The organism is Paeniglutamicibacter quisquiliarum (assembly GCF_019084045.1).
Taxonomy (GTDB): domain Bacteria; phylum Actinomycetota; class Actinomycetes; order Actinomycetales; family Micrococcaceae; genus Paeniglutamicibacter; species Paeniglutamicibacter quisquiliarum.
In genome coordinates this window covers 111,919-224,066 of sequence record NZ_JAHRED010000009.1, presented here as the reverse complement: position 1 = coordinate 224,066, position 112,148 = coordinate 111,919, and the positions used below count along the sequence as shown (strand labels likewise).

At 67.1% G+C, this 112,148-nt stretch carries 105 protein-coding genes, 1 tRNA gene and 1 riboswitch (2 of these 107 only partly in view); of the genes, 49 read left to right on the top strand and 57 right to left on the bottom strand.

Going from position 1 to position 112,148, the window contains the following annotated elements; genetic code table 11:
• Positions 1–274 carry the 3' end of a hypothetical protein gene (locus tag KRR55_RS16380; RefSeq protein ID WP_217390290.1) on the top strand. Its footprint begins 476 nt before the window's first position, so 274 of the gene's 750 nt are visible here — the last part of the coding sequence; its start codon lies off the left edge, out of view; the stop codon is at positions 272–274.
• A 100-nt stretch (positions 275–374) separates the two neighbouring features.
• Here the strand turns inward: KRR55_RS16380 and KRR55_RS16375 are convergent, their stop codons facing one another.
• Complete coding sequence (locus KRR55_RS16375) at positions 375–1,118, bottom strand: redox-sensing transcriptional repressor Rex (protein ID WP_217390288.1); 744 nt, start codon at positions 1,116–1,118, stop codon at positions 375–377.
• A 65-nt stretch (positions 1,119–1,183) separates the two neighbouring features.
• Complete coding sequence (locus KRR55_RS16370) at positions 1,184–1,438, bottom strand: glutaredoxin family protein (protein WP_217390287.1); 255 nt, start codon at positions 1,436–1,438, stop codon at positions 1,184–1,186.
• Between the two features lie 49 nt (positions 1,439–1,487).
• Here KRR55_RS16370 and KRR55_RS16365 point away from each other — a divergent pair, with 49 nt between their 5' ends.
• Positions 1,488–2,303 (top strand): HAD family hydrolase, encoded by an 816-nt coding sequence (locus KRR55_RS16365; RefSeq protein ID WP_217390285.1) that lies wholly within the window; start codon positions 1,488–1,490, stop codon positions 2,301–2,303.
• Between the two features lie 112 nt (positions 2,304–2,415).
• Here the strand turns inward: KRR55_RS16365 and KRR55_RS16360 are convergent, their stop codons facing one another.
• The 6 genes from KRR55_RS16360 to KRR55_RS16335 form a co-directional block, all read right to left on the bottom strand.
• Positions 2,416–2,514: a 30S ribosomal protein bS22 gene (locus tag KRR55_RS16360; protein ID WP_003792170.1), complete on the bottom strand. Its 99-nt coding sequence runs from the start codon at positions 2,512–2,514 to the stop codon at positions 2,416–2,418.
• Between the two features lie 144 nt (positions 2,515–2,658).
• Positions 2,659–2,871 carry a helix-turn-helix domain-containing protein gene (locus KRR55_RS16355; RefSeq protein WP_217390281.1) on the bottom strand — a complete coding sequence of 71 codons (213 nt, stop codon included), beginning with the start codon at positions 2,869–2,871 and terminating at the stop codon, positions 2,659–2,661.
• Positions 2,872–3,062: 191 nt separating this feature from the next.
• On the bottom strand, positions 3,063–4,169 hold the full coding sequence (locus KRR55_RS16350) for a 3-deoxy-7-phosphoheptulonate synthase (RefSeq protein WP_217390278.1): 1,107 nt from the start codon (positions 4,167–4,169) through the stop codon (positions 3,063–3,065).
• Positions 4,170–4,578: 409 nt separating this feature from the next.
• Positions 4,579–5,922 (bottom strand): NADP-specific glutamate dehydrogenase, encoded by a 1,344-nt coding sequence (gene gdhA, locus KRR55_RS16345; RefSeq protein WP_217390275.1) that lies wholly within the window; start codon positions 5,920–5,922, stop codon positions 4,579–4,581.
• A 203-nt stretch (positions 5,923–6,125) separates the two neighbouring features.
• Entirely contained in the window at positions 6,126–6,578 is a 453-nt protein-coding gene (locus KRR55_RS16340) for an ArsR/SmtB family transcription factor (RefSeq protein WP_217390272.1), read from the bottom strand.
• Positions 6,579–6,624: 46 nt separating this feature from the next.
• The gene (locus KRR55_RS16335; protein ID WP_217390359.1) at positions 6,625–7,773 is read right to left on the bottom strand and encodes an acetoin utilization protein AcuC; all 1,149 of its coding nucleotides are present in this window, start codon (positions 7,771–7,773) and stop codon (positions 6,625–6,627) included.
• 262 nt (positions 7,774–8,035) lie between these two features.
• Here KRR55_RS16335 and KRR55_RS16330 point away from each other — a divergent pair, with 262 nt between their 5' ends.
• Positions 8,036–9,475, top strand: a complete 1,440-nt coding sequence (locus tag KRR55_RS16330; RefSeq protein ID WP_217390269.1) for a TrkH family potassium uptake protein — start codon at positions 8,036–8,038, stop codon at positions 9,473–9,475.
• A 25-nt stretch (positions 9,476–9,500) separates the two neighbouring features.
• Positions 9,501–10,139, top strand: a complete 639-nt coding sequence (locus KRR55_RS16325; protein ID WP_113761830.1) for a potassium channel family protein — start codon at positions 9,501–9,503, stop codon at positions 10,137–10,139.
• 66 nt (positions 10,140–10,205) lie between these two features.
• Here the strand turns inward: KRR55_RS16325 and proC are convergent, their stop codons facing one another.
• The 6 genes from proC to KRR55_RS16295 form a co-directional block, all read right to left on the bottom strand.
• Positions 10,206–11,066, bottom strand: a complete 861-nt coding sequence (proC, locus tag KRR55_RS16320; RefSeq protein ID WP_217390267.1) for a pyrroline-5-carboxylate reductase — start codon at positions 11,064–11,066, stop codon at positions 10,206–10,208.
• A gap of 55 nt (positions 11,067–11,121) precedes the next feature.
• Positions 11,122–11,961: a sugar phosphate isomerase/epimerase family protein gene (locus KRR55_RS16315; protein WP_217390265.1), complete on the bottom strand. Its 840-nt coding sequence runs from the start codon at positions 11,959–11,961 to the stop codon at positions 11,122–11,124.
• A 23-nt stretch (positions 11,962–11,984) separates the two neighbouring features.
• The gene (locus KRR55_RS16310; RefSeq protein WP_217390263.1) at positions 11,985–13,010 is read right to left on the bottom strand and encodes a Ppx/GppA family phosphatase; all 1,026 of its coding nucleotides are present in this window, start codon (positions 13,008–13,010) and stop codon (positions 11,985–11,987) included.
• Positions 13,011–13,057: 47 nt separating this feature from the next.
• A complete protein-coding gene (gene topA / locus KRR55_RS16305; RefSeq protein ID WP_217390260.1) occupies positions 13,058–15,841 on the bottom strand; it encodes a type I DNA topoisomerase in 2,784 nt (927 codons plus the stop codon).
• Positions 15,842–15,976: 135 nt separating this feature from the next.
• Entirely contained in the window at positions 15,977–16,621 is a 645-nt protein-coding gene (locus KRR55_RS16300) for an ArsR/SmtB family transcription factor (RefSeq protein WP_217390258.1), read from the bottom strand.
• 11 nt (positions 16,622–16,632) lie between these two features.
• Positions 16,633–18,303, bottom strand: a complete 1,671-nt coding sequence (locus KRR55_RS16295) for a DUF7059 domain-containing protein (RefSeq protein WP_217390256.1) — start codon at positions 18,301–18,303, stop codon at positions 16,633–16,635.
• Between KRR55_RS16295 and KRR55_RS16290 the strand changes: the two genes are divergently transcribed.
• The 3 genes from KRR55_RS16290 to KRR55_RS20400 all read left to right on the top strand — a co-directional run bounded on the left by KRR55_RS16290 (position 18,302) and on the right by KRR55_RS20400 (position 20,831).
• A complete protein-coding gene (locus KRR55_RS16290; RefSeq protein WP_254456297.1) occupies positions 18,302–18,886 on the top strand; it encodes a GNAT family N-acetyltransferase in 585 nt (194 codons plus the stop codon). The genes KRR55_RS16295 and KRR55_RS16290 overlap by 2 nt on opposite strands.
• Positions 18,887–19,032: 146 nt before the next feature.
• A complete protein-coding gene (locus KRR55_RS20405) occupies positions 19,033–20,151 on the top strand; it encodes a hypothetical protein (RefSeq protein WP_254456296.1) in 1,119 nt (372 codons plus the stop codon).
• Positions 20,139–20,831 (top strand): HNH endonuclease signature motif containing protein, encoded by a 693-nt coding sequence (locus tag KRR55_RS20400; protein WP_254456295.1) that lies wholly within the window; start codon positions 20,139–20,141, stop codon positions 20,829–20,831. The genes KRR55_RS20405 and KRR55_RS20400 overlap by 13 nt, the downstream gene beginning before the upstream one ends.
• A gap of 120 nt (positions 20,832–20,951) precedes the next feature.
• Here KRR55_RS20400 and trhO read toward each other — a convergent pair whose 3' ends face one another.
• Positions 20,952–21,869, bottom strand: coding sequence for an oxygen-dependent tRNA uridine(34) hydroxylase TrhO (gene trhO / locus KRR55_RS16280; RefSeq protein ID WP_217390356.1), 918 nt, complete (start codon positions 21,867–21,869; stop codon positions 20,952–20,954).
• Between the two features lie 137 nt (positions 21,870–22,006).
• Here trhO and KRR55_RS16275 point away from each other — a divergent pair, with 137 nt between their 5' ends.
• Positions 22,007–22,675, top strand: coding sequence for a GNAT family N-acetyltransferase (locus KRR55_RS16275; protein ID WP_217390252.1), 669 nt, complete (start codon positions 22,007–22,009; stop codon positions 22,673–22,675).
• 103 nt (positions 22,676–22,778) lie between these two features.
• Positions 22,779–25,124, top strand: coding sequence for a DEAD/DEAH box helicase (locus KRR55_RS16270; protein WP_217390249.1), 2,346 nt, complete (start codon positions 22,779–22,781; stop codon positions 25,122–25,124).
• A 35-nt stretch (positions 25,125–25,159) separates the two neighbouring features.
• Here KRR55_RS16270 and KRR55_RS16265 read toward each other — a convergent pair whose 3' ends face one another.
• The 7 genes from KRR55_RS16265 to ssd all read right to left on the bottom strand — a co-directional run bounded on the left by KRR55_RS16265 (position 25,160) and on the right by ssd (position 30,187).
• Positions 25,160–25,552: an Rv3654c family TadE-like protein gene (locus KRR55_RS16265; RefSeq protein WP_217390246.1), complete on the bottom strand. Its 393-nt coding sequence runs from the start codon at positions 25,550–25,552 to the stop codon at positions 25,160–25,162.
• On the bottom strand, positions 25,549–25,893 hold the full coding sequence (locus tag KRR55_RS16260) for a TadE family type IV pilus minor pilin (protein WP_217390244.1): 345 nt from the start codon (positions 25,891–25,893) through the stop codon (positions 25,549–25,551). The genes KRR55_RS16265 and KRR55_RS16260 overlap by 4 nt, the downstream gene beginning before the upstream one ends.
• Positions 25,894–25,912: 19 nt before the next feature.
• Positions 25,913–26,134 (bottom strand): DUF4244 domain-containing protein, encoded by a 222-nt coding sequence (locus tag KRR55_RS16255; protein ID WP_217390242.1) that lies wholly within the window; start codon positions 26,132–26,134, stop codon positions 25,913–25,915.
• Positions 26,135–26,353: 219 nt separating this feature from the next.
• Positions 26,354–26,899, bottom strand: coding sequence for a type II secretion system F family protein (locus KRR55_RS16250; RefSeq protein WP_217390240.1), 546 nt, complete (start codon positions 26,897–26,899; stop codon positions 26,354–26,356).
• On the bottom strand, positions 26,896–27,609 hold the full coding sequence (locus KRR55_RS16245) for a type II secretion system F family protein (RefSeq protein WP_217390238.1): 714 nt from the start codon (positions 27,607–27,609) through the stop codon (positions 26,896–26,898). Before KRR55_RS16245 ends, KRR55_RS16250 begins: the two co-directional genes overlap by 4 nt.
• Positions 27,603–28,853: a TadA family conjugal transfer-associated ATPase gene (locus KRR55_RS16240; protein ID WP_217390236.1), complete on the bottom strand. Its 1,251-nt coding sequence runs from the start codon at positions 28,851–28,853 to the stop codon at positions 27,603–27,605. Before KRR55_RS16240 ends, KRR55_RS16245 begins: the two co-directional genes overlap by 7 nt.
• Entirely contained in the window at positions 28,850–30,187 is a 1,338-nt protein-coding gene (gene ssd / locus KRR55_RS16235; protein WP_217390234.1) for a septum site-determining protein Ssd, read from the bottom strand. Before ssd ends, KRR55_RS16240 begins: the two co-directional genes overlap by 4 nt.
• 185 nt (positions 30,188–30,372) lie before the next feature.
• On the opposite strand from ssd, the gene KRR55_RS16230 reads away from it, so the two are divergent.
• Positions 30,373–32,055 (top strand): bifunctional 3'-5' exonuclease/DNA polymerase, encoded by a 1,683-nt coding sequence (locus KRR55_RS16230; RefSeq protein WP_217390352.1) that lies wholly within the window; start codon positions 30,373–30,375, stop codon positions 32,053–32,055.
• 33 nt (positions 32,056–32,088) lie between these two features.
• Here the strand turns inward: KRR55_RS16230 and KRR55_RS16225 are convergent, their stop codons facing one another.
• Genes KRR55_RS16225 through KRR55_RS16215 form a run of 3 tightly spaced genes read right to left on the bottom strand, consistent with a single transcriptional unit; the run spans position 32,089 to position 35,257 of the window.
• Positions 32,089–32,805 carry an NUDIX hydrolase gene (locus KRR55_RS16225; RefSeq protein WP_217390232.1) on the bottom strand — a complete coding sequence of 239 codons (717 nt, stop codon included), beginning with the start codon at positions 32,803–32,805 and terminating at the stop codon, positions 32,089–32,091.
• Positions 32,802–33,593 (bottom strand): endonuclease III, encoded by a 792-nt coding sequence (gene nth, locus KRR55_RS16220; protein ID WP_418888846.1) that lies wholly within the window; start codon positions 33,591–33,593, stop codon positions 32,802–32,804. Before nth ends, KRR55_RS16225 begins: the two co-directional genes overlap by 4 nt.
• On the bottom strand, positions 33,590–35,257 hold the full coding sequence (locus KRR55_RS16215) for a hypothetical protein (protein WP_217390228.1): 1,668 nt from the start codon (positions 35,255–35,257) through the stop codon (positions 33,590–33,592). The genes nth and KRR55_RS16215 overlap by 4 nt, the downstream gene beginning before the upstream one ends.
• A 392-nt stretch (positions 35,258–35,649) precedes the next feature.
• On the opposite strand from KRR55_RS16215, the gene acs reads away from it, so the two are divergent.
• From acs to KRR55_RS16200, 3 genes are all read left to right on the top strand, one after another.
• Positions 35,650–37,635, top strand: coding sequence for an acetate--CoA ligase (gene acs, locus KRR55_RS16210; protein WP_217390226.1), 1,986 nt, complete (start codon positions 35,650–35,652; stop codon positions 37,633–37,635).
• 122 nt (positions 37,636–37,757) lie between these two features.
• Entirely contained in the window at positions 37,758–38,210 is a 453-nt protein-coding gene (aroQ, locus tag KRR55_RS16205; protein WP_217390224.1) for a type II 3-dehydroquinate dehydratase, read from the top strand.
• A 39-nt stretch (positions 38,211–38,249) separates the two neighbouring features.
• On the top strand, positions 38,250–39,251 hold the full coding sequence (locus KRR55_RS16200; RefSeq protein WP_217390222.1) for a DUF2332 domain-containing protein: 1,002 nt from the start codon (positions 38,250–38,252) through the stop codon (positions 39,249–39,251).
• Between the two features lie 31 nt (positions 39,252–39,282).
• On the opposite strand, the gene KRR55_RS16195 is transcribed toward KRR55_RS16200, so the two are convergent.
• A complete protein-coding gene (locus KRR55_RS16195) occupies positions 39,283–40,467 on the bottom strand; it encodes a MarP family serine protease (protein ID WP_217390220.1) in 1,185 nt (394 codons plus the stop codon).
• A 207-nt stretch (positions 40,468–40,674) separates the two neighbouring features.
• Between KRR55_RS16195 and KRR55_RS16190 the strand changes: the two genes are divergently transcribed.
• A complete protein-coding gene (locus KRR55_RS16190) occupies positions 40,675–41,352 on the top strand; it encodes a Crp/Fnr family transcriptional regulator (protein ID WP_217390218.1) in 678 nt (225 codons plus the stop codon).
• Positions 41,353–41,468: 116 nt separating this feature from the next.
• Here KRR55_RS16190 and KRR55_RS16185 read toward each other — a convergent pair whose 3' ends face one another.
• The 3 genes from KRR55_RS16185 to KRR55_RS16175 all read right to left on the bottom strand — a co-directional run bounded on the left by KRR55_RS16185 (position 41,469) and on the right by KRR55_RS16175 (position 43,095).
• Positions 41,469–42,344 (bottom strand): NUDIX hydrolase, encoded by an 876-nt coding sequence (locus KRR55_RS16185; RefSeq protein WP_254456319.1) that lies wholly within the window; start codon positions 42,342–42,344, stop codon positions 41,469–41,471.
• 97 nt (positions 42,345–42,441) lie between these two features.
• Positions 42,442–42,918, bottom strand: a complete 477-nt coding sequence (locus KRR55_RS16180) for a RidA family protein (RefSeq protein WP_217390216.1) — start codon at positions 42,916–42,918, stop codon at positions 42,442–42,444.
• A 21-nt stretch (positions 42,919–42,939) separates the two neighbouring features.
• A complete protein-coding gene (locus tag KRR55_RS16175) occupies positions 42,940–43,095 on the bottom strand; it encodes a hypothetical protein (protein WP_181578252.1) in 156 nt (51 codons plus the stop codon).
• A 37-nt stretch (positions 43,096–43,132) separates the two neighbouring features.
• Here KRR55_RS16175 and KRR55_RS16170 point away from each other — a divergent pair, with 37 nt between their 5' ends.
• From KRR55_RS16170 to KRR55_RS16155, 4 genes are all read left to right on the top strand, one after another.
• Positions 43,133–45,466 (top strand): transglycosylase domain-containing protein, encoded by a 2,334-nt coding sequence (locus KRR55_RS16170; RefSeq protein WP_254456293.1) that lies wholly within the window; start codon positions 43,133–43,135, stop codon positions 45,464–45,466.
• Positions 45,459–46,424: a metallophosphoesterase gene (locus KRR55_RS16165; protein ID WP_217390211.1), complete on the top strand. Its 966-nt coding sequence runs from the start codon at positions 45,459–45,461 to the stop codon at positions 46,422–46,424. The genes KRR55_RS16170 and KRR55_RS16165 overlap by 8 nt, the downstream gene beginning before the upstream one ends.
• 90 nt (positions 46,425–46,514) lie before the next feature.
• Positions 46,515–48,347 carry an ABC transporter ATP-binding protein gene (locus tag KRR55_RS16160; protein ID WP_336245145.1) on the top strand — a complete coding sequence of 611 codons (1,833 nt, stop codon included), beginning with the start codon at positions 46,515–46,517 and terminating at the stop codon, positions 48,345–48,347.
• Positions 48,344–50,152 carry an ABC transporter ATP-binding protein gene (locus KRR55_RS16155; RefSeq protein ID WP_217390207.1) on the top strand — a complete coding sequence of 603 codons (1,809 nt, stop codon included), beginning with the start codon at positions 48,344–48,346 and terminating at the stop codon, positions 50,150–50,152. Before KRR55_RS16160 ends, KRR55_RS16155 begins: the two co-directional genes overlap by 4 nt.
• A 105-nt stretch (positions 50,153–50,257) precedes the next feature.
• On the opposite strand, the gene KRR55_RS16150 is transcribed toward KRR55_RS16155, so the two are convergent.
• The gene (locus KRR55_RS16150) at positions 50,258–51,163 is read right to left on the bottom strand and encodes a phosphoribosylaminoimidazolesuccinocarboxamide synthase (protein ID WP_217390205.1); all 906 of its coding nucleotides are present in this window, start codon (positions 51,161–51,163) and stop codon (positions 50,258–50,260) included.
• A complete protein-coding gene (gene purD / locus KRR55_RS16145) occupies positions 51,164–52,450 on the bottom strand; it encodes a phosphoribosylamine--glycine ligase (protein ID WP_217390203.1) in 1,287 nt (428 codons plus the stop codon).
• A 153-nt stretch (positions 52,451–52,603) separates the two neighbouring features.
• Between purD and KRR55_RS16140 the strand changes: the two genes are divergently transcribed.
• The 6 genes from KRR55_RS16140 to purM all read left to right on the top strand — a co-directional run bounded on the left by KRR55_RS16140 (position 52,604) and on the right by purM (position 57,732).
• On the top strand, positions 52,604–53,224 hold the full coding sequence (locus tag KRR55_RS16140) for a class I SAM-dependent methyltransferase (RefSeq protein ID WP_254456292.1): 621 nt from the start codon (positions 52,604–52,606) through the stop codon (positions 53,222–53,224).
• A gap of 5 nt (positions 53,225–53,229) precedes the next feature.
• Positions 53,230–54,237, top strand: coding sequence for an asparaginase (locus KRR55_RS16135; protein ID WP_217390199.1), 1,008 nt, complete (start codon positions 53,230–53,232; stop codon positions 54,235–54,237).
• Positions 54,238–54,243: 6 nt separating this feature from the next.
• Positions 54,244–54,618, top strand: coding sequence for a sterol carrier family protein (locus tag KRR55_RS16130; RefSeq protein ID WP_217390197.1), 375 nt, complete (start codon positions 54,244–54,246; stop codon positions 54,616–54,618).
• Positions 54,619–54,631: 13 nt separating this feature from the next.
• On the top strand, positions 54,632–54,958 hold the full coding sequence (locus KRR55_RS16125; RefSeq protein ID WP_217390195.1) for a hypothetical protein: 327 nt from the start codon (positions 54,632–54,634) through the stop codon (positions 54,956–54,958).
• Positions 54,959–55,020: 62 nt separating this feature from the next.
• Positions 55,021–56,571 carry an amidophosphoribosyltransferase gene (gene purF / locus KRR55_RS16120; RefSeq protein ID WP_217390193.1) on the top strand — a complete coding sequence of 517 codons (1,551 nt, stop codon included), beginning with the start codon at positions 55,021–55,023 and terminating at the stop codon, positions 56,569–56,571.
• An 18-nt stretch (positions 56,572–56,589) separates the two neighbouring features.
• The gene (gene purM / locus KRR55_RS16115) at positions 56,590–57,732 is read left to right on the top strand and encodes a phosphoribosylformylglycinamidine cyclo-ligase (RefSeq protein ID WP_217390192.1); all 1,143 of its coding nucleotides are present in this window, start codon (positions 56,590–56,592) and stop codon (positions 57,730–57,732) included.
• 105 nt (positions 57,733–57,837) lie between these two features.
• On the opposite strand, the gene KRR55_RS16110 is transcribed toward purM, so the two are convergent.
• Positions 57,838–58,791 carry a Sir2 family NAD-dependent protein deacetylase gene (locus tag KRR55_RS16110; RefSeq protein ID WP_254456291.1) on the bottom strand — a complete coding sequence of 318 codons (954 nt, stop codon included), beginning with the start codon at positions 58,789–58,791 and terminating at the stop codon, positions 57,838–57,840.
• A 143-nt stretch (positions 58,792–58,934) separates the two neighbouring features.
• Positions 58,935–59,162, bottom strand: coding sequence for a DUF3073 domain-containing protein (locus KRR55_RS16105; RefSeq protein ID WP_217390190.1), 228 nt, complete (start codon positions 59,160–59,162; stop codon positions 58,935–58,937).
• Between the two features lie 314 nt (positions 59,163–59,476).
• Here KRR55_RS16105 and KRR55_RS16100 point away from each other — a divergent pair, with 314 nt between their 5' ends.
• Positions 59,477–59,953 carry a septum formation family protein gene (locus tag KRR55_RS16100; RefSeq protein ID WP_217390188.1) on the top strand — a complete coding sequence of 159 codons (477 nt, stop codon included), beginning with the start codon at positions 59,477–59,479 and terminating at the stop codon, positions 59,951–59,953.
• A gap of 78 nt (positions 59,954–60,031) precedes the next feature.
• Here KRR55_RS16100 and clpB read toward each other — a convergent pair whose 3' ends face one another.
• From clpB to KRR55_RS16080, 4 genes are all read right to left on the bottom strand, one after another.
• A complete protein-coding gene (clpB, locus tag KRR55_RS16095) occupies positions 60,032–62,623 on the bottom strand; it encodes an ATP-dependent chaperone ClpB (protein WP_217390186.1) in 2,592 nt (863 codons plus the stop codon).
• 162 nt (positions 62,624–62,785) lie between these two features.
• Positions 62,786–63,337 (bottom strand): YceI family protein, encoded by a 552-nt coding sequence (locus KRR55_RS16090; RefSeq protein WP_217390184.1) that lies wholly within the window; start codon positions 63,335–63,337, stop codon positions 62,786–62,788.
• A gap of 304 nt (positions 63,338–63,641) precedes the next feature.
• Positions 63,642–64,109, bottom strand: a complete 468-nt coding sequence (locus tag KRR55_RS16085) for a VOC family protein (protein ID WP_217390183.1) — start codon at positions 64,107–64,109, stop codon at positions 63,642–63,644.
• Between the two features lie 295 nt (positions 64,110–64,404).
• Positions 64,405–64,812 carry a YccF domain-containing protein gene (locus tag KRR55_RS16080; RefSeq protein ID WP_217390181.1) on the bottom strand — a complete coding sequence of 136 codons (408 nt, stop codon included), beginning with the start codon at positions 64,810–64,812 and terminating at the stop codon, positions 64,405–64,407.
• A 289-nt stretch (positions 64,813–65,101) separates the two neighbouring features.
• On the opposite strand from KRR55_RS16080, the gene KRR55_RS16075 reads away from it, so the two are divergent.
• A complete protein-coding gene (locus tag KRR55_RS16075) occupies positions 65,102–66,502 on the top strand; it encodes a polysaccharide deacetylase family protein (RefSeq protein WP_217390180.1) in 1,401 nt (466 codons plus the stop codon).
• A gap of 20 nt (positions 66,503–66,522) precedes the next feature.
• The gene (gene trmB / locus KRR55_RS16070) at positions 66,523–67,380 is read left to right on the top strand and encodes a tRNA (guanosine(46)-N7)-methyltransferase TrmB (RefSeq protein WP_217390178.1); all 858 of its coding nucleotides are present in this window, start codon (positions 66,523–66,525) and stop codon (positions 67,378–67,380) included.
• Between the two features lie 54 nt (positions 67,381–67,434).
• Here the strand turns inward: trmB and KRR55_RS16065 are convergent, their stop codons facing one another.
• The 8 genes from KRR55_RS16065 to KRR55_RS16030 all read right to left on the bottom strand — a co-directional run bounded on the left by KRR55_RS16065 (position 67,435) and on the right by KRR55_RS16030 (position 77,725).
• Positions 67,435–68,337 (bottom strand): alpha/beta hydrolase, encoded by a 903-nt coding sequence (locus KRR55_RS16065; protein ID WP_217390176.1) that lies wholly within the window; start codon positions 68,335–68,337, stop codon positions 67,435–67,437.
• A 36-nt stretch (positions 68,338–68,373) separates the two neighbouring features.
• On the bottom strand, positions 68,374–68,805 hold the full coding sequence (locus KRR55_RS16060) for a heat shock protein transcriptional repressor HspR (protein ID WP_217390174.1): 432 nt from the start codon (positions 68,803–68,805) through the stop codon (positions 68,374–68,376).
• 98 nt (positions 68,806–68,903) lie between these two features.
• Entirely contained in the window at positions 68,904–69,866 is a 963-nt protein-coding gene (locus KRR55_RS16055; protein WP_217390173.1) for a DnaJ C-terminal domain-containing protein, read from the bottom strand.
• 188 nt (positions 69,867–70,054) lie between these two features.
• On the bottom strand, positions 70,055–70,615 hold the full coding sequence (locus tag KRR55_RS16050) for a nucleotide exchange factor GrpE (protein WP_217390171.1): 561 nt from the start codon (positions 70,613–70,615) through the stop codon (positions 70,055–70,057).
• 14 nt (positions 70,616–70,629) lie between these two features.
• Positions 70,630–72,486: a molecular chaperone DnaK gene (dnaK, locus tag KRR55_RS16045; RefSeq protein ID WP_217390169.1), complete on the bottom strand. Its 1,857-nt coding sequence runs from the start codon at positions 72,484–72,486 to the stop codon at positions 70,630–70,632.
• A gap of 342 nt (positions 72,487–72,828) precedes the next feature.
• On the bottom strand, positions 72,829–73,302 hold the full coding sequence (locus KRR55_RS16040) for a hypothetical protein (protein ID WP_217390167.1): 474 nt from the start codon (positions 73,300–73,302) through the stop codon (positions 72,829–72,831).
• Between the two features lie 302 nt (positions 73,303–73,604).
• Positions 73,605–75,371 carry a DEAD/DEAH box helicase gene (locus KRR55_RS16035; protein ID WP_217390165.1) on the bottom strand — a complete coding sequence of 589 codons (1,767 nt, stop codon included), beginning with the start codon at positions 75,369–75,371 and terminating at the stop codon, positions 73,605–73,607.
• Positions 75,372–75,628: 257 nt separating this feature from the next.
• A complete protein-coding gene (locus KRR55_RS16030) occupies positions 75,629–77,725 on the bottom strand; it encodes an MMPL family transporter (protein WP_217390346.1) in 2,097 nt (698 codons plus the stop codon).
• A gap of 158 nt (positions 77,726–77,883) precedes the next feature.
• Between KRR55_RS16030 and KRR55_RS16025 the strand changes: the two genes are divergently transcribed.
• The 5 genes from KRR55_RS16025 to KRR55_RS16005 all read left to right on the top strand — a co-directional run bounded on the left by KRR55_RS16025 (position 77,884) and on the right by KRR55_RS16005 (position 83,328).
• Entirely contained in the window at positions 77,884–78,348 is a 465-nt protein-coding gene (locus tag KRR55_RS16025; RefSeq protein WP_217390163.1) for a MarR family winged helix-turn-helix transcriptional regulator, read from the top strand.
• A gap of 163 nt (positions 78,349–78,511) precedes the next feature.
• Positions 78,512–80,002 (top strand): glycoside hydrolase family 1 protein, encoded by a 1,491-nt coding sequence (locus KRR55_RS16020; RefSeq protein WP_217390161.1) that lies wholly within the window; start codon positions 78,512–78,514, stop codon positions 80,000–80,002.
• A 52-nt stretch (positions 80,003–80,054) separates the two neighbouring features.
• Positions 80,055–80,675: a LysE family transporter gene (locus tag KRR55_RS16015; protein WP_217390159.1), complete on the top strand. Its 621-nt coding sequence runs from the start codon at positions 80,055–80,057 to the stop codon at positions 80,673–80,675.
• Positions 80,676–80,786: 111 nt separating this feature from the next.
• Entirely contained in the window at positions 80,787–81,296 is a 510-nt protein-coding gene (locus KRR55_RS16010; protein WP_217390152.1) for a low molecular weight protein-tyrosine-phosphatase, read from the top strand.
• A complete protein-coding gene (locus tag KRR55_RS16005) occupies positions 81,286–83,328 on the top strand; it encodes a chorismate-binding protein (protein ID WP_217390150.1) in 2,043 nt (680 codons plus the stop codon). The genes KRR55_RS16010 and KRR55_RS16005 overlap by 11 nt, the downstream gene beginning before the upstream one ends.
• A 38-nt stretch (positions 83,329–83,366) precedes the next feature.
• On the opposite strand, the gene KRR55_RS16000 is transcribed toward KRR55_RS16005, so the two are convergent.
• Positions 83,367–83,777, bottom strand: a complete 411-nt coding sequence (locus tag KRR55_RS16000; protein WP_336245144.1) for a hypothetical protein — start codon at positions 83,775–83,777, stop codon at positions 83,367–83,369.
• Positions 83,778–84,128: 351 nt separating this feature from the next.
• Positions 84,129–85,619 (bottom strand): cardiolipin synthase, encoded by a 1,491-nt coding sequence (gene cls, locus KRR55_RS15995; protein ID WP_217390148.1) that lies wholly within the window; start codon positions 85,617–85,619, stop codon positions 84,129–84,131.
• 100 nt (positions 85,620–85,719) lie between these two features.
• On the opposite strand from cls, the gene KRR55_RS15990 reads away from it, so the two are divergent.
• Positions 85,720–86,595 (top strand): aminodeoxychorismate lyase, encoded by an 876-nt coding sequence (locus KRR55_RS15990; RefSeq protein WP_217390146.1) that lies wholly within the window; start codon positions 85,720–85,722, stop codon positions 86,593–86,595.
• A gap of 57 nt (positions 86,596–86,652) precedes the next feature.
• Positions 86,653–87,111: an NUDIX domain-containing protein gene (locus KRR55_RS15985; RefSeq protein WP_217390144.1), complete on the top strand. Its 459-nt coding sequence runs from the start codon at positions 86,653–86,655 to the stop codon at positions 87,109–87,111.
• 84 nt (positions 87,112–87,195) lie between these two features.
• Here the strand turns inward: KRR55_RS15985 and KRR55_RS20685 are convergent, their stop codons facing one another.
• Positions 87,196–89,550, bottom strand: a complete 2,355-nt coding sequence (locus tag KRR55_RS20685; protein ID WP_217390342.1) for an ATP-binding cassette domain-containing protein — start codon at positions 89,548–89,550, stop codon at positions 87,196–87,198.
• A 30-nt stretch (positions 89,551–89,580) separates the two neighbouring features.
• Positions 89,581–90,204 (bottom strand): ECF transporter S component, encoded by a 624-nt coding sequence (locus tag KRR55_RS15975; RefSeq protein WP_217390142.1) that lies wholly within the window; start codon positions 90,202–90,204, stop codon positions 89,581–89,583.
• A 54-nt stretch (positions 90,205–90,258) separates the two neighbouring features.
• A riboswitch (TPP riboswitch) is annotated at positions 90,259–90,380 on the bottom strand.
• A gap of 71 nt (positions 90,381–90,451) precedes the next feature.
• On the opposite strand from KRR55_RS15975, the gene KRR55_RS15970 reads away from it, so the two are divergent.
• Positions 90,452–90,712, top strand: coding sequence for a DUF4235 domain-containing protein (locus KRR55_RS15970; protein ID WP_217390141.1), 261 nt, complete (start codon positions 90,452–90,454; stop codon positions 90,710–90,712).
• Positions 90,713–90,818: 106 nt separating this feature from the next.
• Here the strand turns inward: KRR55_RS15970 and mnhG are convergent, their stop codons facing one another.
• From mnhG to KRR55_RS15940, 6 genes are read right to left on the bottom strand one after another with little or no spacing between them, the layout of a single operon-like run.
• Entirely contained in the window at positions 90,819–91,226 is a 408-nt protein-coding gene (gene mnhG, locus KRR55_RS15965; protein WP_217390139.1) for a monovalent cation/H(+) antiporter subunit G, read from the bottom strand.
• A complete protein-coding gene (locus KRR55_RS15960; protein ID WP_217390137.1) occupies positions 91,226–91,489 on the bottom strand; it encodes an MrpF/PhaF family protein in 264 nt (87 codons plus the stop codon). The genes mnhG and KRR55_RS15960 overlap by 1 nt, the downstream gene beginning before the upstream one ends.
• Positions 91,486–92,100 (bottom strand): Na+/H+ antiporter subunit E, encoded by a 615-nt coding sequence (locus tag KRR55_RS15955; RefSeq protein WP_217390135.1) that lies wholly within the window; start codon positions 92,098–92,100, stop codon positions 91,486–91,488. Before KRR55_RS15955 ends, KRR55_RS15960 begins: the two co-directional genes overlap by 4 nt.
• Positions 92,097–93,725 (bottom strand): Na+/H+ antiporter subunit D, encoded by a 1,629-nt coding sequence (locus KRR55_RS15950; protein ID WP_254456290.1) that lies wholly within the window; start codon positions 93,723–93,725, stop codon positions 92,097–92,099. The genes KRR55_RS15955 and KRR55_RS15950 overlap by 4 nt, the downstream gene beginning before the upstream one ends.
• Complete coding sequence (locus KRR55_RS15945) at positions 93,722–94,186, bottom strand: Na(+)/H(+) antiporter subunit C (RefSeq protein ID WP_217390133.1); 465 nt, start codon at positions 94,184–94,186, stop codon at positions 93,722–93,724. The genes KRR55_RS15950 and KRR55_RS15945 overlap by 4 nt, the downstream gene beginning before the upstream one ends.
• On the bottom strand, positions 94,183–97,170 hold the full coding sequence (locus tag KRR55_RS15940; protein ID WP_217390131.1) for a Na+/H+ antiporter subunit A: 2,988 nt from the start codon (positions 97,168–97,170) through the stop codon (positions 94,183–94,185). Before KRR55_RS15940 ends, KRR55_RS15945 begins: the two co-directional genes overlap by 4 nt.
• Before the next feature lie 247 nt (positions 97,171–97,417).
• Here KRR55_RS15940 and KRR55_RS15935 point away from each other — a divergent pair, with 247 nt between their 5' ends.
• The 3 genes from KRR55_RS15935 to KRR55_RS15925 all read left to right on the top strand — a co-directional run bounded on the left by KRR55_RS15935 (position 97,418) and on the right by KRR55_RS15925 (position 100,341).
• Positions 97,418–98,761 (top strand): MFS transporter, encoded by a 1,344-nt coding sequence (locus tag KRR55_RS15935; RefSeq protein WP_217390129.1) that lies wholly within the window; start codon positions 97,418–97,420, stop codon positions 98,759–98,761.
• A 26-nt stretch (positions 98,762–98,787) separates the two neighbouring features.
• A complete protein-coding gene (locus KRR55_RS15930) occupies positions 98,788–99,816 on the top strand; it encodes a malate dehydrogenase (protein ID WP_217390127.1) in 1,029 nt (342 codons plus the stop codon).
• Positions 99,817–99,933: 117 nt separating this feature from the next.
• The gene (locus tag KRR55_RS15925) at positions 99,934–100,341 is read left to right on the top strand and encodes a GNAT family N-acetyltransferase (RefSeq protein ID WP_217390337.1); all 408 of its coding nucleotides are present in this window, start codon (positions 99,934–99,936) and stop codon (positions 100,339–100,341) included.
• An 85-nt stretch (positions 100,342–100,426) separates the two neighbouring features.
• Here KRR55_RS15925 and dcd read toward each other — a convergent pair whose 3' ends face one another.
• A complete protein-coding gene (gene dcd / locus KRR55_RS15920; protein ID WP_217390125.1) occupies positions 100,427–101,008 on the bottom strand; it encodes a dCTP deaminase in 582 nt (193 codons plus the stop codon).
• Between the two features lie 176 nt (positions 101,009–101,184).
• Between dcd and KRR55_RS15915 the strand changes: the two genes are divergently transcribed.
• Complete coding sequence (locus KRR55_RS15915; RefSeq protein WP_217390123.1) at positions 101,185–102,018, top strand: M15 family metallopeptidase; 834 nt, start codon at positions 101,185–101,187, stop codon at positions 102,016–102,018.
• Positions 102,019–102,190: 172 nt separating this feature from the next.
• Here the strand turns inward: KRR55_RS15915 and KRR55_RS15910 are convergent, their stop codons facing one another.
• Positions 102,191–103,897 (bottom strand): fumarate hydratase, encoded by a 1,707-nt coding sequence (locus KRR55_RS15910; protein ID WP_217390121.1) that lies wholly within the window; start codon positions 103,895–103,897, stop codon positions 102,191–102,193.
• A gap of 109 nt (positions 103,898–104,006) precedes the next feature.
• On the opposite strand from KRR55_RS15910, the gene KRR55_RS15905 reads away from it, so the two are divergent.
• From KRR55_RS15905 to KRR55_RS15860, 10 genes are all read left to right on the top strand, one after another.
• On the top strand, positions 104,007–104,510 hold the full coding sequence (locus tag KRR55_RS15905) for an SseB family protein (RefSeq protein WP_217390119.1): 504 nt from the start codon (positions 104,007–104,009) through the stop codon (positions 104,508–104,510).
• A gap of 61 nt (positions 104,511–104,571) precedes the next feature.
• Entirely contained in the window at positions 104,572–105,054 is a 483-nt protein-coding gene (locus KRR55_RS15900; RefSeq protein WP_217390117.1) for a cation:proton antiporter regulatory subunit, read from the top strand.
• A gap of 17 nt (positions 105,055–105,071) precedes the next feature.
• Positions 105,072–106,259, top strand: a complete 1,188-nt coding sequence (locus tag KRR55_RS15895) for a cation:proton antiporter (RefSeq protein WP_217390115.1) — start codon at positions 105,072–105,074, stop codon at positions 106,257–106,259.
• 88 nt (positions 106,260–106,347) lie between these two features.
• Positions 106,348–106,418: transfer RNA gene (locus KRR55_RS15890), tRNA-Gly, on the top strand.
• Positions 106,419–106,519: 101 nt separating this feature from the next.
• Positions 106,520–107,446 carry an AEC family transporter gene (locus tag KRR55_RS15885; RefSeq protein ID WP_217390112.1) on the top strand — a complete coding sequence of 309 codons (927 nt, stop codon included), beginning with the start codon at positions 106,520–106,522 and terminating at the stop codon, positions 107,444–107,446.
• Positions 107,447–107,633: 187 nt separating this feature from the next.
• Entirely contained in the window at positions 107,634–108,455 is an 822-nt protein-coding gene (locus tag KRR55_RS15880) for an amino acid ABC transporter substrate-binding protein (protein WP_217390110.1), read from the top strand.
• A gap of 66 nt (positions 108,456–108,521) precedes the next feature.
• On the top strand, positions 108,522–109,187 hold the full coding sequence (locus KRR55_RS15875; RefSeq protein ID WP_217390108.1) for an amino acid ABC transporter permease: 666 nt from the start codon (positions 108,522–108,524) through the stop codon (positions 109,185–109,187).
• On the top strand, positions 109,174–109,956 hold the full coding sequence (locus tag KRR55_RS15870) for an amino acid ABC transporter ATP-binding protein (RefSeq protein ID WP_269468897.1): 783 nt from the start codon (positions 109,174–109,176) through the stop codon (positions 109,954–109,956). The genes KRR55_RS15875 and KRR55_RS15870 overlap by 14 nt, the downstream gene beginning before the upstream one ends.
• 135 nt (positions 109,957–110,091) lie before the next feature.
• On the top strand, positions 110,092–111,795 hold the full coding sequence (locus tag KRR55_RS15865; RefSeq protein WP_217390106.1) for a helicase HerA-like domain-containing protein: 1,704 nt from the start codon (positions 110,092–110,094) through the stop codon (positions 111,793–111,795).
• Between the two features lie 46 nt (positions 111,796–111,841).
• Positions 111,842–112,148: the 5' portion of a hypothetical protein gene (locus KRR55_RS15860; protein WP_217390104.1), read on the top strand. The gene runs 689 nt beyond the window's last position; 307 of the gene's 996 nt are visible here — the first part of the coding sequence; it begins with the start codon at positions 111,842–111,844; its stop codon lies beyond the right edge, outside the window.

Below are 112,148 nucleotides of genomic sequence, written 5' to 3'. Positions count from 1 at the left end.
TGCAATCCCCATGATCCAGACCACGGCGATCGTATTCGCGGTGATCGGCTTGTTGCTATACGTCCTGATTGCGTTCATGGTTCGCAAGGGAAGCGGTGTCGCACGCATCTTCGCCACGATCTTCGCAGTGCTGTCGTTGTTCAGCATTGGCAGCGGAGTGCTGATGGCCCTCTCGGTCGTTCTGGGCGTGGTCGGCGTGGTCTTTGCTTGGTTGCGCCCCTCCAGCCAGTTTATTGCCGCGCGGCGGGCGGCGCGGGCGGCCGGATACCGCTAAACAGCGCCTCCTAAAAATGGTCCGTGGGATCCAGCCGTTGCCGACTCGATCCCACGGACCATTTTGTGTTCAAGGCTGATGGCTGGTCTTCGACCGGCACCTAGGAATCGAGGTTTTGTGCGTGGTAGGCCAGGATTTGCAGCTCGGTGGCCAGATCGACCTTGCGCAGATTGACCCCTGCCGGGACGTGCAGCACAACCGGGGCAAAACTCAGGATGCTTCGTACACCGCTTGCCACCAGTTTGTCGCACAAGTCCTGGGCGGCTGCCCCGGGAACTGACAGCACGGCCATGTTTGCGCCGGTGTCTTCGAGGATCTTGTCGAGGTCGAGAATGGGTTGGACCTGTAAGTCCCCGACTGTGCTTCCGATAACCTCCGGTGAGGAATCCAGTAGCGCAACGATCTCGAATCCGCGGCTTCTGAATCCGCCATACCCTGACAACGCACGGCCCAGGTTTCCGGCACCTATGATTGCCACGCGCCACTGACGCAGGAGCCCCATGGCCTTGGAGATATGTTCAGCCAGCTCCGTCACCACGTAGCCCACTCCACGGGTTCCATAAGATCCAAGAAGAGACAGGTCCTTGCGCAGGATCGCCGGATTAACCCCCGCTTCCGTGGCCAGGACACCTGATGACGTACGTGCCTCGCCGCGCGTCTGCATGGTGTTCAGTGCCCGCAGGTACTGGGTCAACCGTGCAAGGGTCGCTTCGGGAAGAAGCCTGCCCAGCGAACCGGTGGGCGTCTGTTCCACGGTCAAGTCGGGCACCAGGCCACGCTCGATCTGAGGGTCGGCAGCCGGGACGTTTGCTTCGCTGCTTGCGGGGGCGCGCTCGGTGGGCATTCTGTTTTGACTCAATTCCGTGGATACCTTAATGACTTATCAACCAGTTCATGCGACGCCTCGCCTTAACTGGTCAGCAATGTCTCAAGGCGCTGGGCATCAATCACCCAAAAGTCCCGCACCCGTCCGTCAACCAACAGCACGGGCACCTCTTCCGAGTGGCGTGCCAAGAGCTCAGCGTCCTGATCGATGTCAACTTTCTGCCAGGTGTAATCCAGCCGGCTGGTGACCTCATCGAGTGTCTCGATCGCGGCCAGGCACAGATGGCATCCGGACCGAACCAACAACGTAATTTCCCGCGGGGTCTGCTCACTGCTCATCCCCCAACGCTACCGCTCCCGCCAAAAAAGATTGCAATACACTGGGCGGATGCCCTCTAACCTTTCCCCCGTTTCAGTCCCTGGGCAAGAGCCGGTGCACGCGAGCTCGACCGCTGCCTTCTTCGATGTGGACAACACCATGATGCGCGGCGCATCGCTATTCGCCGTAGCCCGAAAAATGTATCAACGACGGGCATTTAGGCTGCGTGAGGTGGCATGGTTTGCCCTCCACCAGTTGCGCTTTGTGGCCCGGGGAGAGAACCTCGGCGACATTCAGGCCATCCGCGACCGTGCGCTCTTGATGGCCGCAGGGTTCTCCGTGGCGGACATGGTTGCGCTCGGGGATGAAATTTATGACGAATTCATTGAGTCGAAAATCTGGCCAGGCACCCGTGCAATTGCCGACCAGCACCTGCACGCCGGGCGGAGGGTGTGGCTTGTCACAGCCACGCCGCTGGAGGTCGCCTCGGTGATGGCCCGCCGGCTCGGGCTCAGTGGCGCACTGGGCACGAGCGTGGAACATGTCGAGGGACTCTACACTGGTCGCCTGGTCGGCGAGATCCTGCATGGGGCGGCGAAGGCCGAGGCGGTCCAGGACCTGGCCCTGGCGGAGGGGCTGGATCTTGACGAATGCTGGGGGTACAGCGACTCGCACAACGATATCCCGATGCTTGAAGCGGTGGGACACCCCGTGGCCATCAATCCCGACTGGCGATTGCGCCGCCATGCCAAGGACCGGAACTGGCCGGTTTACGATTTCCGGACCGGACGCAAGGCCGCGACCTTCGGGCTGAAGGCCGCGGGGATCTCGGGAGCCATTTGGGGGCTGTGGCGCAGTTTCGGCGCTCTTCGCCGCCGCCCCTGACATTCCAGACGCCAGCCCACGGCCCATTCCCCACCAAGCAAAAAGGTGCGTTTCCCCAAGAGGGAAACGCACCTTTTTACATGCTTGATTCCGGGCAAGCCCGGAACTGCATTTACTTCTTATTACGACGCTGGTGGCGGGTCTTACGAAGCAATTTACGGTGCTTCTTCTTGGCCATACGCTTGCGGCGCTTCTTAATAACAGAGCCCATAATGGTTCCTCACAAACTGATTCGATTGCCGACTACTATTTCTTCGGCACCAAAGCACCAGAATAGCCAACTGGACGTTAAACGTTCCTTAACAGATTACCTGCTTCTAGAGCAGATTCTGACCACTCGCGAAATTCGGCGGCGCTAGCCGGTGTTGGAGTCCCAGCCGAACCCGGCCGCCCGCAGGTACTCTTGCACGGCGTTTTCGGGTACACGGTAGGAACGACCGAACCTCACGGCCGGCAACTCTCCAGAATGGACGAGGCGGTAAACCGTCATCTTTGACACACGCATCACCTCGGCAACCTCAGCCACCGTCATGAAACGCGCGCTGGCAAAGTTTTGCGATTCGACCATTCCCTGTTTCTCCTGACAATTTCACATAGCAATCATGCCTTGGCACAGACTGAGGAACGTACCTTGTCTGTGCCAACACCCCAAGATACCCTATGTCCTTGGGACTCACTTTAGTGGCTCGTGGGGCCAATGTGAACGATTCTCGGCTTTGCGGGACCACCATTTAATACTGGGGAACATATTTTGCGCATTTAACGCGCCGAACGCACCGCTTCGGCAAGGGTCGCCAGCAATTCGGCGCTGGTATCCCAGCCCATGCAGGCGTCGGTGACCGACTGCCCGTAGTTCAGCCCGGCCAGGACGTCCGAGCCCGCCTCCACGGCATCCGGATCATGTTTCTGCGCGCCCGGCACCAGGAAGCTTTCGGCCATGATTCCGGCAATGGCCTGATCACCATCGGCAATGCGGGCGGCCAGCTCGATGATGACTTCCCGCTGGCGCAGGTGGGACTTGCCCGAGTTTGCATGGGAGGCATCGACAATCAACCGCGGGTTCATGCCCGCGTTGCCCATCGCGGCCGAAGCGGCGGCCACGGGTTCGGCGGCGAAGTTCGGTCCGTCGGCACCTCCCCGCAGGATCAAGTGGGAGTCTTCGTTTCCCGCGGTCCTAACCACCGCGGTACGCCCGTCGTCGCTGATGCCCAGGAAGGACTGCGGGGAGCCCGCAGCCTGGCAGGCATCGATAGCAACCTGCACCGATCCGTCAGTGCCGTTCTTGAACCCGACGGGCATCGACAAACCCGAGACCAGTTGCCGGTGCGTCTGGCTTTCGGTGGTGCGCGCCCCGATTGCGCCCCAGCTGATGAGATCCGCCAGGTATTGGGCGCTGAGCGGCTCGAGGAATTCGGTGGCCAGCGGCAGGCCCAGGTTGCCCGCCGCAAGCATGAATTCGCGCGCCGTGCGCAGCCCCGCGGCCATGTCGTGGCTACCATCCAGGTGCGGGTCGTTGACCAGGCCCTTCCAACCCACGGTGGTCCGCGGCTTCTCGAAGTAGCTGCGCATCACCACCAGCAGTTCGCCCTCGTGTTCCTTCGCCGCCGTGGCGAGCCTGGTGGCGTATTCCAGCCCGGCCACCGGGTCGTGGATCGAGCAGGGACCGATGATGACCAGCAGGCGCTCATCGAGCCCGGAGAGCACTGCACGGACCTCCTGGCGCGCCCGCATGATCCGGTAACCCTGGGCATCGCCCGCGGGAAGCTCGGCGACCAATTCCGCGGGAGTGGGCAGTTCGGTGATCCCCAGGACGCGCTCATTGGTGTTGGCGCGGTGCTGTGTCTCGGTGGCGATGGCGGTGCTCATGGTCTGGGGCCTCTCGGTTTCAGCCCCGCGCCGTGCGGTGGGGGGCCTAGTGGTTTCAATGCGGCCCCGGAGATCTCGCTGCGTATTCCTTCAGGGCCGCTATCTTGGAAATAGCGAAGGGCCGGCAAGCAATAGCTTGCGGCCCTTGTCGGCTCTGAAGATGGGTATGCGAAATTATCGCGTCTTAGGCCCCTCCAGAGCCGACACAAAATACGCATACCAACGTTGAGTCATGGTTGAGAATTTACAGCGGTGCAACGCAAATGACAAACGCGCCCCTTCGCATGCCCGAAACAGTTCGTCATGAAGCACGACAAAGGGGGCGGGACAGTCCCGACGGATCCATGGGAGGTTCCCGTCTGCACTGCCCCGCCCCCTCGGCGCGCCTTGCGGCTCGAGGGCCGGCTACCTAGATGAGGCCCTGGGCCAGCATCGCGTCGGCTACCTTCACAAAACCGGCGATGTTGGCGCCGGCTACGTAGTTGCCCGGCACGCCGTACTCGTCTGCGGTGGAGGCACAGCGGTCGTGGATTCCGACCATGATCTCGGTAAGGCGCGCCTCGGTGTGGGCGAAGCTCCACGAGTCACGGCTGGCGTTCTGCTGCATTTCCAGTGCGGAGGTGGCCACGCCGCCGGCGTTGGCAGCCTTGCCCGGCGCAAAGAGCACCCCTGCGTCCTGGAACAGCGAGGTTGCTGCGGCGGTGCAGGGCATGTTGGCGCCCTCGGCCACGGCAACGACGCCGGAGTCGATCAGCTTCTTGGCATCCTTGGCGTCCAGTTCGTTCTGCGTGGCACACGGCAACGCCACGGTGGCATCGACGTCCCAGACGTTGCCGCCCTCGACGTAGTGCACCTTCTTGGACTTGGCACGCACGGCGTACTCGCTGATGCGCCCGCGCTCGACTTCTTTGATCTGGCGCAGCAATTCGACGTCGACGCCGCGTTCGTCAACGATGTACCCGGCAGAATCCGAGGCAGTCACGACGCGGGCACCGAGCCCCTGGGCCTTTTCGATGGCGTTGATGGCCACGTTGCCCGAACCCGAGACCGAGACGCGCTGGCCGTCGAAGCTGGCCCCGCGGGTCTTGAGCATCTCGTCGGTGAAGATGACCGCGCCGTAGCCGGTGGCCTCCGGGCGAACCAGGGATCCGCCCCAGCTGATGCCCTTGCCGGTGAGAACACCGGACTCGTAGCGGTTGGTGATGCGCTTGTACTGGCCAAACAGGTAGCCGATTTCGCGCCCGCCCACACCGATGTCACCGGCGGGAACGTCGGTGTACTCGCCGATGTGGCGGTACAGCTCGGTCATGAACGACTGGCAGAAGCGCATGACCTCGGCGTCGGACTTGCCGCGCGGATCGAAGTCCGAGCCGCCCTTGCCGCCGCCGATGGGCATGCCGGTGAGCGAGTTCTTGAAGATCTGCTCAAAGCCCAGGAACTTGACGATGCCCAGGTACACCGAGGGGTGGAAGCGCAGTCCGCCCTTGTACGGGCCCAGGGCGGAATTGAATTCAACGCGGAATCCGCGGTTGATCTGTACCCGGCCCTCGTCATCCATCCACGGCACGCGGAAGATGATTTGGCGTTCGGGCTCACACATACGCTGCAGGATCGCAGCTTCGGCATATTCAGGATGCTTGCGCGAGACCGCTTCGAGGCTTTCAAATACCTCGGTCACCGCCTGGTGGAATTCTGCTTCACCGGGGTTGCGACGGAACACTTCGTCGCGAATGGTCGCTAGATGCTGGTCCAAGTCTTATCTCCTCATCACTTGGGGCAGGCACGAGGGCACGCTGCCGCCATGTCTGGCGACGCTGCCCCAGACGTCGAGAATGCCACGGCCGCGTCCCGTCGGCACAACCGGGCGTCATCAATCGAGCACGCTCGCGTAATGTTTTTGCGCTTCGGTGTATGATTTCGCGCCGGCATTTCCGCGTGCGGAGGAGGTGCGGAAGGCTAGCGCTTTCTGCCGAACTTCGGCTTGGGCAGGCGCTCCAGGAAGTCGTGGGCGCGGCCGGTGACCTGTTCCAGTCCGCGTCCCACGGTCCGTCCGAGTTGCGCGGCGGCCACCGTGGCCTGGCTGGTCGCCTCGTACGACCCCAGTTGCGGATCGGCATAGATCTCGGGGGCCAGGCCCAGGGCGGGCGCAGGGGGAACGAAGCCGTGCAACCAGGCCTGCAGGTCCAGGAACGTCGCCGGTTCCAGTGCGTAATAGCGGCGCTGCCCGTCGGCGCGCATCGAGACCATGCCTGCCTCGCGCAGGACCTTCAGGTGCTTGGAAACGGTCGGCTGGGAAACGCCCAGAGCTTCGACCAGGGACCCGACCGAGCGCGACTCCTCGCGCAGGGAATCGAGCAGCCTGCGCCGGGTGGGGTCGGCCAGGGCGGAAAAGATATCATCATGAGCCACCGCATAACCCTATCCGCATATACGTGCGATGGCATCTTTGGGCGCCCTAATCGAACCAGGGGTCAAGCCCGAACAGCGGGAAGATCTCCTTGCGGGTGGCCATCACGGTGCGGTCCACCGGGTCCGCCGGGTCGTAGCCGACCTCCCAGCTGCGCCACCACAATTCGGCGTTGTCGCCCATGGATTCGGGGGTGCGGATCCCGTAGCGCTGAAGCACGTAGTCGCGCCAGCTGCGCGGCACCGGCGTGGCCAGCGGGACAGGCTTGCCCGAGGCGACCGCCACCAGGTGGCTCCACGCCCGCGGAACCACCGAGGCGGTGTTGTAGCCGCCCCCGCCGGTGGATATCCAGCGGCCGCCGCAGAGCCTGCGGGCCAGTTCGGCAATGTCCAGCGCGTTCTGCCGCTGCGCATCAATGGTCAGCCGGAGGTTGGACAGGTCGTCGTCCCGGTGCCCGTCGCAGCCATGCTGGGAGACGATCACCTCCGGCCCGAAGGCCTCCGCCAGCTGCGGGACGACCGCATGGAAGGCGCGCAGCCAGGCGGCGTCGCCGGTGCGCGGGGGCACGGCGATGTTCACCGCGGTGCCCTGTGCGTTGGGCCCGCCGATCTCGTTGGCGAACCCGGTGCCGGGGAACAGCGACATGCCCGTTTCGTGGATGGAGATGGTCATGACCCGCGGGTCGTCCCAGAAGATCGACTCGGTCCCGTCGCCGTGGTGGGCGTCCACGTCGATGTACAGCACCTTCTGCACGCCGCCGTCGAGCAATCGCCGGATCGCCAGGGCCGCGTCGTTGTAGATGCAGAAGCCGCTGGCCTTGGAGGCCGAGGCGTGGTGCATGCCGCCGCCGAAGTTGACCACGTGCAGGGCGCTCTCGTCCAGGATGGCCTCGGCGGCCAGCAGCGAGCCCCCGGCCAGCCGGGCGCTGGCCTCGTGGATCCCGGCGTAGGCGGGGTTGTCCTCGGTGCCCAGCCCGCGGGCCTCGTTGGGCACGTGTGGATTGGCGCTGACCTCGTGGACGGCGGCGATGTAGGCCGGCTCGTGCACCGCGGCCAGTTCCGCATCCGTTGCCACGGGCGGGGCCGCCACGGTGAGATTGGCGCGCTCGAACAGGCCCAGGTCCGTGCAGAGCCGGGCGGTGAGATCCAGCCGGAGCGGGTGCATGGGATGGGTCTCGCTAAAGCGGTACTCCATCATCTGCTCGCTCCAGATCACCTGGGTCGGGGGCAGTGGCTCATTTGCGGCAAACACCCCTTCAGGCTACGCGATCGGCACCGCCGGTGTGTGCCAAGACACCCTCGTGACCTCCGCCAACGCAGGTCCACGGCGCCCGGCGCGGGTCGCGCCAGCGCGTCGGCGGGCCACCGGAGGATCCCGCTGCGGCATGGTTTATTGTGGGATCCTGCGGGGCAGCGCTTCCGCACCGAAGTTTTCCACGTCTTGGAGCCGAGCAGATCACATGGGAATGCCTCCCTTTTCCGAACCAGCACGACGGCAGGGCACCGAGTCGGGCGCGCCGGCCCGCTGGCGCCTGCGCCTGGACCAGTGGCGCCGGCTGGTGTCCGACTTCACCGTCCGCTCCCCCGCACGCCTGGCCCTGTTCACCTTTACCCTGGTGATCTCACTGTTCACCTCCGTGCTGGCCCTGCCGGTGTCCTCCGCGACCGGCGAGCCCACGCCGTTTTACGATGCCTTGTTCACCGCAGTTTCCGCGGTGTGCGTCACCGGACTGACCGTCGTCTCGACCGCCACGCACTGGTCCTTCTTTGGGCAGCTGGTGATGATCATCGCGGTGTTCGTCGGCGGGTTGGGCATCCTGACCCTGGCCTCGGTGCTCTCCCTGGCGGTGTCCAAGCGGCTGGGGGTGCGCGGCAAGCTGCTGGCGCAAAGCTCCATGAACACCTCCGCGGCCTCCACCCTCGGCGAGGTCGGTTCGCTGCTGCGCATCGTGATCACCACCTCCGTGGCCATCGAGGTGGCCTTGGCCCTGATGCTGATCCCGCGCTTCCTGATCCTGGGCGAACCGATCGACGAGGCCGTGTGGCACGGGATCTTCTACGCGGTCTCCTCCTTCAACAACGCCGGATTCACCCCGCACTCCGACGGGCTGGTCCCCTACGAGACCGACCTGTGGATCCTGGTGCCGCTGATGCTCGGGGTGTTCCTGGGATCCCTGGGCTTCCCGGTGCTGATGGTGCTCCTGGCCCACCGCTTCAACACCCGGAAGTGGTCGCTGCACGCCAAGCTCACCCTGGTGGTCACCGGGATGCTGCTGGTGGCCGGCGCGCTGCTGTGGGCGGTGGCCGAGTGGACCAACCCCGACACCATCGGCTACATGTCCAACAGCGACAAGGTCATCCACTCGGTCTTCGCCTCCGTGATGACGCGCTCGGGCGGATTCAACCTGGTGGAACAGGGCGAGATGCACCAGGTGACGATGCTGCTGACCAACGCGCTGATGTTCGCCGGCGGCGGCTCGGCCTCCACGGCCGGCGGCATCAAGGTCACCACCATCGCGGTGATGTTCCTGGCGATCTTCGCCGAGGCCCGCGGCGACACCGACGTGCGCGCCTTCGGCCGGCGCATCCCGGAGGGCACCATGCGCGTGGCCATCTCGGTCATCGTCTTGGGCGCCACACTGGTGATGCTGGCCACGGCCTCGCTGCTGGCCATCAGCGGGACCTCCCTCTCGCGCGCGCTCTTCGAGTCGATCTCGGCCTTTGCGACCGTGGGGCTGAGCACCAACCTTTCGGGGGAATTGCCGCCGGCGGGCAAGTACGTGCTCTCCGCACTGATGTTTGCCGGCCGAATCGGTACGATTACCCTTGCGGCGGCACTGACCTTGCGCCAGCGCAACCAGCTTTACCACTTCCCCGAAGAGAGGCCGATCATTGGCTGAGAAAAACACGGACCACAACGCCGCGGTGCTGGTCATCGGGCTGGGCCGCTTTGGCGCCTCGGTGGCCGAGCAACTGGTCAAGCAGGGCCGCGAGGTGCTGGCCATCGAGCGCAACCAGGAACTGGTGCAGAAGTGGGCCTCGGTCCTCACCCATGTGGTGGAGGCCGACGCCACCAACATCGATGCGCTGCGCCAGCTCGGCGCACAGGAGTTCACCTCCGCGGTGGTTGGGGTGGGCACCTCGATCGAGTCCTCCGTGCTGATCACCGTGAACCTGGTGGACCTGGGCATCGAGCACCTCTGGGTCAAGGCCATCACGCCCTCGCACGGCAAGATCCTCACCCGCATCGGCGCCAACCACGTGATCTACCCGGAGGCGGACGCCGGGGTGCGCGCCGCCCACCTGGTCGGCGGGCGGATGCTCGACTTCATCGAGTTCGACGACGGTTTTGCCATCGTGAAGATGTACCCGCCCAAGGAGACCCAGGGCTTCACCCTGGCCGAGTCCCAGGTCCGCTCGAAGTACGGGATCACGGTGGTGGGCGTGAAGTCCCCCGGCGAGGACTTCACCTATGCCCAGCCCGACACCAAGGTGACCCGGCGCGACGTGCTGATCGTCTCCGGGCACGTGGATTTGCTCGAGCGCTTCGCCGCACGGCCCTAGGGGTCCTTGGGCATCACGAAGTCCCCCCGCCAGGCAGCTGGCCTGCCGGGGGGACTTCCGTGTTTGCTAGGCCAGTTCGCTGGTGATCGCCGCGGCGCGGGCGGCGGCGGCCGCGGCCCCGCGGGCGATGATGCCCGGCAGGCCCTCGGCGTCGAAGGTGGCGATGGCCTGTTCTGTGGTGCCCTTGGGGCTGGTCACGCCCTTGCGCAGCGCGGAGGGGTCGGCCTGCGCGTCGGCAAGCATCTTCCCCGCCCCGGCGACCGTGGCGCGGGCCAGGTCGGTGGCCAGCGCCGCATCCAGGCCCAGCTCCACGCCGGCGGCGGCCATGGCCTCGACCAGGTAGAACACGTAGGCGGGTCCGGAGCCGCTGACCGCGGAGACGGCGTCCTGCTGGGATTCGGGGACCACGTGCACCACGCCGGAACCGGCGAAGAGGTCCACGACCGCGGCCAGCGCCGCCTCGGAGACGGTTTCCCCCGCGCTGAGGCCCACCGCGCCGGCGCCCACCTTCAGCGGCGTGTTGGGCATGGAGCGCACCACCGGCTGGCCCGGGGCCAGGTGCGCGGCGATCATCTCGATGGTGATGGCGGCTGCCACCGAGACCACCACGGCGGTGGGCTTGAGCACGTCCCTGATCTCGTCGCACAGGGCGGCGATCCCCACGGGCTTGACGCCCAGGAAGACGATGTCGGCGTCCCTGGCGGCCTTGATGTTCGACTCGGGGTCCTGCTCCCCGACCAGCACCGTGACACCGGTTTCGGTGCGCAGGGCCTGGGCCTTGTCGTCGCTGCGCAGGGTTGCGACGATCGCCTCGGGGCTGTAGCCGGTGGCAATGATGCCGCGCAGCACCGCCCCGTTCATGGATCCGGTGCCCAGGAAGGCAAGTCTGTTGGCTGGCAGGGAGGAAGTCGAAAGCACTGAAGTCATCTGCCCATTGTTCCACGGCAGCCGGCACATCGGCCGGGTTGCGCGCGCGGTGCGGCTAGATCGAGTAGCGCCCGGATTCGGCGGCCTCGGTGGCGGGGGCCAGGTGCCGGCGGGCGAACTCGAGGGTCTCGCCCAGCCAGGTCTCCCGCTCCCCCGCGCCGCGGGCCTTGCGTGTGGAGACCTCCACCGCCACCACCCCGTCCCAGGCCGAGTCGCGCAGGTATTCGATGGCCTCAATGACCGGCTGCGTGCCGCGGCCGGGGACCAGGTGCTCGTCCTTGCCGTTGTTCATCCCGTCACACAGGTGCACGTGGCTGAGCCTGGACCCGAGGTCGCGGAAGGCCACCGCGGAATCCATGTCGGCGATCGCCGAGTGCGAGAAGTCCCAGGTGACGAACTCGTACGGCTCGGGGATCGGGTTCCAGTGCGGCAGGTACATCTTCGCCTCGCGTCCCCGCGCGCGCCACGGGTACATGTTCTCCACCGCGATCTTCACCCCGTACTCCTCCATGATGCGGCGGATGCCGGTGGCGAACTCGGTGGCATAGGTGCCCTGCCAGCGGAAGGGCGGGTGGGCGACCACGACGTCGCAGCCGACCTCCACGGCCATCGCGGCGGCGGACTCGATCTTGTTCCACGCGGTGCCCCAGACCTGCTGGGTCAGCAGCAGCGTGGGGGCGTGGATGGCCATGATGGGCTGCTCGTAGCGCTCGGCCAGCCGGTTCAGGGCCCGTGCATCCTGGGAGATCTGGTTCCCGGTGACCAGCACCTCAACCCCGTCGTACCCCAGGTCGTGGGACACGGCGAAGGCGTCGTGCACGTTCAGCGGGTAGACCGAGGCGCTGGACAGCGCGACGGGAATGGGGGCGTTGTTGTTGTTGCCTGACTCGACCATGGAACGTGCCCCTTGTCTTTGAGCTAAAGAACGTTGCCGCCGTGGGACATCGACATTGCCGAGGACTGGCCCAAAGCGACTTCTCCGACACCCACGCTACTACTGAGCGGGGCGGTGGAGTCAAAAAGTACGTGATCAAAGCGGCGCAGCATCAAACCCTCGCGCAGCGCCCACGGGCAGATGCGCAGGGACTTGACCTTCAACGCGCTCATGGCCTCCAGGGCGACGATGGCCCCGGCCAGCAGCTGCGGGGCCCGGATGGCCGACACCCCCGGCAGCTCGGCGCGCTCCTCCCAGTTCATCGCGGTGAGCCGGTTGGTCCAGAGCTTCAGCGACTCGGCGCGCAGCACCCGCTTGACGTAGGGGCCCTCCGCGCTGGGAGCCGCCCCGGTGATCCTCGCCAGCGAGCGGAAGGTCTTGGAGGTTCCGGTGACCACGGTGGGCCTCCCGAACTCGGCCAGCTCCGCCACCGGCTCGGCGAGCACCTCGCGCACATGGTTGCGCAGCGCCTTGACCTGTTTGATGGAGGGCGGATCCTCCGGCAGCCATTCGCGGGTCAGCCGCCCGGCCCCCAGCGGCACCGAGTGGGCGGTGGTGGGGAACTCGTCCACCCCCAGGGCGAGCTCGAAGGAGCCCCCTCCCATGTCCAGGTTCAGGATCCGGTCTGAGCTCCAGCCGAACCAGCGGCGCACCGCGTAGTAGGTCATCCCGGCCTCCTGCTCGCCGGTCAGTTCGGTGAGTTGGACACCGGTCTCGGCCACGACCCTCGCGAGCACTTCCTCGCCGTTGGCCGATTCGCGGATCGCCGAGGTGCAGAAGGCCAAAAGGTCCTCCGCATGGTGGTTGATCGCGAATTGCGCGGCCTCGTGCACGAAGTCCAGCAGCTCGGCCTGCCCGGCCTCGTTGATGGCCCCGTGCTCGTCGAGGTACGCGACGAGCGAGAGCGCCCGCTTGTGCGATGCAAAGGGCACCGGGCGGGCGCCCGGATATGCGTCGACCAGCAATAGGTGAACAGTGTTCGACCCGATATCCAGTACGCCCAGCCTCATGGTGTGTCCTTCACGCGCTTGTCGCTTGTCGCTTGCCGCCGCTGCGGCTACTTGCCGGTCTTCTTGGCCGCCGGCTTTTTGGCCGGCGCCTTCTTCGCGGGTGCCTTCTTGGCAGGCGCCTTGGCGGCGGTCTTGCGCTTGACCGGTCCGCGGGCCCGCTTGTCGGCCAGCAGCTCGATGGCCTTCTCCCGGGTCAGCTCCTCGAGCGTGGTGTCGCGCGGGATCGTGATGTTGGTGACCCCGTCGGTGATGTAGGCACCGAAGCGTCCCTCCTTCACCACGATGTTCTTCTCCGAGACCGGGTCAGGCCCGAACTCGGCCAGCGGCGGCACCGCCGCGCGGGCGCCGCGCTGCTTGGGCTGCGAGTAGATCTCCAGCGCCTCTTCGAGGGTGATCGTGAAGATCTCCTCCTCCGAGCCGATGGAGCGCGAGTCGGTGCCCTTCTTCAGGTAGGGCCCGAAGCGGCCGTTCTGCACGGTGATCTCCACGCCCTCGGCATCCACCCCGAGCACGCGCGGCAGCGAGATCAGCCGCAGCGCCTCCTCGAGCGTGACGGACTCCACGGTCATCGACTTGAACAGCGAACCGGTGCGCGGCTTGGCCTTGACGGGCTTCTTCGGCGGCTTCGGCTTGCCGTTCTTGTAGTACTCGACCGGCATGGCGGCCAGTTCCTCGGCCGTGGGCTCCACGATGACCTCGGTGACGTAGGCGCCGTAGCGCCCGTCCTTGGCCACGATGGTGCGCCCGGTCTCCGGGTCGGTGCCGAGCACGTTTTCGCTTGGGCCCTGGTGTTCCATGAGCTCGATGGCCTTCTCGGCGGTGAGCTCGTCGGGGGCAAGGTCCTCGGGAACGTTGGCGCGCTGCGGGTCTGTGCCCTCCGGGGCGTCTGCCGGCAGCGGCTTTTCCAGGTAGGGGCCGAACTTGCCCACGCGCAGCACGATGCCCGGGGCGATGTCGATGGAGTTGATGGCGCGGGCGTCGATGTCGCCCAGGTTGTTGACCACCGATTCCAGGCCGGCCTCGCCGCTTTCCTTGGACCCGAAGTAGAAGTCCTTGAGCCAGGCGGTGCGGCCCTTCTGCCCGTGGGCGATCTCGTCGAGGTCGTCCTCCAGGCGCGCGGTGAAGTCGTAGTCGACGTACTTGCCGAAGTGTTCTTCCAACAAGCGCACCACGGAGAACGCGATCCAGCTCGGGACCAGGGCGCCGCCGCGCTTAGTGACGTAGCCGCGGTCCATGATGGTGGAGATGGTCGGGGCGAAGGTCGACGGGCGGCCGATCTCCCGGGCCTCCAGCTCGGCGACGATCGAGGCCTCGGTGTAGCGGGCCGGCGGGCTCGTGGTGTGGCCGATCGCGTCGATGCCGGTTCCCGCCAGCGGGTCGGCGACCTTCAGCTGCGGAAGCCTTGCCTCTTCGGCGGCCTCGGCTGCCTCTGCCTCGCGGGCGGCGTCGCGGCCCTCCTCGTAGGCGGCCATGAAGCCGCGGAAGGTGATCACGGTGCCGGAGGCGGAGAACTCCGCGACCTGCCCGGTGGTGGCTTCGCCGGCGAGCTTGATGGTCGCGGTGAAGCCCTTGGCGTCGGCCATCTGCGAGGCGACGGTGCGCTTCCAGATCAGCTCGTAGAGCTTGAATTCGTCGGCGGAGAGCTGGGCGCGGACGGTGGCCGGGCGGCGGAAGGAGTCCCCGGCCGGGCGGATGGCCTCGTGGGCCTCCTGCGCGTTGTCGCTCTTGCCCTTGTAGGCGCGCATCTTTGCGGGCACCGAGTCGGCGCCGTAGAGTTCGGCGGCCTGCTTGCGGGCGGCGTTCACTGCCTCGTTGGAGAGGAACACCGAGTCGGTACGCATGTAGGTGATGTAGCCGTTTTCATACAGGCGCTGGGCGACCTGCATGGTGGACTTCGAGCTCCAGCGCAGCTTGCGGGAAGCTTCCTGCTGCAGCGTCGAGGTGGTGAACGGCGCGGCCGGGCGGCGGGTGTAGGGCTTCTCGTCGACCGAGGTGACGGCGAAGTCGGTGTCCTTCAGGCCCTCTGCCAGGGCCGCTGCCTTGGCCTCGTCCAGGTGGGCCACGGCGCCGGACTTGGGCGTCTTCAGCTCTCCGCGGTCGGTGAAGTCGCGGCCGGTGGCAACGCGTGCCCCGTCGACGGAAGAGAGCTTGGCTCCGAAGCTTTCGCCGGCAGTGGTGGCAAAGGTGCCGGTCAAGTCCCAGTAGGAGGCGCTGCGGAAGGCCATGCGTTCGCGTTCGCGCTCGACGACCAGGCGGGTGGCCACCGACTGCACGCGGCCCGCGGACAGGCCGCGGGCCACCTTGCGCCACAGCACCGGGGAAATCTCGTAGCCGTAGAGGCGGTCGAGTACGCGGCGGGTTTCCTGGGCGTTGACCAGGTCGGTGTCCAGCTCGCGGATGTTCTCCATGGCACGGTTGATGCCCTCTTGGGTGATCTCCGTGAAGGCCATGCGGTAAACCGGGACCTTGGGCTTGAGCACCTCGAGCAGGTGCCACGCGATGGCTTCGCCTTCGCGGTCCGCATCGGTTGCGAGGTAGAGCGCGTCGGCGCCCTTGAGCTTGGCCTTGAGTTCGGCGACCCGCTTTTTCTTGTCCGGGTACACCACGTAGTAGGGGTCGAAGTCGTTCTCGACATCCACGGCAAACTTGCCGTAGGGGCCCTTTTTCATTTCCGCGGGCAGATCGGCGGGTTGCGCCAAATCGCGGATATGCCCCACCGAGGCGTCGACTTCAAAGCCCTCGCCCAAGTACTTGGCGATTGACTTGCTTTTTGCCGGAGACTCCACGATGACGAGTTTCATTCCGGTCTTTTCCTTGGCCTTGGCGGGCACAACACTCCTATTAGCAACCAGTGGTGCACCAAAGTGGGCGCACAGCACATTCCCTGCTCTAGGTTAGCCGTATTTTTACGCGCCACGGCAAGCGGCGACCCCAAGACGCGGTTTTCCGCTCCGGGCTACGGTGCTTCAGTGGGCTTGCTCGCCACGGATTTCGGGCAGGAAGGAAAGCATGTAGTAGAGCCTTTCACCGTCGACACCACGTTGCTCGGGTTCGGCCAGGGCTTCGTATTCGTAGAGCAGTCCATAGACCTTGGCGATGAACTCCTTGCGCTGTACCTCGGAGAGGAACACCACGCCGGTGGTCAGCACCGGCGCCCTGTCGGGCTCTGGCTCCTTGCCCACCTTGCGTTCTTTGTCACGGCGCGCGATTTCCGCCGAGAGCCGATCGCGGAACGCGTTGAGCTGCACGTTCAGGTAGGCGTTTTTCGCGCTGGTCGAATCCGAGAGCGAGCCCAGGACAAGCTGGCCGCCGGCGGCCTTCCACCGGCGTTCGCGTCCGTCGCCCTCGCTTGCCGCGCGGACCACGTAGCCATACTTTTCCAGGGCGCGCAGGTGATAGCTCATCGCGCTGGGCGTCAGGTCGCAGCGCGTGGCAAGCTCGGTTGCGGTACGCGTGGATTGCGAGGCAAAGAGTTCCTCGAGGACCGTCAAACGCGCCTCGTGTGCGAGCGCGCGAATGGCTTGCGGGTCGCTGATCGACACCGAGGTGACAGGCATCGGAGACAGGCCACTGCTGGTGGCGCTTGGTCCCGCGGAAGTGTTCTGGCTCATATGAAAAAACTTTAGCGGTTGTTTCGCATCTCCAAAAGGAAGCCACGCTTAATAAGCCGAACAACCCCTTCATGAAGCCGGGAAGAAAACTCCGGATCGCCGCCGCCGATCAGCGACTCCAGGGCACCGACTAGGGACGATACGCTCAAATCCCCGTCGCATGCGGACACGAAGCCGGCAAGGGCGGTATCCAATATTTCCGTTCGCCGCAAACCCGCCCCCTGGCGTAACAAGATCACCCCGGGGTGCTCGGCGCCGGGACGCTGGTGGCGTTCCTCGGTGACGTCCTCGGCCGCCACCAGGTGCAGCTCGCCCACCTCCGTGGCGGCCAGGTCGTCGGCCACCGCAATGTCCCGGGCCAGATACGGGCCGATCGGTTGTTCGATGGGGTATCCGATGGATTCGAAGAGCCTGCCGATGCCTGGGCCATCCGCGGCGGGCCGCCGCAGCCACACCATGCCGAAGCCGATGGCGGCGACGTTGCGGGAGGCAAAATCATCGAGGTAGGCGCCGTACTGCGCGGCGAAGGCCTCCGCATCGCGCCCCTGCGAGGCATCGCGCAGCCAGGTTTCGGCGTACCCGGTGGGGCTGACGACCTCGCGCTGGATGAACCAGGCCTCGGTGTCCCCGGTCAGCCAGGAGCGCGGCCCGGCGCTCCATTCGGGTTCTTCCTCCGGGTTGTCGGTGCCGGTGATTTCCCAGTTGGCGAGCATTTGCGCGGTGCCGCCGGGCTTCAGGATCCCGGGCAAGGTGCGCACGAGGGTTGCGACCAGGGAATCCCCTGGCATGCCGCCGTCGCGGTAGGTGAAGCGCTCGGAGTCGTCCTGGCCGGCCGTGCGCGGCGTGATGACGAAGGGCGGGTTGGAAACCACCAGGTCAAAGTGCTCCCCGGCCACGGGCTCGAGCAGGGAGCCCAGGCGCAGGTCGACACGGGCCGAAAGGTTCCCCGGGTCGATGTCCAGGGCACGGTGGTTCAGCAGCAGGTTGAAGCGGGTGAAGCCCAGCGCCCGGGCGGAGATGTCGGTGGCCACGACCCGTCGGGCGTGCGAGAGCAGATGGAAGGCCTGGATCCCGCAGCCGGTGCCCAGATCCAGGGCGCTCTCGACCTGCGGGCGGACCGTCGTCTGGGCAAGCGTCAGGGAAGCCTGCCCGATCCCCAACACGTGGTCGTGGCGCAGCACGCCGGGACGTTGGTGGGCGCCCAGGTCGCTGGCCACCCAGATCTCGCCGTCCGCATCCGAGGCGTGCGGGCGCAGGTCGATCCGTGCCCGGAGGCTCGCGCTTTCATCGGCATCCTCGACAAGTCCCAGCCGGCGCAGCCCCTCGATTCCCGTCTCGGGGAAGGCGGCGGCAAGCTCGGTCTCGCCGGACACGGCACCCAGCATGAATACCCCGACGATGGTGCCCAGCGCCGTGGGCTCGGGCTGCGCGGCGATGCGGCGCAGTGCCGGGATAAGCTGGTCGCGCATGAGCGCCTCGTGCGCGCTCTCCCCCAGGAACTCCGTGATCGCTTCGTGGACATATTCCGCCCGCCGCAAATCCCCGGCAAGTTGTTCAAGAATCCGGGCATCGTCGCTGCGCGGGGCATCGGGGACCTGGGAAAAGTTTTCGATGGAAGTCACGCTTCCCAGTCTAGCCACCGGGGGAAAACGGAGTTCCGCCCTGCCTATGATTGATTCCATGATCGAGGTCACCACCACTTACTTGCAGCAGCTCTCACCGGGCGATCTTCTCCCTTCTTCCCGCTCCCTGCCGCCCGGAGCACGGATCGAGCGGGTCGCGGCGATCACCCCGGAGTTCAGCAGGTTCCTGTACCGGGGCGTTGGCAGCGGCTGGAACTGGTCCGACCGGCTGTCCCTGACCCGCGCGGCGTGGGAGTCACTGATGCAAACCCCGGGCACCGAGACCCACGTCCTCTATGTCGACGGCGCGCCCGGCGGGTACGTCGAATTGGCCGGTCGCATCGAGGATTCCGGAACCGGGGTGGAAATCAGGTACTTCGGATTGTTCCCGCACTGCATCGGACGCGGACTTGGCGGTGTCCTGCTGACGGAGGGCATTGCTCGCGCGTGGGACCTTGACTCTCGGTTCGGGGGCTTTCCCCCGGTGAGCCGCGTCTGGGTGCACACCTGTTCGCTGGATGGTCCGGCCGCCATCCCCAACTATGAAGCCCGAGGGCTCCGGGTCTTCCGCACCGAGACCGAGCTGGTCGAGCCGGGCGACGGCGCCGCCGGACTTTGGCCCGAGGAATCCCTGGCCTCCTAGCGTCTCGCCCCGCCTGCCGTTCCTGGCTTGCCGGATAGTCCCGGTCTGGCTTCGCCGAGTCCGGTCTGAACGACGTCCGCGGTGTTATCCACAGTTCCCCGCATCGCCCGTCCGCATCGGTGGAATGCGGGTGCATGCTGGTGGGCATGGACACCACCGAGTTCATCGCACTGGCCGCGGGCACCCGCGGCGCCCCGGGACACCCCGTGTCACCGGACGATGAACTGCGCGCCCTGGTCCAGGCCCAGCAAATCACCCGCGAGCTGGCTCGGGCCGTCGCCACACACACCACCTCCCCGACCCGCGCCGCGCTGTTCGCCCGGGTGGCCGAGGACGAGCACCGCGCCGCCGCCCACACCAGGCTGCTGGCCGCCGACACCGCCCGGCGCACCCTGGCCCACGAACTGCCCGAGGACACCTTCGACGCCCTCGCGGCCATCCACCGCGACCCCTCCGGCTACCTCGCCGGCACCACGGCCCTGCCGCAGGACCCCCGCACGGTTCCGACCGGACGACCCGTCTTCCGCGACACCACCGAATTCCTTGCCGGCTTCCTGCACATCGGCTCTTTCGAGGCCCGCGAACGCGTCCACTCCATCGACCGGCTGCTGCCCGGCACCAACATCCACGGCCAACCCGTCCCGCCACGGTTCCCCGTCCTGGCCGGCGACCTCGCCAGCGGCGCCGCCGACCCCGGGCAGATCGGGGCCGCGGCCCGCAAGCTCGAGGCCCTCGCCCCCATCGTCGACGGGCACCCCGACGCCGCCATCCTCGCCGGGACTCTCGAGAACCGGGTCGCCGAGTCCGTACGCCGCGAGGATCCCCGCACCACCGCCAAGCTCCTGGCCGGGATCCAGACATCCCTCGAGAGGGGACCCGAGGACCTGCCCGAGGAGGTGCTGCGCACCCGGACCGGGCTCTTCCACCGCGGGACCACCGGCGGGCTGGGCGAGTTCCTGCTGCGTACCCTGCCGCGGGACACCGAGGCTCTGCTGGCCCTGTGCGCCAGCACCGACAACCCCCGGACCAAGGCCGGGGACCGCGATGGACTCCTGCAACAAGCCCTCGCCGCCAACTCCGTCACCGGCCCCAACGCCTCCAACGCCCAGTCGGCCACCAGCCCCGACGGCAACGGGCCGGCCGCCGGGTTCCCCGACTTCCTCACCGACCCCGCCACCGGCGCCCCGCTCACCGACCCAGAGCCGTCAGGAACCTCTCCCTGGACCCCGACGGAACCGGCTATCCCGCCACCTTGCCCAACGTAAACGGCACGAAGCATGCAGGGAACCCGAACGGTGCCCACAGGTCCGGGTCGCCCGATTCCGGCACCAACGCCACCGCCTACGGCGCCGACGGACTCACCCCGCCCCAACGCCACCTCCAGGGACTGATGAACCTCATCAGGGCCGCCGGGACACCCGCCACCGGGAAAAAGACCACCGGGCTGCCCTCCCCCAAGATCCTCGTCATCGCCACCCTCGACGAGCTCCGCGGACTGGCGGAAAGCCACGGCATCACCACCCACGGCCAACCACTCACCCCCGCCGAACTCCGACAGGCCCTGTGCACCGGAGGCATCCTCCCCCTGGTCATGGGCGGCAAGAGCCAAATCCTGGACCTCGGCCGCGAGGAACGCCTCTTCCCCGACTACATGCGCACCGCGATCATCGGCCTCTACGGCGGCTGCATCTTCCCCGGCTGCACAGTGCCCCCTGAACATTGCGAAATCGACCACGACGACGCATGGGCCAACGGCGGAACCACCAACATCCAAGACGGCCGACCCCTGTGTTCCGGGCACCACCATGCCCGGCACACCGGACTCATCGACGTGGTCCGCGATTCTGACGAGCTCTTCAGCGTCATCCTGCCCATCTTCATGGACCCCGAACAAAAACCGCGGCGCAACGCCCACTGGCGCACCCCTGCACCTCTCTTGTTCTAGTTCTCCGCCCCCGGGCACGAAAAAGGGCGATCCGTCCCAGCAAGAACCGGAGCGAACCGCCCGTGAGGCTTCGCGAACATTGGGTCATGAATCTGGCTGATTCCGAACCCTGGAAACGAGCTACTGCGCCTCGACAAGATCCTTTGCTTCGGCGACGCATTCGGGGCACTGACGCAGTTCGTCGTTGGCGGCACATTCCGCGCAGAAGAGTCGAAGGTTGCGGCAGGACAGGTTGGAGCAATTCTCGAATTTGTTCGTAGGGGCCGAGCAGCACACGCACTTCCCGATGGTCAGGGCATCTTCACTGAATTCCATGTGCATGCGCTTATCGAACACATACAGTGATCCTTCCCACAGACCCTTGTCTCCGTAGGTTTCCCCGTAGCGCACAATGCCGCCCTGCATCTGGTAGACCTCGGTGAAGCCGCGTTTGACCATGAGCGCCGAAAGCACTTCACAGCGGATTCCGCCGGTGCAGTATGTGACGATCGGCTGGTCCTTCATGTCGTCGTACTTGCCCGACTCGATCTCGGCAATGAAGTCATGGGTGGTTTCGACATCAGGCACGATCGCGTTCTTGAACTTGCCGATCTGGGCCTCGAAGGCGTTACGTCCGTCGAAGAACAGAACCTCTTGGCCAGCGGCCTTCTTGGTTTCGACGAGCTCGTGCAGGGCTTCGGGCTTCAGGTGAATTCCGCCGCCCACCACGCCGTTTTCATCAACTTCCAATTCGCCGGGGGCGCCAAAGGAAACAACTTCCTCGCGGACCTTGACCGATATCCGGGGGAAGTCCTCGGCCGAACCCTCCGACCACTTGATGTCCATTTTCTTGAACGCCGGATATTCCCGGGTGGCCTTCACATACGCCTTGACGTCCTTGATCGAACCCCCGACCGTACCGTTGATGCCGTGGCTGGAGATGATGATGCGACCGCGCAGGCCCCACCTCTCCAGCAGGGCTCGCTGCCAGAGGCGCACGACCTCTGGGTCGGCTAGCGGGGTAAAGGCGTAATACAAGACAATTCGGTTCTGCGACACGCTATTAAGGGTATGGCCTAGAATCCACGTGGAGCGCATGAAGTGGCAACCATCACCGGGTGAACGCTGTGTTTCAAGGTTGCAACAGTTCGCCTAAATGCACGGCATGTAGGCAGTTCACGGGGTAGGGTCGGAATATGGGATCTTCTGCAAGCGATGAATTAATTGGTACATGGGTTACGGGCTGGGCTGGTGCAAGAGGCTACGAGAGCAGGCACGAGGGCCGGGTCCATGCCGCCCTGCGCCATGACACCTCGGGTGACTGGGAGTATGTCATTTACGAGCCCTCCAATGAGGAATTGGTGGCCGTTGCCGAGACCCTGCACAAGCACCCCAAGCGTCGACTGACGGCGTTCGCCGACGAAACCACTTCGCTGATCGATGCTGCCAACGCAGCCGGACTCAAGGTACTCAATGCCGATGAGGTCCTGATGGTCACGGAGATGAGCGGCCACGATGTCGAAGAGCCCCGCCCCTACGACGGATTCTCTTTCCAGATCGAACGCGACCAGACCCACGCCTACGTCTCCATCCACCCGGACGAGGATCCCCAAGTCGTGGCCGCCAGCGGTCACGTGTCCGCGGTGAACGGCTACGCCATCTTTGACCGCATCATCACGGCTCCGGATTTCCGCCGCCGTGGCCTGGGCAGCCTGACCATGCGCGCACTGGTCTCCCTGGCCTTGGAACACGATGTCGAGGAAGGGCTGCTGATCGCCAGCATCGACGGGCAACAGCTCTACAAATCCCTCGGTTGGACCGATCTGGGCAACGTCGTACTCTTTGAAGGACGTCAAGAGGCCTAGTCTGCCCCTGCGCCTCGGGAGTGGTGGGCCTCGCTGATGCGAGGCCCACCACTTTCTTTGTGCCCTGGCAACCAGACGTCCCGGGTGATGCCACAATGAAGCAGTGAACGCTTACTCGGAACAGATCGGCCTGCTCGGCCACGGGCCAACACCCCAGGCGCTGCTCCATTCCAGGACCATCGAAGCCAGGGAAGCACTGGCGGGCCCGTGGCCAGACTGGGTGCACCCAGAAGTGCGGACCGCTTTTGAACGCACCGGGGTGGCAACCCCCTGGCTTCACCAGGTGCAGGCCGCCAACCTCGCCCACGAGGGCCATCACACCATCGTCGCGACCGGCACCGCCTCGGGCAAGTCATTGGCTTACCAGCTTCCGTCCCTCAACGCGATCCACACCTCCTCCTTGGAGCACCAGGCCAGCCTCGTCCCGAACGATGCCACGGTGCTCTATCTGGCACCAACCAAGGCATTGGCCGCCGACCAACTCAAGGCCATCGAGGGCTACCGCCTGCCCAGCGTGCGGGCCGCCGCCTACGACGGGGACACCGAGGTCTCGGCGCGGCGCTGGATCCGGGACCACTCGAATTTCATCCTTTCGAACCCCGACATGCTGCATTTCGGGATCCTGCCCAACCACACCTGGTGGGCCCGGGTGTTGCGCCGGCTCAAGTACGTCGTCATCGACGAGGCACATTCATACCGCGGGGTTTTCGGTTCAAACATCGCCAATCTGCTGCGCCGACTTCGCCGGATCTGCGCACACTACGGGGCCGACCCGGTGTTCATCGGCGCCTCGGCAACCAGCGCGGATCCGGCGGCATCATTTTCCCGACTCATCGGTACCGCGGCCCACGAGGTGACCAACGACTTCTCCCCCAAGGGCTCTGTGACCATTGCCCTGTGGGAACCGCCGCTGACGGAGCTGCACGGGGAAAACGGTGCACCGACACGCCGCACTGTCATCGCCGAAACCTCAAACCTGCTGGCCAACCTCGTGTGTTCCCAGGTGCGGACCCTGGCGTTCATCAAGTCCCGCCGCGGCGCAGAGACCATCGCCACGATCACCCGCTCCATGGTGGACCAAGTCCACCCCTCGCTTCCCGACCGGGTGGCAGCGTACCGATCCGGGTACCTGCCCGCCGAGCGCCGGGAACTCGAAAACGCGCTGCGCAACGGGACCCTGCTCGGGGTGGCCTCGACCTCCGCCCTGGAGCTCGGCATTGACGTGGCGGGACTCGACGCCGTGCTGGTGGCCGGCTGGCCCGGGACGCGCGCCTCCTTCTTCCAGCAAATCGGCAGGGCCGGACGCGCCGGCCAGGACTCGCTCGCCGTGCTGGTGGCCAGCGACGACCCCCTGGACACCTACCTGGTCAACCACCCCGAAGCCATTTTCGAGGCCGGCGTCGAGGCCACGGTCTTTGACCCGGAAAACCCCTACGTCCTCTCGGGCCATCTGTGTGCAGCCGCCGAAGAGCTCCCGCTGCGCGTCGAAGACCTTGCAGCCTTCGGACCCACCGCGCAGGGCCTGCTCGAATCCTTGGTGCAGCGCGGATTCCTGCGCCGCCGTCCGGCCGGCTGGTTCTGGACGCACCCCGAGCATGCCGCTTCCATGGTGAACCTGCGTGCCGATGGCGGCGGGCCGGTAAGCATCATCGAAACCGACACCGGCGCGCTGCTGGGCACCATGGACTCTCCGCAAACGCACTACCAGGCCCACAACGGCGCTATCTATGTGCACCAGGGTGCCACCTACGTGGTCGACGAGCTCAACGAAACGGACCACTGCGTCATGGTCACCCGGGCCAACCCCGACTTCTACACCCAGGCCCGGGACATCACCACCGTAGAGGTCATCGAGACCGACCGCTCCGAGGCTTGGGGGCCGATAGCCGCGAATTTCGGGGACGTGGTGGTGACCACCCAGGTGGTTTCCTTCCAGCGCAAGTCGGTCATGAGCAACGAGATCCTTTCCGAGGAGCCACTCGAATTGGAGGCCCGGGACCTTCACACCAAGTCAGTGTGGTTCACCATCCCGGAAAAAAGGTTGTTGGCCGCCGGGATCACCCCCGAGGAGTTCCCGGGCTCCCTGCATGCGGCAGAACATGCCGCGATCGGGCTGCTTCCCCTGGTGGCTTCCAGCGACCGGTGGGACATCGGAGGGGTGTCCACCGCCCTGCACATGGACACCGGGATGCCGACGATTTTCGTCTACGACGGGCACCCCGGCGGCGCCGGTTTTGCCGAGCGCGGCTTCGACAGAGCCCGCACCTGGCTTGGCGCCACACGGGACGCAATCGCCGCCTGCGAATGTGCCACCGGGTGCCCCTCTTGCGTGCAGTCCCCCAAGTGCGGAAACAAGAACAACCCGCTGGACAAGGCCGGTGCCGTTCGCCTCCTCACGGCCATCCTTCAGGAAGCCCAACGGGTGGCCGGGCCTGTCCGAAAGGGATAGGCCCGCACCGCCCGCGGTGGTTCGCCGACGCAGGTTCAGGGCCCGCGCCAGGGTTGCGGCGGCGGTCCGGCCCGTGCCACCGATTTGGCGCGGGTCACCGGCGGCAGCCAGCCCACCGGCGAGACCGCCACATGAACTGCCACCGTCACGATTTCCCCACCGGGTCCCTGCCGCGAACAGCTGGTCAGGGTGGCAGCATTGGCCGTTGCGGTGCTGGCCGCGACACCGCACGGATCCCCCGGCAGCAGCCGGCGGGCGGCGTCTGCCGCTGCAAGGGCCGCCAGGTCAGCGGCCGTGCCTGCCTTCGCGGCGGCCTGGGCAACGGCCGTGAACATCAGCACCACCACCAATGCCAGCGCGGCCACGCACACCACGGACAGCATGAGTACCGTCCCGCTGCCGCGTTCACCGCGCCGGGCCAGGCTCATGGTTGTTGCTCCGTGCGGGCGCGGGCTTCGGCGCGCAGCTGGACCTCGCCAAGCAGCGGCAGATCCACCCCGGAACGAACCACCACATGGCCGTAGCCGCCGCCTTGGCCACAGCTGACGCTGATCCGGCCCCCGGCAATGCGGTGGGCGGTGCCGACGGCCTCACCGGGATCGGAACCGCGCGCCAGTTCCCTGGCCGCGGCGCTGGCCGCCTGCTGAATACGCACCTGCTCACCTCCCACGGCCCCGGCCCCGGCGACCACGGCCAGCAGGATGGCCACGGCCGGCAGCAGCACGGCCACCTCGGCCGTGCTGCTGCCGGCCTGCGAATTCCTGGCCACGGCGTCTACCCCTTTTCGCCTAGAAGGTGAGGGCCTGGCGGATCAGGCCCATCAGCAGTCCCCGTACATCCCCGCTGGAGAGGATGCTCACCAGCAGTCCGGCGAATGCCACGGCGGCCAGGGTGACGATGGCGAATTCGGCGGTGGTGCTGCCTTCCTCGTCGTTGAGCGCGCCGGGTGTCGGCTCGGCGCGGTCTTGCAGGTCGATGTGGCCCGGGGCGGGGGCGATGTAGTTGTCCATGGTGTTGTCCTTTGCTTGTGCTTGGAGTTCTGGTTGCTCCTGGAGGGGGACGGGACTGGCCGCGAGCCCTGAAGTTGGACCGTGGCGGCTCCCGATTCGAGTGTGGGCTTTTGTTCACGGGCCCCGGGAGGGGTCGTGGCCCCGCTGGGGATAAAAGTGGTCGGCGGGGCAGGTCGCCCGGGAAAAGGGCCTGGCCTCGGTGCGGGAAAGAGCCGGCCACTAGAATTGCGGCATCAGGGAGATCACCACCGGCACCACTCCCAGGGCGATGAACGCCGGAAGCGCACACAATCCCAGCGGGACCACCAGCTTGATCCCGAACTCCGCACCGCGCGCCTCCGCCTCCCGCACGCCGCGTTTGCGCGTGGCGGCAGCGGTGGAGCGCAGCAGTGCCGCCGCCGGGGCGCCGGAGAGCTGGGTGAAGCGCAGGGACTGTTCGAGCTCGCCGACCGGCCCGGTGCCCTGTCCCCAGGCCCTCTCCCACCCGACGTTCAGGTCCAGGGCACGCGAGACACGCAACAGCGAGCCGTACCCCGGGACGTTGGTGCCGATGATCTGCAGCACTGCCCGGATCGGGAGCCCCGATTCCAGCAGCGTGGCACACATTTCAAGCACCAGCGGCACTGGTTCCGCGGGCGCCTCCGGGTGCTTCCGGGCAACTGCCGACCTCCTTCCGCGCGGCGGAGCCGAGACACTGACGGGTGCGGTAAAGCCGACCCACACCGCGGCCCCGGCCAGCAGCACCGCGACCATGGTCCCGATCACGAGGGCACCTTGTCGGAGATGGCGCGCAGCATCCGCGCGCACCAAAAGCGGTTCCCCAGCCAGAGGCACACCCCGCAAACCAGCGCCACCCTGCCCACTGAATGCGTTGTGAGCACCGCCAGCGGGTTGATGCCCAGCAATTGGCCCAGTCCCAGCCCGATCCCGGGCAGGTAGGTCAGCAGCCTGCTCGTTGCACGCGGTCCGGAGAGCGCGGCATCGAGGGCACGGTGCATGTCTGCGGCGGTCTCGGCCTCCTCGGCCAGCGTGTCAAGCAGGTCCGCGAGCGCTGCGCCCGATTCCTCGCTGACGGCAAAGCACCAGGCCAGGCGCTTCCATAGCCGCCCGTGACTCGCGTTGGCATCCGCGTGTGCCGCCAGTCCCTCCTGCAGGGTTCCGCCGGTGCGCCATTGGGCCAGGGCCCTGGTGCACCCGGTGTGGATGTCGGCTGCCGTGCGGGTGGAACCCGTGGCCCAGATGGTTGCCAGCAACCCGAAGGCAGCTGCCGGGCCGGTGCCGGCGCGCAGCATGGCGGCGAGTTGGCGAACCAGCTTGGCATAGTCCTCGGCGTCGGTGGCCGGGTTTGCCCGCTGGCGGCGCACCCGCTCCGGGCGGCCACCCCCGGCCGGGAGCGTGAGGGTGGGATTTCCGGGCGCCAGCCACAGCCAGGTCGCAGCCCCCAGAAGGACAACCGCACCGGCGAGGATCACCATGGGCTTTCCTCCCCCGCTGCCTTCAGCCGTGTCCTGAACCAGTCAAGGGCTTCGGGGTCGCCGTCCCCCGTTCCGGTTTCCCGGATCATGCGCACGGAAAGCATCCCGGCCTCGGTGAGGACCACCCGGCCCAACTGAACCGGCCTGCGGACGCCGGTGGCAGGATCCCGCCAGACGTGGATGAGCACGTCCAGGGCGCTGGCCGCCTGCAGCGCGGTGGCGGCCGCGTCCATGGATGCAAGCGCCCCCATGGCTGCCAGCCGGGCGGGGACAGCAGTGACGCTGTTGGCATGCACCGTGCCCGCCGCCCCCTCGTGCCCGGTGTTCATCGCGCCGAGGAACTCACGCACCTCCGCTCCCCGGCATTCGCCGACCACCAAGCGGTCCGGGCGCATGCGCAGCGCCTGGCGAACCAGGGTGTCCATCCCGATTTCGCCGGCTCCCTCCACGTTCCCGCCGCGGCTTTGCAGTCCCACCAGGTGCGGGTGCGCCGGTGCGAGTTCTTGGGAGTCCTCGACCACGATGATCCGCTCGTCGCCCGGGACCCGGGCAAGCATGGCGGCAAGCAGCGTGGTCTTCCCTGCCCCGGTGCCCCCGGACACCAGGAAGTTCAGCTTCGCGGCCACGATAGCACCCAGCGCGGCCAGCCAGCCGGGGTCGTCGACGAGTCTCTCCAGCCGCTGGTTGCGGTTGCCCTTGATGCGGATGGACAGCAGCGGGCCGCCGGTGGAGATCGGGGGCAGCACCGCGTGGATGCGGTAGTTGCCCAGCGAGACATCGACGAAGGGCTGGGCGTCGTCCAGACGCCGTCCGCCCGCGGCGGCCAGCCGCACCGCCAGGGCGCGGATTTGTTCGGGGTTGGTGAAGGCGAGTTCCGCAGCGTGCAGCCCGGCGCTTCCGTCCACCCAGACCTGTCCTCCGGCGTCGATGAGGATGTCGGTGGTCCCGGGGACCTGGGCGAGGCGTTCGAGGATCCCCAGCCCGTGGATGTCGTCGCTGAGGCTGCGCAGCATCTCGGTGCTGCTCGCCGCGCCCATGACGCGCCCCGAGGCCCGCACCGCCGAGGCCAGGTCCACCTCGCTGAGCCCGCCGCCCTGCCCCATCGCCCGCAGCCTCACCTCCTCCAGGACCCGGGCGGGGGCGGCCGGTTCCTGTGCCCGGGCCGGCGGCCTGGCTTCCCAGCGCCTCCGCCCCCGTCGCACGTTCCCGGGCAACGGCCCCGGCGACTGCTCTGGCCCGCTCATGCCGCCTGACCCGTTTCCGATTCCGATTCCTGATGGCGGCCGTTGCCCTGTCCCAGCGCCGCCACGTTGCGTCGCAATGAGCGGCGGACCAACACGTTCATCAGCGAACCGTCCGCGGCACCGCGGGCGATGGCACGGCGGGGCGCGAAATACCCGCCGAGCTCGATTCCCGCCCGTTGCGCCAACAAGCGGGTGTCGATCCCGGCGGCAAGCCTGCCCGTGAGGATCAGCCTCCAGTCCCCCGCGCGCTCCCCCAGCCGTCGTCCGGTCCCGGCCCCCGCGTTGACGGACCTGGCCGCGAGCAACAGCAGCCGGGTGTCCGCCAGCGCCGCCATGGACGCGGGGACCCCGGTGACGTGCCCCGCGTCGATGACGATGTGCTCGTAGATGCGCCGTGATGCGGCCAGCACCTCGGCCAGCAGTGCCTCGGACGGCACGAAGCACCCGGGGTTCCGCACCCAGGAAAGCACCGCGGTGCCCTGGGACAGCGGCAGGATCTCGGCCAACTGGCCCGGGGAGAGCTGGCCGCGGGAATTTTCCAGGTCCTCCCAGCCCAGACCGTCAGGTTCCCGCGCCTTGAGCACCGGCCACAGCCCGGCAGAATGCGGGTCCGCGTCCAGCAGCAGGGTGCGGGATCCCTCCAGCGTCGAGGTGGCGGCAAGCAGGGCGGCGAAGGTGCTGGTCCCGGCCCCGCCGCCTGCCCCGGCCACGAGCGTGAGGTGGGCGCGTCCGGAGTGCAGCCCCAGCTCCCCCAGGTATTCACCGAGCCACGCCGCCGCCGCGGGCAACACCGCCACGCGGGCCCCGGGGCAGGTGGCGGCCGCGCGCCAGAGCACGTCCTGGTGTTCCTCGGCCCCGACAAGGATGAGCGTGGAGGCAGCCAGGCGGGAGCCGACTTCCGCCACGGCGTCCTGGCCCACCAGGATCACCTCGTCGCGATAGGCCGCGGCCTGTTCCACGTCCCGGCAGGGCAGCAGTTGGACCCCTGCCCCCACCGCTATCGAGGCCAGCACCTGGGCCAGTTCCACGTCGCGGCTGAGCAGGATGCAGCGGGCCAGTTCCGCCGGCCTGGACCCCGCACGAACACCCGGGACATCGGCTGAAACCGCGCGCTTCGCCTCGACGACTCCCGGTTCCCGGACCGGTTCCCGCCCGGGTAGCGGTTCCGTCGTCTCGGCGGATTCCGGCGCCGGGCCCGGCAACCGCTCCGGCACCGGGGCAGGTAACGTCCCCCGGACATCCTGCCTCACGCGGGCGGCCCGCAGTGCCGGAAGCTGCAGGGTACGCTGGCCCGCCGCGGGCAGCCGGGCCACAAATCGCATCTCGTCGTTCATGCCTTCCAGCGTGGTGCCCGGGCGGTTCTTCGGTGAAGTCCCCCGGATGCAGGCGGAGGACAACCACGCCGGAGCCCGGTCGCCCGATGTGCGGGAAAGCGGGACAGACCGCGCCGGCGGCGGGGCCGGGGAAGAAACTGCGAGAATGGAGCGTGCAGCAATTTGCGGTAGTGGCCTCCCACTCCATGTCCCAGCCCGAGTCCGAAGCCGGTTCGGCCACCGCCGTGGTGCAGCTCGTCGATGCCGCGGGCACCGCCCTGTTGCCCCCGGTGCAGGTGTACGGCAATTCCCTGCCGGTCGTGGTGGCGGAGCTGGAGGCCGCCAGGAAGCCGCGCTGGGTCTTCGACTCGGTGCATTCCTGGTACCCGGGGCTGCTGGCCGCCGGGGTGCACATCGAGCGGGTCCACGACCTGGGCCTGGTCCGCGCGATCCTGCGCAATGCGCCCTATGCGGTGCCGGGTGGCTACCTCGAGTCCATCCGCAGCCAGGCTGATCCCTCCGCCGCGGCGCCCGCGCACCTGCTTCCCCCGGCGCGGGTCTCCGAGAACCAGGGAGAGCTGTTTTCCGAGCCGAAGGACCAGTCCGGGGCGCTGGAAAACCTGCTGGCCGAGTTCCTCGCCCAGCGCGCCTGTGTGCCTGACACCGAGCGCGGTGCGAGGCTGGGCCTGTTGCTGGCCGCCGAGTCGGCCGGCGCGCTCATCGGCGCCGAAATGACCCATGCGGGGGTGCCGTGGGACGTGGCGGAGCACCACCGGCTGCTCGCCGAGGCACTGGGCCCGCCGGTTCCGGCCGGGGTGCGCCCGCCGCGGATGGAGGAACTTGCCGCCGAACTGCGCCGGCTGCTCGATGCCCCGACGCTGAACCCCGATTCCCCGGCCGAGCTGCTCAAGGCCATGAACCGCGCGGGCATTGCGGTGTCCAACACCCGCGCCTGGGAACTGACGGAGATCAAGCACCCGGTCATCGAGCCGCTGCTGGCGTACAAGAAGGTCGCCCGGCTGGCCAACGCCAACGGCTACGCGTGGGTGGACCGCTGGGTGCATGACGGGCGCTTCCGCCCCGAGTACATCGTCGGCGGGGTGGTCACCGGGCGCTGGGCCTCGCACGGCGGCGGGGCGCTGCAGATCCCGCACCAGGTGCGCTCGGCGGTGCGCGCGGATCCCGGCAAGGTGCTGGTGGTCGCGGATGCCGCGCAGCTGGAGCCGCGGATCCTCGCCGCCCTGTCCCGCGACGAGGCGCTGGCCGCCGCGGCCCGTGGCCGGGACCTCTACCAGGGCATTGCCGATGCCGGGTTCGGCGGGGACCGGGCCCACGCGAAGATTGCGATGCTCGGGGCGATGTACGGGGCGACGACCGGGGAATCGGGCCGGCTGATGCCCAAGCTCAAGGCCACCTACCCGCGGGCCGTGGGACTGGTGGAGTGGGCGGCGGCGCAGGGGGAGGCAGGCGCCGCCGTCGCCTCGTTCCTGGGCCGCGGCACCCCGCCGGCGCCCGCGCAGTGGCTCAAGGCCAGGTCGCGGGCCTCCTCCGAGGCCGAACAGCGCGCAGTGGAGGCCGAGGGGCGTTCGCGGGGCAGGTTCACCCGCAACTTCATCGTCCAGGGCACCGCGGCGGAGTGGGCGCTGTGCTGGATGGGCGAGCTGCGCCGGCGGCTGAACGCTGGCCGGGAGGCGGGGGTCGATGCCGGGGCGCTGGTGTTCTTCCTGCACGATGAGATCATGCTCCACGTCCCGGCCGCGCAGGCCGACACCGCGGTGGCGCTGGTGCACGAGGCGGCACGGGCCGCCTCCGCCCTGCTCTTCGGGCAGATCCCGGTGGACTTCCCTGTCACCGCGGTCGTCGTGGATTCCTACGACCAGGCCAAGTAGCGCCCGGGTCCGCCGGCGCCGGGCCGGGCTGCGTCAGGTCGCGCGCCGGTCGCCGACGGCCACCTGCACCTCGCGGCCCGCGTCCCAGGGCAGCGTCCAGCCCAGCTCGTTGAAGATCCGATCCAGCAGGATGCCGGTGAAGCCCCAGATGAAACCGCCCGCCACGTCGAAGGCGGGGGCGCAGAAGCGCTGCCCGTCGCGCTCCACGACCGCCGAGACCCGGTTGGCGGGGTCCAGCAGGTCGGCCACCGGGGCGCGGAAGACGGTGGAGGACTCGGCGGTGTCCACCACGAACACCTCCGAGGGCGCGTGCCACCAGCCGATGACGGGGGTGACGATGAAGTTGGTGATGGGCAGCTCCGCGTCGGGCAGCACCCCGAGGATCTCCACGCCGTCCGGGTCCAGCCCGGTTTCCTCGCGGGCCTCGCGCAGCGCCGCGGCGATCGCGTCCTCGTCCTCCGGGTCCACCTTGCCGCCGGGGAAGGCGACCTGGCCGGCATGCTTGCGCAGCGTGTCGGCGCGGGTCACGAAGAGCACGTCAAGGTCCTCATGGACCGAGGCCACGTCGGTGGCCGCCGGGACGTCGTCGAGCCGGCCGAAGAGGATCAGCACCGCCGCGTGCCGGGCGCTGGCCGGGTCCAGCGGGTTGAAGACCCAGCTCTTGGGCATCTTGGTCGCCAGTTCCGGGCCCCGGCCGGCAAGGTGCGCCTTGGCCTCGATCATGGCCAGCAGTTCGCTGCGTACGCTCATGCTTCCAGACCATACCCCTCGGCGCGCAGCTCGCGGCGCGTGGCCCCGGCGCGCATCTTCTCCAGCAGTTCCCCGCGCCCGGGCGCCAGCTCGTACTTGAGCAGCTTGGCGGCCTTCACCTCGTCGGTCTCGCCCTCCCCGTAGGAGGGGCAGAGCGTGGCCAGCGGGCAGGCGCCGCAGGCGGGCTTGCGCGCGTGGCAGACGCGGCGGCCGTGGAAGACCACGCGGTGGCTGAGCATCGTCCAGTCCTTCGGCTCGAAGAGCGCACCGACCTCGTGCTCGATCTTCACCGGGTCGGTTTCCCTGCTCCACCCAAAGCGGCGGGCCAGGCGCATGAAGTGCGTGTCGACGGTGATGCCCGGGACGCCGAAGGCGTTCCCCAGGACCACGTTGGCGGTCTTGCGCCCCACCCCGGCCAGGGTCACCAGGTCCTCGAGCCGCCCGGGTACCACCCCGTCGTACTCGTCGACGATGCGCGCGGACAGCGCCAGCAGCGAGGTCGCCTTGGCCCGGAAGAAGCCGGTGGGCCGGATCAGCTCCTGCAGGGCCGCCGGCTCCGCCTGGCTCATGGCCAGCGGGTCCGGGTACGCGGCAAAGAGCGCCGGGGTGATCGCGTTGACCCGCACGTCGGTGGTTTGGGCCGAGAGCACGGTGGCCACCAGCAGCTCGAAGGCGTTGGTGAAGTCGAGCTCGGCGACGGCATACGGGTAGGCCTGCGCCAGGACCCGGTTGATCTTGCGGGCCCGCCGCTTGCGCCCCAGCGGGCTCTCTTCGCTGTGCACGCCTATTTTTCCGGGAACTGCAGGTCGTCCAGGTTGCGCAGCACGGCCGGCCGCCCGTCGGCGAGGTTGATGAGGTATTCGGTGCCGCGGTCCTCCAGGCACAGGATCCAGGTCCCCGGGTTCAGCGTGGAAAGCATCGTGCCGTTGCCCGGGTGGAAGACCGGGCGCGGGTGGTTCAGCGCAAACCAGAAGCTGGCCGCCTCTTCCGCGTGGCCGTCCTGCCCGTGCGCCTCGGCCTTGGCCCCGAAGGAGGATTCCGACTCGGCCTTGGCGCGTTCGACGGCCGCCTGGTGCGCGGCGATGTCAGCCCGCGACAGTGCTGCGGTGGCCTTGATGTCGGTGCCGGCCCGCGGCGTGGCCATGGTGGCCGGGTGCGCGGAATCCTGCGTGCGGTCATCCGGTGCCGGGGCGTCGACATCCGCGGCCTCGGGCGACCCGAGCTCGGGATCCGGCATGGATTCGGCAGCGGCGTCGACGTTGCCGGCCCGATCCGCCGCGGGCTTCGCGGCGTCCCCGGACCTCGAGGATCGGCCCGGCGTCGAGGAATCCCCTTCGGCGGAAGGGGATTCCTGGGCAGGTGCCGGGGTCGACGGCACCGAGCCGGCGTAGGCAGCTTCGGCAGCGGTGCGCGGCTTGGCAGCGGATTCCGGTTCGGATTCCGCTGCATCGGCCGCATCGGCGACCGACTTCCATTCCGTGAGCGGATGCGCCGCGTCCGTCGCGTCCTGGTTGCCGTGGGAGGTCACGCTTCCGGCCGCCCGGGCGTCCGGCGTCGCGGCTGGGGCCTCGTCCGCGCCCGTTCCGGGCGCCTCGGTGTTCACCCCTGCCGGGGCCGCGTGCTCGGCGCCCCGGGCGTCGGGGGTGCCGGAGGCATTGGCTGCCGGATCCCGGCGCTGCGCAGCTGCGGGGGAAGAATTGTGGGCCGCTCCAGCTCCAGCACCCGCGGCTGCGGCTGCGGCTGCGGCTGCGGCTGCGGCACCGGCGGCGGGAGCCGCTGCGGAGGAAGTTTCCCGGCGACCCTCGGGCTTGCCGGTCACCGGGGTGGCGGGCCGGCCGGCCGATGCGCTGCCGGCGCTACCGGCACTGCTGGCGCCAAAGCCCTCGGATTCCGCATCGGAATCGGCATCGGTTCCAGCGGCCTGCGCCGCCGAAGTCTTGGTGGCCCATGCCACCGGGTGCACGTCGGACCCAAGCACCGAGTCACCGCCGGAGACGAAGTCGCGGCGGAAGATCCCCAGGTAGGTGGCAAGCGTGGTGCCGGCAATCATTGCCAACGCGCCAACCAGCCCGATCAGGTATGCCGGCGACATGGTGGCCACGTAGGAGTTGAAGAAGTAGGCGGCGGCGAACAGTGCCACCACCGACCCGGCCTGGTCCAAGCTCAGCGAGGCAATGCGGACCCGGGTGCGGCCGGTAAGCCGGCGCCACAGGAATCCGGCGGCGATGCCGAGGGGCAACAGCAGCGCGACGAAGAGGTGGAAGGGCAGGCCCGGGAAGATCCACACGTTCACCGAGACGGCCTTGGTCCACGGAATCGGGACCAGCGATCCGACGAGCACCAAGACCCCGCCGACCACGACGAGGGCGTCGCGCATCGTCAGCGGCCCGACGACCGGCTTGAGCGCGTGTCCGGGCTGTGAACCCTGTGCCTTTGAGTGCACCTTATCCATGTGAAGACCCCGCTTCTGCTATGTGTTGCATTCTGTCCCTGCACCGGCAACCGGCATGCGATCCCCGCAGCGCCCGTGTAACGGGCGGCCGGTGTCCGGGTTCCGCGGGAATGGCAATGGCTACTGACAACCCTATCCGCGCGACGGCGCCGCTGGCACGTTTTGCCACCCCGGGTCGCTTTTCGCGTTGCTCTGGCCAGTGGGCGCCACATTCGCGGCCTGCCCTGCCCCGGGCCCCATGCCCCCAACCACTGATCGCGCACGGGGCGCCGCTCGGCGCACAATCACCACCCTCCACTGTCATACTTGTGACGGGCCACACCCCAGCCCTCCGTGCGGCTGTAACCTGAATCACAAGACCCATTTGTTTGTTATTGGAAGGACCGAAACCCGTGTCGGATACCCACACCCCCACGCTTGACAACCTCTCCCATGAAACCCGCGCCTTCGCCCCGAGCGCGGAATTCGTGGCCAACGCCATCGGGAAGCCGGAACAATACGCGGCGGCCCGGGCGGACCGCCTGGGATATTGGGCCGACACCGCCCGGGATGTCCTTTCCTGGGACACCGACTTCACGCAGGTCCTGGACTGGTCGCAGGCCCCGGTGGCCAAGTGGTTCGCCGACGGCAAGGTCAACGCCGCCTACAATGCACTTGACCGCCACGTCGAAAACGGGCTCGGCGACCGCGTCGCCATCCACTTCGAGGGCGAGCCGGGCGACACCCGCACCTACACCTACGCGCAGCTCACCACGGCCGTGAAGCAGGCCGCCAACGCCTTTGAGTCCCTCGGCGTGGCCAAGGGCGACCGCGTCGCCGTCTATCTGCCGATGATCCCGGAGGCAGTAATCACGATGCTGGCCTGCGCCCGCATCGGCGCGATCCACTCGGTGGTCTTCGGCGGCTTCTCCGCCGACGCGCTGCGCAGCCGCATCGACGACGCCGAGGCCAAGCTCGTGGTCACCGCCGACGGCACCTGGCGCCGCGGGAAGCCCTCGGCGCTGAAGCCGGCCGTCGACGAGGCGCTGGCCAAGGAGGGCCACACCGTCCAAAACGTGCTCGTGGTCAAGCGCAACGGCCAGGACGTCGCCTGGAACGATTCACTGGACAAGTGGTGGTCCGAGACCATCGACACCGCCGACGTCGAGCACACCGCGGTGGGCCACGAGGCCGAGCACCCGCTCTTCGTGCTCTACACCTCCGGCACCACCGGCAAGCCCAAGGGCATCATCCACACCACCGGCGGCTACCTGGTCCAGGCCGCCGCCACCCACCGCGACACCTTCGACCTGCACCCCGAGTCCGACGTCTTCTGGTGCACCGCCGACATCGGCTGGGTCACCGGCCACTCCTACGTCACCTACGCCCCGCTGATCAACGGCGCCACCCAGGTCATGTACGAGGGCACCCCGGATTCCCCGCACCAGGGCCGCTGGTGGGAAATCATCGAAAAGTACGGCGTCACCATCCTGTACACCGCCCCCACCGCGATCCGCACCTTCATGAAGTGGGGCCGGCAGATCCCGGACTCCTACGACCTGTCCTCGCTGCGCGTGCTCGGCTCGGTGGGCGAACCCATCAACCCCGAGGCGTGGATGTGGTACCGCGACGTCATCGGCACCAACAACGGCAAGAACGGGGAACGCAAGGAACACCCGACCCCGATCGTGGACACCTGGTGGCAGACCGAGACCGGCGCGCACATGATCGCCCCGCTGCCCGGCGTCACCGCCACCAAGCCCGGCTCCGCGCAGACACCGGTCCCCGGCATCACCGTGGACGTGGTCGACGAGACGGGTGAATCGGTCGGCAACGGCGAGGGCGGCTTCCTGGTCATCCGCGACCCGTGGCCGGGGATGCTGCGCGGCATCTGGGGCGACATGGACCGCTACAAGGAGACCTACTGGTCCCGCTTCGAAGGCATGTACTTCGCCGGCGACGGCGCGAAGAAGGACGAGGACGGGGACATCTGGCTGCTGGGCCGCGTGGACGACGTCATGAACGTCTCCGGGCACCGGCTCTCCACCACCGAGATCGAGTCCTCCCTGGTCGCCCACCCGTACGTGGCCGAGGCCGCCGTGGTCGGGGCGAAGGACGAGACCACCGGCGAGGCAGTTGTCGCGTTCGTGATCCTGCAGATCGAGCCGGAGGCCGGCGAGGACGTGGTGGCCACGCTGCGGGCCCACGTCGGCAAGGACATCGGCCCGATCGCCAAGCCGCGCCACATCCTGGTGGTCCCGGAGCTGCCCAAGACCCGCTCGGGCAAGATCATGCGCCGCCTGCTCAAGGACGTCGCCGAGGGCCGCGAGGTCGGCGACGCCACTACGCTGGCGGACAACACCGTGATGACGCAGATCGCCGATTCGATGCGCAAGTAGCGCTCCGGCGGCAACCACCGGCGGGCGGGGGAAGGCTTCGTGCCCTCCCCCGCCCGAGTCATTTAACGCCAAACCGGCTTGCCGCCTCTTCCCGCACGGCCCCGCCTGCATAAGGTGGAGACATGAGTGAAAAAACACCCGCGCGCATCCTGGTCCTCAACGGCCCGAACCTGAACCTTCTGGGCACCCGCGAACCGGAGGTCTACGGCCACGAAACGCTGGCCGATGTCGAGGAACTCTGCCGCACCGCCGCCGCGGGGGCGGGCTACGAGGTGGAGTTCCTGCAGTCCAACCACGAAGGCGTGCTCCTGGACGCGATCCACGCCGCCCGCGGCCAGGTCGCGGGCATCGTGTTCAACCCCGGCGCGTTCACCCACACCTCCGTCGCCCTGGCCGACGCCATTTCCGGGGTCCAGCTGCCGGTGGTCGAGGTGCACATCTCCAATGTGCACCGCCGCGAGGCCTTCCGCCACCATTCCTACATTTCCCCGGTTGCCGCCTCCATCATTGTGGGCGCGGGCGTCAATGGGTATGTTTTGGGCATCCAGCAACTCATCCACCTCGCCGGGAAGTAGCCCCGCCGGCGGGCATAAACCCTTAAGGGGGCAGTGACGATGGGGACCGAAGCCACACCCGACGTCGGCGTCGCCGAGCTGTACCTGGAATATGCGCACCGCTGGTTCACCGGGAACAGCGAGCTGTACCGGCAATGGGCCGAAGGCGTCGCCGAGAGCGCAACACTGCCGGAACTCATTGCCGGGCTGCCCGCCCCCAAGCGGCAGCCAAACCTGGTCTTTGCCGCGGCACGCTTCCACGGCTGCCCGGACGAGCCGTTTGGGTTCCTGGAGCGCTACCTCCGCACGCACTGGCCGGCGATCCGCTCAATCATCATGGGCCACGCCACGCAGACCAACGAGGCAGGTCGCTGCGCCACGTTGCTGCCAGCCCTGGCCATGGTGGCCGCCCAGGAACAGCGCCCCCTGGCGTTGATCGAGGTCGGCCCCTCGGCGGGCCTGTGCCTGCTGCCCGACCTCTACTCCTACTCCTACGACGGGGCCCCTGCGCTCGGCACCGGCTCCCCGTTGCTGCGCTGCTCCACCACCGGAAATCCCCCGCTCCCGCGGGCGCTGCCCGACATCGCCTGGCGGGCCGGGGTCGACCTGAACCCGCTTGACGGCACTGACCCGGACACCGTGGCGTGGCTGCGGGCGCTGGTCTGGCCGGGACAGGAGGAGCGGCTCGCGCAGCTGGACGCCGCCCTGGCGACCCTGGCCGCGCTGAAGTCCGGCATCCTGGAAGGGGTTGCCGGGCCGCCGCTGCTGCTGGCCGGGGACCTGAACGAACGCGTTGCCGATTTGGTGGATGCGGCCCCGAGACACGCGGTTCCCGTGGTCATGCATTCGGCGGTGCTCGCCTACCTGGACGAGGCGCGGCGCTCCGCCTTTGCGCAGACGATCGCCTCGCTGGGCTGCCGCTGGATTTCCAACGAGTCGTTCTTCATGGATGCCTCGAACCAAACCCGCGGGGGCACCGACGCGAACCGCTTCATCCTGTCGCTGGACGGCGTTCCGCTGGCCCGCACCGGCCAGCACGGCGCGCAGCTCGACTGGCTTTGAGCCGACGCCACCGCCGCCGGCCCGACGGCTTCTAGTGCGGCGAGCAGGCTCCGGTCGGAACCGAATCCCGGGAGCGTTCGGACTTCTCCAGCGCGGCATCGATCTCCTCGAGGGCCAGGGCGTAGCCGACGTCGGCGCCTCCCTTGGCCTTGGCAAAGACCATGCCAACCACGCGGCCCCGGGAATCGAGCATGGGCCCTCCGGAGTTGCCCTGCTCGACCTTGGCGGCCAGCTGGTAGATCCGCAACGGGGTGGGTTCGGCGCCGTAGATGTTCTGGATCGATACGGTGCTCAAGGATTCGACCACCGCTCCCAGGGCGCGGAACGACCCGCCGCCGGGGTAGCCCAGGAATGCGGCGGTGTCGCCGCGGCCAAGGTCGGTGCCGCGCTCCAGCGGCTCCAGGCCAAGTCCGCCAACCTCGAGGACGGCAATGTCCGCGACCGAGTCGAAGTACACGACGCTTCCGGAGAGCACGCGGCCATCCTGCGTTGTCACGGACGGCTCGGTGATGCCGGCAACCACGTGCGCGTTGGTCATCACGCGGTCCGGTGCGAAGACAAAGCCGGAACCGGACTGGTTGACACCGCAGGCGTAGGCGGTGCCAATGATCTTGACGACGGACCCCGCGGCCGCCTCGATCCCGCTCCCAAGGTCCTCCGCCTCGGGAACCTCGACGGCGACCTTGGGGGCGAATGGTTCGAAGAGCTCGGGAAGGGTTTGGCCCATGACCTGGGCGCGTGCCTGGGTGACGAAATTGGTGATCGGTTTCGGGGTCCAGGCCTGGATCGTGGTCAGGACCCGTGAATCGGCGACTTGCTGGGAAACCCAGGGCACGCCCATGGTCGCGGCGGAGAGGGCGATCGCGGAGATCACCAGGGCGGCCATGACGGTGTTGGCAACGCCGCCCAGCAGCCTATCAAAGGACTTCAGGACAGGGAAGTTCAGCCATAAGCGGATTCTGGATCCGATGGCCATGCCGATGCCCTGGCCAATCAGAATAAAGATCAGCCCGGCGGCCACAATCCAGAAGATTCGCCATCCCGGGTTGGTCACCCACGTCGATACCAGCGGGATTCCGTAGAAGGCCGCGGTTCCGCCGGCCAGGAAACCGACGATCGCGCCGAGCGTTACAAAGAAGCCTTTACGCAGGCCAGAAGCCAAAAAGCTGATCAATGAGATGATGAGCAGCAGGTCCAACCATGTCAATCCCAACATTCAGTTTGGACTCCCGCCCTTCATACCGTGTTGACCGGCCCAAATGCGGCCCAAAACACTATTCGATGCCCCGAGTCTAGTCGGGGCAACGGTTCGATGCCCGCGATTCTAACCACATTTAGCCCGATTTGGCGTGTGGAAGCTGTCACATGGGCAAACCGTACGGCACAATTAGATGAGCGCTAACGACAGTTGACAGGAGATTTTATGGACATCGAGGTACTGCGCCGAGCACCACTCTTCGCTTCATTGAGCGACGAGGTGTTCTCTGCACTGACTGAAGAACTATCCGAAGTGGATCTGTCCCGTGGCGCCTCGGTGTTCCGCGAGGGCGACCAGGGCGACCAGCTCTACTTCATCGTTTCGGGCAAGATCAAGCTGGGGCGCACCTCCACGGACGGTCGTGAAAACCTCATTGCCGTTCTCGGCCCGGGCGAATTGTTCGGCGAAATGGCCTTGTTCGACCCAAGCCCGCGCAACGCCACCGCCACCGCCGTCTCCGAGACGCGTCTGGCCGGCCTGCGCCACGAAAACCTGCGCAAGGTCATCCTGACCAGCCCGGAGGTTTCGGTCCAGTTGCTGCAGGCCCTGGCCTCGCGCCTGCGCCGCACCAACGAGTCGCTGGCCGACCTGGTCTTCTCTGATGTTCCGGGCCGTGTCGCCAAGGCGCTGCTGGACCTGGCCGACCGTTTCGGTCGCCCGGCCACCGACGGCATCCTGGTTGCCCACGAACTGACGCAGGAAGAATTGGCCCAGCTGGTGGGCGCCTCGCGCGAAACCGTGAACAAGGCCCTGGCCGAGTTCGTGCAGCGCGGTTGGCTGCGTCTTGAGGCACGCGCCGTCGTGATCCTGGACATCCAGCGTCTGCGCCAGCGTTCCCGCTAAAGCGCAACCGTGCACGAACGGGTGTGGCGGGGTTCCCCTCCGGGGGAACCCCGCCACAGCTGTATTAGGCCCGGGGTGCCGTTCGGGGGCGTGGCCCGAGGCGACGGGAAGGCTGATTAGCGGCCGCGGCCCAGGCCGCCGCCCTCGGCGGCGGTCGTGGTGGTCACGTCGAGATAGAACTTCCCGCCCACCTGGACGAGTTCGGGGTGGTAGCTTTTCAGTTCCCGACGCACCGAGAGGTAGGCGACGGCGCCGCGGGCGGAGGCCATCTTTTCCAGGAAGACCTCCACCGCCGGCGTTGTGATCATGCTCAAAGGCAGGCCCTGGGTGTCCGGTGCCCCCGCCTCGTCTCCCAATGCCGTGGTGGTGCGTTGTTCGATGACCTCGCCGGCCACCTTCCAGGCAGCCCAGACGCCCTTGCCGCGCAGGAGCGAGGGCTCCTGGCGCACCGGCAGTGCGGCGGCAAAGTAGCGGGTGTCGAAGCGGCGCAACGCGAAGTTTGGGGAGATCCAGTGCGACAGCGGGCGCAGCAGATCCGTGCGCAGGCCCAGCCCGCGCTTCATCAGCACGTCCTTCAGGGACTTGTCCTGCCCTGCGACGGCCTCGCGCACGGCCATCCAGTCTTCACTGTCGCAGTTTTCGACCACCGACAACTCGTCGGTGCCGGCCAGCAGCACGCCTGTTTCCTCGAATAGTTCCCGGATGGCGCACACGATGTGCGCCCTGACCAGTCGTTGGTCAAGGATACCCAGGCGCTTTGACCATTCGGCCAGGCTGGGTCCGTACCAAGGTATTTCATTTTCATCGTCGTCTTCGAGGCTGCCCCCGGGGAATGCGACACTCCCGAGCGGCGAACCGCCGGGACGATATCCAAGGTAAGTTTCGACACCTTTTGGGGAGTCGCGAATCAGCACCACCGAGGAGGCCGGGCGCGTCGCCCGCGGGGTGCGGCTTCCGTAGGAAACCCAATTTTCCGCCGCGTCATATTGCATCGGCGGAAGGTCAAAAAGTCGGCGCAGCAGCCCCGTGGACGGATTGCGTGGCTTCGCCACGGGATTCTCGTTCACGGGGCCACCGGTTTCGGAGTTGTTACGCAAACTCGACAATCAGTTCAACCTCGACCGGCGCGTCCAGCGGCAGTGCGGCAACTCCGACGGCCGAACGGGCGTGCAGGCCCTTGTCGCCAAGCACGGCCCCGAGGAATTCGGAGGCACCGTTGATGACGGCAGGCTGGCCGGTGAAGGACGGGTCGGAGGCCACGAAGCCCACGACCTTCACGACGCGGACAATGCGGTCCAGGTCGCCAATGACGCCCTTGATGGCGGCCAGTGCGTTCAGCGCGCAGGCCTGGGCCTGGCCCGCCGCGGCCTCGGCGGAAACAGCCGCCCCGACCTTGCCGGTGACTGTGAGTTCCCCGTTAATAAAAGGCAGCTGACCCGAGGTGTAGACGAGGTTGCCGGTGATGGTGGCCGGCACGTAGGCGGCCACCGGGGCTGCGACGGCGGGCAGTGCGTGGCCGAGCTCGGCCAGGCGTGCCTCAATCGCTGAAGAAGTCTGTTGTTGCATGGGTTTTTCTCGTTTCTCTACTTAGGCCTTGGGACGCTTGAGGTAAGCGACCGGTGCATTTCCATTGGGGCCGGGAACGACGGCTACAAGCTCCCAGCCGTCGTCTCCCCACTGGTCCAGGATCTGCTTCGTGGCGTGAATAATGAGCGGCAAAGTGGCGTACTCCCATTTGGTCATAACCGATACGTTAGCGCGTCCTTGTAAACTAGTGGGTATGGCAGCTAAAAAGTCCCCGTTTTTTGATACGGCTACCACCCTCGGCAAGATCGTTGCCTTCTTTGGGGTGAGCGCCTTGAGTGGCGTCCTTGCGGCAGGGCTCATGGTCCCGATTGCGTCCCTTGCCGGCAGCAGTGCAAACGCCGGCAGCGAGATTTTCGACGCCTTGCCGGCAAGCTTCAAGGGCGAGCCGATTGCGCAGCCCTCGAAGATCCTGGCCAAGGACGGTTCGACGATTGCGACGTTCTACTCGGAAAACCGGCAACCGGTCAAGCTGAAGAACATTTCCAAGGTCATGCAGAAGGCGATCATTTCCATCGAGGATGAGCGCTTTTACGAGCACAACGGGGTCGACGTGCGCGGCATCGCCCGCGCGGCGGTGAACAACTTCACTTCCTCGTCCCAGCAAGGCGCCTCCACGCTGACCCAGCAGTACGTGAACAACCTGCTGGTCAATGCCGACGTCGTCAACGGCGTGGATCGCTCGGAGATGACGATTTCCGGCTCCAAGGACATTGCCGACAAGGCCCGCGAGGCGAAGCTCGCCATCTCCATCGAAAAGGAGATGAGCAAGGACGAGATCCTCGAGGGGTACCTGAACCTCGTGCTCTTCTCCGGGCGCAACTACGGCATCCAGGCCGCGGCCCAGCGCTTCTACTCGGTGGACGCCAAGGACCTGAACCTGCAGCAGGCAGCGATGCTCGCCGGCATGGTCCAGCTGCCCAACGCCTACAACCCGGAGAAGTACCCGGAACGTAGCCTCAAGCGTCGCAACACCGTGCTGGCTGCCATGCTTCGCACCGGTGCCATCGACAAGAAGGCCTACGACAAGGCCGTGAAGTCCCCGCTGGGTGTCAAGCCGAACGAGGTCAAGTCCGGCTGCATCGCCGCCGATTCGGCCGCCTACTTCTGCGACTACGTCACCAAGCTGATCACCACGGATGAGGCATACGGCAAGACCAAGAAGGACCGCGAGAACCTGTTGTACCGCGGCGGCCTGACGATCAAGACCACGCTGGACCCGCGCCTGCAAAAGGAAGCGGAAAAGCAGTCGAAGGCGATGATCCCCGCCGACGACAAGTCGAACATCGGCGCCGCCATCGTGACGGTTGAACCGGGTACCGGCAACATCCTGGCCATGGGCCAGAACAAGACCTATTCCCCGGCCAAGGGCAAGGAATTCACGGAGTACAACTTCGCCGTGGAATCCGCGCTCGGCGGGGCCGGCGGCTTCCAGGGCGGCTCGACCATGAAGCCGTACACCACCATGGCGTGGCTTGAGGCCGGTCGCAACATGTGGGACCGGGTCAGCGCACCCAACAAGAAGAACTACCCTGCCTCATTCCGGTGGAAGGCCTCCTGCCTCCCCCGCGGTTACACCACTGCCGACGACGGCAAGGGCGGCGGCTGGTCGCCGGCCAACGCCGTGACGGGCTACCCGTCCTCGATGACCGTTGACTACGGCCTGTTCAACTCCGTGAACACCGCCACCGTGACCGAGGCCTCTAAGCTGGACCTGTGCGCCATTGCCGAGGGCACCGAACGCCTGGGCCTGATCGACTACGACAACTACTTCGACCTGTCCACCGGCAAGAAGACCACCAGGGCGCAGCCGATTTCCCCGGTCAACCCGTCGTTCGTGATCGGTTCCGCACGGATCACCCCGCTGGCGCAGGCCACCGCGTTCGCAACGTGGGCCAACAACGGCGAGTTCTGCGAGAACCGGGCGCTGACCTCGGTCACCGATGCCACCGGCACCGCGTACAAGGTCAAGCCGGTCGCCTGCGAGCAGGCGGTCAGCCCGCAGGTCGTCGCCGACATGAACGGCACCATGACGAAGATCGCCAAGCAGAAGGTGACCAAGGGCGCCATCGGCTACCCGATCGCCGGCAAGACCGGTACCAACAACGATGCCAACTCGACCTGGTTCGTGGGCTACACCACCGGCATGGCCTCCGCGGCATGGGTCGGTCGCTGGGACGAGAACCGCAGCAAGTCCACCCGGGACGTCGAAATCGACGGGATCAGCCGCCGCTGGGTCGACTCCGGCACGTGGGCCTCACCCCTGTGGACCAACTACATGAAGAAGGTCGGGGACCTCTACCCGGCCGAGTCCTTCGGCAAGGCCAAGTCCGCTCCCAAGCCGCCGGCCCCAAAGAAGGTCGAAAAGGAAGAAGAGGACGAATCGGATTCGGCGAGCTCCGAGTCAACGGAGCCCAAGGAAACCGAAAAGCCCAAGGAAACGGAAGCCCCGAAGGCAACCGCGACCCCCAAGCCGAAGGGGAACAGCGGAGACACGCCAAACCCTCCGAAGAAGACCGAAGATGACTAGTTCCTTCGGGATTTCTTCCGCGCTGCCCGAAGCGGTCTCACGCACTGTGCGTGGGGCCGCTTTGGCGGCTGGTGCGGCGGCCGCCGGTGCCGGAATCGCCTTTGGCTACGGATTGGGCCAGACCACGCGCTTCGGCGTGCGCGAGGAATCGCTGGCATTGCTGCCCCCGGGTTCCTCCCCGATCCGGATGCTCCACCTTTCGGACATCCACATGGTTCCGGGCCAGGAACTCAAGCGCCGCTGGCTGGCCTCGCTGGCGGACCTGGAACCGGACCTGGTCATCAACACCGGTGACAACCTGGGCCACATGGACGGGTTGGATGCACTGCTTGAGGCGCTGGGTCCCCTCATGGCGTTCCCCGGGGCCTTCGTGCCCGGGTCGAATTGCTACTTCGGGCCCAAGCCCAAGAACCCCTTCCGCTACCTCGGCAAGCGCGCTGACACGCCGCGCAACTCCCCCCGCTACCAGTTGCCCTGGCAGGCAATGCACCGCGCCTTCGGGTCTGCGGGCTGGGTCAACCTGACCAACAGGAACCATTCCATGGCGGTGAAGGGCACGCGCCTGGACTTCACGGGCGTGGACGACCCGCACCTGGACCTGGATCGCTTTGCCGGCTGGCCGGCCGGCTCCGCCAGCTCCGGCGCCGCCCCCCACCTTCGCATCGCGCTCACCCACGCCCCGTACCAGCGCGTCCTGGACAGGTTCACGGAGGCGGGCACCGACCTGATCCTGGCCGGGCACACCCATGGCGGCCAGGTCTGCATCCCGGGCTACGGCGCCCTGGTGACCAATTGCGACCTGCCGACATGGCGGGCGAGCGGGCTCACGCAGTGGGACTCCGCGGGCAAGAGCACGCCGCTGAACGTGTCCGCGGGCATCGGGACATCGCGCTTCGCGCCGGTGCGGATCGCCTGCCCGCCGGAGGCCATCCTGCTCACGCTTACCGCGCAGGGCTAGGGGCGCCGCATCCGATTGAAGAATCCCAACCCCACACTGTAGGGTATTCGCAGAAGCGAAACCATGCGCGGGGATAGGGGTCGGACACCGGTGGCAGTACAACAAGGACACGCCCCCGCGGCGGGAACTCCCTCCCTGGGCAGGACCCTGGCCCGGCTGATTCCCTTCGTCAAGCCCATCCTGCCCCGATTGTTCTTCGGGTTCCTGTGCGCACTGGCCGCCGGCGTCGTCGCCCTGACCATCCCGCAGGTGCTGGCCTGGCTGGTCAACAACGTGCTGCACCCCGAGGGCAGGAGCTCCGAGGTTTGGCTGGCCGTCGGGCTGGTCGCCGCGCTCGGCGCCCTCGAGGCGCTGCTGGTGTTCCTGCGCCGGCAGTTCGTGATCACCCCCGCCGCCCGGCTGGAAACCCAGCTGCGGGTGCGCCTGTACGGCCACCTGCAACAACTCCCCGTGGCATTCCACGAACGCTGGGGCTCCGGCCAGCTGCTCTCGCGGTCCATGGCGGACCTAAGCCTGCTGCGCCGCTGGCTCGCCTTCGGCGCGATGATGCTGGTGGTTTCCACGGTCACCGTGATCGTCGGCCTGACCCTGATGTTCAACTCCAGCTGGGTGCTGGGCACCATCTACCTGGCCGGCGCCATCCCCATCACCATCAAGGCGTTCAAGTTCCGCACCAACTACCGTGCGGCGAGCCGTTTGAGCCAGGACCAGGCCGGGGACCTGGCCACGGCCGTGGAGGAATCGGTCCACGGCATCCGCGTGATCAAGGCCTTTGGCCGCGGCCGCCACATGTACGACGGCTTCAACTCGCGCGCCGAGCAATTGCGCGACACCGAGGTTTCCAAGGCCCGGACCCTGGCCGGCTTCATCCTCTTCGTGGTGGCCATCCCCGAGACCACCCTGGGCCTGGGCCTGGTGGCGGGCCTGTGGCTCACCTCCCAGGGCGAGCTGAGCGTCGGCGCGCTCGTTGCCTTCTTCGCCACCGCCACGGTGCTGGCGGGCCCGGTCGAGAACATGGGCATGCTCATGGGCATGACGCTGACGACCAAGACCGCCCTGGACCGGCACTTCGAGGTCATGGACACGCAGAACACCATCACCTCCCCCGCCTCGCCGGTGTCCCCGCGGGACCCGCGCGGCGACCTGGAATTGCGCGACGTCGCCTTCCGCTTCCCCGACACCCCCGACTCCGCCGCGCCCACCCTGCGCGGCATCAACCTGCACGTTCGCCCCGGGGAAACCATGGCGCTGGTCGGGATGACCGGCACCGGCAAGTCGACCCTGCTTCAGCTGGTCCCCCGGCTCTACGACGCCACCGGCGGGCAGGTGCTCATCGACGGGGTGGACGTGCGCGAGCGCGACCTGGTCGAACTGCGCCGCGATGTCGCCGTCGCGTTCGAGGACACCATCCTGTTCTCCTCCTCGATCCGCGACAACGTGCTGCTCGGCGCCCCCGAGCTGGAGGGCCCGGAACTTGACGCCCTGCTGGATGACGCCATCGACACCGCGCAGGCCGGATTCGCCCGCACGCTGCCGCAGGGCCTGGACACCGTCATCGGCGAGGAGGGGCTGTCCCTCTCCGGCGGCCAGCGCCAGCGCATCGCCCTGGCCCGGGCGATCGCCGCGCGGCCACGCGTGCTGGTGCTCGACGACCCGCTCTCCGCCCTGGACGTGCGCACCGAGGAAGCCGTGACGCAGCGGCTGCGCAGCACGCTGGCCGGGACCACCACGCTGATCGTGGCCCACCGGCCCTCCACCGTTGCCCTGGCCGACCGCGTCGCGCTGCTGAAGGACGGGGCCATCGACGACGTCGGCACGCACTCGGACTTGCTGGCACGCAACGAGCACTACCGCTACGTCATCGCCAGCCTCGAGGACGAGGAATCCGACCTGATCCCAAGGCAAGGCGGTCCACTAGCATGAGCCCGAACATCGGCGTTGCCAACGAGGACGCCATCACGCTGTCCAGGGAGGAACGCAAGCGCTTGCGCGCCCGCTCCTGGAAGCTGCTGGCCACCCTGGCACGGAGCCAGAAGCGGATGCTGGTGCTGACCGTGGTCCTGGTTGTCGTCTCCAATGCAGCCCGCGTCGCCTTCCCGCTGATCATCGCCTGGGCCATCGACTGGGGCCTGCCGCAGGTCACCGCGGGCAACTGGGCTGCCCTGGGCATCACCGGTGGCGCCTACGTGCTCTCGGCGATCGCCGCCGGCACCCTGCTGGGCTGGTACATCCTGAGCACCGCCAAGATCTCCCAGGCGATGCTGCTGGATTTGCGGCTGCGCGTCTTCCGGCACACCCAGCGCCTGAGCCTGGAATTCCACGAGAACTACACCTCCGGGCGCATCATCTCCCGCCAGACCTCCGATCTGGAGACGCTGCGGGAACTGCTCGACCAGGGCATCTCCGAACTGGCCTCGGCGGCGGTCTTCGTGCTCTTCACCCTGGTCTCCATCTTCGTGCTCGACTGGCGCTCGGGCCTGGTGGTCGTCATCGCGGCGGTGCCCATCTGGCTGCTCTTCGGCTGGTACCAGAAGCGCTCCGAACTCGTCTACCGCGAGTCGCGCGTGGTCTCGGCCCGGGTCATCGGCTCCTTCGTGGAAACCATGACCGGCATCCGCGCCGTGAAGGCCTTCCGCAAGGAGCGCGCCAACGACGCGGGCTACGCGCAGGTCGCCGGCGAATACCGCGACAACTCGATCCGCTCCATCAACCTCTTCGGGGTCCTGCAGCCGTCCCTGGTGCTCATCGGCAACCTGTCGGTGGCGGCGGTGCTGGCCTGGGGCGGGTTCCGCATCCTGGACGGCGAGCTGGGCGTGGGCGTGCTGGTGGCGCTGCTGCTGGCCACCAAGCGCGTGTTCCAGCCGGTGGAGAACATCGCGATGTTCTACCAGTCCCTGCAGTCCGCCACCGCGGCGCTGGAAAAGGTCTCCGGGCTGCTCGAGGAGGAACCCACCGTCGTGGAGCCGGCCAAGCCGCGGCCGCTGGAGCAGGTCGCCGGCGCCCTGGAATTCACCGACGCGGTCTTTGGCTACGGCGACGGCCCGGTCGTCATGGACAGGTTCGACCTGTCCATTCCCGCGGGGCAGACGGTTGCCGTGGTCGGGCAGACCGGTGCCGGCAAGTCCACCCTGGCCAAGCTGATTGCCAGGTTCTACGACCTGCGCTCCGGTTCGCTGACGCTCGATTCGGTGCCCATCGCGGAAATCGCCAACAACGACCTGCGCCGGCACGTGGTCATGGTGACCCAGGAGGCGTTCCTGTTCTCCGGAACCGTCGCCGAGAACATCTCCCTGGGCAAGCCCGGGGCCAGCATCGAGGAGATCATCCTGGCCGCCCGGGCCGTGGGCGCCCACGAATTCATCACCGCGCTGCCCGAGGGCTACGACACCGACGTGAACAAGCGCGGCGGGCGCGTCTCCTCGGGCCAGCGCCAGCTGATCTCCTTCGCCCGGGCGTTCCTGGCCGACCCCGCGGTGCTGATCCTTGACGAGGCGACCAGCTCGCTGGACATCCCCTCCGAACGCGCCGTGCAGCGCGGGCTGCAGACGCTGCTGGGAAACCGCACCGCGCTGATCATCGCGCACCGGCTCTCCACGGTGCAGATCGCGGACCGGGTGCTGGTGGTCCATGACGGAAGGATCGTCGAGGACGGTTCCCCGGCCGAGCTCATCGGCTCCGCGGGCCGCTTCGCCGCCCTGCATAAGGCCTGGCGCGACTCCCTGGTCTGATCCCCGCCGCACCCCGGGCGGTACGGCGGCAACGGGACAACGACAACGGCCCCGGAATTCCCATCCCGGAGGAGAAGGAATTCCGGGGCCGTTCCCGCGTGCGGATCAGGCGCTGAAGGCCAGCCCCGTCAGGCGCTCGTAGGCATCGATGTAGCGGGCGCGGGTGCGCTCCACGATCTCCGCCGGCAGCGCCGGCGGTTCCTGGCCGGAGTCCTTGTCCCAGCCCGAGTCCTCGGAGGTGAGCCAGTCGCGGACGAACTGCTTGTCGAAGGACGGCTGCGCCTTCCCGGGCTCGTAGGTCGTCGCATCCCAGAAGCGCGAGGAATCCGGGGTGAGCACCTCGTCGCCCAGGGTGATCTCGCCGTTGGCCGGGTCGATCCCGAACTCGACCTTGGTGTCGGCCAGGATGATGCCGCGGGTGCGGGCGATCTCCTCGGCGCGCGTGTACAGGGCCAGGGTCGCGTCGCGCAGGTCGGCGGCCTGCTGCCCGCCGATGCGGGCGGCGGTCTCCTCGAAGGTGATGTTCTCGTCGTGCTCCCCGACCTCGGCCTTGGCCGAGGGGGTGAAGATCGCCGGTTCCAGCTTGGAGCCGTCCACCATGCCCGCCGGAAGCGGCAGCGCGCACACGGTCTGGCGGTCCTTGTACTCGGCCAGGCCGGAGCCGGTGAGGTAGCCGCGGGCGATGCATTCGATCGGGAACATGTCCAGCTTCTTGCAGACCATGGCCCGGCCCGCGACGGCCTCGGGCACGTCGGTGGAGATGACGTGGTTGGGGAATTGTGAGAGCTTCTCGAACCACCAAAGGCTCAGCTGCGTCAGCACCTTGCCCTTGTCCGGGATCTCGGATTCCAGCACGAAGTCAAAGGCGCTGATCCTGTCGCTGGCAACGACCAGCACGCGGTCGGTCTCCTCGAAGCTGGAGCCCGCCGGGACATAGAGGTCGCGGACCTTGCCCGAGTAGTGGTGCGTCCAACCCGGCAGAACCAGGGTTTCGGTTTGCAGGCCTGACATTTAGTGTGTTCCTTCCGAGACGCTGATCTGGCCGTTGGCGGCCTTCAGCGCAATATCCGTGCGGTGCTGGGCGCCGTCCCAGGAGATGGCTGCCACGCCGGCATAGGCCTTCTCGCGGGCGGCATGGAGGTCGGCGCCCAGGCCAACGACCGCCAGCACGCGGCCGCCGTCGACGACGACCTCGCCCGCGTCGTTGCTGGTGGTTCCGGCGTGCAGCACCGAGACGTCCTCGATGGCCTCGGCGGCGTCAATGCCCTGGATTGCAGCACCCTTGACGGGCGACTCCGGGTAGTTCTCCGCGGCCATGACCACGCCGACGGCGGTCTCGGGGCGCCAATGCAGTTGCTCGGCATCGTCGAGTTCACCCTTGGCGGCCGCCATCAGCAGCCCGCCCAGCGGGGTCTTCAGCCGCGCGAGCACCGCCTGGGTCTCGGGGTCGCCGAAGCGTGCGTTGAACTCGATGACGCGGATCCCGCGGGTGGTGATGGCCAGGCCGCAGTAGAGCACCCCGGTGAAGGGGGTGCCGCGGTGTTCCATGTCGCGCAGCGTCGGGTAGGCGACGCGTTCCATGACCTCGTCCACGAAGCCGGCGGGCAGCCACTGCAGCGGCGAGTAGGCGCCCATGCCTCCGGTGTTCGGGCCCTCGTCGCCGTCGAAGATGCGCTTGAAGTCCTGGGCGGGGGCCAGCGGGACGGCGTGGGTGCCGTCGCAGATGACGAAGAGGGAGACCTCCGGCCCGTCGAGGAACTCCTCGATGACCACGGTGCCGCCTGCCTCGAAGCAGGTCTCGGCGTGGGCCAGGGCCTCGGAGCGGTCGGAGGTGACCACGACTCCCTTGCCGGCTGCCAGGCCGTCGTCCTTGACCACATACGGGGCGCCGAAGGCGTCAAGCGCCTCGGCCGCCTCGGCGGCGTTGGTTGCCACCCTGGCCATCGCGGTGGGCACTTCCGCCTCGGCCATGACGGTCTTGGCGAAGGCCTTGGAGGCCTCCAGCTGGGCCGCTGCCTTGGTGGGACCAAAGACGGGGATCTCGGCGGCGATCAGGGCGTCCGCCACACCTGCCGCCAGGGGTGCCTCGGGGCCGACCACAACCAGGTCCGAACCCAGTTCCCGGGCCAGTGCCACCACAGCTGCGGGGTCCTGGGCATCGATGGGGTGGGTGGTGACATCACGCGAAATCCCGGCATTGCCGGGTGCGCAATGCAGGTCGGTGACGTAGGGATCCGAAGCCAAAGCGCGGATCAGTGCATGTTCGCGGCCGCCGGGGCCAATAACCAGTACCTTCACGAGGCTTAAGCCTACCGGTTCCGGCCCCGACGGCGTCCACCGGAGTCACGGGACCGACGTATTCGCGGCAACGTCGCACGCCGGCCTCCCTCCCGTGCCGGCAGTCGGCGTCCGGTCCCCCGGCCGCGGCGCGCTGCGCCTATGCTCATGTACATGGAGAAGGAAACCTTGTGGCAGCGGCAGGCCCGCCAGGACCCGAAGCAGGCCAGGAACTACATCGACCGCTTTGCGCAATTGCGCGAATCCGGGGCGGACCTTGACGGCGAGGCGCGGTTCGTCGACGCGATGCTCCCGCGCGCCGCGCGCGTGCTCGATGCCGGCTGCGGAACCGGGAGGGTGGGCGGGGCACTGGCGGCGCGCGGCCACCAGGTCACCGGGGTCGACCTGGATGCCGAGCTTCTGGCAGCCGCCCGGGCAGACTTCCCCGGTTCCCGCTGGCTGCAGGGAAACCTGGCATCGTTGGATTTGCGCACGTCTTCCGGTGCCCGCGAGACATTCGACGTCGTCGTCTCCCCGGGAAACGTCCTGGCCTTCGTGGCCCCGGGCACCGCCGGTGAGGTGCTCAAGGCCCTGGCCGACCACCTGGCACCCGGGGGCCGCCTGGTGGTGGGCTTCTCGCTGCTCAGGGACTACGCCCTGACTGACCTCGAGGCCGATGCGGCAGCGGCCGGGCTGGACATCGGCTCCCGCTTCTCCACCTGGGACATGCGGCCGCTGGGCCGGGACTCGGACTTCGTCGTTGCGCTGCTGCAACGCGCCCAGAGCGTAAACTAGCTCACATGCCCGAAACCTTGATTGCCTCCGAAACCGTTGACCTTGTGGTGCTCGAGCGCAACGGCTTCGTGGAATCCCGACACCGCGGCTGCGCCGTGGTCGTCGACGCCGCGGGCGAGGTGCTCACCGCGCTGGGAAACCCCAACACCCTGCTGTACCCGCGCTCCGCGCTCAAGCCCTTCCAGGCACTTGCCTCCATGCAGTGCGGGGTTCCGTTGCGTGGCGCCCAGGTGGCCCTGGCCGCGGCCAGCCACGTGGGTAGCACCGAACACACGGACGTTGTTGAATCCATGCTCGCCAAGGCCGGGCTGAGCGAAGCGGACCTGATGTGCCCCGCCTCCTGGCCCGCACATGCCCCAACGCGCACGGAACGGGTGCGGGCCGGGCTCCAGGAGTCCGCCCTGTCGTTCAATTGCTCGGGAAAGCACGCCGCATTCCTGTGGGCCTGCACCGAAAACGGCTGGGACACCAAGACCTACCTCTCCCCCGACCACCCGCTGCAGCAACGGGTCATCGAGGTCATCGAGGAATACGCCGGGGAAAAGATCGCACACCTGGGCGTGGACGGATGCGGGGCGCCGGTCCCGGTGATCTCCCTGGCCGGCCTTGCCCGCGCGGCATCCAAGCTGGCGCAGGCCCCGGGCAACAAGCACGCAGATGCGCGGGCTGCAACCATCGCCACCGCGATGCTGGACTACCCGTGGGCGGTCCAGGGCCATGGCCTGCCCAACTCCGTGGTGATGGAGGACCTGGGCGTCATTGCCAAGCTCGGCGCCGAGGGCGTGCTGATGCTCGCGGCCCCCAACGGCACGGCGGTGGCCGTGAAGGTACAGGACGGTTCGGGCCGCGGCAGCGATTTGCTGGGCCTGACCCTGCTGGCCAACGCCGGCGCCATTTCCACCGGCCAGCTCTCCGATGTGCTGGCCAAGCTCACCAGGCCGGTGCTCGGCGGCGGCGCCCCGGTGGGTTCAGTGCGCCTGCCGGCGCAAGTGCTGGACCTGCTGGATTCCTGAGTCCCCATGGCCATCAAGCGACGCATCGACCCGGCCGAAGGTTCCCGCGCCCTCGCCCGGTGGAGCGAGGCCGACGCGGAGGAAGCCGCCAAGCTGCCGCGCCCCCTCATTGCCCTGGCGGTGCGCTACGCGCTCGAGGAACTTGCCAGCCGCGCCGAGGGCAACTCGGTGGAGGTACGCGTTCCGCCGTTCGGGGTGACCCAATGCATTCCCGGCCCGCGGCACACCCGGGGTACTCCCCCGAACGTCATTGAGCTGCCGGCCCAGCTCTGGCTGGCGCTGGCCACCGGCAAGATGGACTGGGAGACGGCCCTGGCCACCGGAAAGGTCACGGCCTCCGGGCTGCGTGCCGACCTGTCGGCCGAACTCCCCCTGGTTTAGTACCCTAGAGGGTATGGAATCCAGCCAGAACCCCGCCAATCCAACCCCCGCCGACAAGCCCAGCGCAGAGGTCGAGGTGGAGGTGTATGCGGCACCCAGGTTCTGGCCGTTTGTGGGCGTCGGGGCCCTCGTCGGCGTCGTCGTCGCCTTCATTTCCGCGTTCACGGGCGAGGAATCGGCCGACTTCTCCCGCGGCTCGATTGCCGGATTCCTGGCGGTCGGTTTTGCGTTCTTCGGCGTTCTGCTCGCCGGCATCGTATATCTGGTTGTGGATCGCATCACACGCAAAAAGGCACGTCGCGCGCTTGCCGTGCCCATGGGTGACCCAGAACACCGGTAGAACCATGCTTGTGGGGCACTTCACGCCGCATCGGCACCCCGGCTCGTGAGAGAATATTTCTTATGGCGCGTGGTGACGGAAACCTAAATCATGATCTTTTGCCCGACGAGAAGGGCCCGCAGGATGAATGCGGTGTCTTCGGTGTTTGGGCTCCCGGCGAAGAAGTGGCGAAACTGACCTATTACGGTCTGTATGCGCTTCAGCATCGCGGGCAGGAATCGGCCGGATTGGCCACGAGTGACGGACAGCGGATCAATGTCTACAAGGACATGGGTCTGGTCTCCCAGGTGTTCGACGAGAACACCCTCAATTCCATGCCCGGGCACCTGGCCATCGGCCACTGCCGCTACTCGACCACCGGAGCAAGCCACTGGGCCAACGCCCAGCCGACCCTGGGCCCCACCGCGGCGGGCACCGTCGCGCTGGCCCACAACGGCAACCTGACCAACTCGGCCGAGCTGATGGAGATGGTCAACGACCTCCACGCCGAGTCGGAGGAAAAGGTCCGCGGCGAAATCGCCCAGGGCAACACCACCGACACCGCGCTGGTCACCGCGCTGCTCAATGGCACCGAGGGCGAATCGCTGGAGGAGTCGGCCCTGCGCCTGCTGCCCAAGCTCAGCGGCGCCTTCTGTTTCGTCTTCATGGACGAGCACACCCTTTACGCGGCCCGCGACACCTACGGCGTGCGCCCGCTGGTCCTCGGCCGCCTTGAGCGCGGATGGGTCGTGGCCTCCGAGCAGGCCGCACTGGCCACCGTGGGCGCCAGCTTCATCCGCGAGATCGAACCGGGCGAATTCATCGCCATCGACGAGGACGGCGTGCGTTCCCAGCGCTTTGGCGAGGCCACCCCGAAGGGCTGCGTCTTCGAGTACGTCTACCTGGCCCGCCCGGATGCAGCCATCAACGGCCGCTCCGTGTACGAGTCCCGCGTGGAAATGGGCCGCCAGCTGGCCCGCGAAAATGCCGCCGAGGCCGACATCGTCATCCCGGTCCCAGAATCCGGGACCCCCGCCGCCATTGGCTACGCCGAGGAATCGGGCATTCCCTTTGCCCACGGCTTCGTGAAGAACGCCTACGTGGGACGCACCTTCATCCAGCCCTCGCAGACGCTGCGCCAGCTGGGCATCAAGCTCAAGCTCAACGCCCTGGTGCCGGTCATCAAGGGAAAGCGCGTCGTGGTCGTGGACGACTCCATCGTGCGCGGCAACACCCAGCGCGCCGTGGTGCGCATGCTGCGCGAGGCCGGCGCCGCCGAGGTCCACGTGAAGATCTCCTCCCCGCCGGTGAAGTGGCCCTGCTTCTACGGCATCGACTTCGCCACCCGTGCCGAGCTCGTGGCCAACGGGGCGGCAGTGGACGAGATCGGCAAGTCCATCGGCGCCGACTCGCTGGCCTACATTTCCGAGGACGGCATGATCGATGCCACCGAGCAGCCGCGCGAACGCCTGTGCACCGCATGCTTCACCGGGGACTACCCGATTGCCCTGCCGGGTTCGGACCGCATCGGCAAGAACCTGCTTGAACGAAGCAACCAGGCGGGATGTGAGCCGGGCCCGGATGCCGAATTCGAGTCGGCACTCACCGCCGCAGACAAAACACCGCGCAACTAAGTAAAGGACACATCAGAGATGACAAGTGCCACCCCTGAGAATTCCGGAATCACCTATGCTTCGGCCGGTGTCGATGTCGAGGCCGGTGACCGCGCCGTTGAGTTGATGAAGGGCGCCATCAAGGCCACCCACAACGCCAACGTCCTGGGCGGGGTGGGCGGCTTCGCAGGCCTCTACGACGCCTCGAAGTTCCTTTCCTACAAGAAGCCCCTGCTGGCCACCTCCACCGACGGCGTGGGCACCAAGGTCGCCATCGCGCAGGCCATGGACATCCACCACACCATCGGCCACGACCTGGTCGGCATGGTCGTCGATGACATCGTCGTGGTGGGCGCCGAGCCGCTGTTCATGACCGACTACATCGCCTGCGGCAAGGTCGTCCCGGAGCGCATCGCGGACATCGTCCGCGGCATCGCCGAGGGCTGCACGATCGCCGGCACCGCGCTGGTCGGCGGGGAAACCGCCGAACACCCGGGCCTGCTGGGCGAGCACGAATACGATGTCGCGGGTGCCGCCACCGGCATCGTCGAGGCCGACGGCCTGCTGGGCCCCGAGCGGGTCAAGGACGGGGACGTCATCATCGGCATGGCCGCCTCCGGCATCCACTCCAACGGCTACTCGCTGGTGCGCAGCGTCGTGGCGCACGCCGGCTGGGCGCTCGACCGCCACGTGCCGGAATTCGGCCGCACCCTGGGCGAGGAACTGCTGGAACCGACCCGCATCTACACCATGGACTGCCTGGACCTGATCCGCGCGTTCAACATCGACGGTGCCATCGACATCCACGGCTTCAGCCACGTCACCGGCGGCGGACTGGCAGCCAACCTGGCGCGCGTGCTGCCGCAGGGCCTGATGGCCACCGTGGAGCGCTCCACCTGGGCCCTTCCGCCGGTCTTCAAGGTCGTCGCCGAGCTCGGCGCGGTGCCGCAGCCGGACCTGGAGCGCACGCTGAACCTGGGCGTGGGCATGGTCGCCATCGTCGACGCCTCGGTCGCCGACGCGGCCCTCGCCCGCCTGAACGCCCGCGGCATGACCTCGTGGGTCATGGGCAAGGTCGGATCCGTCACCGACGAGGCCAAGGCCTCCGGACTGGACTACGTCCAGGGCGCCAAGGGCGTCGACGGCGGCGCCGTGCTGATGCGCGGCAACTTCGCCGGCTAACTTCCGCCGGGCTTAACAGCGTGAAGGACCGTACCCATGGGGTACGGTCCTTCACTGGTTTAACGCCGCCGGCAGGATGCTATCCAGGCAAACGGGGGCCCGCTGCTACATGGTCCGGCGCACGGCCCCGTCGACCGGAGCCTCCAGGATGGCCAAGGCCTCGGCGATGTTGCTTCGCCACCGGTAGTCGGCCTTGGCATCCCCCCGGGTGGGGCCGCCGTTGATCAGCCCGACCGGCTTGCCCGCGCTGCGGGCATCCAGGAGCAGCTTGTAGCCACTCATGACGGCCAGCGAGGAGCCGATCACCAACAGCGAGGTGGAGCGGGATTCGAGCTCCTTGAGCCGCACCTTGCGCTCGGGAGGGACGTTCTCGCCGAAGTAGACCACGTTGGGCTTCAGTTTCTGCGATCCGCAGACCAGGCAGCCGACCATGTGGAAATCGGCCACGTGGGCCTCATCCAGGGATACGTCGCCGTCGGGGTTCACCAGTGACGGATCCAGGTCGATGCGTTCAAGGTATCCGGGATTTGCCTCGTGCAGCCTCGCGTCGAGGCTCTGCCGGTTTTCCAGGGCGCCGCAGTCCAGGCAGCTGATCTGCTCCAGGTCACCGTGCAGGGCGATGACATTGAGCGAGCCGGCAGAGACGTGCAGCCCGTCGACATTCTGCGTGACGATCCCGCTGATCTTTCCCGTGGCCTCCCAGCGGGCCAGGCTGCGGTGGATCGGGTTCGGCGAGGCCATGGCCATGTGCCTCCAACCCACGAAGCTGCGGGCCCAATAGCGGTGCCGGGCGCTGGGCTCGTGCAGGAATTCCTGGTAGGTCATCGGCCGGTGGCGCAACAGCGAACCCTTGGGTCCGCGGTAGTCGGGGATTCCCGAATCGGTGGAGACCCCGGCGCCGGTGAGCACCAGGACGGAACCGGCTTCCAGCATCCGCCGGATTCCGGCTTCGGCAATGGCGGCGTCCTGCAGCGGGGCGTTCTCCCCGACCACGCGTTCGATTGAACGAATGGCCGCGCGGTGCGCCATCTGGATTCCGAGCCGTCCCTCGTGGAGCATCGGCGTCTACCTCGTTTTCCCGGGCATGGCAAAGGCCGCGGTCACCAACGCATCTTCTGCGTGGTGGCCACGGCTGCCGTTTTCACGTACTGGAAAAACCATAACCGCCGGTTTCCCGGCGGTCACTTCAGGGAGTCGGCGCATCAGCTGATGCGCCGTTGGTCGTCCTCGTCGTCATCGTCTGCGTACTTGTCTTCGTAATCCGAATAATCGGATTCGTAAGGTACGTCGACAGGGCTTGGTATCGAGGTGCTATGACCACGACTCTTCCCAAGCTCGCGTTCCAAGGCGGACAAATCAGTGGCCGGGGAGAAATACTTCATGTCCCTGGCCTGTCGTGTCGCTTTTGCCTTCTGACGGCCGCGCCCCATGGCGTGACCCCCTTTTTTCAGTAGATCTGGAGGTGGTCCACCTGTGTCAGGTGGAGGCCCCAGAATATGTGACTAATTCTTTCGTATTTCAAGGTTAACATGATTCGGCGGCGAGTGCCTGCCCGGAACCACCGTTCCGCCGGTAGAGTATTATTTTGTCCACCAAGTCGACTGCCAACCGCCCGGGAGCTTGCTTGCCTGATCCGCCACTGCCAGAGCCGAGGCCCGCGCTTCCGGCTCTTAGTGCCAAGTCACAGACGCGTTCGTGGTGGCGTGCCCCGGCATTTTGGGCCCTGATCGGCGCACTGGGAATCATGCTGATTGTCATCTATGGCGCCAACAGGTTTTTCGCCCCGGACACGGCACCGGCACCCACCACCGAGGTGAGCCGAAACGCATCGCCCGGGCTGGACGGAATCATTGCAACCGACGTCCCGGCCGACCAGTTGAAGGTCGGCGATTGCCTCCAGGGATTCACCGGCCCGCTGCAGACCTCGACCGTGGTGACCTGCCAAACAGCCCACAACGCCCAGCTCATCGGGACCTTCGCGATCGACGGGGAGACCTACCCCGGACCGGACGGAATCCTCGACCGCTCCGAGGAACTGTGCAAGTCGGTCCCGCTGGACCCGGCAGCTCCGCTGGACACCGGCTGGTCGTATCACTTCTCCCGCCCTTCCGAGTCGACCTGGGCGACCGGGGACCGGCTGGTGGCCTGCTTCCTGGCGCTGAACGAGGGAAGCGTGCGCCAGTCCATGCTTCCTGCCGAAACCGCCGTGCTGAACACCTGACGCCGGCTTCGGACACGGCGCTGCCGGCACCCGCAGCCGTGGTGGCGGCCCCGGGTGCCGGCAGGTTCCGCACCGGTGCTATCCCCGGCGCGAGGTGATGTTGAGCCCGTCGGCGGACTCGTTGACGCCAACCACCACGGTGTCCCCGTCCTGGATGGTTCCGGCCAGGAGCTCGCGCGCCAACCGATCCCCGATCTCGCGCTGCACCAGGCGGCGCAGCGGACGGGCGCCGAACGCCGGATCGAATCCGGTGAAGGCCAGCCAGTCGCGGGCGTCCTCGTCCACCTCGAGGGCCAGCCGGCGAGAGGCCAGCCGCCTGGCCAGGGCCTCGACCTGCAGGGCCACGATGGATCCCAGTTCCTCCAGGGAGAGCGCGTCGAACATGATCACGTCGTCCAGCCGGTTCAGGAACTCGGGCTTGAACGAGGCATTGACGAGGTTCATCACGGCCTCGCGCTTCGTGTCCTCCGCCAGCGTCTGGTCGACCATGAACTGGGACCCGAGGTTCGAGGTCATGATCAGGATGACGTTGCGGAAGTCAACGGTGCGGCCCTGCCCGTCGGTGAGGCGCCCGTCGTCCAGGACCTGCAGCAGGATGTCGAAGACCTCCGGATGGGCCTTTTCGACCTCGTCGAGCAGCACCACCGAGTAGGGACGGCGTCGCACCGCCTCGGTGAGCTGACCGCCCTCCTCGTAGCCGACGTATCCCGGCGGGGCGCCAACCAGGCGGGCCACGGTGTGCTTCTCCGAGTACTCGCTCATGTCGATGCGCACCATGGCACGCTCGTCGTCGAAGAGGAAATCGGCCAGGGCCTTGGCCAGCTCGGTCTTGCCCACGCCCGTGGGGCCCAGGAACAGGAAGGAACCTGTCGGGCGGTCCGGATCCGAGATCCCGGCCCGCGCACGGCGCACCGCGTCGGACACCGAGACGACGGCCTTGCGTTGGCCGATGAGCCGGCTGCCCAGGAACTCTTCCATGTGCAGCAGCTTCTGGCTTTCACCCTGCAGCATGCGGCCGGCGGGGATGCCGGTCCAGGCGGAGATGACCTCGGCAATGTCGTCGGCGGTGACTTCCTCGGCCACCATCAGCTCCTTGGCATCGCCCGCCTCCTCGGCCTGGTCGGCGTCGGCCATCTCCTTTTCCAGGGCCGGGATCTCCCCGTAGAGCAGGCGCGAGGCACCCTCGAGATCGCCCTCGCGCTGCATCTTCTCGGCGCGCGAGCGCAACTCGTCCAGGCGCACCTTGAGGTCGCCCACGCGGTTCAGTCCGGCCTTCTCCGATTCCCAGCGCGCATTGAGCGCATCGAGCTCCTCCTTCTTGTCGGCCATGTCGGCGCGCAGCGCCTCCAGGCGCTCGCGGGACCCCGGGTCGGTTTCACCCGCCAGGGCGAGTTCCTCCATGGTCAGGCGGTCCACCGAGCGGCGCAGGGCATCGATTTCCTCGGGGGCCGAGTCGATTTCCATGCGCAGCCGGCTCGCGGCCTCGTCGACGAGGTCGATGGCCTTGTCCGGCAGCTGTCGCCCGGCGATGTAACGGTCGGACAGGCCCGCGGCGGCCACCAGCGCCGAGTCGGCAATCGTCACCTTGTGGTGGGCCTCGTAGCGCTGCTTGAGCCCGCGCAGGATCGCGATGGTGTCATCGACGCTCGGCTCCCCCACATACACCTGGGCGAAGCGGCGCTCCAGCGCCGGGTCCTTCTCGATGTTCTGGCGGTATTCGTCCAGCGTGGTGGCGCCGATCAGGCGCAGCTCGCCGCGGGCCAGCATGGGCTTGAGCATGTTGCCGGCGTCCATTGCGCCGTCGGACGCGCCGGCACCCACGACGGTATGGATCTCGTCGATGAAGGTGACGATCTGCCCGTCGGATGCCTTGATCTCCTCCAGGACGGCCTTGAGCCGCTCCTCGAACTCGCCGCGGTACTTGGCGCCGGCAACCATGGAAGCCAGGTCCAAGGCGATCAACGTCTTGCCGCGCAGGGACTCGGGCACGTCGCCTGCGACCATGCGCTGGGCCAGGCCCTCGACCACCGCGGTCTTGCCCACACCGGGTTCGCCGATGAGCACCGGGTTGTTCTTGGTGCGGCGGGAAAGCACCTGGACGACGCGGCGGATCTCGGCGTCTCGCCCGATGACGGGATCGAGCTTGCCGGAACGCGCGATGGCGGTCATGTCGGTGCCGAACTTCTCCAGGGCCTGGAAGGTGTTTTCGGGATCCGGGTTGTTGACCTTGCGGTCACCGCGGATCGTGGGCAGCGCGGCATCCAGGGCCTGGCGGGTGGCACCGGCCTCGCGCAGGGCCTTCCCGGCCGCGCCGGTGTCCTCGCTCAACCCCAGCAGCAAGTGCTCGGTGGAGACGTAGTCGTCCCCGAGCGCCGCCGCCGCCTGCTGGGCACCCGTGATGGCCTGCAGGATGCCGCGGGAATACTGGGCCTGCGCGACGCTGCTCCCCGACGAGGTTGGCAGGGCCTTGATGGCGGCGCTGGCCAGGACCGAAACCTGGTCCGGGTCGATGCCGGCGGCCTTGAGCAATGCCACGGCCACCGATTCGCGTTGGTCAACGAGCGCCTTGAGCAAATGCGCCGGTTCCACCTGCGGGTTTCCCGCGGTGGAGGCGTTCATTCCCGACGCGGAGAGGGCTTCCTGGCTTTTGGTCGTCAATTTGGTGTCCACGCTCGTCCTTTCGTTGTTGGCTAATCACTCAAACTTGAGTCTACCTCACTCAACTATGGGTGCACGAGAATTATTCCTCCGGACACAACGCAGCGCCGGCAACTCCCGGAGGGTCGCCGGCGCTGCGCCTTGCGGATCGGTCACGGGCACCTTCCGCCCGGCCTAGGCTTCCTTGATGGCCGAGATCTCGAATTCGAGCAACACCCGCTCGGACACCAGGACCCCGCCGGAATCGAGCGCCTTGTTCCAGCTCACGCCGTACTCGCGGCGATCAATGCGGCGGCTGCCCTCAAAGCCCGCGCGCAGGTTCCCGAAAGGATCGGTCTCGACTCCGGTAAATTCCATGGGCACGGCAATCTCCCGGGTGGTGTCCTTGATGGTCAGCTCGCCATTGACGATGAAGCTGTTCTCGTCCACCTGGTCGATGCGCGTCGAGCGGAAGACGATGTCGGGGTATTTTGGCGCATCGAAGAAGTCGTTGGTGCGCAAGTGCTGGTCGCGGTCCGCATTGCGCGTGTCCACGCTGGCCACTTTCACCGTCATCTCAACGCTGCTCTTGCCGACATCCTCCGGGTCGACGTGGATGCTTCCCTCCACCTCGTTGAAGGCGCCGCGCACCTTCGTCACCATCGCATGGCGGGCGTTAAAGCCGATGCGGGTGTGCCCGGGATCAAATCTCCACGTCCCCGCGTAGGCTGGATCGAGCTGGGTCATCATTCCCCCTCGGGTGCAGTACGAGTCGCCTAGTCCCCCCCGGCTGATGCTTACACTACCAATGCATTGGCCAGCAGTCTCCGGTAGTACCTGATGATTTTTGGTGGATTTGCAGCTCATTCCCGGCATCCCGGCAACCGGCGGCGTTGCCGCGGCCCCATGTGGCAGGCCATAGCCCCATCCAGGCATTACACGGCCGTGCGAGGTCGCCGCGACACGCTTCGGAAAGGGCACCGACTGAGATACCCGGGGCGAGCTATTGAACGGGATGATCCTCGACTCCACCGACTCGACGCATACGCGGCTATCCCCTGGCGGCGGCCTCAAGGACTGCGATATCCAGCTTCTTCATGGGCATGAATGCCTCGGTCACGCGACGGGAAACCTCCGGATCTGGATCGCCGAGCAATTCGACCATGCGCACCGGAACCACCTGCCAGGACACGCCAAAGCGGTCTTTCAGCCATCCGCACTGGCTTTCCTCTCCCCCGGCGGTGAGCTTGTCCCAGAAGTAGTCGAGCTCAACCTGGTCCTCGCACATGATCTGGAACGAGATGGCCTCGTTGAACTTGAACAGGGGCCCGCCGTTCAGGGCAACGAAAGGGCGCCCGTCGAGACTGAATTCCACGGTGAGCGGCTCGTTCGTCGGGTTCCCCTCCGTGTCCAGGTCGAGTTGGGAGACAATTCGGGAATTCGGAAAAATTCCTGTGTAGAACCGGGCTGCTTCCAGCCCCTGTCCGTCAAACCACAGGCAGTTAATCAGGTCTTTCATAAGGTGGCCTCATCCGGTAGGCGTTGGGCATTGATTCCGACACCCAAAGACTAGAAATCGCTCGGCCAAGATGCAAGGTTTCGATGAGACCCAACAAAAGGGCCTTGCCGGCAGGCAGGGAATGGCGGGTATCTTCCATATGGGGCACCACCCCTGTTTCACGGGCGCTTTGGATGAGGCACTGCCCCGGATGACGCGGGCACCTTGACGGCAATGCGGGCGGCACGGATATTCGGGGTGAAAACCCGCCGTCCCATGGCAGTGGACCTCGGCAATGGCAGGCCGCGCGATCGGCCTAGCGTGACATTGGCATGTATTGGCTGCTCGGAACGATTTCCTTGCCCAGCGGCATGAGGGAAATCGGGATCATCTTCAGGTTGGCGAGGCCCAGCGGGATGCCCACGATGCTCACGAACATGGGGATTGCGGTCAGCACATGGCCGATGGCGATCCAGATGCCGGCCACCAAGACCCAGATGACATTTCCTATGGTTGAAAACGCACCTACTCTGCCGCGGTCCACCACGGTGCGCCCGAACGGCCAGAGCGCGTAAAGGGCAATGCGGAATGATGCAATTCCGAAGGGGATCGTGACAATGAGCAGGCAGCAAATGATGCCGGCCAGTACATAACCGGCGGCCAGCCAGATGCCGCCAAAAACAAGCCAGATGACGTTCAGGACCACGGAGAGAGTGTTTCGCATACCTCAAGTCTCTCCCACGGACCGGGGGCGCACCATGGGGTATCACCCTGAGCGAGCCCCCAGATGTTTGATAACGCTTTCTAACGATTCGTGCAGAAGCCCCCGGGGATTCGATTGGCGCACGCCAAACGGGCAAGATTATTGGATGCCGTCTGCGTTAGGTCAAAAATCTTCACTGCTCATCTCCGGAATCCTCTGCACCGTTTTCCTGGCAGGCTGCGCACCGATACCCGGATCGCCCCAATTCCCGTCGGCCCCGTCTCACGATTCCGGCGCCGCTTCTTCCGCGATGGACCGCCAGAACACCGACTCGCTGCCAATTTCGCTGGTGCCTGATTTGGAGGTTGTGGCGCAATCCGACGAACACCGGCGCATCTACACAAGGCATTTCGAGGTGCCCTCGGTCCCGGAGGCAACCCGGGTTCAGCGAGAACTGGTGAAGGACGAAGTCGAAGCCTTCAAGGGCGCAAACGTTCCAGACGTATCCACCGGCACTTTCCCCGTGGCGGAACTGAATTTGCGCAGCCACCTCACTGCCCTTTCCGGCCAGGTAATGGCCATCAGGGTCAATACCTACGAGTCATCGGGCACCGGCGGCGGGACGAGATACCTGACGCAGTGGTTCGCTCTGGGCGGCCCACGCGTCCTGGGAACCAGGGACCTGTTCGACAGCGACGATGACTGGGCGGAATTCAAGGAATTCGTTCTCCAGGCCGCGACCAGCGACACACTGGTCCTCACCGGGAGCCTCCGCGAGCTGGACGATTCCCTGCTGGACTCGGTGAACTTTGATGCGCAGGGCAACGCGTTGGTTGAGTTCGACGACAACAGTCTGGGCGCGGGCACCATCGGTCCCGTCACCGTGACGGTTGCGGCCGAACAGGTCTCGGCCCTGCTCTCGGACTTCGGCGCGTTGGCCCGCACCGCGTCGATGTCCCCGAGCCCACGGATCCAGCCGGGCCAATCGCAGGACGCCGTTGCACCCGAGGCCGGACGCTCCCGGTCCCAAGAGCCCGGCCCTCCATCGTCACGACGCGGCATCGACTGCCGGACGGAAAAATGTGTTGCCCTGACATTTGACGACGGACCGGGCCCGAAGACCGGGGCATTGCTCGATTCCCTGCGGCGGGGGGACGCGCCCTCCACGTTCTTTGTCACCGGCCCCAATGCCATGCTCCGCCCTGACATGCTGCAGCGCATGGCGTCCGAGGGACACGAGATCGGCAACCACACCTGGAACCACCGTTCGCTTACCTCACTGTCCTCGGCCCAGATCAGGAGTGAGATTGACCGCACCAACGACATGATCTCCCGGGCCGTCAACCAGCCGGCGACGTTGATGCGCCCTCCCTTCGGTGCGCACAATTCCATTAGCGACAGGCTGGCCAGCACCCCGGTCATCCTGTGGGACGTCGACACCTTGGACTGGAAGCACCGCAACACCGAAAAAGTGGTGGACGCCGCGATTAAGCAGACCAGGCCGGGGTCGATCGTGCTGATGCACGACATCCACCCCAGCACCGTCGCCGCCGTGCCGAGGATCCTTTCGGGCCTGAAGGACAAGGGATACACCTTTGTCACCGTCACCGAGCTCATGGGGCCCGCAGGTCTCGAGGCCGGGGAATCCTATGCCCACGCGCCGCGGCCGGCGAAGCTGGACAACTGGGAGACAGGGAAAGCCGGACGCTGAAGTTCGCTAACCTTAACTGCATGAGCCTTCCCCCAGAGCGCAAGATGCCGATTAGCGGCCGCGCCGTCGATGACCTCAGCTTTTACCAATCCGAACCCGTGTCTTTTGTTCGCCGCGGGAGCCGCTTGCACGGTCGTCGCGCCGACGCCTGGGAGCGGACGGCCAGCAAGTACATTATCGATCCCCCGCGGGACCGGACCGACACCTCGGTGGGCGAAGGCTTCACCTTCGATCCCCAGGAGATCTACGGCCGCCGGGCACCGCTGATCGTTGAGATCGGCTCGGGGCTGGGCGAGGCCATGGCCTTTGCCGCCAGCCGGAACCGTGAGACGGATTTCCTCGCGGTGGAGGTGTACCGACCCGGGCTGGCAGCGCTGATGGTGCGCGTGGAAAACAACGAACTGACCAACGTGCGCGCGGTGCAGGCAAACGCACCGGAGGCCCTGGACTCCATGCTCCCGGCAGGCTCCGCCTCCGAGATCTGGATCTTCTTCTCCGATCCGTGGCACAAGATCCGCCATCACAAGCGCCGGCTCATCAAGGACACGTTCCTGCCCAAGCTTGAACGAGTCCTGGAGCCCGGTGGGGTTGTTCGACTGGCCACCGACTGGTCCAACTACGCGGAGCAGATGCGCGATGTCTTTGACGCGTCACCCGCATTCACCAACCTGCACCCGGGCGAGCTGTCCGGCGAGGACAGCAATCTCACCAAGGTTCGCCGCCTGGGCCTGGAAAAAGACGACAAGGACCCGGGATTCATCGACGAACTCGGTGGCTGGGCACCGCGCTTCGAGGGCCGCACCCTGACCAGCTTCGAGGGCAAGGCGCTGAAAGCCGGACGCCTGATCTTTGACCTGGCGTACCGCAAGGCCCTGTAGGCACAACGATCGGCGGGGCGGTGTCGGGCCAGGGCACGGCGCCGCCCCGGGCCATTAAGGCAGGGGCGGCTGTCCGGTGGTGATCAGCGCAAGGTTGCGCAGCGAAAGCGTGCCGGGGTCCCGGTAGCCCCACGCCGGGGACAAGACATCGTCCCGGAACCGGGAGGTGTTGTGGCCCGTGGCCGCATGCAGTCCCAGCGCCGGTTCCGCGCCGACATTGAACCCGTGGCCGGAAAGCAGTTTGCGTCCGGAGAGCGTGCGACCGATCCACGCCAGGCAATCCCCCGCGGCGATGGCCTCGTAGATGTTCGGCTCCGGCACGTTGAGCCGGCCCGGCTCCCGGGAGACGTGCCGGGGAATCCCGGCCGAGCCGATCATGGCCAGCGCCTGCGCCCGGAGGCCGTACCCGGATTCCGCATCAAGCACCTGCGCTGCCAGCGTCGCCGCATAGGAGTGGGCCTCCACGGCCAGGTGGGGATTGTCGGGTCGCAGTCGGGCGAACGTGGCCAGGTCGTGCGCCAGCCGGTGCATGCCGCGCCGCGCGGCATGGTTCAGCAGGGCGCCTGCAAGGTTCGGGGTCCGATACCCCAGCCAGGCGACCACGGCGGGGTCGGGGACGCCGACCTTCCGCTGCTCCAGGTACAGCTGCCCGGCCTCGCGCACGCTGCCCCACAGGGCATTGCGGGCCCGGATCCCGGTCCCGGAGAGCTGGAACGTGACGTGGGTGGCGGTGTCCAGGTCGCCGACGGCTATGGCTGCCAGCGGCTCACGGGCGGAAAGGTCGAGGTAGAGCAATCGGCGGGCTGGGATGGCCGGATCCATGGAGCCGGGGCGCAGCGCATGTGCGGTGCCGTCCAGGCCCTGGCGGTGGGTCCTGCCCAGCCTGCCGCGGATTGCACACAATGCCTCGAAGCGGTCGTGTGCCTCGGCGGCGAGCCGGGCGTAGCCCTCACCCATGGGTCTTGATGCTTCCACGTGGGGGGTTCACGGCGGCTATTTGCCCCGCGGCTTCCACACCACCACGGCCTGGCTGCGGCCGCGCGGTCGTTGGCCCCGGGCCAGGGACACCACATCGCCGGTGCTGCCGGCGGCAAAGACTCGTCCGAGCCCGGCGGCCTGGTGGGCGCTGCGCAGGGCGAAGACCTCGTTGCTCAGTTCCCCGACCCGGGAACGCAGCGCGGCGACCTGGTTTTCCAGAGCCAGGATGCGCTTGATGCCCTCCAGGGAGACCCCGTCCTTGGACAGCCGCTGGATTTCACGTAGCAGCTCCACGTCGTGTTCGGAGTACCTGCGCTGCTTGCCGCCTTGGCGCGAGGGCGAGACCAGACCCAGGCGGTCATATTGGCGCAGCGTCTGGGGGTGCATGTCGGCCAGATCGGCTGCCACTGAAATGACGAAGATCGGCCTTAGTCGGTCATTGCCCATGATCCCTGCCTTTCAATCGTTTTCATCCACCGTAGCCAACTTCTTGGTAAGCCGAAGCGCCCCGTGCCGCTGGTGGGCGGCACGGGGCGTCACGGTGATTAGAGCGTTGCGCGCGCGAGCAGTCCCTCGCGCGGGTTCTCTGCCTTGGTTGCCTCCGCGAACGCCTCGACGGCCGCCTTGGCTTCCTTGGAGAGGTTCTGCGGAACCACCACGTCCAGGGTTACCAGCAGGTCACCCGTGGCCTTGGAGGTTTTCACGCCGCGTCCCTTCAGGCGCAGGGTGCGGCCATGTGAGGAGCCGGCCGGGACCTTCAGCTTGACGCTCTCGCCGGTCAGCGTGGGAACCTCGATCTGCCCGCCGAGGGCTGCCTCGTCAAAAGTCACCGGCACATGGATCCGGATGTTGTTGTCCTCGCGGATGAAGAACGGGTGCGGCTTGACGCTGACCTTGACGATCAGGTCCCCGGCGCCGGCGGCACCGGGCGCACCCTTCCCGCGGACGCGGACCGATTGCCCGTCCTTGATCCCTGCCGGAATCCGCACGTCGATGACCTCGCCGTTGGCCTCGCGCAGGCCGATGGTGGTTCCCTTCATGGAACCGGCGAAGGAGATCGTGGTGCTGGCTGTCCGGTCGGCGCCCTTGCGCGGTGTCTGCTGGCCAAAGCCGCCGAAACCGCCGCCCCCGAAGAGGTCTGCAAAATCCGGTGGCATCTGGCTGCCGCCGCCGCGGCGAGAGCCCCCGGTGTTGAAAAGGTTGGAGAAGACATCCTCGAAGCCGCCGTTGTCCGGTGCTCCGCCGTGACCGCCGGCACTGAACCGGGCCCCCGAGCCCATGGCGCGGATGGCGTCATACTGCTGGCGGTCCTCCGGGTCCGAAAGCACCGAATGTGCCTCGGTGATGTCCTTGAACCTTCGCTCGGACTCGGAATCGCCGGAGTTGGTGTCCGGGTGGTACTTGCGCGCCATCTTCCGGTACGCCTTCTTGATGTCCGCGTCGCTGGCGTCCTTGGAGACGCCAAGAATGGCGTAGAAATCTTTGTCGACCCAGTCCTGGCTTGCCACCGGGCGCCTCCTTTGCTGTAAAAATCCTTGTGGCTCACCCGCCGATCTGTCGTGGCGGGGAGAAATCCGTGATGTGGTGTCCACCAAGTATGCGGCGGATCGCCGGTTCCATCACTGGAAACGCTGCGAGCCGCCGCACCTTGGTGGGGGTGCGGCACCTGCATTTCTGCAGGTGCCGCCGTTGGTGACTATTCCCCGAGGGAGACGATCACCTGGGCCGCGCGGAGGATGCGCTCACCCTTCTTGAACCCCGGGCGCAGGACCTGCGCCACGTGGTCCGCCGGGATCTCGGCGTGCGGCTGCTGGATCAGTGCCTCATGCACGTTCGGGTCGAACTCCACGCCGGCCTCGTTGATGCGCTGAAGGCCGAGGCCCTCGAGCACCGCGTCGAGCTTGTTCGCGATCGAGGCGAACGGCCCGTCGACCAGGTCGCCGTGCAGGCGGGCCGCGTCGATGTCATCGAGGACCGGCAGCAGGTTGGTGATGACCGACTGGACGGCGACCTCGCGCGCCACGTCCCGGTCGCGCTCGACGCGCTTGCGGTAGTTGACGTATTCGGCCTGCAGGCGCAACAGGTCGTCGCGCAATTCGGCTTCCTTGTCGCTGACCGGGGTTTCTTCCCCGGCCTCGCTGCCTGCCTCGTTGAGGATGGCTTCGGCCTGGCTCAACGCGTCACCCGAGTCGTGGGCTTCGTCAACGGGAGTGACCTCTTCCTTGGAGGCACCCTCGTCGTGAGTTTCCTCTGACATGGTCGATGCGCCCCTTACTTCTTGACGTTTTCGTCGTCTTCGTCGATGACCTCGGCGTCGACGATGTCTTCGTCGGCGTTCGGTGCCTCGGCGTCGTCGGCCGCTGCTGCGCCCTCGGACTGCGCCTGCGAGTAGATTGCCTCGCCCAGCTTGGTCTGCGATGCCTGCAGCTTCTCGAACGCGGCCTTGACCTCGTCGTCGTTGTCCTGCTTCTCCAGGGCTGCCTTTAGCGCGTCGACGTCGGCCTGGACCTCGGTCTTGACCTCCTCGGGCAGCTTGTCGGCGTTGTCCTTGATGAGCTTGTCGACCGAGTAGGCGGACTGCTCGGCGGCGTTGCGGGTTTCGGCTGCCTCGCGGCGGGCCTTGTCCTCGGAGGCGTGCTCCTCGGCTTCACGGACCATGCGCTCGATGTCGTCCTTGGACAGAGCGGTGCCGCCGGTGATGGTCATCGACTGCTCAACCCCGGTGCCCTTGTCCTTGGCCGAAACGTGGACGATGCCGTTGGCGTCGATGTCGAAGGTGACCTCGACCTGCGGGATGCCGCGCGGCGCCGGGGCGATGCCAGTCAGCTCGAAGGTGCCCAGCGGCTTGTTGTCGCGGGTGAACTCGCGCTCGCCCTGGAAGACCTGGATGGAAACCGAGGGCTGGTTGTCCTCGGCGGTGGTGAAGGTCTCCGAGCGCTTGGTCGGGATGGCCGTGTTGCGCTCGATCAGCTTGGTCATCACACCGCCCTTGGTCTCGATGCCCAGGGACAGCGGGGTGACGTCGATGAGCAGCACGTCCTTGCGCTCGCCCTTCAGCACGCCGGCCTGCAGTGCAGCGCCCACGGCGACGACCTCGTCCGGGTTCACGCCCTTGTTGGCGTCCTTGCCGGCCAGTTCTTTGACCAGGTCGACTACTGCGGGCATGCGGGTGGAGCCGCCGACGAGGATCACGTGTGCGATGTCCGCGACCTTCACGCCGGCTTCGGCGATGACGTCCTTGAACGGCTTGCGGGTGCGCTCGAGCAGGTCGTTGGTCAGTTCCTGGAACTTGGCGCGGGAAAGGTGCTCGTCCAGGTGGACCGGGCCGTCGGCGGTGACCGAGAGGTACTGCAGGGAGATGTTGGTGGAGGTGGCCGAGGAGAGTTCCTTCTTGGCCTGCTCCGCTGCTTCCTTCAGGCGCTGCAGGGCGATCTTGTCCTTGGACAGGTCGGCGCCCTTCTGCTTGGCCTGGGCCAGCAGCCAGTCAACGACGCGCTGGTCCCAGTCGTCGCCGCCGAGGCGGTTGTCGCCCGAGGTGGCGCGCACCTGGATGGTGGAGAAGTCGTCCTCGTCCTTGCCGACTTCCAGCAGGGAGACGTCGAAGGTTCCGCCGCCGAGGTCGAAGACCAGGATGAGCTCGTCTTCCTTGCCCTTGTCCAGGCCGTAGGCCAGGGCCGCTGCGGTCGGCTCGTTGACGATGCGCAGGACGTTCAGGCCAGCGATCTCGCCGGCCTCCTTCGTGGCCTGGCGCTCGGCGTCGTTGAAGTAGGCCGGAACGGTGATGACCGCGTCGGTGACCTTTTCGCCCAGGTAGGACTCGGCGTCGGTCTTGAGCTTCATCAGGGTACGTGCGGAGATTTCCTGCGCGGTGTACTTCTTGTCGTCGATGGCGACCGACCAGTCGGTGCCCATGTGGCGCTTGACCGAGGCGATGGTGCGATCGATGTTGTTCACGGCCTGGCGCTTGGCGATGTCGCCAACCAGGACCTCGCCGCTCTTGGCGAAGGCGACGACGGACGGGGTGGTGCGGTTGCCTTCGGCGTTTGCGATGACGGTGGGCTCGCCACCTTCGAGGACGGATACAACGGAGTTGGTGGTTCCGAGGTCAATACCTACGGCACGTGACATGGGGTGCTCCTTCATTACCTTGGGAAAATGAACCAACGTCCAAACCGGATTCAACCGGTTGAGCGTTCTGGACTCAAGTTTACTCGGCGGCAAATCGATGTCAATTCAAAGTTGAGTGGATATGGCTCAACTTTGCAAGAGAAGCGCTGATTGATGTCCGAAAAGCAGGAAAGTTCCCCGGAATTACGGGGAACTTGGAGTTTTCTGTGAAAGCCGTTCGCTGATAGAGATCGGCCGGTTCGGGCCTCATACTCCGCCGTGCCCCCCCTCGAGGCGCCGGTCCCGTGCGGGTATCGGCACCCGTGGTCGCCGGGGGCCCTCGACACCCCCGCGGCGGGCGGGTCAGCCGCCCAGGACCAGGTCCACTCCCAGGAAGGCGAGCAAGCCGAAGGTGGCGCCCCACAGGATGATGGAAATGATTTGCCAGAAGACGACTTTCTCCTTGGCGGCGCCGAAGGACACCAGCGCGGCGGAGGTGATCTGGCTGGGCAGGATGGTCTGCCCCAGGAGGCTGACGCCGGCGATGCCGTACTTCTCAAAGGCCGCGCGCAGCTTTACGTACTTCAGCGACGGGACCTCCCGTTCCCTGGCGATCTTCCGGCGCACGAGGTGGGCTCCGTTGACCAGCAGGAGCATGGAAGCAACGTTGCCCACGATCGCTGCGAGGATGGCGATCACCGGGTTAATGCCGATGACAACGCCGAGCGCCGCGCCGAAGTAGGACTCGATGAACGGAACGGCAGCCGCCAGCATCACGGCCAGCCACTGCAGGGCGGGAGGAAAATTGGACGTGAACTCCTGCAGTGATTCAATCAAGGCTGTCTCCAAGGTCGTGGGTGTAGTTGCCGCGCGTGCGGGCGTCCTCGGCGACAGGTAATTCGAGTCTTTCGGATCCTGCCGCGCTGATTCCCCAAGGTTATTGGACAGTCCCGCCGCCCCCGCGGATCCTAGGGATGATCTCCCGGGAACCGCAACCCGCCGGATTCAGACGAAGGGATGAAGCCGAAGGGATCCCCCTCATCCCTTAAAGCAGGCTGGGCCCGGGCCCACAACATTCGTTGTGAACCCGGACCCAGCCAATGGCTCAAGCCCTGCCGCGCGCGGCGGCGGGAATGGCCTTAGAAGTTGCGGCCGTTCGAGGCCGGCGACGAGGCGCGGCGCTGACCGCGTCCACGGCCTGCCCCGGTTGCTGCCTCGACCTTGGAAGCTCCCAGCGCTTCGGCGATGGTGTTGCCGCCGCGGGGGCGGGAACCGGCGCCGGAACCCTGGCGCTGGCCCGAGTTGTTGCGGGCCGCTGCCGAACCGCGGTTGGGTACTGCGCTGCGGCGGGCCACGTCGCGGTCGTCCTGGCGCACGTCGGTGCGGCGGTCGGCACGGTTGTCGGTGCGGCGTTCGCCACCGCGCGGAGCCGAGGCGCCGGCACCGCGGTTGTCGTTGCGGCGTTCCCCGCCACGGCCACCGGCAGCGGCGTAGCCACGGCCCTCGCCGCGGTTCTCGGTGCGGCGCTCTCCGCCGCGTCCGGCCGGGGCGTTGCCGCCACGGTTCTCGGTGCGACGCTCGCCGCGGTTTTCCTCGCGGCGCTGTCCCTCGCCTCCGGCGCTCTTGGCGGTGCCGCGGCCGCCGCGGCGGCGGCCGCGGCCGCCTGCTGCGTCCGAGTCGTTCAAGGTGTCCTTGCGGACGGTGGCGGTGCTGCGCAGCTGCGGTGCAACGTACGCAACCGGCTCGGCCCGCTCGCCGACGACGTCGGAAACGACCTGTGCGTTCGGGGTGACCTTGACCATCGGCACCTTCAGGCCCGCGGCCTTGAGCAGCGACTTCACGTCGCCCTGCTGGTCCGGGGTGGCGATGGTGACAACGGTGCCATCCGAACCGGCACGGGCGGTGCGGCCCGAGCGGTGCAGGTAGGCCTTGTGCTCTGCCGGCGGGTCGATGTGGACGACGAGCTCGACGCCGTCGACGTGCACGCCGCGGGCGGCGACGTCGGTGGCCACCAGCACGCGGGCGTCCCCGGCCGAGAACGCGGCCAGGTTGCGGTCGCGGGCGTTCTGGCTCAGGTTGCCGTGCAGGTCGACGGTCGGGATGCCGCACTTGGACAGCCACACGGCCATCTTCTTGGCGTGGTGCTTGGTGCGCATGAACATGATGCGGCGCCCGGCGCCCGAGGCCAGGGTGCGGACCAGTTCCTTCTTGTCGTCGTTGGACACCAGGAACACGTGGTGCTCCATGGTGTTCACGGCGGCGGTCGGGGCGTCGACCGAGTGAACGGTCGGGTTCTCGAGGTAGCGCTGGACAAGCTTGTCCACGCCGTTGTCGAGGGTGGCGGAGAAGAGCATGTGCTGGATGCCGCGGGGGGCCTGGTCCAGGATGCGCTTGACGACCGGCAGGAAGCCGAGGTCGGCCATGTGGTCGGCCTCGTCCAGCACGGAGATTTCCACGCGGGACAGGTCGGCGACGCGCTGCTTGAGCAGGTCCTCGAGGCGACCCGGGCAGGCGATGAGGATGTCAACGCCGGCGTTCAGGTCTTTTTCCTGGCGCAGCTGCGAGACGCCGCCGAAGACGACGGCCACGCGCAGGTCCACGGCCTTGGCCAGCGGCTCAACGACCTTGGCGATCTGGGTGGCCAGTTCGCGGGTGGGTGCCATGATCAGGGCACGCGGGAAGCGGGCCTTGCGCGGCTTGGGGTTGGCGGCCAGGCGGGCGACCACCGGAAGGGAGAAGGCAAGGGTCTTGCCCGAGCCGGTCTGGCCGCGGCCGAGCACGTCTCCGCCGTTCAGGGTGGTGGGAAGGGTGGCTTCCTGGATGGGGAATGCGCTCTCGATTCCCTGCGACGCGAGGACGTCGGCGAAGGTTGCGGGCACGCCAAGGGAAGTGAATGAAGGACTCACGTGGTACTTTCTCTCAAAGCTTCGCACGACGGTTTCGGCGCGCGTGGTCGCCGAAGAAAGAGAGAGCCAAGATGGCGCTAGGCGCACATCGACCGGCCGCAAGTGTCTCCCGCGAGGGGAAACGGATCAGGCGGCGGATCGGGAAATCCAGTCTGTCGACGCATAGACCCTCGGATTGCAAGCAGAGTGCTCGCACCTTACCGATCTACAAGTATCCAGCTTAGCAGTACCCGGCCCGCCGCCGAACGAGAGATCCGTTACCTTGTGCGTCCCAGCTTGCTTGGCCACCAAACCTTCGGGCCGATGTCGCGGACCAGCGCCGGAACCAGCAGGGACCGCACGACCAGGGTGTCGAGCAGCACGCCGAACGCCACGATGAAGCCCAGCTGCACCAGGAACATGATGGGGATGATGCCCAGGGCCGCGAAGGTGGCTGCCAGCACCACGCCCGCGGAGGTGATCACCCCTCCGGTGACGGCCAGACCGCGCAGGACCCCCGAACGCGTCCCGTGGTCCAGGGATTCCTCCCTGACCCGGGTCATCAGGAAGATGTTGTAGTCCACACCCAGCGCCACCAGGAACACGAAGCCAAAGAGCGGAACCGAGGGGTCTGCTCCGACGAAGTTGAAGATGCCGTTGAAGACCCAGGCCGAGACGCCCATGGCCGTCCCGTAGGACAGCAGGGTCGTGGCCACCAAGAGCACCGGGGCCAGGATCGAACGCAGCAACAACATCAGGATGAGTAGGATGGCGCCGAGGATCAGCGGGATGATCTTGACCAGGTCCGCCTGCGCGGTGGTCGCGGTGTCGCTCAGGGTGGCGGTGGTTCCGCCGACCAATGACGCGGCGTCCTGCTGGTGCAGCAGCTCCCGCAGGTCAACCAGCGTGGCCTTGGCCGCATCGGAGTCGGCGGCGTCGTCCAGGGTGATTGACATCAGGATGCGGCCCTCGACGACCTGGGGATCCCGGCCGGCTTGTGACAGCGCGGGCCCGCCGTCCGCGGCCTGGAGGTAGGCCGAGGCCACCCCGTCGGCATCCCCGACGGTGTCCAGGAGTCCGCTCGCCTTGGCTTCATCGACGATGGCAAACAAGGGGCTTCCGGTTCCTCCCGGGAAGTGTTCTCCCAGGACGACCTGCCCGTCGCGGGAATCGGTTTGGCCCAGGACCAATTCGCTCTGCGGCACACCCGAGGCCTTGAGCTGGGTCATGCCCAGCGCCCCGGCGGCCAGCACCAGCGCGGTGAGCACCCAGATGGGTCGGGGATGGCGGCCGACAAATCCGGCGACGCGTCCCCACAGGCCAGCGGGCAACGCCTCGGGGGCCAGCTGGAGCTCCGGCTTGGGCATGAATGGCCAGTAGGCCTTCCTGCCCAGCAGCGCCAACGCGGCTGGCAGGAAACTCAGGGCGGCAATGATGGAGAAAACGATGCCGCTGGCTCCGATGGGCCCCAGCGCCTTGTTGGAATTGAGGTCCGAGAAGAGCAGGCACAGCAGGCCGACCGTCACGGTGCCGCCGGATGCCAGGATCGGTTCCACGGAGCGCTTCCACGCCGTTGCGGCAGCCGCCCAGCGGTCCTGCCCGCCGGAGAGGGCTTCCCGGTGCCTGGCCACCAGCAGCAGCGAATAGTCGGTCGCCGCACCGATGACCAGGATGGACAGGATGCCCTGACTTTGCCCGTCGAGGCGGATCCATCCCTCCTTGGCCATGAAGTAGACGGCCAGGATCGCCGCACAGAGCGCGGCAACGGCAGTGAACAATACCGTGAGCGGCAGCAGGACCGACCGATAGACCAGCAGCAGGATCAGGAAGACCGCACCGAGGGCCACGCCCAGCAGCACGCCGTCGATTCCGCCAAAGGCCTCGACCAGGTCGGCACTGAAGCCGGCCGGGCCGGTGACATGGGCGCGGGTGCCGTCGGGGACGAGGGAGTCGAGCTCTGCCCGCAGGGCCTTGACGGCGTCCTCGACCTCGCCGCTGCCATCCAGCGGAACGAGCAACTGGGCGGCCAGTCCGTCTTCGGAGGCGAAGGGGCCGACAATGTCGCCGTCCAGTCCGTCCAGGTTCTTCAGCGATGCCGCCAGTGCCTTGATTTCCCCTTGGTCGATCGCCGATTCGCCGGCTATCACCACCACGGCGGGGATGGCGTCGGAGGTGCGGAATTTCGACTGCCATTCAAGGGCCCGGGTCGCCTCGGCAGTGGCCGGCAGGAACGCCGCCTGGTCGTTGGTCTGCACCTCGCCGAGTTTGCCGAAGGTCGGCCCGCCAACTCCGGCGACGCCCAGCCAGAGGGCGACCAGCACCACGGCAAGCACCGCGCGGAAGACTGCCTTGCCCGTTCCGGGCCGGGGATTCATTCCCCGCCGGGCCGGGCCCGTCCCGGCCTCCATGACTTGATTTCCCACGATCCAACCCCTCGTTGTGCGGGCGGCCTTGCGCCCACCTGCCATTACGTCTCCATCAAAGAGTATTTCCATAATGGAACTATTTCAAGTGGCGGCATAGAATGGTCACCATGGATCCCGCCGCCGCCTTCGAACTCGTCCTGCTACTTCAGCAGTTCGGCCAGGCATCGGACCGCTACGTCGAATCCACCGGGACCCGGCACAAGACCCACCGCACGGATATGAACGCCCTGGCCGTCATCATGCGCTTCGAACGTGCAGGAAACCCTCCGACCCCGGGCGACCTCTCGCGGACCCTGCAACTTAGTTCGCCGGCCACCAGCGCCATGCTGGACCGGCTCGAGCGCGTGGGCCACATCGAGCGCCTGCGCATCGACAGGGACCGCCGCGTGGTCCGGATCAAGATGACCCCGAAGGCGCAGGCCGACGGGCGTGCCATGTTCGCGCCCCTGGCGGCGAGCATGATGGAGGTCATTTCCACCTACACCGACGAGGAAGTGAAGCTGGTTTCCCGCTTCATGGCCGACGCGGCGGCCGGCGTGGACAGGGCACGGCACGCCGCGGAACACCCCTAGCCGCGCTCCCCGGCGAGCGCGGCACGGGCGCAGGTCCCGGAAAGGGCTCCTCCCCCCGGCCCTGCCCGCCGCCTCTGGCCCACAGCGGCGATTCGCACTAGGCTCGTGGCAACCGTCGGCCGAACGCTGGTGCGTTCATGATCGTTGAGGACCAGTCCCCGCCATGACCGAACTCCCCACCACGGGCACGCCCCGTTCCCTTGCCGCCGGATTCGATTCAACGCGCACCCTGGAGTTTCCGCCCGGATTCCGCTTCGGCTCCGCCACCGCGGCGTTCCAGATCGAGGGCGCCGCCCACGAGGAGGGCCGCGAGGATTCCATCTGGGATGCGTTTTGCCGGGTGCCCGGCGCCGTCTTCGGGGGGCACGACGGATCGATTGCCGCGGACCACTATCACCGGATGCCGCAGGATGTGGCGCTCATGGCCGAGCTCGGACTGGACACCTACAGGTTCTCCACTTCCTGGGCGCGCATCAAGCCCGGGGACCGGGCACTGAACCCGCGGGGACTGGACTTCTACTCCCGGCTGGTCGACGAGCTGCTGGGGGCCGGGATCGCCCCGTGGCTCACCCTCTACCACTGGGACCTGCCCCAGGCCCTGCAGGAACGCGGCGGATGGGCGAACCGCGACACCGCCTACCGCTTCGCCGACTACGCCCTGGAGGTGTTCGAGCACCTGAAGGACCGCGTCGGCCAGTGGACCACGCTGAACGAACCGTGGTGCTCGTCCTTCCTCTCCTATGCCGGCGGCGAGCATGCCCCCGGGCACACGGACCCGGCCGAGGCGGTGGCGGCCGCGCACCACCTGCTGCTGGGGCACGGGCTGGCCACCACCGCCATGCGGGAGGTTGCGGGCAAGGAACACCGGCTGGGGATCACGCTGAACTTCACCGTGGCCGACCCGGCGGACCCCGCGAGCGGGTCCGATGTCGATGCCGCCCGGCGGGTGGACGGCGCCTTCAACCGCATCTTCCTCGATCCGATTTTCCACGGCCAATACCCGGCGGACGTGCTCGAGGACATGGCCGGGGCAGGCCTGGAGCGGCACATCCGGGGCAACGACCTGGAGGTCATCGCGGCCCCCCTCGACGTGCTGGGCGTGAACTACTACAACGGGGAACTGGTCGCCTCGGGCGCGCTGCCGCCGGCGACCGCCGCGCCGCTGGTGTTCGCCTCAGAGCGGGGCCTGCCCCGCCGCTCCCCGATCGTGGGCGGCGAGCACGTCAGCAGGGTCTCGCGCGGGCTGCCGCGCACGGCCATGGACTGGGAGGTGCAGCCCGAGGGGCTGGAACGGTTGCTGCTGCGCCTGCAGGAGCTGTACACCGGCCCGGCCGGCATCCCCATGGTGATCACGGAGAACGGGGCCGCCTACGACGACGTTGCGGACGCGGCGGGCTTCGTGGATGACTCGGCGGACCGGCTGGCATTCATCGATGCCCACCTGCGCGCCACCCACCGGGCCATGGAGAAGGGCGCGGATGTGCGCGGGTACCTGGTGTGGTCGCTCATGGACAATTTCGAGTGGGCCTTCGGCTACGACAAGCGCTTCGGGATCGTGCGGGTCGACTACGACACCCAGGCCCGCATCCCCAAGGCCTCCGCCCGCTGGTATGCGCAGGTTGCGGCCTCGCACCGCCTGCCGGCCCGTCCCTAGCGTCGGTTTCCGCATGCTCCCGGCTGCCGCCGGGCTGCCCTAAACTTGAGCGGTGACTCTTTCCCTCTGGCTCTCGCTCCTTGGCGCCTCGACGCTGATCAGTTTCACCCCGGGCGCCGGGGCAATCAACACCATGACCAACTCGCTGAACTCCGGCTTCCGCCGCTCCATGTGGGGAATCCTGGGCCAGCAGGCGGCGCTTCTGGTGCACGTGGTCGTCGTCGCGGCAGGCGTCGGGCTGCTGGTCTCCCGTTCGCCGATGGCCTTTACCGCGATCCGCTACGCCGGCGCCGCGTACCTGGTGTACCTGGGCGTGCGGCTGATCCTGGCCAGGCCGCAGGGGGCGGAGGAGATCGATGTGAAGGGCCGCGAATCGGCGCTCGCGATGTTCCGGCGCGGACTGTGGGTCAACCTGCTCAACCCCAAGGCCATCGTGTTCTTCCTGGCCTTCACCCCGCAGTTCATCCGGCTCGATGCGCCCGCGCTGCCGCAATACCTCATCTTCATCGGAACCATTGTGGCGGTGGACATCGTGGTGATGTGGCTGTTCTTTGCCGCCTCGGCCAAGAGCTTCAGCCGCTTCACGGCCACCGCCCGCGGCCAGCGGATCCTGAACCTCGTCTTCGGCACGCTGTTCATCTTCGTCGCGGCCTTGCTGGTCTTCATCCACTAGGCCCCGCCCCCACACCGGTGGCACGCGCGCCCAAGGGCACAATCCGGTAACCATCGCCGCGAACCGTGTTTGGGCCTGTCACTAGGTGCGTAAGGGCCCTAGACTAAAACCATGTTCCGGATATTGACAGTGTGCACGGGAAACATCTGCCGCTCCCCCATGGCCGAGTACATGATTCGCACCGCCCTGGGCGATGCAGGAATCCTCGACGTCCTGGTCGAGTCCGCCGGCACCAGCGACGGCGAGGCCGGCCACGGGATCGACCCGCGGGCCGCCGCCATCCTGCAGTCCCACGGCATCAACGCCGAGGAGCACGTGGCGCGGGTCCTGGACGCCGACATGGTGACCGGCGCCGACCTGTTGCTGGCCATGGACCAGGAGCACCTCGCGGCGCTGGCCAAGATGCTGCCGGCCGATCCCTCGGCACCCCGCCCCGACCTGCGCATGATGCGATCCTTCGACACGACCCTGGCCTCGGCCCCGGTCGAGGGCCAGGGAATCTACGATCCGTGGTTTGGCGATTCGGCCGACTTCCGCCTGTGCTGGCAAATGGTCAACGCCGCCATCCCGGGAGTCCTCGACTACGTGCGCGCACACACCATGCCCCAACGTGGCAACTAGCCCCGTACTGGTCCTTGGCATCGACGGACGGTCCGGAGCGGGGAAGAGCACGCTGGCGGCGGAACTTGCCACCGCGCTGCGCCGCCACCGCGAAGTGGCCCTCTTCCACCTCGAGGACATCTACCCCGGCTGGGACGGCCTGCAGGCCGGCACGCACTCCTACGTCACCGACGTCCTGGCTCCCCTGTCCCGCGGCGAGGCAGCCGACTGGACCGGCTGGGACTGGGCGGCAGGCGCCCCCGGTCCGCGCGCCACGCTCGCCCCTGCCCCCGTGGTCATCATCGAGGGCGTAGGCGCAGGCTGCGCCGCCGCCCGCGGGTTGCTCGACGCCCTGGTGTGGGTCCAGGTGCCGGACGAAACGCGCAAGTCCCGGGCACTTGAACGCGACGGCGAGGTCTTTGCCGCGCACTGGGACCGCTGGGCGGCCCAGGAAGGGACCTACCTCGATGCCGATGACGTACCCGGGCACGCCAATGTGACCGTGGAAAACCGGGCCGACGGCAGCGCCCCGCACCACGTGCTGCGCGCGCTGATGTCGCTGTCCCGGTGCGCCTCGGCACTGGCCCCCGAACGCACCGAGTCGGCGGCCCAGGCGCCGGTGCACACGGCGCTGCCCGCGGCACCCGACGCCGCCGCGCTCTTCGAGGCGCTGTATGCCGGGAACGACCACGCGGTCCTGCTCGAATCCAGCAACCTGGGGTTCGCCGACCCGCGCCAACGCAACCGCTACTCCATCATGGCCGCTGCCACCACCGATCACTGCGCGGTCTATGAACACCGCGGCGGGGCGGGGATCCTGCGCGAGGGCACCGCGACCGCCAGGCTCACCGGCGGCTTCTTCGACTGGCTCGCCCGCAGCTGGGACGCCGCGGGCTTCCTGCCGGCGCAGGGCGACCTTCCCTTTGTTCCCGGCTGGCTGGGCTACCTGGGCTATGAGCTCAAGCGGGAAACCGGCGGCAGCGACGTCCCTCCCGCGCCGGGGGCTCCGGCAGCACCGGCGGATGCCGCGCTGATCAGGCCCTCCCAGGTGGTCGTCGTTGACCACCAGGCCTCCACGGTGCACCTGCTGGCCACCGCGGCCGCTGACGCCGAGGGCTTCTTCGACCGGGTCCGTCAGCTGCTGCCGCAGCTTCCCGCCGCCGTCCCCGTGCCCGCGCACCTGGAACCCGCCGCTGCCTTCACCCCGCACGATGACCGCCCCGCCTACCTGGGCAAGGTCCGTGCCGCGCAGGAACAGATCCGCCTGGGCAACAGCTACGAGGTCTGCCTGACCACGTCCCTGCGTGCGGACGCGGTGCCCTGCGACCCGTGGGAAAACTACCTGAGGCTGCGCGCGGCGAATCCCGCACCCTTCGCGCACTACCTGCGCTTTGGCGACATGGCCGCGGCCAGCACCTCCCCCGAGAGGTTCATGTCGATCGGTTCCGACGGCTGGATGCGTGCCGAGCCCATCAAGGGGACCAGGCCGCGCGGGGCAACGCCCGAAGCTGACCAGGCATTGATCGAGGAGCTGGCGTCCTCGCCCAAGGACCGCGCCGAAAACATCATGATCGTTGACCTGCTGCGCAACGACCTGTCGCATTTCGCCGATCCCCGCACCCTCTCGGTGCCGCGGCTGTGCGCGATCGAAAGCTATGCGACCGTTCACCAGATGGTCTCCACCATCGACGCCAGGTTGCGTCCCGGTGCACCGCGCGCCGAGGCCATTGCCGCGGCGTTCCCCGCCGGGTCCATGACCGGGGCGCCGAAGGTCTCCACCATGGAGATCCTCGATACCCTGGAGGACGGGGCAGCCCGCGGGCTGTATTCCGGTGCCGTCGGGTACTTTTCCGCCACCGGCGCCGCCGACCTTTCGGTCGTCATCCGCACCCTGGTCATGGTTCGCGGAGAGATCTCCGGGCGCTGGGACCTGTCCCTGGGCGTGGGCGGTGCGATCACCGCCGATTCCTCGCCCCAGGAGGAATGGGACGAGGTCCGCACCAAGGCCTTCGGTGTCCTCTCGGCCCTCGGCAGCGTCTTCCCCGGCAGCTAGCCGGCGCCCGACGGCGGGGGGCTCCCCGGGTGGCCGGACTAGCTGACGGCCTTCTTCAGCAGCTCCACCAGGCGCTTTTGGTCGGCGGCCGCCAGCTTGGTCACGGCAAAGGAGCTCGGCCAGAAATTGCCCTCGTCGAGGTTCGCGTCCGGCTGGAACCCGATGGTGGCGTACCGCACCTTGAACTTGGCGGCACTCTGGAAGAACACCACGACCTTGCCGTCGGCATTGGTGTAGGCCGGCATGCCGTACCAGGTCTTGGCACCCAGGGACGTGTGCTTCTTGACCAGCGCGTGCAGGGTCTCGGCCAGTTCCTTGTCCGTGCCCGTCATTTCCCCGATGGCCGCAAGGCACGCCGCCTCAAGGTCGGCGCCGATCTTCGCGGCCTTTGCCTCGGCGACGGCCGCCCGCATGGCTGCCTTTTCCTCTTTGCTGAAGGTCGTGTTCACGGCTTGTTCCTTTCGGTCCTCTGGTTTACGTCTCCCACTCTAGGCGGAGCCTCCGGGGAGTACTTCTTGAATCCTGTTTGACTTGGCCGGCCTGCGATCCGGGCGGCTGGGAGTCCGCCGACAGCTCCCCTGCCCCCAAGGCGCGGGACGCCGGCATCGTGGCCGCCAGGGGGCATCGCTTGCCCCGATGGATGAAATCGGCTGAGGGATCATGCGGGTGTTGTTCATCGGCGCGCTGCGCTCCGGCGGCGATGACATCCCCGGTGCCGCGGCCGACCGCGAGGAGACCTGGCGCCCGGCGGGAGTCAAGTCCGAAGCCGACGGGCGGTGGTGGGCATCGGGCCCGCGGGCCTATTGCAGCGTCGCCGAAAGCCGTGCCACGTTGTCGATCCACCGGTTCACCGGGGTGCGCCGGCTCCACTGCTCCAGGGTCAGCTCGGTCGAATTCGCCCGGTAGCTGTCCTGCACCTTCATCAGCTCGTTGACCAGGTCCGGGCCCAGGAGCATGAGCGTGATCTCGAGGTTCAGCGAGAAGGAGCGCATGTCCATGTTGGAGGATCCCATCACCACCACGTCGTCGTCCACCGCCATGCACTTTGAATGCAGCACCGCCGGGGCCTTGTAGAGGTAGATCCGCACCCCGGCCCGCAGCAGGGCCTCGTAGTAGGACTGCTGGGCATGCTGCACCAGGGCCTGGTCGCCCTTCTCGCAGACGAAGAGTTCCACCGCCACCCCGCGCTGGGCGGCGGTGGTGATGGCGTAGAGCAGCGAGTCGTCGGGAACGAAGTAGGGGCTGGTGATGGAGAGGCGCTCGGTGGCCGAATAGATCAGCGTGTTGAACAGCCTCAGGTTGTTTTCCGCCTCGAAACCCGGCCCGCTGGGCACCACCTGCCCGAGGTCCTCCCCCGCATCCGGCGCCTCGACCATCGCCTCTTCCACCGCGGCCAGGTCGTGGAGCAGGTCCCCGTCGGACTCCTGCGACCAGTCGGTTGCGAAGACCACGTCCAGGCTGGTCACCAGCGGGCCGTGGACCTTGACCATGAGCTCGACCCATTCCCGGCCGATCTTGTGTGCGGAGGCCCGCTTGTATCCGGGCTCGATGAGGTTCTGGCTGCCGGTGAAGGCCACCTGCCCGTCCACCACCACGATCTTGCGGTGGTTGCGCAGATCCGGGCGCCGCCACCGTCGTTGGAAGGGCGCCAGCGGAAGCATCCGCCGCCAGTTGATGCCCGCGTCGCTCATCCTGCGAATCAGCGAGAAATAGCCCTTGACGCGCAGCGACCCCAGGTGGTCGAAGAGCACCCTGACCTTGACCCCGCGGGCGACCGCGCGTTCCAGGGCGTCCAGGAGCGGGGCGACGTACTGTTCGTCGTCGCCGATGATGTAGAACTGCACGTGCACGTAGCGCCGGGCCCTGTCGATTTCCAGGCGCATCGCCTCGAGGGATTCCTTGTAGCCGGTGATGAACTCCACCGCGTTGCCGGCCTGCAGCGGCAGCGCGCCCAGCCTCCGGTTCAACTCGACCGCCGAGAGCACCCAGTCGGGGGCGTCGGGGGCCCAGGTGCCCCCGGTCAGGTGCTGGGTGGCCTCGAGGATCGATTCGTTGACCCTCCGCTGGCGTTCGATGCGCCGCCTCGACAGCTTGATGTTGGCGAAGAGCAGGTAGAGCAGCAGGCCCGCCACCGGCAGGAAGAAGATGGCCAGCAGCCAGGCCATCGCGGTGGTGGGGCGGCGGTTGCCCGGAACGATTCCGACCATGGTGATGCGGATGGTGAGCTCGATGCCCACGGCGATCGACCACAGGGCGGCGCCAAGGGTCAGCGCGTCGCTGCCTGCCTCCATGGATCCCTCCTTGCCAGAGCCCGTTTCCCGGCCATACCCCAGACTACCGCCCGCACGGCGCTAGCCGGAGAACCACTTTCGCGGCGGTAATCTGGTACCCATGACTGCACTTGTGTTCCTTGACCGCGATTATCCCGCCGGCCGCGTCGCCGATGCCGCCACCGCACAGCTCTCGGTCCTTGACCAGGGGGTGACGCGCGGGGACGGGATCTTCGAATCCGCGCTGTACACCAACGGGATCGTGCGCAAGCTCGATGCCCACCTGGCGCGGCTGCGGGTCTCGGCCTCGACCTGCGACCTGCTGGTCCCGCACGAGGAGGCCTGGCGCGCGGCGATCGCGACCGCCGTGGCTGCATTCGATGCCGCCAACCCCTCCGAGGAAGCCGTCGTGAAGCTCGTGGCCACCCGCGGCACCGAGGGGCAGGACCACGGCACCTCCTGGGTCATGGTCTCCGCCGCCCCCGAGCTGGGACGCCGCCAGCGCCAGAGCGGGGTCTCGGTGATCTTCCTGGACCGCGGCTACGACTCGAGGGTCGCCGAGCGCGCGCCCTGGCTGCTGATGGGTGCCAAGACGCTGTCCTACGCGGTGAACATGGCGGCCCTGCGCCACGCCAAGAAGATGGGCGCCGACGACGTCATCTTCCTTTCCAGCGACGGAATCGTGCTGGAGGGCCCGACCTCCACGGTGCTGATCGCGCACCGCGACGGGGACACCAAGCGGCTGATCACCCCGACCCTGGAAACCGGCATCCTGCCGGGCACCACCCAGGGCGCCATCTTTGCCGCCGCGAGGGAGGCAGGGTGGGAGCTTGGCTACGGGCCGCTGACGCCGGAGAACCTGATGGATGCCGAGGGCGTCTGGCTGGTGTCCAGCGTCCGGCTGCTCACCCCGGTGAACTCGATCGACGGCACCGCCATTGCCCGCGACGGGCAGCTACATGCCGAACTCACCGCCATGGTCGACGCCATCCAATAAGCGCGCTTTTCGCATCCGCTCCCCCGGCGGATGCCGGAGAAGATTCGAGGTTTCCCCATGCAGGAACTGTTCCAGTTGGTGCCCGCCGCCTACGTGGTGCTGCGCCGCGGCGGCCAGGTGCTGTTGCAGCTGCGCCAGAACACCGGTTTCATGGACGGGCACTGGGCCTGCGCCGCGGCCGGGCACGTGGAGCCGGGGGAATCGGTGGATGCCGCCGCGGTGCGCGAGGCGGCCGAGGAGCTGGGGCTGCGACTGGATCCGCGGGACCTGCTCCCGCTGTCCACCTTGCACCGCACCAACGGCGGGGATGCCCCGCGCGCCCAGCGCGTGGATTTCTTCTTCGCGGCCAACCGCTGGGACGGGGAGCCGAGAATCATGGAGCCGGAGAAGTGCGCAGCCATCGAATGGTTCGACCTGGACAGGCTGCCTGCTCCCATGCCGGAACACGAACGCTACGTGCTGGAAAACCTTGCCGCCGGGACCTTGCCGGCCATCGCCTCGCTGGGCTTCCCCTAGCCGGCGGCACCGCGTAAAACTGGCGGGTTCCGGTCCCGATGCATCTTGCGATGCACCGGGACCGGGACCCGCCCGTGCGTTGGCCTAGGTCCAGACCAGGTTCCACGTTCCCAGCGCGAGCGCGGCCCAGGTGGCGGCGGCGCCCAGCAAGAGCCCCGCTGCCACGATGGCCGCATCCCGCCGCCCGTACGCCGAGGTCCTGAGCCAGGTGCGCGCATTGGTCCCGAAGCCCTTGGCCTCCATGGTGACCGCCAGCCGCGAGGCCCGCCGAATGGCCTGCACCAGCAGGCCGAAGACCTGCCCGAGGTTGGCGCGCATCCGCTGCCCCACCGAACCCCGGCTGCCCACGCCGCGGGCGCGCCGGGCCATGCCCAGGGTGGTCCATTCCTCGATCAGCAACCCGAGCAGGCGCATGCCCGCCAGCGCGCCGAGCACAAAGCGGTGCGGAAGCCGCGCCTTTTGCGCCAGCGCGTTGGCCAGGTCGGTGGGGTCGGTCGTGAAGAGCACCAGCACCGCGGGGATCGCCACGGCGAAGGCACGCATGCCGGTGGCGGCACCGGCCGCCAGCGAGCCCTCGGTGATGTCGAAGATGCCCAGGTCCAGCAGCACCGCACCGGAGTCGTTGCCCACCAGCGCGGTTCCCCAGGCCCCGAAGAGCGCGGCGAGAAGCAGTGGCCAGCCCCGGGCCAGGAAACGCGGGATCGACAGCCCTGCCAGCGGCAGCGCCAGGATCGTCGCCAGGACCACCAGGGAGCTGCTGACCCAGTCCATCGAGGCCACCAGCGGGATCGTTGCCAGCGCCACCGCGGCCAGCTTGGCCAGCGGGTTCGCCCGGCCCAGGAAACTGGCCCCGCCGCGGGCATCGGCCTGCAGCAACCCGGGGCGGGCCCCGGTCTCCGGGTTCCCGTCCCGGCCGCCGGGGGCATCGAGGACGAACTCGTTGGCGCCCAGGGCGCGGGCGAAATCCGCGTCGTGGGTCACGGCAATGATCGCCGTGCCATGCGCCAGTTCCTCGCGCAGCAACAGTGCCAGCTCCCGCCAGGTATTGGCGTCCTGGCCAAAGGTCGGCTCGTCGAGGATCAGGACCTGCGGGGACGAGGCCAGGACCGTGGCCACCGAGAGCCGGCGCTTTTCCCCGCCCGAAAGGGTGAAGGGGTTTGCCTCGGCCAGGTGCCCCAGCCGCAGCCGGGCCAGCAACGACTCGACCCGCGACTCGATCTCCGGCTGCGTGAACAGCGGTTCCCGGGTGCCGGGCTTGACCGCGTGCGCCGGGCCAAAGGCCAGCTCCTCGGCCACCGTGTTGGTGACGAATTGGTGTTCGGGTTCCTGGAACACCGAACCGATCCGGCCCACCAGCTCGGTGGCCCGCCAGTGGTAGGGGCGCGCCTCGGATCCGGCGGCCAGTTCCGCGGTGGCCAGCACCGTGCCGGAGGCCTGGGGCAACAGGCCCCCCAGGGTCAGGGCGAAGGTCGACTTGCCCGAGCCGTTGGCCCCGCGCACGCTCCAGGCCTCGCCCGCCGCGACCCGCATCTCAAGCCCGCCGGCGGCGACCGGGCCGCCGCGCTTCCGGGCGACGGCCAGGGAACCGGCCTCGAGCAGCAGTGCTCCGCTGCTCCCTGTGTTCGGCCTGGCCTCGATGGCCGGGGTGTATCCGGGCACCCAGACCCCGGCGGAAATCAGTTCCCCGCGGACGGCGCCGGGCCCGAACAGCTCGTCCGGGGTTCCCTCGTGGGCGATGCCCCCGCCCGGTTCCAGCACGATGACCCGGTCCATGTGCGGCGCCCAGGCCTCCAGCCGGTGTTCGACGATCAGCAGGGTCGCCCCGGTGGCGTCGAGTGCACGGATCACCGCGTCGCGGACCTCCAGCACGCCGGCCGGGTCGAGGTTCGCCGTCGGCTCGTCCAGCAGGACGAGTCCCGGGCCCATGGCCAGGATCCCGGCCAGGGCCAGGCGTTGTTTTTGCCCGCCCGAGAGCGCCGCGGTGGGGTGCTCCAGGGGGACGTCGAGTCCCACGGCGTCCAGGGCGTCGACGATGCGCCGGGCGATCTCCTCCGGCGGCACGGAGAGGTTTTCGGCGCCGAAGGCCACATCGTCACCGACCCGGGCCTGGACGACCTGGGTTTCGGGATCCTGCTGCATGAGCCCGACCAGGCCGCGGCCCTGGGCCACGGGCGTTCCGTCCAGCAGGAGCTCGCCGGAGGAATAGGCCTCGTCGTCCTCGTGCAGGACCCCTGCCAGCGCGTAGAGCAGTGTGGACTTGCCCGCGCCCGAGGGCCCGGCCAGCAGGACCCGCTCCCCGGCGCGGATGTCCAGGTCAAGGCCCCACAGGGCCGGTTGGGCGCGGTCCGCATGCCGCCAACCCCAGTTGCGGGCGCTGACGGACACGGGCGCGGAGAGCCGGCGGGCCTGCCCCGGGGCGTCGGCCTCACGGTGCAGCATCGAAGGTGAAGACATGATGGCGGCCGCGTCCTAGAGGATGGGTTCGGTGGCCGCCTTGCGGCTGGCCAGGGCGCCCAGGGCGCCGGTCTTGGCCAGGGCGCGGGTGGCCAGGAAGGACAGCAGCCCGGCGATGACGATGCCCGAGATGGTCATGAACGCGATGTAGGCGAAAAGCATGCCGGTGGTGTATTCGGGGTACCAGCGGAAGATGAAGGTGTCGTTGACGCTGCCGAAGAGCCCGGCGCCTGCACCGGCCAGCAAGGCCACGGGCAGGTTGAACTTGCGGTAGCGGAACGCGGCGAAGACCGCCTCGGCGCCCAGGCCCTGGATCAGGCCGGAGGTCAGCACCGTCAGCCCGAATTCGGACCCCATCAGCGCGGACACCATGGCCGCCACCAGTTCGCAGAACAGGGCCGCGCCGGGCTTGCGGATGACCAAGGCGCCGAGCACCGCGGGAAAGAGCCACATGCCCGAGACCAGTGCGGTCGAGGGCGGGAAGGCCAGGAACAGGAAGTCAAGCAGGTGGTGGGTGCTGTTCCAGGCCCAGAAGATGACGCCCGAGGACACGGCGATGACCGCTGCAATGACGATGTCGACGACGCGCCAGGACGTGGTTGCCGTTTTGGGCCCGGCGGGCTGGTTGGTGGTGCTCATGATCGTGATCCTCCTTGGATACAAGGAGGGGAGGGAAAACGTTTGTTTCAACGCACCCCTGAGAACTCGACTTCCTTCGCCGGTACTAGCCGGGGCAGGTTCGAGGGTCTGCGGTTCTCCGCACTCTCAGCGCCTTGGTGCGAATTGCTTCGCACGACGCTCCCCTGTCGTGATTGTTTCAGTCCTATGATGCTACCTCAGGCTATGCTGGGGCAGGTACCGTTGCCCGCAACATTTGGGAGTCCCCATGAACAGTTTGATGAAACTTATCGGCCCAGTTATTTCCATTGCCGCAGGATTCTTGGGCGGGAAGATCGTCGACAAGGCATGGCTTGGCTTCACCGGCCAGCAACCGCCCAAGCGAGGCAACAAGGAAGCACAGGCCGAGGCCAGCATGCGCCAGGCGATTGCCTTCGCCGTCCTTTCTGCCACGACCGCCGCCCTGATCCAGGTGCTCACCGACCGCGGCACCCAAAGGGCCCTGGCCCGGTTCGCCAAAAAGGCCTAAGCCACCAATGACTCGGGGGCCCACGGATTTCCCGTGGGCCCCCGAGTCGTTTCCGGCGCTGCCGCCGGCTCCGGGACACGGGTTACGGACCCGGGCCCCGCGGAGTCTAGTCGATGAAGTCGGTGCGGTCCCGCGGCCTGTCGCGGCCGATTTCGTGTTCCTCCCGCTGCTCGGCGGCCTCGACGACCGCCGCCAGCTCATCGGCAACGAGGGTCTCGCGCTTGAGGTGCCGCGTCCGGTATCCGGCGCGTCCGACCATGTGTGCCGAGACCGGCGCGGTGAGCAGCTGCAGCAACCAGGCCAGCACGAGCACCGGCAGCACCGCCCAGGAGCGCAGTTCCAGCCCGAGCGCCGCCAGCAGCAGGAACAGGCCCAGCACCTGCGGCTTGGTCGCGGCGTGCAGGCGCGAGAGCAGGTCGGGGAAGCGAAGCATGCCGATTCCCGCGGCCAGGGACATCAGGCAGCCGACGATCATGAACGTCCCGGCAACGATGTCGATGAGCGTGTCAAGCATCAGGCGTTCCTCCGATCCGTGACGAAGCGGGAAACCGTGACCGACCCGACGAACCCGACCAGGCAGGCCAGCAGCACAAAGACCAGGTTGTTGGCGTGCTGGTTGACGGTCATCTCGATGCAGAGCGCCGCGGAGATGATCAGGAGCAGCACGTCGGTGGCGATGACGCGCTCCAGGATGGACGGGCCCTTGGCCAGCCTGACGATGGCCAGGCAGGCCGCAATCGAGAGCGTGATTCCGCAAATCCACAGGACGATGTTCATGAAGGTGCTCCGTGTTCCTTGCTTGGTTCCGTCTTCTCGGCGTTCAGCGCCGCAAGTTCCTCGGCGGTGCCCATCATCCGGATCAGCCGTTCCTCGATCAGCAGGACCGATGCCCGGGCCTTTTCCACGCCCGCCTGGTCGTTGACGTTGAGCACGTGCAGGTACAGCGTGGAGGACCGTCGGTCCACCTCGACGACGTAGGATCCGGGCACCAGCGTCAGCACGTGGCCGACGAAGGTGACCAGCAGGTCAGACTCGGTGCGCAGCGTGACGGTGATGACCGCGCTGGTGGTCCGCGGCCCGCGGAACACCGCCAGGTACATGACCTCGAAGCTGGCCCGCGTCACGTCCCGCAGGAACGCCCCGATGAAGACCACGGCACGCCAGATGTTGAAACGCCCCGAAAGGATGATCGGCGGCAGGCGGAAGACCCGCACCAGCAGCAGCGAGATCAGCAGCCCGAACACCAGGTTTCCGATGGCAAAGTCCTGCCAGAGCGCGCCCCACACCAGCATCATCCCTACCAGCAGCGGAATCTCCTGGCGCAGCGTGGATCGCTGGCGCTGCCCGCTCTCGTCCTTGGCGTCGGCCAGACGTTGTTCCCTGCTCATCGTGCTTGCCCCTCTCCGGCTCCGAGGACGGCCTCGATGTAGTTGCCCTCATCGAGCATCTGTCCGGCCACCCTGTCGCTGAAGTCGAAGAGCGGCCCGGCAAACACCGTCAACGCCACGCCCACCAGCACCAGGGCGGCGGTCATGGCCAACATGCCGTTGGGCAGCAGGGCCGCGTTTCCGCGGTCGCTGTAGCGGCTGGCCGGTTCGTCGGCGACGATGTCGTAGGTGGCCCCGCGCGCCGCGGAAACGCCAACGAGCAGCAGCGGGTCCGGGTCCGAGGCGTCCTCGGCATCGCGCCAGAACGCCCTGTTCCAGATGCGGGCCACGGCCAGCAGGGTCAGCAGCGAGGTCAGCAGCGACACCGCCACCAGCACCCAGGCCATCGGGGTGCCCAGCTCGGCGCCGCCCTGGACCAGGCCGAGCTTGCCCAGGAACCCGGAGAACGGCGGGATGCCGCCCAGGTTCATGGCCGGGACGAAGAAGAGCAGCGCCAGCAACGGCGAAAGCTTGGCCAGCGAACCGAGCCGGTCGATGTTCGAGGTGCCGGCGCGGCGCTCGATGAGGCCCGCGACCAGGAACAGCGAGGTCTGCACCACGATGTGGTGGGCCACGTAGTAGATGGTCGCCCCGAGGCCCAGCTGGTTGCCCACGGCGACGCCGAAGATCAGGAAGCCGATGTGGCTGGTCAGCGTGAAGGAAAGCATGCGCTTGATGTCCGTCTGTGCCACGGCGCCGAGGATTCCCACCAGCATGGTCAGCCCGGCCACGACCATCAGCGCATCCGAGAGCCGGTTCCCGGGGAACAGCAGGGTCTCGGTGCGGATGATGGCATAGACGCCGACCTTGGTCAGCAGCCCGGCGAACACCGCGGTGACGGGGGCAGGGGCCGTCGGGTAGGAGTCGGGGAGCCAGAAGGACAGCGGGAAGACCGCGGCCTTGATCCCGAATGCCACCAGCAGCATCACGTGCAGCACCGTCTGGGTGCCTTCGGAGATCTGCGGCAGCTTCACCGCCAGGTCGGCCATGTTCACGGTGCCCACGGCCGCGTAGATCATGCCGATGGAGATGAGGAACAGCAGCGAGGAGGCCACCGAGACCACCACGTAGGTGGTTCCGGCGCGGATGCGCGCGGTGGTCCCGCCGAGCGTCAACAGCACGTAGGAGGCCGTCAGCAGGATCTCGAAGCCCACGTAGAGGTTGAACAGGTCCCCGGCGAGGAAGGCGTTGGACACGCCCGCCACCAGGATCAGGTAGGCCGGGTGGAAGATCGACACCGGCCCGTCCTCGTCCCCGTCGGCCAGGCCCTGGCTGGTGGCGTAGAGCAGCACGGCCAGGGAGACGATGGTGGAGACCACCAGCATGAAGGCGGAGAAGCCGTCAACGACCATGGAGATGCCGAAGGGCGGTGCCCAGCCGCCGAGGGTGACCGAGTAGGTCCGGCCGTCCCAGACCGTGGCCAGCATCCAGGCCTCGAGGCACAGGGTGACCACCAGCACGCCAATGGTGACCGCGCGCTGGGTGCGCCGCTTGCGGCGCAGGATGAAGGCAAGTGCCGCGCCGAAGATCGGCAGGGCCACCGCCAGCGGGGCGAATGAAACGGCGCTCAGTGGTGCATCGATCATGCGCTGGGCCCCGCTTCCTTGGTGTTCCCTGCAGGCACTGACTCGTCCCCCTCGAATTCGGTGGTGTCCTCCGGGACCGGGGAGTCTTCCTCGAAGTCGAAGGTCGACTGCTGCGAGACGCGAAGGTCCTCGTCGTCGTCGGCGACCACGTCGGCCCGGGAGATCACCCAGGAGCGGTAGATGATGCCCAGCATGAAGGCGGTCACCGCGAAGGTGATCACGATGGCCGTGAGGATCAGTGCCTGGGGCAGCGGGTCGCTGTATTCCTGCGCGTCAAGCGCCGACTTATACAGCGGGGCCTCGCCGCGGCGTCCGCCGGCCGAGAGGATCAGCAGGTTCACCCCGTTGCCCAGCACCACGATGCCCAGCAGCACCCGGGTCAGGGAACGCTCGAGCAGGAGGTAGATCCCCACGGCAAAAAGGATGCCCATCACTATGAGCAAGGTGATATTGGTGCTCAACGTCCCACTCCCGTCTCCGCGTCGGAAACCATGTCATGCGTGTCGGTGGGGCTGCGGCCCTCGGACCGGTCGTCGATCTCCGAGCCCAGGGAGCGCAGCACGTCGATGACCAGTCCGACCACCACCAGGTAGACCCCGATGTCGAAGATCGTCGAGGTCACGAACTTGTGCTCCCCGAAGAGCGGCCAGGTGAATTCGATGGCGGCGGAGGTGAACATCTGCGCGCCGAAGAACAGCGGCACCGCCGCCGTGAGCGCCGCGAGCCCCAGCCCGGTGCCCATCAGCGTCCCCGGGCTCACCGGGGTGGCCTCGGCCAGTTCCACCCGGCCACCGGCCAGGTAGCGGATGGTCAGAGCCAGCCCGGCCAGCAGGCCGCCGGCAAAGCCGCCGCCGGGGGTGTTGTGCCCCGCCAGCAGCAGGTACACGGACGCCAGCAGGATGGTGTGGAAGAGCAGCCGGGTGACCACCTCGAAGGTGATGGACCGGCGCTCGGGCGCCAGCGTGTGGCCGGCCACCAGCCAGGAGTCGCGGGCGGAGGCAGCGAATGTCCTTGCCACTTTCAGCCCGGCGCGGCTCGGGTTCTTGCCGCCGATGGCCTCGGAGCCGTGGTCCACCGATCCGGAGGGCACCGCGGCGACGCGCAGCCGCTTGTCGCCGCGCCCGCGCACGAAGATCAGCGAGGCGACGCCGGTGGCGGCGGCCGCCAGCACCGTGATCTCGCCGAAGGTGTCCCAGGCGCGCATGTCCACCAGGGTCACGTTCACGATGTTCTTGCCCGCCCCGCCGGTGTAGGCAAGCTCCGGGTAGGCCAGCGAAATGGGGTCGGCCACGCGCGAGGCCATGGAGGTGGCGGCAATGTAGATCATCGACGCACCGAAGCCGATGCCGATCAGCGCACGGCCCAGCCGGTGTCCCGTGGGGTTCTTGGCCCACAGTTCCACGGGCAGCGCGCGCAGGGCCAGCACGAAGGCCACCAACACAATGGTTTCCACCAGGAGCTGGGTGACGGCCAGGTCGGGGGCGCCCTGCAGGGCGAAGATCGCCGCCATCCCGTAGCCGCTGACCGAAACCATCAACACGGCCAGGAAGCGCCGGTTGGCCTGCACCGCCCCGATGGCACCCACGACCATGATGAGCCCGATGACCAGCTGGGCGGGGTGGTCGAAGGCAATGAAGTTTCCCGGGGCGGGGGTGTTGAGCAAGATCGCGGTGGTCGCCGGAAGCACCAGCGCCACCGTCAGGATCACCACGAGGTAGAAGGACAGGGAACCGCGCTGGGTCCGGCCGGTGAGCCAGATCGCCAGGTTGTCCAGGATGGTGATCAGGAACTTGTAATCGCGTTCGGCATCGAAGACCGGCGGGACCCTGGACTGGAAGGCAAAGATCCTTTTGCGGCCCAGGAAGAGCAGCGCGCCGATGACCATGGTCAGAATGCTCAGGCCCAGCGCCGGGGTGAACCCGTGCCAGAGCCCCAGGTGGATGGGGTCCTCTGCGGGGCCGAACAGCCCGATGTACGGTGCGATGGCCCCCTCGAGCACCTGCGGGATCCAGGCGAAGACCACGGTGGCGGCGGTGAGCACGAGCAGCGGCGTGAGGAACAGCAGCGGCACTTTCGGGAAGGTGGTGGTCTTCATGCCTGCCTTGGCGGCAAAGCCGCCCCAGAGGAAACGCGCGGAGTAGGCGAAGGTCATCATGGCCCCGATGACCACGCCAATGAGCAGCACCACGCCGGTGGCGCCATTGCCCCGGGCATGTTCCAGCAGGGACTCGAAAACCGCTTCCTTGGCCACGAAGCCGAAGACCGGCGGGAATCCGGCCATGGAGGCCGCGGCAATGGCGGCAACGACAAACAGCAGCGGCGAGGACTTGTAGAGCCCGGAGAGCTGGTGGATGTCACGGGTGCCGGATTTGTGGTCGATGATCCCCACGATCAGGAAGAGCGTCGCCTTGAAGAAACCGTGGGCCAGCATCATCGCCAGGCCCGCCAGGTAGGCGTTGGGGGTGCCCATGCCAAGGATCAAGATCAGGAAGCCCAGCTGGGAGACCGTGCCGTAGGCCAGCAGCAGCTTGAGGTCGTGTTGCCGCAGCGCCCGCCAGCCGCCGATCAGCATGGTGGCCAGGCCGACCCACAGCAGCATGGGTTGCCAGAAGGCGGTCTGGTCGAAGCCGGGGGCAAGGCGGGCGACCAGGTAGATGCCTGCCTTGACCATGGCGGCCGCGTGCAGGTAGGCCGAGACCGGCGTCGGGGCGGCCATGGCACCGGGAAGCCAGAAGTGGAACGGGACCAACGCGGACTTGGAAATCGCACCGATCAGCACCAGGGCGATGGCCACGTCGATGTAGGTGCCCAGGGCGGTCAGTTCCGGGGCCATCGCCATGATCTCGGAGATGCGGTAGGTGCCGGCGGCGTGGCCGAGCATGATCAGGCCCGCCAGCATCGTCAGGCCGCCAAAGGTCGTGACCATCAGCGCGGTCAGGGCCGAACGCCGGGCACTCATGCGGGTGCGGTTGAACCCGATCAACAGGAACGACAGGATCGTGGTCAGTTCCCAGAAGATGAACAGCAGGAGCATGTCGTCGGCGGTCACCAGGCCGAACATTGACGCGGCGAAGGCCAGCAACTGGGCGCCGAAGGCGCCGGTGTGGGGATCCTCGTTCTTGAAATACCGTGCGCAGTAGAACAGCACCAGGGCACCGACCCCGAGCACCAGGAGGCACAACACCGCGGAAAGTGCATCCATCCGGAAATCCAGATGGGCATTCAGCGGGCCGATCCAGCTATAGAGCTCGGACGGGGGCGCGTTCGGCCCTCCGCTGGCAATGGACTGGTCGGTCCCGGTAAAGCTCGAAAAATTCGCCACAAGCCAGACAAAGGCCAACGCCGGGACGGCCGCCAAAACGTAGAACGTCGAACGGCCCAGAACTCGAAAAATGAATGGCGCAATTCCGGCAACGGCAAAAAGCGCAATCAGGACAAGGAGCACACGTATCTCCTATGGTCGGCGGGCCAGTGCCCTGGCGGCAAAACGGTCAAAAAGGCAGCTTTCAGCTTATCAGCCGACATCTCCCGCCAAGTGATTTGACCCGGGATTCAGCTGATGAAATGTTGGGGAATAATTCTTCTTTTCGGATTGTTTAAGACCCGTCCGGAAAAGGACATTCCGGCGGCACGCCGGGATGCATTATTTCGCTGCTTCCCCGTTGTTGGTTCGATGCAGCTACGATGCACCCATGAGCGAGTTTCCTGCGGCACCGTCGGCCTCGACCGACCGGCAGAGAATTATCACCAAACCCGTGATGGCGTGGGCTTCCTGGGACTGGGGGTCGGCTGCCATCAACGCCGTGATGACGACCTTTGTCTTCACGGTCTACCTGACCAGCGACCTCTTCGGGGACAAGGACGCCAACTCGGTGGTGCTGGGCAACGGGCTGGCGATCGCCGGGGTGGCAATCGCGCTGCTGGCCCCGGTGACCGGGCTGCGTTCGGATGCCGGGGGTCGCCGCCGATTCTGGCTGGGCGTGAACACGGTGATCGTTGCGGTGCTCACCGCCGCCTGCTTCTTCGTCTTCCCCGAGCCGCGGTTCCTGATCCTCGGCGTGACACTCATCGCGCTGGCCTCGGTCTTTTCCGAGTTTGCGACGGTGAACTACAACGCCATGCTGCCGCAGATCTCCACCCCCTCCACCATCGGCAAGGTCTCGGGCTTCGGCTGGGGCATGGGCTACCTCGGCGGCATCCTGGCCCTGGCCATCGTCCTGTTCACCCTGGTGACCCCGCTCTTCGACTGGGCGGGCGCCTCGGAGGCCGGTGCCCTGAACCTGCGACTTGTCGCGGTGTTCTCCGCTGTCTGGTTCCTGGGATTCGGCCTGCCGGTGCTCTTCGCGGTCCCTGAGATCCCCGGCGAATCGGGCGGGCCGCGCTTCACCATCCTGCAGTCCTACGCCGAGCTGTGGCGCCGGGTCGTCGCCCTGGCGCGCAAGGACCGCCACACCGTCTTCTTCCTTCTCGCCAGCGCTGTCTTCCGAGACGGGCTGGCCGCGGTGTTCACCTTCGGCGGGATCATCGCCGCCGGAACCTTCGGATTCCCGCTGCAGCAGGTGATCATCTTCGCCATTGTCGGTAACGTCGTCGCGGCCCTCGGCGCCATGGTCGGAGGGCTGCTCGACGACAGGATCGGCCCCAAGCGCGTGATCATCGGCTCGCTGGTCGGGTTGCTGGTCGCCGGCCTGGGCGTCTTCCTCTCCCCCGGTGCCGCGGGCTTCTGGGTCTTCGGTTTGCTGTTGTGCCTGTTCGTCGGCCCGGCCCAGTCATCCAGCCGGGCGTTCCTGGCCCGGCTGGCGCCGGTCGGTCAGGAGGGCGAGCTCTTCGGGCTCTACGCCACCACCGGCCGCGCCGTCAGCTTCCTGGCCCCCGCCCTGTTTGCCGCGTCCATCGCGCTGGCGTCCCCGCACGTGGCCGAGGCCCAGCGCTACGGCATCCTGGGCATCCTGGCGGTCCTGCTGCTCGGACTGCTCCTGCTGATCCCGGTGCGGGCACCGCGCCACGGCCCGACGCCGCTGGAACGTGGCCTTTGACCGGCGTTGGTGGTTCCATGGGAGCCATGGGCATCAAGGAACCCGTGACAGTGACCGTGACCGGCGCCGGAGGACAGATTGGGTATGCGTTGCTCTTCCGCATCGCCTCGGGAGCCATGTTCGGGCCTGCGACCCCGGTCAGGCTGCGCTTGCTGGAGATCCCGGCCGGGCTGAAATCCGCCGAGGGCACCGCCCTCGAGCTGCAGGATTGTGCCTTCTCCAACCTGGATTCGGTCGAGGTCACCGGCAATGCCGAGCGGGCCTTCGACGGCACCAATGTTGCGCTGCTGGTTGGTGCCCGGCCGCGTGGTCCGGGCATGGAGCGCGGGGACCTCCTCGCGGCCAATGGCGCCATCTTCGGCCCGCAGGGCGCCGCCATCAATGTCGGCGCCGCCGATGACGTGAGGGTCCTGGTGGTGGGCAATCCGGCGAACACCAACGCGTTGATCGCCGCCGCCCATGCACCGGATGTCCCGGCCGAGCGCTTCACCGCCATGACCCGATTGGACCACAACCGGGCGCTCGGCCTGCTGGCCGGCACCCTGGATGTCGGGGTGGCCTCGATCGGCAACGTCATCATCTGGGGCAACCACTCGGCAACCCAGGTCCCCGACATCTCCCACGCCATCCTCACCGGCGCCGACGGCTCCCAACGCCCGCTGCCGGACGCCCTGGCCGAAGCCCTCGGCGGCACGGACAAGGTGGCGGCGTGGCTCGAGGGGACGTTCATTCCGCGGGTGGCCGGACGCGGGGCCGAGATCATCGAGGTCCGTGGGTCCTCCTCGGCGGCTTCGGCGGCCGCTGCGGCAATCGACCATGTCCACGACTGGGTCCTGGGAACCTCCGGTTCCTGGACGTCGGCGGCGGTACTTTCCGACGGGTCCTATGGCGTGCCGCGGGGACTGGTCAGTTCCTTCCCGGTGCATTCCCGCAACGGCGCCTGGGAGATCCAGCAGGGACTTTCGGTGGCCGCGGACGTGCGGGCCCGGATCGACAGCTCCCTCAAGGAGCTTGAAGCGGAACGCGACATGGTCAAGTCCCTGGGGCTCATCTAACGGGTTTTCCCGTGAAAAGGAAGTTTTTTCGTGGAGCGGAGCACTGTTTTGCAGCTGGACGGGCAGGAGGTTGCGGTGCGTGATGCGGTCCGGGGCGACCTTCCCGCGCTCCTGGCGATGCTCGCCGACGACCCCCTCGGGGCGTCGCGCGACCCGGTTGCCGACGCCGACGTGGACGTGGAGCCCTACCTCGCTGCCTTTGCCGCCATCGACAAGGATCCGGCATACCGGCTGCTGGTGTGCGAGAGCGCCGGACGCGTTGTCGCCATGCTGCAGCTGTCCTTCATTCCAGGTCTTTCCCGCCGCGGGGCCTGGCGCGCCCAGATCGAGGCGGTGCGCACCCACGCGGATTTCCGGGGGCTCGGCCTGGGCAGGGGCTTCATCCAGTGGGCCATCGAGCTGGCGCGCGACGGCGGCTGCTCACTGGTGCAATTGACCACCGACAAGAGCCGCTCCGATGCCCACCGCTTCTATGAACGGCTGGGGTTCGAGGCAAGCCACGAGGGCATGAAGCTGGTGCTCTAGGCTGGACCGGGCCAGGGCGACGCCTGGAACACGGGTGCGGGCCGGCGGAATCCTCCGCCGGCCCGCACCCGCATTTAGCTTTTGCCTAGTTTTCCAGCGTGGTCTTGTGGAAGTTCAGGTGGCTGCGCGACGCCGTGGGGCCGCGCTGTCCCTGGTAGCGGTTCCCGTAGGCTCCGGAACCGTAGGGGTGCTCGGCCGGGGAGGAGAGCTTGAAGAAGCACAGCTGCCCGATCTTCGATCCCGGCCACAGCTTGATGGGCAGGGTCGCCATGTTCGACAGTTCCAGGGTCACGTGTCCGGAGAACCCGGGGTCGATGAAGCCGGCCGTGGAGTGGGTCAACAGGCCAAGGCGGCCCAGCGAGCTCTTGCCCTCGAGGCGTGCGGCGATATCCGTGGGCAGCGTAACCGTTTCATAGGTCGAACCCAGGACGAATTCGCCGGGGTGCAGGATGAACGGCTCGTCCGGGTCGACTTCCACCAGCCTGGTCAGTTCCGGCTGGTCCAGCGCCGGATCGATGTGGGCGTATTTGTGGTTGTCGAAGAGCCGGAAGAACCGGTCAATCCTCACGTCCACGCTTGCCGGCTGGATCATCGCCGGGTCGAAGGGGTCCAACTTAATACGTTCGGAGGCCAGCTCGCGTCGAATATCACCATCAGAAATCAGCACAGTACCCAAAATATCCCATTTGGCGCGTGGTTCCGGCATCGGAGTCCTGGGTGGATGGGTGGCGACCGGCCGAGCGCGGGCTGCCTACGGGAATATGCACCCGCTTGGCATGGGCGGAATCACGCGGTCTGCGGTTATCCTGAAAGGGCTCCATCCAGTTTTCCCGAAGGGACATCGTGTCTTTGTTTCGTGCCGGCCTTCCCGCCATCCTGTTGGGCTCCGCCCTCGTGCTGGCGGCCCCGCTCGCCGCGCAGGCCGCCCCCGTGGACGCCGCGGCCATGCAGGTGCGCGCCGAAACGCGGTTGAAGGCACCGACCACCGATGAACTGACGAAGGACCAGGATTCCTACCTCGCCCTGGTGAGCAGGGACCATCCCTTGGATCCCGCGAACTACAAGCCGAAGGACCTGCGGACGGTGTCCGGCACCGGGATGGAATTGCGCAAGGATGCGGCAACGGCACTCGAGAAACTGCTCAAGGCCTCTCGCAAGGACGCCCAGTCGCTGAGCGTGCTCAGCGCGTACCGTTCCTACGACCGGCAGATCGCCCTGTTCAACGGATACAAGGCGCGCTACGGCACCGACTACGCCACCCGGATTTCCGCCCCGGCCGGAACCAGTGAACACCAGCTCGGACTGGCTGCGGACCTGGGGCTCAGCAGTGGCGTGTGCGACCTCAAGGCCTGCTTCGGCGAAACCGATGGCGGAAAATGGCTGGCTGCGAACGCGGCTGACTTTGGCTTCATCATTCGATACCCGTCCGACGGCGAAAAGGTGACAGGCTACAAGTACGAGCCGTGGCATCTGCGCTTTATCGGGGTCGACCAGGCAAAGGCCATGGAGAAGTCCAAGGCCGAGACCTTCGAGGCCTTCCACGCTGCCCTCGTCAAGGCGTCCAAGGTCAAGCCGCCCACCGCGGCCGAGATCAAGAAACAGCGCGAATCGCTGCTGATCCTGCGGTTCCTGCCGCCCTATCGCGACTGGTCGATCGGCTTCGACTTCGCGCGCTAGCGAGTAGCCCCGGCACCCCACCCGAATTCCGGCCACGGTGTGCGCCGCAATTCACGTAGTATGGCGCCCCGACGACGGGCCCAAGGCACGGCACGACGCAGCAAAAAGGCATCGGATGATGCGGGTTTGCGCCCGCATCATCCGATGCCTTGGGGATTTTTCCTGCCGCGGCCTACTTGGCGCGGACCGGGATGCCGGTGAAGGTCGGCTTCAGGGTCTCGGCGAAGAAGTCCTCGCCCTTGTTGTCAACCACGATGAACGCCGGGAAGTCCTCGACCTCGATCTTCCAGATTGCTTCCATGCCGAGTTCCTCGTATTCGACGACCTCGACCTTTTTGATGCAGTCCAGGGCCAGGCGTGCCGCAGGTCCGCCGATGGAACCCAGGTAGAAGCCGCCGTGGGCGTTGCATGCGTCGGTAACCTGCTTGGAACGGTTGCCCTTGGCCAGCATGACCATGGAACCGCCGGCCGCCTGGAACTGGTCCACGTAGGAGTCCATGCGTCCGGCAGTGGTGGGCCCGAAGGAACCCGAGGCCATGCCTTCGGGGGTCTTGGCCGGACCTGCATAGTAGACCGGGTGGTCCTTGAGGTACTGGGGCATCTCCTCGCCGGCATCCAGGCGTTCCTTGATCTTGGCGTGTGCGATGTCGCGGGCCACGACCAGCGGGCCGGACAGCGACAGGCGGGTCTTGACCGGGTGCTTGTCCAGCTCGGCAAGGATCTGCGCCATCGGCTGGTTCAGGTCGATCTTGACCACCGAGGATCCACCGGTGCCGGTGACGCCGTCGGTCTCCTCGTCGTGGGCTGCCAGCGCCGGGTGCGATGCCTCGGGCATGAAGCGCGCCGGATCGGTCTCCAGCTGCTCCACGAACACGCCGTCGGCGGTGATCTTGGCCAGCATCTGCCTATCGGCGGAGCAGGAGACCGCAATGGCCACCGGCAGCGAGGCACCGTGGCGCGGCAAACGAACAACGCGCACGTCGTGGCAGAAGTACTTGCCGCCGAACTGGGCACCGATGCCGAAGTGGCGGGTCAGCTCAAGGACCTTTTCCTCCAGGTCGATGTCGCGGAAGCCGCGTCCGGTCATGGCGCCGGTCGTGGGCAGGTTGTCCAGGTACTTGGCCGAACCGTACTTGGCGGTCTTCAGCGCGAACTCGGCGGAGGTGCCGCCGATGACGATGGAGAGATGGTACGGCGGGCAGGCGGCCGTGCCCAGCGAGCGCAGCTTCTCGTCGAGGAACTTCAGCATGGCGTTCTCATTGAGGATCGCCTTGGTTTCCTGGTAGAGGAAGGACTTGTTGGCCGAGCCGCCGCCCTTGGCCATGAACAGGAACTTGTACTGGTTCTCGTGTCCCGGCTCGGTGTCGGCGTAAAGCTCGATCTGCGCGGGCAGGTTGTTGCCCGTCGACTTTTCTTCCCACGTGGTCAGCGGGGCCAGCTGCGAGTAGCGCAGGTTCAGCGTGGTGTAGGCGTCGTAGATGCCCTTGGACAGGGCCTTTTCGTCCGTGCCGGCGGTCAGCACGTGCTGGCCGCGCTTGCCCATGACGATTGCCGTTCCGGTGTCCTGGCACATCGGCAGGATGCCGCCGGCTGCGATGTTGGCGTTCTTCAGCAGGTCCAGCGCGACGAACTTGTCGTTCGGGCTGGCGTCCTCGTCGTCGAGGATGTTGCGCAGCTGCTGCAGGTGCGCCGGGCGCAGGTAGTGGGAGATGTCGTGAAGTGCGGTGGTGGCCAGGTTTTCCAGCGCCTCCGGATCCACTTCGAGGAAGGTCCGGCCGCCGGGGCCCTCGACGGTGCGCACGCCATCGGTGGAAATCTGGCGGTAGGTGGTCTCGTCCGCCCCGATGGGCAGGATGTCTTCATACTGGAATTCGGGCATGGGCTTCCTTGCAAAAGATTCAATTCGTTTCCCCCTAGTTTAGGACGGTTGGGCGAACAACCAGACATCGGGTTGCGCCGACGGGCGCAATGTAGACATGCTTGGGTGCATGAGTGAAGAGAACCAGCAAGCCAAGTCCACCGCAGGCACCGACGACATCCAGGCTGCCTTGGGCATCGAGCCGACGGTTACCGGCAATGAACCGGCCACCCATTTTGAAATGATGATCCGTGCTGCACAGAACGACCCCGCCCTCAACGGCCAAGTCATCGCCTCGTTGATGAACTCGGAAGTATATTTCCTCAGTCGCGAGGAGGTCGCCGGCGAGGCCACGAATGCCCAGCCGATGATCTTGCAGAACGCCTCGGGCGAACCGGTGATCGCCCTGTTCACGCATCTGGCCCGGATCCCCGGCGCCTACATCGACGTCGCCCCGTATGGCGTCCAGGTGCTCGGCGGGACAGTCGTCCGCTCGCTGCAGGACACCGGGCTGGTCATCAACCCCGGGCATGAGCTGTGCTTTGAAATCGATGCCGCCGGGGTGAGGACCATCCGGGAGGAATTCAACCTCGACGGAACGCTGAAGAAGCCCTCCGGCGAGGGAAACAAGTAACCCTGCCCCGTCGCCGTATCCGTGCCTCCGTTTTGCGTGTCCTGCGGACTAGAGTGGGAGCATGGATTTTGAAGATACGTCGTTGCCCGGGCTCGGCGTCCGTCGCGAAATAATCCTCGCGTCAGGGCGCCGGGTGGGCGTGGTGATCCTGCGTGATGGAACCATGCAGTTGATCATTTCCCAGCGCGATGACCCCGACGCCTGCGCCGCGTCCATTCCGTTGAGCGTTGAGGAAGCCGGCGCCATCGGTGCCATGCTCGGCGCCCCGCAGCTGGTGACCCAGCTGACGGACCAACATCGCGACCTGCCCGGGGTCAACACCCAGCAATTCGTCCTGAGCCACGAGAGCCCCTACGTCAACCAGACCCTGGGCGACACCCGCCTGCGGACCCGTACGGGAACCTCTGTTGTCGCCATTTCCCGCAGCGGAAAGGTGTTCCCCTCCCCCACACCCGATTTTGAGCTCAATGGGGGGGACGTCCTGATCATTGTCGGCACCTCCGCAGGGCTGGAAAACGCAGCGCACCTGATCAACGACGGCTAAGGGGAGGTGCACGGTTCATGCACGGCACTGCGCTAATACTCGTTGAGCTCGGCGCCGTTTTCTTGGGGCTTGGCCTGCTGGGACGCCTGGCAGCACGAATCGGGATGTCACCGGTTCCGTTGTATCTGCTCGGCGGCCTGCTCTTTGGCAGCGGTGGCGTGGTCAACCTGGCCGGGGTTTCGGAGTTCGGGGAGATCGCCAGCGAAATCGGGGTGATCCTGCTCCTGCTCATGCTGGGGCTGGAATACACCGCCCGCGAGCTTGTCACTGGGCTGAAAAGTTCGTGGCTCGCGGGAGTCGTTGACCTGGTCCTGAATTTCACCCCGGGAGCCGGGCTGGCACTGATCATGGGCTGGGGCGTCACCGGGGCCTTGGTCCTTGGCGGCGTCACCTACGTGTCGTCCTCCGGCATCATCGCCAAGGTGCTCTCCGACCTGGGCAGGCTGGGCAACCGCGAGACCCCGGTGGTGCTTTCCATCCTGGTGCTCGAGGACCTCGCCATGGCCATCTACCTGCCGGTGCTCACCGCCACCCTGGCCGGGCTCGGATTTCTGGGCGGTTTGCGTGCGGTGGGCATTGCGATGGGCACCATCACGCTGGTGCTGTTGGCCGCGTTGCGCTTCGGGCCGCAGATTTCGCGGCTGATCCATTCCTCGGACCGGGAAAACTTCCTGCTCAAGCTCATCGGGGCGGCGTTGCTGGTCGCGGGGCTGGCATCGGCGCTGCAGGTCTCCGCGGCGGTGGGCGCCTTCATGCTCGGCATTGCCATTTCCGGGTCGACCGCGCACTCGGCAACCAAGGTGCTTGAACCGCTGAGGGACCTTTTTGCCGCCATGTTCTTTGTGGTCTTCGGGCTGAACACCGATCCGACCAGCATTCCCGCGGTCCTGCCGATGGCCATCTTGTTGGCCATCGTCACCTCGTTGACGAAGGTCGCCACCGGGGTCTGGGCGGCAAAGCGGGCCGGCATCGGGATACCGGGACGGGTCCGCGCCGGTGTCGCGCTGATCGCCCGCGGCGAGTTTTCCATTGTCATTGCCGGACTGGCCGTGGCCTCCGGTGCCATCACCGGCGAACTTGCCGCGCTGGCAACGGCCTACGTGCTGCTGTTGGCGGTCCTGGGGCCGGTGGCGGCCCGCCTGGCCGAGCCGCTGGCCAGGCCGTTCATGCCCAAGGCGTCGCCGGCACCCGACGTCGCTTTTTGACGCGCCGGGATTCCCGATTAGGTTTTGGCACCCCACTTTGGGATATGCTGTTTTTTGCCCGGGACGCCAATAGGCTTCCCGGAGCACTGCGGGCGTAGCTCAATGGTAGAGCGCCAGCTTCCCAAGCTGGACACGCGGGTTCGATTCCCGTCGCCCGCTCGCTATGAAATTGGGACCCGGCCTGCGGCCGGGTCCCAATGCGTTAAGGGGCACCCCTCGGTGCGGTGCGCCGAATAGGGGAAAGTGGGAATCCGAGTCCAATGAATGGCGTACTCTCTGGTTTTGCCGTGGTGTGGACGGTCATCGTCGTGGGTTACTTCGTCGGTCGAAGCGGCGTGCTGGGGGAAAACGCCCGGTATGTGCTGAACCGCCTGACCTTCTTCGTGGCCAGCCCCGCACTGTTGTTCACCACCCTGGCGGAGTCGGATCCCGCTTCGGTGCTTGGCCCCTTCCTGGGAGTTGCGGCGATGTCGTCCCTGGCCACGGCCGTCGTCTTCGTGCTGGTTACCCGATGGTGGCTGCGCCGCGACCTGACCGAGTCGACCATTGGCGCGATGAGTGCCTCCACGGTGAACTCGGCAAACCTCGGGCTGCCCATCGCCCTCTACGTCCTAGGGGACATGGCACATGCGGCGCCGGTGATCCTGTGGCAGCTGGCGTTGTTCTCCCCGGTGTGCCTGGCGATCCTGGACGCCAGCACCTCCAGGCACCGCACCACCGTGTTTTCCATGTTGGTCCAGACGCTGAAGAACCCGATGATCGTCGGTTCGCTGGCCGGGTTGGTGTGCGCGCTGTTCGATTTGACGCTCCCCCAGCCGCTGGCCGACCCGATCGAGTTGATCGCCGGCGCCTCCATTCCGGCCATGCTCATTGCCTTCGGCATTTCCCTCGTTGGATCCAAGCCCTTAGAGGCCTCGGGCGGGCGGCGAGCCGACACGCTGCTGGCCACGGGCATGAAGCTGTTCTTCCAGCCCGTCATTGCCTGGGCCCTGTCGGTTTGGCTCTTCCGACTGGATAGCGACGCCGTGTTTGTCGCGGTGATCATGGCGGCACTTCCCACCGCCCAAAACATCTTCGTGACCGCCTCGCGCTACGAGCGCGGCGTGGTGCTCGCCAAGGACACCGTCCTGCTCACCACCATCGTCGCCGTCCCGGCCATGATGTTCATTCCCCTGCTGCTGGCCTGAGCGATACGGATCGGCCGGTTTGGACGGCCCTTCGACGCACGGGGGAATAAAAGGCTTATGCCAGCCCCACCTCCGTGTTAGCGTCTGATCAGGATTCATTTGGCCACGCGGAACGCGGCCCCTTGCCCCAAGGGACCCGCTCCCCCCGCCGGCGCTTGAACAATCGCCACCGAAAGGACCGTTTCCCATGAAACGTCAAATCATCGCCTTAATGACAACGGCAGTGCTCGCCCTGGCTGCCACCGGATGCGGCGGCTCGACCGAGCCCTCGGGATCGCCGGCGGCCACCGGAACCGCCACCGGCCTGACCCTGAAGCAGGTCCAGGACGCGGGTGTCCTGAAGGTCGGCACCGAAGGCACCTACAAGCCGTTCTCCTTCCACGAGGGCGGGACCGGCGCATTGACCGGCTTCGACGTGGAAATCGTGACTGCCGTGGCCCAAAAGCTCGGCGTTGAGCCCAAGTTCGAGGAATCCCAGTGGGACGCGATCTTTGCCGGGCTGGAGGCGGGACGCTTCGACGTCATCGCCAACCAGGTCTCCATAACCCCGGAGCGTGAGGCCAAGTACGAATTCTCCAAGCCCTACACCGTGAGCACCGGCGTCATCGTGACCGAGGCCGGGAACAGCGATATTTCCTCCTTCGCGGACCTGAAGGGCAAGACCACCGCCCAGTCGCTGACGAGCAACTGGAACACGCTGGCCAAGGACTCGGGGGCCAATGTCGAAGCCGTGGAAGGGTGGGCCCAGGCCATCACGCTGCTGAAGCAAGGTCGCGTGGATGCCACCATCAACGACAAGCTGACTTACCTGGATTCGCAGAAGACCAAGCAGGACGACGGCATCAAGATCGCCGCAGAAACCACCGACAAGTCACTCAGTGCCGTGACATTCCGCCAGGGCAGCGACGACCTGGTCAAGGCCGTGGACAAGGCCCTGGACGAGCTCGCCGCGGACGGCACCCTGGCCAAGATCTCCGAGAAGTACTTCGGGGCCGACGTCACCAAGTAGTACCCGGCATCGCCGCGGGCCGCATCCCTGCGGCCCGCGACCCCACCTTGCAAAGGAGTACTGCCCATGGATGTCGATTGGGAGCTTGTCGGCAGTTCGCTTTGGCCCATCGTCCAGGGAGGGCTGGTCGGGACCATTCCCCTGTCGCTGCTGAGCTTCGCCATCGGCCTGGCGATCGCGCTGGTCGTGGCGCTGATGCGGCTGAGCCGCAACCCGGTGGTCTCGTTCATCGCCCGCGCCTACATCTCTGTGATCCGCGGGACCCCGCTGCTGGTGCAGCTTTTCGTGATCTTCTTCGGTTTGCCGTCCATCGGGGTAACCCTGGACCCCTGGCCCAGCGCCGTCATCGCCTTCTCGCTGAACGTGGGCGGCTACGCGGCCGAAGTGATCCGCGCGGCCATCCTCTCGGTGGCCAAGGGCCAGTGGGAGGCCGGCTACACCATCGGCATGTCGCGCACCACCACGCTGCGCCGGGTGATCCTGCCGCAGGCCGCAAGGGTGTCGGTGCCCCCGCTGTCGAACACCTTCATCTCCCTGGTCAAGGACACCTCCCTGGCCTCGCTGATCCTGTTCACCGAGCTGTTCCGCAGGGCCCAGGAAATCGCCGCCTTCAGCCAGGAATTCCTGCTGGTGTACATCGAGGCGGCCATGGTCTATTGGGTGGTCTGCCTGGTGCTCTCCGCCGGCCAGACACGACTGGAAAGAAGGCTTGACCGCTATGTCGCACACTAGCCCCGGCACGAATGCCCCCGCGCTGCTGAAGGTGACCGACCTGCAGAAAAGCTTCGGGGACCACCAGGTCCTCAAGTCCATCGACCTGCAAATCGGCAAGGGACAGGTGCTTGCGCTGATCGGTCCCTCGGGTTCCGGCAAGACGACGGTGCTGCGCTGCCTCAATGGCCTGGAGATCCCGGACGGCGGCGAAGTCGCCTTCAGCGACGGGCCCGCCGTGGTCTTTGATTCCGGGACGACGCAAAAGCAGGCGCAGGTCCTGCGCACCCGCAGCGCCATGGTCTTCCAGAACTACAATCTCTTTCCCCACATGACGGTGCTGGAGAACGTGATAGAGGGCCCGGTCCAGGTGCAGCGGCGCAAGCGCAAGGAGGCGGTTGCCGAAGCGGAAGTGCTGCTGGCGCGGGTCGGGCTGGAAGCCAAGCGCGACCAGTACCCGCACCAGCTCTCCGGCGGGCAGCAGCAGCGGGTCGGCATTGTCCGGGCGCTGGCCTTGCGGCCCTCGCTGCTGCTCTTTGACGAGCCGACCTCCGCGCTGGACCCGGAACTGGTGGGAGACGTGCTGAAGGTGATCAAGGAGTTGGCCGACGAGGGCTGGACCATGGTCCTGGTGACCCACGAACTGGCCTTTGCCCGCGAGGTCGCCGACGAGGTCGTCTTCATGGACCAGGGCGTGGTGGTAGAGCGCGGCCACCCCGAGGTCGTGCTGCGGGCTCCGCAGAACGAGCGCACCCAGCAATTCGTGCACCGCCTGCTCAACCCGTTCTAGCGGCACGGAGCAGCGCACCGCAACCACGACGGCCGGCCCCGGGAGCATTCCTCCCGGGGCCCTGCGCATCCTGGCTGCCAAAAAGAATTGGCGCGCCCACCACCACTGTCACGATCCAGACCGTAGGCTATGGTCATGGCCAAGATGACAACAGCCCAGCACGTGGAATCCATCAGCGCAGGTTATGCCTTTGACGGGTTGGCGGTGTATCTGGGGGCAACACTGGTCGATGGCCAGCTCTTCCCCGAGGCACAGGTCCGCCTGCCGTTGCGGATGATGAACCGGCACGGCCTGGTGGCAGGCGCCACCGGCACCGGCAAGACCATTACCCTGCAGTTGATGGCCGAACAGCTGTCGGCCCACGGGGTTCCGGTCTTCCTGGCAGACATCAAGGGCGATCTCACCGGTCTTTCCACGCCCGGGACCCCGACGGAAAAACTCACCGCCCGCACCGCCTCGGTCGGCATGAAATGGGAAGCCAAGTCCTTCCCCGTGGAGTATTACGCCCTGGGCGGCAACGGGCAGGGAACCCCGATCCGCGCTACCCTCTCCTCCTTCGGTCCCCTGCTGCTCTCGCGGATCATGGAGTTGAACGAAACGCAGGAATCCTGCCTGCAGCTCATCTTCCACTACGCCGACACCAAGGACCTGGACCTCCACGACCTCAAGGACCTGCGCGCGGTCATCCAGCACCTGACCAGCGATGAAGGCAAGGACGAACTCGAGGGGCTGGGAGGCGTGTCCAAGGCGACCGCCGGCGTCATCCTGCGCGAGCTTGTCACCCTCCAGGCCCAGGGCATGGAGTCGTTTTTCGGCGAGCCGGAATTCGACACCGCCGAGCTCCTGCGCCAGGCGCCTGACGGCCGCGGGGTCATCAGCATCCTGGAACTGCCGACCCTCATGGAAAAGCCGCTGCTCTTTTCCACCTTCATGATCTGGCTGCTGGCGGACCTCTTTGCCGAACTGCCCGAAGCCGGGGACCCGGAGAAGCCCAAGCTGGTGTTCTTCCTCGACGAGGCGCACCTGCTCTTCAACGGGGCCTCCAAGGCCTTCCTGACCTCGATCACGGCCACCGTCCGATTGATCCGCTCCAAGGGCGTCGGCGTGTTCTTCGTGACCCAGACGCCCAAGGACGTTCCCGGCGACGTGCTGGGACAGCTGGCCAACCGCATCCAGCATGCCCTGCGGGCCTTCACCCCCGATGACGCCAAGGCCCTGAAGTCGACGATCTCCACGTTCCCCACCAGCGACTACGACCTGGACGAGGCGCTAACGCAGGCGGGCACCGGCGAAGCGGTGGTCACTGTCATGAACGAGAAGGGCGCCCCCACCCCGGTGGCCTGGACGCGCATGTGGAGCCCTGAATCCACCATGGGCCCCTCCGCCCCCGACGTGGTATCCGGGATCATCGGTTCTTCCGCCCTGATGCAGGTCTACGGCACGAGCGTGGACCGCGAATCGGCCTACGAAAAGCTCAACGGGGCCACCACCTCGGGCTCCGAGGCGCCGGTGCCCACCGGAGGGTCGGTTGCCGCCCGGGTCCCGGGTCCCGGCCAGACCCAGGCCGACATCGACGCCGCCGCACGGCACATCGAGGAATCCATTCTTGGCCGGCCGTCGTCAATCCCGAATTCCGCTCCGGAACCGGGGGCGGCCGACTACACCAAGGCCGAACCGCCGGTGGCCACAACGGGTTCCCCCGGTGGCCGGACCAAGGCGCCGGCACCGGCGCAGAAACCCGACAATCCCCTGCTTGACATGGCCTTACAGGCTGCAAACGTGTTCGGAAGGGAAATGCTCCGCGGCATGTTCGGCACCAGGCGGCGCCGCCGCCGCTAGGACAGTTAGCGCAAACGTCCCGATTTTCCCGGTAGCCTTGGACTCAATGAGCGAACGTTTATCACCCACAAGGGTCGCTGCCATCTGGGCGGCGGCCCTTGTGGTGCTGGCCGTAGTTGCAGTTTCCGTCATCGTCCTGGTGAACCAGAAGGCCTTCGGGCCGGCCCAGATGGTCAAGGAACTCCAGTCCCACCTCGTCAACGGCGAGGGCGCCCAGGCACTGGGCATGCTCAATGCCAAGGTGCCCGCGGGCAACGCCCTGCTGCTTGACGGCGAGGGGCTGAAGGCCGCCAGTGCCGACATCAAGGACTTCACCGTCGGCAAGCCCGAGGAGATCCTCGGAGCCGAGGACA

What these genes read in the sequence shown, in the direction of transcription:
- KRR55_RS16105 (WP_217390190.1), bottom strand. Translation starts at nt 59,162, where the DNA reads ATGGGGCGCGGCCGTCAGAAGGCAAAAGCGACACGACAGGCCAGGGAC.
- KRR55_RS16110 (WP_254456291.1), bottom strand. Translation starts at nt 58,791, where the DNA reads ATGCTCCACGAGGGACGGCTCGGAATCCAGATGGCGCACCGCGCGGCC.
- KRR55_RS16275 (WP_217390252.1), top strand. Translation starts at nt 22,007, where the DNA reads ATGGGATCTTCTGCAAGCGATGAATTAATTGGTACATGGGTTACGGGC.
- KRR55_RS16065 (WP_217390176.1), bottom strand. Translation starts at nt 68,337, where the DNA reads ATGGGTGAGGGCTACGCCCGGCTCGCCGCCGAGGCACACGACCGCTTC.
- KRR55_RS16125 (WP_217390195.1), top strand. Translation starts at nt 54,632, where the DNA reads ATGGAATCCAGCCAGAACCCCGCCAATCCAACCCCCGCCGACAAGCCC.
- KRR55_RS16230 (WP_217390352.1), top strand. Translation starts at nt 30,373, where the DNA reads ATGTCCCAGCCCGAGTCCGAAGCCGGTTCGGCCACCGCCGTGGTGCAG.
- KRR55_RS16350 (WP_217390278.1), bottom strand. Translation starts at nt 4,169, where the DNA reads ATGAGCACCGCCATCGCCACCGAGACACAGCACCGCGCCAACACCAAT.
- KRR55_RS16330 (WP_217390269.1), top strand. Translation starts at nt 8,036, where the DNA reads ATGGGAATGCCTCCCTTTTCCGAACCAGCACGACGGCAGGGCACCGAG.
- KRR55_RS16165 (WP_217390211.1), top strand. Translation starts at nt 45,459, where the DNA reads ATGACTAGTTCCTTCGGGATTTCTTCCGCGCTGCCCGAAGCGGTCTCA.
- KRR55_RS16085 (WP_217390183.1), bottom strand. Translation starts at nt 64,109, where the DNA reads ATGAAAGACCTGATTAACTGCCTGTGGTTTGACGGACAGGGGCTGGAA.
- KRR55_RS15960 (WP_217390137.1), bottom strand. Translation starts at nt 91,489, where the DNA reads ATGAACATCGTCCTGTGGATTTGCGGAATCACGCTCTCGATTGCGGCC.
- KRR55_RS16030 (WP_217390346.1), bottom strand. Translation starts at nt 77,725, where the DNA reads ATGAATCCCCGGCCCGGAACGGGCAAGGCAGTCTTCCGCGCGGTGCTT.
- KRR55_RS15865 (WP_217390106.1), top strand. Translation starts at nt 110,092, where the DNA reads ATGGCCAAGATGACAACAGCCCAGCACGTGGAATCCATCAGCGCAGGT.
- KRR55_RS16060 (WP_217390174.1), bottom strand. Translation starts at nt 68,805, where the DNA reads ATGGGCAATGACCGACTAAGGCCGATCTTCGTCATTTCAGTGGCAGCC.
- KRR55_RS15900 (WP_217390117.1), top strand. Translation starts at nt 104,572, where the DNA reads ATGGATTTTGAAGATACGTCGTTGCCCGGGCTCGGCGTCCGTCGCGAA.
- KRR55_RS16135 (WP_217390199.1), top strand. Translation starts at nt 53,230, where the DNA reads ATGCCCGAAACCTTGATTGCCTCCGAAACCGTTGACCTTGTGGTGCTC.
- KRR55_RS15950 (WP_254456290.1), bottom strand. Translation starts at nt 93,725, where the DNA reads ATGATCGATGCACCACTGAGCGCCGTTTCATTCGCCCCGCTGGCGGTG.
- KRR55_RS15875 (WP_217390108.1), top strand. Translation starts at nt 108,522, where the DNA reads ATGGATGTCGATTGGGAGCTTGTCGGCAGTTCGCTTTGGCCCATCGTC.
- purM (WP_217390192.1), top strand. Translation starts at nt 56,590, where the DNA reads ATGACAAGTGCCACCCCTGAGAATTCCGGAATCACCTATGCTTCGGCC.
- KRR55_RS16155 (WP_217390207.1), top strand. Translation starts at nt 48,344, where the DNA reads ATGAGCCCGAACATCGGCGTTGCCAACGAGGACGCCATCACGCTGTCC.
- KRR55_RS16080 (WP_217390181.1), bottom strand. Translation starts at nt 64,812, where the DNA reads ATGCGAAACACTCTCTCCGTGGTCCTGAACGTCATCTGGCTTGTTTTT.
- KRR55_RS16150 (WP_217390205.1), bottom strand. Translation starts at nt 51,163, where the DNA reads ATGTCAGGCCTGCAAACCGAAACCCTGGTTCTGCCGGGTTGGACGCAC.
- KRR55_RS16050 (WP_217390171.1), bottom strand. Translation starts at nt 70,615, where the DNA reads ATGTCAGAGGAAACTCACGACGAGGGTGCCTCCAAGGAAGAGGTCACT.
- KRR55_RS15905 (WP_217390119.1), top strand. Translation starts at nt 104,007, where the DNA reads ATGAGTGAAGAGAACCAGCAAGCCAAGTCCACCGCAGGCACCGACGAC.
- aroQ (WP_217390224.1), top strand. Translation starts at nt 37,758, where the DNA reads ATGAGTGAAAAAACACCCGCGCGCATCCTGGTCCTCAACGGCCCGAAC.
- trmB (WP_217390178.1), top strand. Translation starts at nt 66,523, where the DNA reads ATGAGCCTTCCCCCAGAGCGCAAGATGCCGATTAGCGGCCGCGCCGTC.
- KRR55_RS15955 (WP_217390135.1), bottom strand. Translation starts at nt 92,100, where the DNA reads ATGAGCAGGGAACAACGTCTGGCCGACGCCAAGGACGAGAGCGGGCAG.
- KRR55_RS16375 (WP_217390288.1), bottom strand. Translation starts at nt 1,118, where the DNA reads ATGCCCACCGAGCGCGCCCCCGCAAGCAGCGAAGCAAACGTCCCGGCT.
- KRR55_RS16020 (WP_217390161.1), top strand. Translation starts at nt 78,512, where the DNA reads ATGACCGAACTCCCCACCACGGGCACGCCCCGTTCCCTTGCCGCCGGA.
- KRR55_RS16100 (WP_217390188.1), top strand. Translation starts at nt 59,477, where the DNA reads ATGCTGATTGTCATCTATGGCGCCAACAGGTTTTTCGCCCCGGACACG.
- KRR55_RS16240 (WP_217390236.1), bottom strand. Translation starts at nt 28,853, where the DNA reads ATGAGCGGGCCAGAGCAGTCGCCGGGGCCGTTGCCCGGGAACGTGCGA.
- ssd (WP_217390234.1), bottom strand. Translation starts at nt 30,187, where the DNA reads ATGAACGACGAGATGCGATTTGTGGCCCGGCTGCCCGCGGCGGGCCAG.
- KRR55_RS16265 (WP_217390246.1), bottom strand. Translation starts at nt 25,552, where the DNA reads ATGAGCCTGGCCCGGCGCGGTGAACGCGGCAGCGGGACGGTACTCATG.
- KRR55_RS16075 (WP_217390180.1), top strand. Translation starts at nt 65,102, where the DNA reads ATGGACCGCCAGAACACCGACTCGCTGCCAATTTCGCTGGTGCCTGAT.
- KRR55_RS15870 (WP_269468897.1), top strand. Translation starts at nt 109,174, where the DNA reads ATGTCGCACACTAGCCCCGGCACGAATGCCCCCGCGCTGCTGAAGGTG.
- KRR55_RS15895 (WP_217390115.1), top strand. Translation starts at nt 105,072, where the DNA reads ATGCACGGCACTGCGCTAATACTCGTTGAGCTCGGCGCCGTTTTCTTG.
- KRR55_RS16335 (WP_217390359.1), bottom strand. Translation starts at nt 7,773, where the DNA reads ATGATGGAGTACCGCTTTAGCGAGACCCATCCCATGCACCCGCTCCGG.
- KRR55_RS16290 (WP_254456297.1), top strand. Translation starts at nt 18,302, where the DNA reads ATGATCGAGGTCACCACCACTTACTTGCAGCAGCTCTCACCGGGCGAT.
- KRR55_RS20685 (WP_217390342.1), bottom strand. Translation starts at nt 89,550, where the DNA reads ATGCTGCACCGTGAGGCCGACGCCCCGGGGCAGGCCCGCCGGCTCTCC.
- purF (WP_217390193.1), top strand. Translation starts at nt 55,021, where the DNA reads ATGGCGCGTGGTGACGGAAACCTAAATCATGATCTTTTGCCCGACGAG.
- KRR55_RS15975 (WP_217390142.1), bottom strand. Translation starts at nt 90,204, where the DNA reads ATGAGCACCACCAACCAGCCCGCCGGGCCCAAAACGGCAACCACGTCC.
- proC (WP_217390267.1), bottom strand. Translation starts at nt 11,066, where the DNA reads ATGACTTCAGTGCTTTCGACTTCCTCCCTGCCAGCCAACAGACTTGCC.
- KRR55_RS16140 (WP_254456292.1), top strand. Translation starts at nt 52,604, where the DNA reads ATGGAGAAGGAAACCTTGTGGCAGCGGCAGGCCCGCCAGGACCCGAAG.
- KRR55_RS16130 (WP_217390197.1), top strand. Translation starts at nt 54,244, where the DNA reads ATGGCCATCAAGCGACGCATCGACCCGGCCGAAGGTTCCCGCGCCCTC.
- KRR55_RS16010 (WP_217390152.1), top strand. Translation starts at nt 80,787, where the DNA reads ATGTTCCGGATATTGACAGTGTGCACGGGAAACATCTGCCGCTCCCCC.
- KRR55_RS16255 (WP_217390242.1), bottom strand. Translation starts at nt 26,134, where the DNA reads ATGGACAACTACATCGCCCCCGCCCCGGGCCACATCGACCTGCAAGAC.
- KRR55_RS16310 (WP_217390263.1), bottom strand. Translation starts at nt 13,010, where the DNA reads ATGAGGCTGGGCGTACTGGATATCGGGTCGAACACTGTTCACCTATTG.
- KRR55_RS16300 (WP_217390258.1), bottom strand. Translation starts at nt 16,621, where the DNA reads ATGAGCCAGAACACTTCCGCGGGACCAAGCGCCACCAGCAGTGGCCTG.
- KRR55_RS16360 (WP_003792170.1), bottom strand. Translation starts at nt 2,514, where the DNA reads ATGGGCTCTGTTATTAAGAAGCGCCGCAAGCGTATGGCCAAGAAGAAG.
- KRR55_RS15925 (WP_217390337.1), top strand. Translation starts at nt 99,934, where the DNA reads ATGCTCGCCGACGACCCCCTCGGGGCGTCGCGCGACCCGGTTGCCGAC.
- cls (WP_217390148.1), bottom strand. Translation starts at nt 85,619, where the DNA reads ATGGAGGCAGGCAGCGACGCGCTGACCCTTGGCGCCGCCCTGTGGTCG.
- KRR55_RS15990 (WP_217390146.1), top strand. Translation starts at nt 85,720, where the DNA reads ATGACTGCACTTGTGTTCCTTGACCGCGATTATCCCGCCGGCCGCGTC.
- KRR55_RS16170 (WP_254456293.1), top strand. Translation starts at nt 43,133, where the DNA reads ATGGCAGCTAAAAAGTCCCCGTTTTTTGATACGGCTACCACCCTCGGC.
- KRR55_RS16185 (WP_254456319.1), bottom strand. Translation starts at nt 42,344, where the DNA reads ATGCAATATGACGCGGCGGAAAATTGGGTTTCCTACGGAAGCCGCACC.
- KRR55_RS20405 (WP_254456296.1), top strand. Translation starts at nt 19,033, where the DNA reads ATGGACACCACCGAGTTCATCGCACTGGCCGCGGGCACCCGCGGCGCC.
- KRR55_RS16225 (WP_217390232.1), bottom strand. Translation starts at nt 32,805, where the DNA reads ATGAGCGTACGCAGCGAACTGCTGGCCATGATCGAGGCCAAGGCGCAC.
- KRR55_RS16175 (WP_181578252.1), bottom strand. Translation starts at nt 43,095, where the DNA reads ATGACCAAATGGGAGTACGCCACTTTGCCGCTCATTATTCACGCCACG.
- KRR55_RS15885 (WP_217390112.1), top strand. Translation starts at nt 106,520, where the DNA reads ATGAATGGCGTACTCTCTGGTTTTGCCGTGGTGTGGACGGTCATCGTC.
- KRR55_RS16195 (WP_217390220.1), bottom strand. Translation starts at nt 40,467, where the DNA reads ATGTTGGGATTGACATGGTTGGACCTGCTGCTCATCATCTCATTGATC.
- KRR55_RS16200 (WP_217390222.1), top strand. Translation starts at nt 38,250, where the DNA reads ATGGGGACCGAAGCCACACCCGACGTCGGCGTCGCCGAGCTGTACCTG.
- KRR55_RS16365 (WP_217390285.1), top strand. Translation starts at nt 1,488, where the DNA reads ATGCCCTCTAACCTTTCCCCCGTTTCAGTCCCTGGGCAAGAGCCGGTG.
- KRR55_RS15880 (WP_217390110.1), top strand. Translation starts at nt 107,634, where the DNA reads ATGAAACGTCAAATCATCGCCTTAATGACAACGGCAGTGCTCGCCCTG.
- KRR55_RS16245 (WP_217390238.1), bottom strand. Translation starts at nt 27,609, where the DNA reads ATGGTGATCCTCGCCGGTGCGGTTGTCCTTCTGGGGGCTGCGACCTGG.
- KRR55_RS15985 (WP_217390144.1), top strand. Translation starts at nt 86,653, where the DNA reads ATGCAGGAACTGTTCCAGTTGGTGCCCGCCGCCTACGTGGTGCTGCGC.
- KRR55_RS15970 (WP_217390141.1), top strand. Translation starts at nt 90,452, where the DNA reads ATGAACAGTTTGATGAAACTTATCGGCCCAGTTATTTCCATTGCCGCA.
- KRR55_RS16370 (WP_217390287.1), bottom strand. Translation starts at nt 1,438, where the DNA reads ATGAGCAGTGAGCAGACCCCGCGGGAAATTACGTTGTTGGTTCGGTCC.
- KRR55_RS16295 (WP_217390256.1), bottom strand. Translation starts at nt 18,303, where the DNA reads ATGGAATCAATCATAGGCAGGGCGGAACTCCGTTTTCCCCCGGTGGCT.
- KRR55_RS16215 (WP_217390228.1), bottom strand. Translation starts at nt 35,257, where the DNA reads ATGGATAAGGTGCACTCAAAGGCACAGGGTTCACAGCCCGGACACGCG.
- mnhG (WP_217390139.1), bottom strand. Translation starts at nt 91,226, where the DNA reads ATGCTTGACACGCTCATCGACATCGTTGCCGGGACGTTCATGATCGTC.
- KRR55_RS16025 (WP_217390163.1), top strand. Translation starts at nt 77,884, where the DNA reads ATGGATCCCGCCGCCGCCTTCGAACTCGTCCTGCTACTTCAGCAGTTC.
- KRR55_RS16355 (WP_217390281.1), bottom strand. Translation starts at nt 2,871, where the DNA reads ATGGTCGAATCGCAAAACTTTGCCAGCGCGCGTTTCATGACGGTGGCT.
- KRR55_RS16090 (WP_217390184.1), bottom strand. Translation starts at nt 63,337, where the DNA reads ATGACCCAGCTCGATCCAGCCTACGCGGGGACGTGGAGATTTGATCCC.
- KRR55_RS16180 (WP_217390216.1), bottom strand. Translation starts at nt 42,918, where the DNA reads ATGCAACAACAGACTTCTTCAGCGATTGAGGCACGCCTGGCCGAGCTC.
- KRR55_RS15930 (WP_217390127.1), top strand. Translation starts at nt 98,788, where the DNA reads ATGGGCATCAAGGAACCCGTGACAGTGACCGTGACCGGCGCCGGAGGA.
- KRR55_RS15935 (WP_217390129.1), top strand. Translation starts at nt 97,418, where the DNA reads ATGAGCGAGTTTCCTGCGGCACCGTCGGCCTCGACCGACCGGCAGAGA.
- KRR55_RS16315 (WP_217390265.1), bottom strand. Translation starts at nt 11,961, where the DNA reads ATGGTCGAGTCAGGCAACAACAACAACGCCCCCATTCCCGTCGCGCTG.
- KRR55_RS15910 (WP_217390121.1), bottom strand. Translation starts at nt 103,897, where the DNA reads ATGCCCGAATTCCAGTATGAAGACATCCTGCCCATCGGGGCGGACGAG.
- dnaK (WP_217390169.1), bottom strand. Translation starts at nt 72,486, where the DNA reads ATGTCACGTGCCGTAGGTATTGACCTCGGAACCACCAACTCCGTTGTA.
- KRR55_RS16190 (WP_217390218.1), top strand. Translation starts at nt 40,675, where the DNA reads ATGGACATCGAGGTACTGCGCCGAGCACCACTCTTCGCTTCATTGAGC.